The organism is Halobaculum magnesiiphilum, from assembly GCF_019823105.1.
Taxonomy (GTDB): Archaea; Halobacteriota; Halobacteria; order Halobacteriales; family Haloferacaceae; genus Halobaculum; species Halobaculum magnesiiphilum.
Map to the genome: position 1 here is coordinate 1563360 of NZ_CP081958.1, position 112191 is coordinate 1675550.

108 protein-coding genes, 1 other RNA gene and 3 pseudogenes (2 of these 112 running past the window's edge) are annotated in these 112191 nt (G+C 70.0%); 43 read left to right on the forward strand and 69 right to left on the reverse strand.

Translation table 11 applies throughout. The features are described 5' to 3' along the window. Window positions 1–1710: the 3' portion of a DNA mismatch repair protein MutS gene (gene mutS, locus K6T50_RS07920; RefSeq protein WP_321170100.1), read on the forward strand. The gene continues 1083 nt to the left of window position 1, outside the view; 1710 of the gene's 2793 nt are visible here — the last part of the coding sequence; its start codon lies off the left edge, out of view; it ends in the stop codon at window positions 1708–1710. Further along, window positions 1707–3395, forward strand: coding sequence for a DNA mismatch repair endonuclease MutL (gene mutL / locus K6T50_RS07925; RefSeq protein WP_222606096.1), 1689 nt, complete (start codon window positions 1707–1709; stop codon window positions 3393–3395). Before mutS ends, mutL begins: the two co-directional genes overlap by 4 nt. Window positions 3396–3416: 21 nt before the next feature. On the opposite strand, the gene K6T50_RS07930 is transcribed toward mutL, so the two are convergent. Continuing rightward, window positions 3417–3665, reverse strand: a complete 249-nt coding sequence (locus K6T50_RS07930) for a DUF7573 domain-containing protein (protein ID WP_222606097.1) — start codon at window positions 3663–3665, stop codon at window positions 3417–3419. A gap of 121 nt (window positions 3666–3786) precedes the next feature. Between K6T50_RS07930 and K6T50_RS07935 the strand changes: the two genes are divergently transcribed. Continuing rightward, on the forward strand, window positions 3787–4032 hold the full coding sequence (locus K6T50_RS07935) for a DUF8024 family protein (RefSeq protein ID WP_222606098.1): 246 nt from the start codon (window positions 3787–3789) through the stop codon (window positions 4030–4032). Window positions 4033–4074: 42 nt separating this feature from the next. On the opposite strand, the gene K6T50_RS07940 is transcribed toward K6T50_RS07935, so the two are convergent. After that, complete coding sequence (locus K6T50_RS07940; protein ID WP_222608857.1) at window positions 4075–5061, reverse strand: 5,10-methylenetetrahydromethanopterin reductase; 987 nt, start codon at window positions 5059–5061, stop codon at window positions 4075–4077. 4 nt (window positions 5062–5065) lie between these two features. Next, a complete protein-coding gene (locus K6T50_RS07945) occupies window positions 5066–5821 on the reverse strand; it encodes a coenzyme F420-0:L-glutamate ligase (RefSeq protein WP_222606099.1) in 756 nt (251 codons plus the stop codon). Between the two features lie 171 nt (window positions 5822–5992). Between K6T50_RS07945 and K6T50_RS07950 the strand changes: the two genes are divergently transcribed. Then, a complete protein-coding gene (locus K6T50_RS07950) occupies window positions 5993–7312 on the forward strand; it encodes an NUDIX domain-containing protein (RefSeq protein WP_222606100.1) in 1320 nt (439 codons plus the stop codon). Between the two features lie 212 nt (window positions 7313–7524). On the opposite strand, the gene K6T50_RS07955 is transcribed toward K6T50_RS07950, so the two are convergent. Beyond that, the gene (locus tag K6T50_RS07955) at window positions 7525–8757 is read right to left on the reverse strand and encodes a threonine synthase (protein ID WP_222606101.1); all 1233 of its coding nucleotides are present in this window, start codon (window positions 8755–8757) and stop codon (window positions 7525–7527) included. Window positions 8758–8863: 106 nt separating this feature from the next. Next, window positions 8864–9631, reverse strand: coding sequence for a DUF6517 family protein (locus tag K6T50_RS07960; RefSeq protein ID WP_222606102.1), 768 nt, complete (start codon window positions 9629–9631; stop codon window positions 8864–8866). Window positions 9632–9756: 125 nt separating this feature from the next. Here K6T50_RS07960 and K6T50_RS07965 point away from each other — a divergent pair, with 125 nt between their 5' ends. Then, entirely contained in the window at window positions 9757–10722 is a 966-nt protein-coding gene (locus tag K6T50_RS07965; protein WP_222606103.1) for a DUF5787 family protein, read from the forward strand. A 59-nt stretch (window positions 10723–10781) separates the two neighbouring features. Here the strand turns inward: K6T50_RS07965 and K6T50_RS07970 are convergent, their stop codons facing one another. The 5 genes from K6T50_RS07970 to K6T50_RS07990 all read right to left on the reverse strand — a co-directional run bounded on the left by K6T50_RS07970 (window position 10782) and on the right by K6T50_RS07990 (window position 16944). Beyond that, on the reverse strand, window positions 10782–11621 hold the full coding sequence (locus tag K6T50_RS07970; RefSeq protein ID WP_222606104.1) for an ABC transporter permease subunit: 840 nt from the start codon (window positions 11619–11621) through the stop codon (window positions 10782–10784). Between the two features lie 80 nt (window positions 11622–11701). Next, complete coding sequence (locus tag K6T50_RS07975) at window positions 11702–13189, reverse strand: aryl-sulfate sulfotransferase (protein ID WP_222606105.1); 1488 nt, start codon at window positions 13187–13189, stop codon at window positions 11702–11704. Next, a complete protein-coding gene (locus K6T50_RS07980) occupies window positions 13186–14553 on the reverse strand; it encodes a PQQ-dependent sugar dehydrogenase (protein ID WP_222606106.1) in 1368 nt (455 codons plus the stop codon). Before K6T50_RS07980 ends, K6T50_RS07975 begins: the two co-directional genes overlap by 4 nt. A gap of 78 nt (window positions 14554–14631) precedes the next feature. Continuing rightward, window positions 14632–15456: an MBL fold metallo-hydrolase gene (locus K6T50_RS07985; protein WP_222606107.1), complete on the reverse strand. Its 825-nt coding sequence runs from the start codon at window positions 15454–15456 to the stop codon at window positions 14632–14634. A 120-nt stretch (window positions 15457–15576) separates the two neighbouring features. Then, the gene (locus tag K6T50_RS07990) at window positions 15577–16944 is read right to left on the reverse strand and encodes an ATP-binding protein (protein WP_222606108.1); all 1368 of its coding nucleotides are present in this window, start codon (window positions 16942–16944) and stop codon (window positions 15577–15579) included. A gap of 147 nt (window positions 16945–17091) precedes the next feature. Here K6T50_RS07990 and K6T50_RS07995 point away from each other — a divergent pair, with 147 nt between their 5' ends. Continuing rightward, window positions 17092–18225: a thiolase family protein gene (locus K6T50_RS07995; protein WP_222606109.1), complete on the forward strand. Its 1134-nt coding sequence runs from the start codon at window positions 17092–17094 to the stop codon at window positions 18223–18225. Window positions 18226–18953: 728 nt separating this feature from the next. Next, window positions 18954–20333, forward strand: coding sequence for a serine--tRNA ligase (gene serS, locus K6T50_RS08000; RefSeq protein WP_222606110.1), 1380 nt, complete (start codon window positions 18954–18956; stop codon window positions 20331–20333). A gap of 46 nt (window positions 20334–20379) precedes the next feature. On the opposite strand, the gene K6T50_RS08005 is transcribed toward serS, so the two are convergent. Then, the gene (locus K6T50_RS08005; RefSeq protein WP_222606111.1) at window positions 20380–20760 is read right to left on the reverse strand and encodes a nuclear transport factor 2 family protein; all 381 of its coding nucleotides are present in this window, start codon (window positions 20758–20760) and stop codon (window positions 20380–20382) included. Window positions 20761–20883: 123 nt separating this feature from the next. On the opposite strand from K6T50_RS08005, the gene K6T50_RS08010 reads away from it, so the two are divergent. Next, a complete protein-coding gene (locus tag K6T50_RS08010) occupies window positions 20884–21384 on the forward strand; it encodes a DUF367 family protein (protein WP_222606112.1) in 501 nt (166 codons plus the stop codon). Window positions 21385–21393: 9 nt separating this feature from the next. Here the strand turns inward: K6T50_RS08010 and K6T50_RS08015 are convergent, their stop codons facing one another. The 3 genes from K6T50_RS08015 to hemB form a co-directional block, all read right to left on the reverse strand. Next, complete coding sequence (locus K6T50_RS08015) at window positions 21394–21759, reverse strand: DUF5518 domain-containing protein (RefSeq protein ID WP_222606113.1); 366 nt, start codon at window positions 21757–21759, stop codon at window positions 21394–21396. A 27-nt stretch (window positions 21760–21786) separates the two neighbouring features. Next, window positions 21787–22875, reverse strand: coding sequence for a hypothetical protein (locus K6T50_RS08020; protein ID WP_222606114.1), 1089 nt, complete (start codon window positions 22873–22875; stop codon window positions 21787–21789). Window positions 22876–23237: 362 nt separating this feature from the next. Next, entirely contained in the window at window positions 23238–24218 is a 981-nt protein-coding gene (hemB, locus tag K6T50_RS08025; RefSeq protein WP_222606115.1) for a porphobilinogen synthase, read from the reverse strand. 188 nt (window positions 24219–24406) lie between these two features. Between hemB and K6T50_RS08030 the strand changes: the two genes are divergently transcribed. Further along, complete coding sequence (locus tag K6T50_RS08030; RefSeq protein ID WP_222608858.1) at window positions 24407–24904, forward strand: DedA family protein; 498 nt, start codon at window positions 24407–24409, stop codon at window positions 24902–24904. A gap of 37 nt (window positions 24905–24941) precedes the next feature. Here K6T50_RS08030 and K6T50_RS08035 read toward each other — a convergent pair whose 3' ends face one another. Both K6T50_RS08035 and K6T50_RS08040 read right to left on the reverse strand, forming a co-directional pair. Then, complete coding sequence (locus tag K6T50_RS08035) at window positions 24942–25115, reverse strand: DUF6757 family protein (protein ID WP_222606116.1); 174 nt, start codon at window positions 25113–25115, stop codon at window positions 24942–24944. Between the two features lie 108 nt (window positions 25116–25223). Continuing rightward, window positions 25224–26021: a PHP domain-containing protein gene (locus K6T50_RS08040; protein ID WP_222606117.1), complete on the reverse strand. Its 798-nt coding sequence runs from the start codon at window positions 26019–26021 to the stop codon at window positions 25224–25226. A gap of 170 nt (window positions 26022–26191) precedes the next feature. On the opposite strand from K6T50_RS08040, the gene K6T50_RS08045 reads away from it, so the two are divergent. After that, the gene (locus K6T50_RS08045; RefSeq protein ID WP_222606118.1) at window positions 26192–26476 is read left to right on the forward strand and encodes a DUF5789 family protein; all 285 of its coding nucleotides are present in this window, start codon (window positions 26192–26194) and stop codon (window positions 26474–26476) included. Window positions 26477–26591: 115 nt separating this feature from the next. Here K6T50_RS08045 and K6T50_RS08050 read toward each other — a convergent pair whose 3' ends face one another. Next, window positions 26592–27632, reverse strand: coding sequence for a DUF5784 family protein (locus tag K6T50_RS08050; RefSeq protein WP_222606119.1), 1041 nt, complete (start codon window positions 27630–27632; stop codon window positions 26592–26594). A gap of 126 nt (window positions 27633–27758) precedes the next feature. Here K6T50_RS08050 and K6T50_RS08055 point away from each other — a divergent pair, with 126 nt between their 5' ends. Further along, window positions 27759–27929 carry a DUF5786 family protein gene (locus K6T50_RS08055; protein ID WP_345778293.1) on the forward strand — a complete coding sequence of 57 codons (171 nt, stop codon included), beginning with the start codon at window positions 27759–27761 and terminating at the stop codon, window positions 27927–27929. A gap of 101 nt (window positions 27930–28030) precedes the next feature. On the opposite strand, the gene K6T50_RS08060 is transcribed toward K6T50_RS08055, so the two are convergent. The 3 genes from K6T50_RS08060 to K6T50_RS08070 all read right to left on the reverse strand — a co-directional run bounded on the left by K6T50_RS08060 (window position 28031) and on the right by K6T50_RS08070 (window position 30954). Further along, a complete protein-coding gene (locus K6T50_RS08060; protein ID WP_222608860.1) occupies window positions 28031–28777 on the reverse strand; it encodes a DUF7530 family protein in 747 nt (248 codons plus the stop codon). Between the two features lie 71 nt (window positions 28778–28848). Next, window positions 28849–29997 (reverse strand): NAD-dependent epimerase/dehydratase family protein, encoded by a 1149-nt coding sequence (locus tag K6T50_RS08065; RefSeq protein WP_222606120.1) that lies wholly within the window; start codon window positions 29995–29997, stop codon window positions 28849–28851. A gap of 78 nt (window positions 29998–30075) precedes the next feature. After that, window positions 30076–30954: a YkgJ family cysteine cluster protein gene (locus tag K6T50_RS08070; protein WP_222606121.1), complete on the reverse strand. Its 879-nt coding sequence runs from the start codon at window positions 30952–30954 to the stop codon at window positions 30076–30078. An 89-nt stretch (window positions 30955–31043) separates the two neighbouring features. Here K6T50_RS08070 and K6T50_RS08075 point away from each other — a divergent pair, with 89 nt between their 5' ends. Further along, the gene (locus tag K6T50_RS08075) at window positions 31044–31265 is read left to right on the forward strand and encodes a DUF7561 family protein (RefSeq protein WP_222606122.1); all 222 of its coding nucleotides are present in this window, start codon (window positions 31044–31046) and stop codon (window positions 31263–31265) included. A 208-nt stretch (window positions 31266–31473) separates the two neighbouring features. Here the strand turns inward: K6T50_RS08075 and K6T50_RS08080 are convergent, their stop codons facing one another. Beyond that, window positions 31474–32127 (reverse strand): hypothetical protein, encoded by a 654-nt coding sequence (locus K6T50_RS08080; protein ID WP_222606123.1) that lies wholly within the window; start codon window positions 32125–32127, stop codon window positions 31474–31476. A gap of 103 nt (window positions 32128–32230) precedes the next feature. Here K6T50_RS08080 and K6T50_RS08085 point away from each other — a divergent pair, with 103 nt between their 5' ends. Then, window positions 32231–34159, forward strand: coding sequence for a helicase C-terminal domain-containing protein (locus K6T50_RS08085; RefSeq protein ID WP_222606124.1), 1929 nt, complete (start codon window positions 32231–32233; stop codon window positions 34157–34159). Between the two features lie 128 nt (window positions 34160–34287). After that, window positions 34288–34473, forward strand: coding sequence for a UPF0175 family protein (locus K6T50_RS08090; RefSeq protein ID WP_222606125.1), 186 nt, complete (start codon window positions 34288–34290; stop codon window positions 34471–34473). 56 nt (window positions 34474–34529) lie between these two features. Here the strand turns inward: K6T50_RS08090 and K6T50_RS08095 are convergent, their stop codons facing one another. The 5 genes and pseudogenes from K6T50_RS08095 to K6T50_RS08115 form a co-directional block, all read right to left on the reverse strand. Continuing rightward, the gene (locus tag K6T50_RS08095) at window positions 34530–34979 is read right to left on the reverse strand and encodes a hypothetical protein (protein WP_222606126.1); all 450 of its coding nucleotides are present in this window, start codon (window positions 34977–34979) and stop codon (window positions 34530–34532) included. Between the two features lie 474 nt (window positions 34980–35453). Then, window positions 35454–36212 (reverse strand): annotated as a pseudogene (locus K6T50_RS19270) (60S ribosomal export protein NMD3); the annotation flags it as partial. A gap of 115 nt (window positions 36213–36327) precedes the next feature. After that, the gene (locus K6T50_RS08105; RefSeq protein ID WP_225935409.1) at window positions 36328–37332 is read right to left on the reverse strand and encodes an SPFH domain-containing protein; all 1005 of its coding nucleotides are present in this window, start codon (window positions 37330–37332) and stop codon (window positions 36328–36330) included. A gap of 249 nt (window positions 37333–37581) precedes the next feature. Beyond that, window positions 37582–38757: a hypothetical protein gene (locus K6T50_RS08110; protein ID WP_222606128.1), complete on the reverse strand. Its 1176-nt coding sequence runs from the start codon at window positions 38755–38757 to the stop codon at window positions 37582–37584. A gap of 118 nt (window positions 38758–38875) precedes the next feature. Next, window positions 38876–40114 (reverse strand): helix-turn-helix transcriptional regulator, encoded by a 1239-nt coding sequence (locus K6T50_RS08115; RefSeq protein WP_222606129.1) that lies wholly within the window; start codon window positions 40112–40114, stop codon window positions 38876–38878. Between the two features lie 61 nt (window positions 40115–40175). Here K6T50_RS08115 and K6T50_RS08120 point away from each other — a divergent pair, with 61 nt between their 5' ends. Next, a complete protein-coding gene (locus tag K6T50_RS08120; protein WP_222606130.1) occupies window positions 40176–40358 on the forward strand; it encodes a DUF7554 family protein in 183 nt (60 codons plus the stop codon). 6 nt (window positions 40359–40364) lie between these two features. After that, window positions 40365–40931 (forward strand): 2'-5' RNA ligase family protein, encoded by a 567-nt coding sequence (locus K6T50_RS08125; RefSeq protein WP_222606131.1) that lies wholly within the window; start codon window positions 40365–40367, stop codon window positions 40929–40931. Between the two features lie 56 nt (window positions 40932–40987). Here the strand turns inward: K6T50_RS08125 and K6T50_RS08130 are convergent, their stop codons facing one another. The 10 genes from K6T50_RS08130 to rnpB form a co-directional block, all read right to left on the reverse strand. Next, complete coding sequence (locus K6T50_RS08130; protein WP_222606132.1) at window positions 40988–42340, reverse strand: cytochrome P450; 1353 nt, start codon at window positions 42338–42340, stop codon at window positions 40988–40990. Between the two features lie 94 nt (window positions 42341–42434). After that, window positions 42435–43289 (reverse strand): formate/nitrite transporter family protein, encoded by an 855-nt coding sequence (locus K6T50_RS08135; protein ID WP_225935287.1) that lies wholly within the window; start codon window positions 43287–43289, stop codon window positions 42435–42437. Window positions 43290–43648: 359 nt separating this feature from the next. After that, a complete protein-coding gene (locus K6T50_RS08140) occupies window positions 43649–45637 on the reverse strand; it encodes an ABC transporter ATP-binding protein (RefSeq protein ID WP_222606133.1) in 1989 nt (662 codons plus the stop codon). A gap of 65 nt (window positions 45638–45702) precedes the next feature. Further along, window positions 45703–46038, reverse strand: coding sequence for a hypothetical protein (locus K6T50_RS08145; protein WP_222606134.1), 336 nt, complete (start codon window positions 46036–46038; stop codon window positions 45703–45705). 83 nt (window positions 46039–46121) lie between these two features. Then, entirely contained in the window at window positions 46122–47549 is a 1428-nt protein-coding gene (gene lpdA / locus K6T50_RS08150; protein ID WP_222606135.1) for a dihydrolipoyl dehydrogenase, read from the reverse strand. A 120-nt stretch (window positions 47550–47669) separates the two neighbouring features. After that, on the reverse strand, window positions 47670–49535 hold the full coding sequence (locus K6T50_RS08155; protein ID WP_222606136.1) for a cation:proton antiporter domain-containing protein: 1866 nt from the start codon (window positions 49533–49535) through the stop codon (window positions 47670–47672). Between the two features lie 140 nt (window positions 49536–49675). Continuing rightward, window positions 49676–51631, reverse strand: coding sequence for an AMP-dependent synthetase/ligase (locus tag K6T50_RS08160; protein WP_222606137.1), 1956 nt, complete (start codon window positions 51629–51631; stop codon window positions 49676–49678). A gap of 108 nt (window positions 51632–51739) precedes the next feature. Continuing rightward, window positions 51740–52660: an MBL fold metallo-hydrolase gene (locus K6T50_RS08165; protein ID WP_222608863.1), complete on the reverse strand. Its 921-nt coding sequence runs from the start codon at window positions 52658–52660 to the stop codon at window positions 51740–51742. A gap of 238 nt (window positions 52661–52898) precedes the next feature. Then, window positions 52899–53240, reverse strand: coding sequence for a WNWW family protein (locus K6T50_RS08170; RefSeq protein WP_486606384.1), 342 nt, complete (start codon window positions 53238–53240; stop codon window positions 52899–52901). A gap of 89 nt (window positions 53241–53329) precedes the next feature. Then, window positions 53330–53791, reverse strand: an RNA gene (gene rnpB / locus K6T50_RS08175) — RNase P RNA component. Between the two features lie 183 nt (window positions 53792–53974). On the opposite strand from rnpB, the gene K6T50_RS08180 reads away from it, so the two are divergent. Then, window positions 53975–54577: a TIGR00296 family protein gene (locus K6T50_RS08180; protein WP_222606139.1), complete on the forward strand. Its 603-nt coding sequence runs from the start codon at window positions 53975–53977 to the stop codon at window positions 54575–54577. Window positions 54578–54687: 110 nt separating this feature from the next. On the opposite strand, the gene K6T50_RS08185 is transcribed toward K6T50_RS08180, so the two are convergent. The 3 genes from K6T50_RS08185 to K6T50_RS08195 form a co-directional block, all read right to left on the reverse strand. Next, window positions 54688–55851 carry a nicotinate phosphoribosyltransferase gene (locus K6T50_RS08185; protein ID WP_222606140.1) on the reverse strand — a complete coding sequence of 388 codons (1164 nt, stop codon included), beginning with the start codon at window positions 55849–55851 and terminating at the stop codon, window positions 54688–54690. Window positions 55852–55923: 72 nt separating this feature from the next. After that, window positions 55924–57336 carry an Hvo_1808 family surface protein gene (locus tag K6T50_RS08190; RefSeq protein WP_425601377.1) on the reverse strand — a complete coding sequence of 471 codons (1413 nt, stop codon included), beginning with the start codon at window positions 57334–57336 and terminating at the stop codon, window positions 55924–55926. A 120-nt stretch (window positions 57337–57456) separates the two neighbouring features. Continuing rightward, window positions 57457–59178: an Hvo_1808 family surface protein gene (locus K6T50_RS08195; RefSeq protein ID WP_222606141.1), complete on the reverse strand. Its 1722-nt coding sequence runs from the start codon at window positions 59176–59178 to the stop codon at window positions 57457–57459. 110 nt (window positions 59179–59288) lie between these two features. Here K6T50_RS08195 and K6T50_RS08200 point away from each other — a divergent pair, with 110 nt between their 5' ends. Then, on the forward strand, window positions 59289–59876 hold the full coding sequence (locus K6T50_RS08200; RefSeq protein ID WP_222606142.1) for a cysteine hydrolase family protein: 588 nt from the start codon (window positions 59289–59291) through the stop codon (window positions 59874–59876). 61 nt (window positions 59877–59937) lie between these two features. Here K6T50_RS08200 and K6T50_RS08205 read toward each other — a convergent pair whose 3' ends face one another. The 3 genes from K6T50_RS08205 to K6T50_RS08215 all read right to left on the reverse strand — a co-directional run bounded on the left by K6T50_RS08205 (window position 59938) and on the right by K6T50_RS08215 (window position 62597). Further along, on the reverse strand, window positions 59938–60477 hold the full coding sequence (locus K6T50_RS08205) for a DUF7529 family protein (RefSeq protein ID WP_222606143.1): 540 nt from the start codon (window positions 60475–60477) through the stop codon (window positions 59938–59940). Between the two features lie 113 nt (window positions 60478–60590). Next, window positions 60591–61913: a dihydroorotase gene (locus K6T50_RS08210; protein WP_222606144.1), complete on the reverse strand. Its 1323-nt coding sequence runs from the start codon at window positions 61911–61913 to the stop codon at window positions 60591–60593. Window positions 61914–61952: 39 nt separating this feature from the next. Then, window positions 61953–62597 (reverse strand): lipoate--protein ligase family protein, encoded by a 645-nt coding sequence (locus tag K6T50_RS08215; RefSeq protein ID WP_222608865.1) that lies wholly within the window; start codon window positions 62595–62597, stop codon window positions 61953–61955. 139 nt (window positions 62598–62736) lie between these two features. Here K6T50_RS08215 and K6T50_RS08220 point away from each other — a divergent pair, with 139 nt between their 5' ends. From K6T50_RS08220 to K6T50_RS08240, 5 genes are all read left to right on the forward strand, one after another. Next, window positions 62737–63672, forward strand: a complete 936-nt coding sequence (locus tag K6T50_RS08220) for a DUF8155 domain-containing protein (RefSeq protein WP_222606145.1) — start codon at window positions 62737–62739, stop codon at window positions 63670–63672. A gap of 113 nt (window positions 63673–63785) precedes the next feature. Then, the gene (locus K6T50_RS08225; RefSeq protein ID WP_222606146.1) at window positions 63786–64640 is read left to right on the forward strand and encodes a hypothetical protein; all 855 of its coding nucleotides are present in this window, start codon (window positions 63786–63788) and stop codon (window positions 64638–64640) included. Window positions 64641–65129: 489 nt separating this feature from the next. Further along, window positions 65130–65600: a 30S ribosomal protein S6e gene (locus K6T50_RS08230; RefSeq protein WP_222606147.1), complete on the forward strand. Its 471-nt coding sequence runs from the start codon at window positions 65130–65132 to the stop codon at window positions 65598–65600. 24 nt (window positions 65601–65624) lie between these two features. After that, window positions 65625–66071 (forward strand): DUF7112 family protein, encoded by a 447-nt coding sequence (locus tag K6T50_RS08235; protein ID WP_222606148.1) that lies wholly within the window; start codon window positions 65625–65627, stop codon window positions 66069–66071. A 69-nt stretch (window positions 66072–66140) separates the two neighbouring features. Then, window positions 66141–66647, forward strand: a complete 507-nt coding sequence (locus K6T50_RS08240; protein WP_222606149.1) for a DUF5807 family protein — start codon at window positions 66141–66143, stop codon at window positions 66645–66647. A gap of 235 nt (window positions 66648–66882) precedes the next feature. On the opposite strand, the gene K6T50_RS08245 is transcribed toward K6T50_RS08240, so the two are convergent. After that, window positions 66883–68094, reverse strand: a complete 1212-nt coding sequence (locus K6T50_RS08245) for a DHH family phosphoesterase (RefSeq protein WP_222606150.1) — start codon at window positions 68092–68094, stop codon at window positions 66883–66885. 295 nt (window positions 68095–68389) lie between these two features. Then, window positions 68390–68854 carry a universal stress protein gene (locus K6T50_RS08250; RefSeq protein ID WP_222606151.1) on the reverse strand — a complete coding sequence of 155 codons (465 nt, stop codon included), beginning with the start codon at window positions 68852–68854 and terminating at the stop codon, window positions 68390–68392. A 150-nt stretch (window positions 68855–69004) separates the two neighbouring features. On the opposite strand from K6T50_RS08250, the gene K6T50_RS08255 reads away from it, so the two are divergent. Together K6T50_RS08255 and K6T50_RS08260 are read left to right on the forward strand one after the other, a co-directional pair. Beyond that, on the forward strand, window positions 69005–71788 hold the full coding sequence (locus K6T50_RS08255) for a hybrid sensor histidine kinase/response regulator (RefSeq protein ID WP_222606152.1): 2784 nt from the start codon (window positions 69005–69007) through the stop codon (window positions 71786–71788). 88 nt (window positions 71789–71876) lie between these two features. Continuing rightward, on the forward strand, window positions 71877–72464 hold the full coding sequence (locus tag K6T50_RS08260) for a DUF7474 family protein (protein ID WP_222606153.1): 588 nt from the start codon (window positions 71877–71879) through the stop codon (window positions 72462–72464). Between the two features lie 42 nt (window positions 72465–72506). Here K6T50_RS08260 and K6T50_RS08265 read toward each other — a convergent pair whose 3' ends face one another. Next, window positions 72507–73259 carry a DUF7979 domain-containing protein gene (locus K6T50_RS08265; RefSeq protein ID WP_222606154.1) on the reverse strand — a complete coding sequence of 251 codons (753 nt, stop codon included), beginning with the start codon at window positions 73257–73259 and terminating at the stop codon, window positions 72507–72509. Window positions 73260–73542: 283 nt separating this feature from the next. On the opposite strand from K6T50_RS08265, the gene K6T50_RS08270 reads away from it, so the two are divergent. Beyond that, a complete protein-coding gene (locus tag K6T50_RS08270) occupies window positions 73543–74838 on the forward strand; it encodes an MFS transporter (protein ID WP_225935410.1) in 1296 nt (431 codons plus the stop codon). Between the two features lie 109 nt (window positions 74839–74947). After that, window positions 74948–75346 (forward strand): hypothetical protein, encoded by a 399-nt coding sequence (locus tag K6T50_RS08275; protein WP_222606156.1) that lies wholly within the window; start codon window positions 74948–74950, stop codon window positions 75344–75346. 23 nt (window positions 75347–75369) lie between these two features. Here K6T50_RS08275 and K6T50_RS08280 read toward each other — a convergent pair whose 3' ends face one another. The 6 genes from K6T50_RS08280 to K6T50_RS08305 form a co-directional block, all read right to left on the reverse strand. Further along, a complete protein-coding gene (locus K6T50_RS08280; RefSeq protein ID WP_222606157.1) occupies window positions 75370–75990 on the reverse strand; it encodes an HAD family hydrolase in 621 nt (206 codons plus the stop codon). A gap of 37 nt (window positions 75991–76027) precedes the next feature. Then, entirely contained in the window at window positions 76028–76771 is a 744-nt protein-coding gene (locus tag K6T50_RS08285) for a DNA polymerase sliding clamp (RefSeq protein WP_222606158.1), read from the reverse strand. Between the two features lie 90 nt (window positions 76772–76861). Next, entirely contained in the window at window positions 76862–77731 is an 870-nt protein-coding gene (locus K6T50_RS08290) for a DNA adenine methylase (RefSeq protein WP_222606159.1), read from the reverse strand. 100 nt (window positions 77732–77831) lie between these two features. Next, window positions 77832–78443: a hypothetical protein gene (locus tag K6T50_RS08295; protein WP_222606160.1), complete on the reverse strand. Its 612-nt coding sequence runs from the start codon at window positions 78441–78443 to the stop codon at window positions 77832–77834. Between the two features lie 356 nt (window positions 78444–78799). Further along, a complete protein-coding gene (locus K6T50_RS08300; RefSeq protein WP_222606161.1) occupies window positions 78800–79147 on the reverse strand; it encodes a hypothetical protein in 348 nt (115 codons plus the stop codon). A gap of 5 nt (window positions 79148–79152) precedes the next feature. Next, on the reverse strand, window positions 79153–79692 hold the full coding sequence (locus K6T50_RS08305) for a hypothetical protein (protein ID WP_222606162.1): 540 nt from the start codon (window positions 79690–79692) through the stop codon (window positions 79153–79155). 217 nt (window positions 79693–79909) lie between these two features. On the opposite strand from K6T50_RS08305, the gene K6T50_RS08310 reads away from it, so the two are divergent. Then, window positions 79910–80503, forward strand: coding sequence for a winged helix-turn-helix domain-containing protein (locus tag K6T50_RS08310; RefSeq protein ID WP_222606163.1), 594 nt, complete (start codon window positions 79910–79912; stop codon window positions 80501–80503). Window positions 80504–81165: 662 nt separating this feature from the next. Continuing rightward, window positions 81166–81459, forward strand: a pseudogene (locus tag K6T50_RS19070) (nucleotidyltransferase); the annotation flags it as partial. 147 nt (window positions 81460–81606) lie between these two features. Here K6T50_RS19070 and K6T50_RS19185 read toward each other — a convergent pair. The 8 genes and pseudogenes from K6T50_RS19185 to K6T50_RS08350 all read right to left on the reverse strand — a co-directional run. Beyond that, window positions 81607–82293, reverse strand: a pseudogene (locus K6T50_RS19185) (tyrosine-type recombinase/integrase); the annotation flags it as partial. Further along, window positions 82290–82874: a hypothetical protein gene (locus K6T50_RS08320; protein WP_222606165.1), complete on the reverse strand. Its 585-nt coding sequence runs from the start codon at window positions 82872–82874 to the stop codon at window positions 82290–82292. The pseudogene K6T50_RS19185 and the gene K6T50_RS08320, both read right to left, overlap by 4 nt. Before the next feature lie 354 nt (window positions 82875–83228). After that, the gene (locus K6T50_RS08325; RefSeq protein WP_225935288.1) at window positions 83229–83921 is read right to left on the reverse strand and encodes a M48 family metallopeptidase; all 693 of its coding nucleotides are present in this window, start codon (window positions 83919–83921) and stop codon (window positions 83229–83231) included. A gap of 19 nt (window positions 83922–83940) precedes the next feature. Continuing rightward, the gene (locus tag K6T50_RS08330; protein WP_222606167.1) at window positions 83941–86985 is read right to left on the reverse strand and encodes a type I restriction endonuclease subunit R; all 3045 of its coding nucleotides are present in this window, start codon (window positions 86983–86985) and stop codon (window positions 83941–83943) included. Continuing rightward, entirely contained in the window at window positions 86978–88363 is a 1386-nt protein-coding gene (locus tag K6T50_RS08335) for a restriction endonuclease subunit S (RefSeq protein ID WP_222606168.1), read from the reverse strand. Before K6T50_RS08335 ends, K6T50_RS08330 begins: the two co-directional genes overlap by 8 nt. Beyond that, complete coding sequence (locus K6T50_RS08340) at window positions 88356–89972, reverse strand: class I SAM-dependent DNA methyltransferase (RefSeq protein ID WP_222606169.1); 1617 nt, start codon at window positions 89970–89972, stop codon at window positions 88356–88358. The genes K6T50_RS08335 and K6T50_RS08340 overlap by 8 nt, the downstream gene beginning before the upstream one ends. Then, a complete protein-coding gene (locus tag K6T50_RS08345; RefSeq protein WP_222606170.1) occupies window positions 89969–90658 on the reverse strand; it encodes a hypothetical protein in 690 nt (229 codons plus the stop codon). The genes K6T50_RS08340 and K6T50_RS08345 overlap by 4 nt, the downstream gene beginning before the upstream one ends. 2 nt (window positions 90659–90660) lie before the next feature. After that, window positions 90661–91275 (reverse strand): hypothetical protein, encoded by a 615-nt coding sequence (locus tag K6T50_RS08350; protein WP_222606171.1) that lies wholly within the window; start codon window positions 91273–91275, stop codon window positions 90661–90663. A 282-nt stretch (window positions 91276–91557) separates the two neighbouring features. Here K6T50_RS08350 and K6T50_RS08355 point away from each other — a divergent pair, with 282 nt between their 5' ends. Further along, entirely contained in the window at window positions 91558–92361 is an 804-nt protein-coding gene (locus K6T50_RS08355) for a 23S rRNA (uridine(2552)-2'-O)-methyltransferase (RefSeq protein ID WP_222606172.1), read from the forward strand. Between the two features lie 22 nt (window positions 92362–92383). Here K6T50_RS08355 and K6T50_RS08360 read toward each other — a convergent pair whose 3' ends face one another. From K6T50_RS08360 to tatC (K6T50_RS19375), 3 genes are all read right to left on the reverse strand, one after another. Beyond that, a complete protein-coding gene (locus tag K6T50_RS08360) occupies window positions 92384–93109 on the reverse strand; it encodes a queuosine precursor transporter (protein WP_222606173.1) in 726 nt (241 codons plus the stop codon). After that, entirely contained in the window at window positions 93106–93318 is a 213-nt protein-coding gene (locus K6T50_RS08365) for a ribbon-helix-helix domain-containing protein (protein WP_222606174.1), read from the reverse strand. Before K6T50_RS08365 ends, K6T50_RS08360 begins: the two co-directional genes overlap by 4 nt. Before the next feature lie 188 nt (window positions 93319–93506). Continuing rightward, window positions 93507–96293, reverse strand: a complete 2787-nt coding sequence (gene tatC / locus K6T50_RS19375) for a twin-arginine translocase subunit TatC (protein ID WP_222606175.1) — start codon at window positions 96291–96293, stop codon at window positions 93507–93509. 113 nt (window positions 96294–96406) lie between these two features. On the opposite strand from tatC (K6T50_RS19375), the gene tatC (K6T50_RS08375) reads away from it, so the two are divergent. The 6 genes from tatC (K6T50_RS08375) (at window position 96407) to K6T50_RS08400 (ending at window position 100828) form a co-directional block, all read left to right on the forward strand. Next, window positions 96407–97732, forward strand: a complete 1326-nt coding sequence (gene tatC, locus K6T50_RS08375) for a twin-arginine translocase subunit TatC (RefSeq protein ID WP_222606176.1) — start codon at window positions 96407–96409, stop codon at window positions 97730–97732. Window positions 97733–97912: 180 nt separating this feature from the next. Next, on the forward strand, window positions 97913–98287 hold the full coding sequence (locus K6T50_RS08380) for an ArsR/SmtB family transcription factor (protein WP_222606177.1): 375 nt from the start codon (window positions 97913–97915) through the stop codon (window positions 98285–98287). Next, window positions 98280–99149: an arsenite methyltransferase gene (arsM, locus tag K6T50_RS08385; RefSeq protein WP_222606178.1), complete on the forward strand. Its 870-nt coding sequence runs from the start codon at window positions 98280–98282 to the stop codon at window positions 99147–99149. The genes K6T50_RS08380 and arsM overlap by 8 nt, the downstream gene beginning before the upstream one ends. 46 nt (window positions 99150–99195) lie before the next feature. Continuing rightward, complete coding sequence (locus K6T50_RS08390) at window positions 99196–99483, forward strand: hypothetical protein (protein WP_222606179.1); 288 nt, start codon at window positions 99196–99198, stop codon at window positions 99481–99483. After that, window positions 99473–99997: an arsenic resistance N-acetyltransferase ArsN2 gene (arsN2, locus tag K6T50_RS08395; RefSeq protein ID WP_222606180.1), complete on the forward strand. Its 525-nt coding sequence runs from the start codon at window positions 99473–99475 to the stop codon at window positions 99995–99997. The genes K6T50_RS08390 and arsN2 overlap by 11 nt, the downstream gene beginning before the upstream one ends. Before the next feature lie 147 nt (window positions 99998–100144). Beyond that, a complete protein-coding gene (locus K6T50_RS08400) occupies window positions 100145–100828 on the forward strand; it encodes a histidine phosphatase family protein (RefSeq protein ID WP_222606181.1) in 684 nt (227 codons plus the stop codon). Window positions 100829–100869: 41 nt separating this feature from the next. Here the strand turns inward: K6T50_RS08400 and larE are convergent, their stop codons facing one another. Next, entirely contained in the window at window positions 100870–101778 is a 909-nt protein-coding gene (gene larE / locus K6T50_RS08405) for an ATP-dependent sacrificial sulfur transferase LarE (protein WP_222606182.1), read from the reverse strand. Between the two features lie 142 nt (window positions 101779–101920). Here larE and K6T50_RS08410 point away from each other — a divergent pair, with 142 nt between their 5' ends. Together K6T50_RS08410 and K6T50_RS08415 are read left to right on the forward strand one after the other, a co-directional pair. Next, on the forward strand, window positions 101921–102199 hold the full coding sequence (locus tag K6T50_RS08410; RefSeq protein ID WP_222606183.1) for a hypothetical protein: 279 nt from the start codon (window positions 101921–101923) through the stop codon (window positions 102197–102199). 179 nt (window positions 102200–102378) lie between these two features. Beyond that, the gene (locus tag K6T50_RS08415) at window positions 102379–104397 is read left to right on the forward strand and encodes a MutS-related protein (protein WP_225935289.1); all 2019 of its coding nucleotides are present in this window, start codon (window positions 102379–102381) and stop codon (window positions 104395–104397) included. Between the two features lie 117 nt (window positions 104398–104514). On the opposite strand, the gene K6T50_RS08420 is transcribed toward K6T50_RS08415, so the two are convergent. After that, a complete protein-coding gene (locus K6T50_RS08420; RefSeq protein WP_222606184.1) occupies window positions 104515–105147 on the reverse strand; it encodes a response regulator transcription factor in 633 nt (210 codons plus the stop codon). A gap of 325 nt (window positions 105148–105472) precedes the next feature. Between K6T50_RS08420 and K6T50_RS08425 the strand changes: the two genes are divergently transcribed. Together K6T50_RS08425 and K6T50_RS08430 are read left to right on the forward strand one after the other, a co-directional pair. Further along, window positions 105473–106603, forward strand: coding sequence for an ORC1-type DNA replication protein (locus K6T50_RS08425; protein ID WP_222606185.1), 1131 nt, complete (start codon window positions 105473–105475; stop codon window positions 106601–106603). 63 nt (window positions 106604–106666) lie between these two features. Next, window positions 106667–107680 (forward strand): tyrosine--tRNA ligase, encoded by a 1014-nt coding sequence (locus tag K6T50_RS08430; protein WP_222606186.1) that lies wholly within the window; start codon window positions 106667–106669, stop codon window positions 107678–107680. A 118-nt stretch (window positions 107681–107798) separates the two neighbouring features. Here K6T50_RS08430 and K6T50_RS08435 read toward each other — a convergent pair whose 3' ends face one another. Together K6T50_RS08435 and K6T50_RS08440 are read right to left on the reverse strand one after the other, a co-directional pair. After that, window positions 107799–108179 (reverse strand): Hsp20/alpha crystallin family protein, encoded by a 381-nt coding sequence (locus K6T50_RS08435; protein ID WP_222606187.1) that lies wholly within the window; start codon window positions 108177–108179, stop codon window positions 107799–107801. 106 nt (window positions 108180–108285) lie between these two features. Beyond that, a complete protein-coding gene (locus K6T50_RS08440) occupies window positions 108286–108465 on the reverse strand; it encodes a DUF7470 family protein (protein WP_222606188.1) in 180 nt (59 codons plus the stop codon). Window positions 108466–108727: 262 nt separating this feature from the next. Here K6T50_RS08440 and eif1A point away from each other — a divergent pair, with 262 nt between their 5' ends. Then, on the forward strand, window positions 108728–109018 hold the full coding sequence (eif1A, locus tag K6T50_RS08445) for a translation initiation factor eIF-1A (RefSeq protein WP_222606189.1): 291 nt from the start codon (window positions 108728–108730) through the stop codon (window positions 109016–109018). 38 nt (window positions 109019–109056) lie between these two features. Here the strand turns inward: eif1A and K6T50_RS08450 are convergent, their stop codons facing one another. Together K6T50_RS08450 and K6T50_RS08455 are read right to left on the reverse strand one after the other, a co-directional pair. Then, window positions 109057–109407 (reverse strand): hypothetical protein, encoded by a 351-nt coding sequence (locus K6T50_RS08450; RefSeq protein WP_222606190.1) that lies wholly within the window; start codon window positions 109405–109407, stop codon window positions 109057–109059. A gap of 98 nt (window positions 109408–109505) precedes the next feature. Next, window positions 109506–110150 carry a SatD family protein gene (locus K6T50_RS08455; RefSeq protein WP_222606191.1) on the reverse strand — a complete coding sequence of 215 codons (645 nt, stop codon included), beginning with the start codon at window positions 110148–110150 and terminating at the stop codon, window positions 109506–109508. Between the two features lie 192 nt (window positions 110151–110342). Between K6T50_RS08455 and rio1 the strand changes: the two genes are divergently transcribed. Beyond that, a complete protein-coding gene (gene rio1, locus K6T50_RS08460; RefSeq protein WP_222606192.1) occupies window positions 110343–111344 on the forward strand; it encodes a serine/threonine-protein kinase Rio1 in 1002 nt (333 codons plus the stop codon). Window positions 111345–111449: 105 nt separating this feature from the next. After that, the gene (locus K6T50_RS08465) at window positions 111450–112013 is read left to right on the forward strand and encodes a KH domain-containing protein (RefSeq protein WP_222606193.1); all 564 of its coding nucleotides are present in this window, start codon (window positions 111450–111452) and stop codon (window positions 112011–112013) included. A 73-nt stretch (window positions 112014–112086) separates the two neighbouring features. On the opposite strand, the gene K6T50_RS08470 is transcribed toward K6T50_RS08465, so the two are convergent. Continuing rightward, window positions 112087–112191 carry the 3' end of a beta clamp domain-containing protein gene (locus K6T50_RS08470; RefSeq protein WP_222606194.1) on the reverse strand. Its footprint extends 729 nt past the window's final position, so 105 of the gene's 834 nt are visible here — the last part of the coding sequence; the start codon falls outside the window, past its right edge; the stop codon is at window positions 112087–112089.

Sequence of the window (112191 nt, forward strand, 5' to 3'; positions counted from 1 at the left end):
GATCTGGAACGGCTCGCGGGGCGGATCTCCCGGGGGCGCGCGAACGCCCGCGACCTCCGGTCGCTCTACGACACGCTCGCGGCGGTGCCCGACATCCGCGAGGCGATCGGCGGCGTCGACGCGCTGGCCGAGGTTCGCGGTGACCTCGACCCGCTCGACGACCTCCGTGAGCTGATCGACGAGGCCGTCGTCGAGGAGCCCCCCCAGGAGATCACCGAGGGCGGCGTGATCCGCGCGGGCTACGACGGGGAACTCGACGAGATCCGGACGACCGCCCGCGAGGGACGCGAGTGGATCGCGAACCTGGAGGAGCGCGAGCGCGAGCGCACCGGCATCGACAACCTGGAGGTGGGGTACACACAGGTCCACGGCTACTACATCGAGGTGACGAACGGGCAGCTCGAGAAGGTGCCCGACGACTACACCCGCCGCCAGACGCTGAAGAACTCCGAGCGCTTCTACACGCCCGAGCTGAAGCGCCGCGAGGACGAGATCCTCGGCGCCGAGGAGCGCGCCGACGCCCTGGAGTACGAGCTGTTCGCCGACCTGCGCGACCGGGTCGCCGACGAGTCCGACCGGATCGGCGCGCTCGCGGACGCCGTCGCCCGCGTCGACGCGCTCGCGGCGCTCGCGACCGCAGCCGTCCAGCGCGACTACGTCCGCCCGGAGATGGGCGCCGACGGGATCGCGCTCGATCGCTCGCGACACCCGGTCGTCGAGGAGACGGAGCCGGAGTTCGTCCCGAACGACGCCGCCCTCCCGCGGGGGACCGTCGCGCTGATCACCGGCCCGAACATGAGCGGGAAGTCGACGTACATGCGCCAGGTGGCGCTCGCGGTCGTGCTCGCGCAGGCCGGCTCGTTTGTCCCCGCCGACGCCGCGCGCCTCCCGGTGGTCGACCGGGTGTTCACCCGCGTCGGCGCCAGCGACGACATCGCCGGCGGCGAGTCGACGTTCATGCGCGAGATGCGCGAGCTGACCGACGTGCTCCACGACGCGACCGGCGACTCGCTGGTCCTGCTCGACGAGGTGGGCCGCGGCACCTCGACGGCCGACGGCCGGGCCATCGCCCGCGCGGCCGTCGAGTTCCTCCACGACGAGACCGGCGCGACGACCCTCTTCGCGACCCACTACCACGAACTCACGGATCTGGCGGACGAGTACGAGCGCGTCGTCAACCGCCACTTCGCGGCGACCGAGCGCGACGGCGTTCGCGGGAGCGAAGCTCCCGCGAGCCAACCAGAAACGCCCCGCGTTTCTGGTGACGAGGTGACGTTCCTCCACCGGATCCGCGAGGGGGCCGCCTCCTCGTCGTACGGCGTCGAGGTCGCCGAGCTGGCGGGCGTTCCCGAGTCCGTCGTCGCCCGCGCGCACGACCTCGTCGCCGCCGACCGCGACCGCGACGAGGGAGAACCGACAGTCGACGCCGGGTCCGGGTCCGGGTCCGGGTCCGCCGGGGCGACACCCCAGCGCACGCTCGACGAGATTTCGACGAACGGGCACGGCCACGGCGACGACGGCGGCGACGCGCCGTCCGCCGACCCCGAACCGCCCGCCGTCCGCGACGACGCCGTCGCCGACCTGCTCGCGGACCTCCTCGACCACCCGCTCGCGGAGACGACGCCCTTGGAGGCGCTGAACGCGCTGCACGAGTACCAGCGCCGCGCCGAGGAGGCCGCGAACGCCGACGACGCGGGTGAGAGGGCGTGAGCGAGGAGTCGTCCGGTACAGCGGTCCGCGAACTGTCCGAGGACACCGTCGAGCGCATCGCCGCGGGCGAGGTGATCACCCGGCCCGCCCGCGTCGTCGCCGAGCTGGTGGAGAACGCGCTCGACGCCGGCGCCGACCGGATCGAGGTGGCCGTCGACGGCGACGGCACCGACCGGATCCGGGTCGCCGACGACGGCCGCGGGATGGGCCGCGAGGACGCCGCCCGCGCGGTCGAGCCGCACACGACGAGCAAGATCCGTGCGGCCGACGACCTCCGAACGTCGACCACGATGGGCTTTCGCGGCGAGGCGCTGGCCGCGATCGCCGACGCCGGCGACCTCGACCTCGTGACGAGCGACGGCGCCGCGGTCGGAACGCGCGTGACCGTGTCGGACGGCGAGAAGACGGTCGAGGACGCCGGGCGCGGGCGCGGCACCACGGCCGTCGTGACGGACCTGTTCGGCGACCGCCCCGCGCGCCGGGAGTCGCTGGCGTCGCCCGCCAGGGAGTTCGGCCGAATATCGGAGCTGCTCACGTCGTACGCGCTCGCCCGACCCGAGGTGGCGTTCTCGCTGGACCACGACGGCCGCGAGACGGCGTCGACGCCGGGAACCGGGCTCCGGGACGCGCTGGTGGCGCTGTACGGCCGGGAGACCGGCGGCGAGTCGACGGCGGTCACCCACCGCGCCGGCGTCGATCTGGCCGACCGGTCGGCCGACCTCACCGTCGAGGGGCGGCTCTGTTACCCCTCCACGACCAGGTCGACCCGCGAACACGTCCACGTCGCCGTGAACGGCCGACCCGTCCGCGACGACGACCTCCGCAAGGCGGTCGCGCGGGGGTACGGCAGTCTCCTCCCGAACGGTCGCGAGCCGGTCGCCGTCGTCCGCCTCGACCTGCCGGCGTGGGCGGTCGACCCGAACGTCCACCCCGCGAAGGAGCGCGTCGCGATCCGCGGGGGCGACGCCGTCGCCGACGCGGTCGAGGCGGGGGTCCGGGAGGCGCTGACGACGGCCGACCTCCGCAGGTCCGGCGAGGTGGCGATGGATCTCGACTCCTCGCTTTCGCCCGCAGAGGCGACGGAGTCGGACTTCGCCGACGCGACGGTGCTGGGCGTGTTCCGCGACCTGTACGTCGTCTGCGAGGCCGGCGAGGACCTGCTCGTCGTCGACCAGCACGCCGCCCACGAGCGCGTCAACTTCGAGCGCCTGCGGGAGGCCCTCGCGGACGAGGCGGTGCCGTCGTCCGAGCTGGACCCCGCGGAGACGGTGACGCTGGATCCGCCGACCGCAGCGGCCGTAGAGGAGCACCGCGAAGAGTTGGCGACGCTCGGCTTCTCAGTCGACCCGTTCGGCGGGACGACCTACCGAGTCACGGCGGTGCCGGCGCCGCTGGGACGCGTCGCCGACGCGGACTCGCTGCGAGGGGTCGCGACTGACCTCCGGGAGTCGGGCGGCCGCGGCGGCGACGCCGCGGCGGCCCTCCGGGAGGATCTGCTCGCGGATCTGGCCTGCCATCCGTCGCTGAAGGCGGGCGACGCGCTCGACCGCGAGACGGCGGGGCGGCTGGTCGAGCGCCTCGGCGAATGCGAGCAGCCGTACGCCTGTCCGCACGGCCGCCCGACGGTGCTGTCGGTCGGGGCGTCGACGCTGGCGGACGGGTTCGAGCGCCACGGCTCGCGGTGATCCGCCGGGGCGACGTCCCGCTCACCACTCCTTGCAGTCGCCGCAGACGTAGTCGCCGTCGTCGCGCCAGCGACGGGTCACCGACTCGCCGCAGGCCGCGCAGGCGGCGCCGTCGGGCGAGTAGTCGTACGTCGGCTCCGCGAGGTCGACGGTGTCTACTGCTTCCGCGTCCGCGCCGGCGTCGGTGTCGGCCTCCGCGTCCGCGTTCGTGTCGGCGTCCGCGTCCAGCTCGGCGCCGGCGAACTCCTCCAGCGATCGGTCTTCGGGCACGGTCGAACCGAACGCCGCACGGGGCATAACTCCGGCGCGAGCCGACCGCGACTCCCCCGCCCATGCTCGCGCCGTCGCCGACACATCAACGCTCAAGTCCCCGCGGGACCGAGCGCCGAGCATGGTAACCGTCATCGACTTCCTCACGCGGCTGGTCACCAGCGTCGTCGACCTGATCGTCATCTTCGTGACGGACGTGGCGCTTCGGGACCCGCTGTCGTTCGTCTCGTTCCTGTTCGGCGCCGCGTTCGTCGGCGGCGCGTCGCTGGTGATGGGCTATCTCGCGCTCGGCGCGCTGGGGTACGAGTTCGGCATCGGCAACCTCGCGGCGAAGAGCCAGCGCGAACGCGCCCGCGGCCAGCGCTGAACCGACCGGCCCGAACGAACTTCTCCGCCGTCCCGTTCCGTCCTACTCCGTCGCGCGAGCGGCCGCCTCGGCCGCCAGCTCGATCGCCGCGTCGAGATCCGGCCCCAGCGGCGAGCCGACGACCAGCGAGTCGGCGTGCTCCAGCACCGCGGCCATGCGCTCGGCGACCGCGTCCGCGTCGCCGGCCATGCAGAACGCGTCGACCATCGCGGGCGTGACCAGATCGAACGCCTCGGAGAAGTCGCCGGCGGCGATCCGGTCGCCGATATCACCCGCCAGACCCGCGTCGATCCCGTGGCGGTCCAGCACCGGCGGCGCGGCGCCGGCGGCGATGAACGCCACGGGCGGCCGGGCGGCATCCCGTGCCGCGTCGGCGTCCTCGGCGACGCTGACGGCGGCGTAGGCCGCGAGGTCGAAGTCGCCGCGGGAGTCCGGACGGTCGGTCTTGCCTTGCTCCGCCTGCTCGCGCGCCCACGCGAGGTCGTCGAGGTGTGAGCCGTTGAACAGCAGGCCGTCGGCGTGCTTGCCCGCCATCCGGCACATGTGTGGCCCTTCGCCGCCGACGTACACCGGGATGTCGGCGCCCTGCGGGGGTTCGTAGTTCAGCCCCGCGTCGGCGGCGGCGAAGGTCGAGGCGCCGTCGACGCGCTCGCCGGCCCACAGCTTCTGCGCGGTTTTGAACGCCTCCAGCACCGGCCGGAGGCCCCGCTCATCGCCGAGGCCGAGGTTGCGGAGGGTGGAGGGGTCGCCGGGGCCGACGCCGAAGACGGCGCGGCCGCCGCTGGCCTCGTCCAGCGTCGCCACCTTCGAGGCGAGCGTGGCGGGGTGGAACTCCAGCGGGTTGACGACACCCGGGCCGAGGCGGGCGGTGTCGGTCGCGGCGGCCAGTTGCGAGAGCACGGAGAACGCGTCGCGGTTGTTGTAGTGGTGGGAGACGAACAGCGAGTCGAAGCCGGCGTCCTCGGCGAGCGTCCCGAGTTCGACCATCCGGTCGACCGGGTGTTCCGGCGCGAGTTCGATGCCGAGCATCGGGCTATCCATCGAACTCCCACCCCCGAACCGCCTGGCGGATCAGGTCGCCGTCCACGTCCCGGAAGTGCGCGTCCGACTCCGCGTGGTCGCCCCACTCGAAGCCGCGGACGACGACGACCGGAGTTCCCCCGGCGCCCTCGCCGGCGACGAGGTTGGCGGCCGCCGCGAGTTCGTCGGCGACGTTCTCGACGGTCACCCCGAGTTCCCGGCCGTCGCGGTCCGACTCGCCGCGCCAGTCGCGGGCGGGCGCCATCCCGGCCCAGCCGACGGCGACGCCGCGCTGGCCGTGGCGGAACGGCCGCCCGCAGGTGTCGGTGACGAGCACGCGGTCGGCGGGCAGCCCATCGCGGATGCGCTCGGCGGACTCGGAGGGGCGCTTCGGCAGCAGGAGGAGGTCGCCCTCGGGGACGTTCGATCGGTCGATGCCCGCGTTGACGCCGACGTGGCCGAATCGGGACTCGGTGAGCAGGAACGGCGCCTCCATGATCACCTCGGTCGACTCCTCCAGGACGGCCTGCGCGAATCGGGGGTCCTTCTCGTCGCCGGAGATCTCCGAGAGCCGGGCGGCGATCTCCCGCGCTCGCGGGCCCGCCGGGAAGTCGTCCAGATCGAACGCGCGGCCCTCGGCCTTCGAGACGACCGTCGAGGCGACACAGACCACGTCGTCGGGTCGGAGGTCGACCCGGTCGCGGACGAGCGCCGCGAGGTCGTCCCCCTCCCGGATCTCGGGGAGGTCGGGGACGGCGAATAGCTCCATGGCGGACCTGCGTCCGTCGCCCGCAAAAGCGCGCCGGTGGTGGTACACGTATCCGGTGTTCGCGTCCGCGGCGCGGCTGCAACGACGGCGACCGGGGCGATCGCGACGACGGCCGGCGGGACCGTGACGACCCGCCGGTATCCCGAAGTCGCCCGCGGCCGACACGCCGGTATGGCACACGTCGTCACCGCCTTCCTCCGCGACCGCGGCGAGGTGCTGCTCGTCCGCCGCAGCGACGCCGTCGGCACCTACTCGGGGCGCTGGGGCGGCGTCTCGGGGTACGTCGAGGGCGACGCCGACGACCCGGTCGACGACGCGCTCCGGGAGATCCGAGAGGAAACCGGCATCGGCAAGACGGACCTGACGCTCGTCCGCCGCGGCGACACGGTCGCCGTCCACGACGCCGAGGGGGCGTTCACCGTCCACCCGTTCCTGTTCGACTGCGACACGCGGGCCGTGGAGCCGAACGAGGAGCTGGCCGCGACCGAGTGGGTCCAGCCGCCGGCGATGCTGGAGCGGGAGACGGTGCCGCGGCTGTGGGACGCCTACCGCGCCGTCGGCCCGACCGCCGAGACCGTGGCCGCCGACCGAACGCACGGCTCCGCGTCCGTCTCGGTCCGCGCGCTGGAGGCGCTTCGCGACGAGGCCGCCGACGCGACGCTCGCGGGCCACCCGTGGGAGTCGGTCGCCGACGCCGCCCGCGACCTGCGGGACGCCCGGCCGGGAATGACCGCGCTCGCGACGCGAGTGAACCGCGTGATGCACGAGGCCGATCGGACGCCGGCGGCGGTTCGGGATCGGGCGGTCACGGCCGTCGCCGACGCGGTCGACGCCGACGACCGGGCGGCGCGTGAGGCGGCCAGGGCGCTGGCCGACCACGGGGACGGCGACGACGGCGAGCCGCCGGCGGTGCTCACGCTGTCGCGCTCGGGCACCGTCGCCGCGGCGCTGGAACGCCTCGACGGCCCGGTGTTCGTCGCCGAGTCCGAGCCGGGCGGCGAGGGACGCGAGGTGGCCGCGTCGCTGGCGGCCGACGACGACGATCCGGGGGCGACTGACGACCGCGCGGTGACGCTGCTCCCCGACTCGGCGATCGCGTCGCTGCTCGCCGACGGCCGCGTCGACGTCGCGCTCGTCGGCGCCGACGCGGTGTTCCCCGACGGCGGCGTCGCCAACAAGGTCGGCACCCGCGGGCTGGCGCTGGCGGCCACCCGCGAGGGCGTGCCGGTGTACGCGGCGACCGCGCGCGACAAGGTGGTCCCCGCGGGGGCGGCGTTCCACCCGGAGACGGCTCCCTTCGAGGCGGCCGAGCCCGTGGCGACGTACGCGCCGCTGTTCGAATGCGCGCCGGCCGACTGCGTGACCGTCGTGACCGAGGACGGCCCGCTCGATCCCGAGACGGTGCGTGCGGTGGCCGAGGAACACCGCGCGCTCGCGGCGTGGGACCGCGACGGCGACGCGGACGCCCGCGGCGACGATGGGAAGGAGTGATACGCGCCGGTCGGCTACGTCGGCCCGGGCGGCCGTGACGAGGGTTACCCCCACCGAGCCCCGTGTGACGAGGGATTCACCCGAGCCGCCCGCTACCGACTCGCGAGCCGCGGCTGTGTGGCGTGCACGTGAGGGCTCGCGGTGTGTTACATCACGACCGACTGCCCCCGTCTCCGTACAAGAACATCCGCCGGGAGCGCTGCGTCCGTCGGCTACTCGGCCGCCTCGCCCGCGGCGCCGTCCTCCCGCGCGCCGAGGTGGCTCCGCAGCGTGTCCACGTCCTTGTTGCCGGCGCCGGTGTTGAGCAGGACGACCGTGTCGTCGGCCCCCAGTTCGCCGCGCTCGGCGAGTTCGAACGCGCCCGACACCGCCGACGCGCACGTCGCGCCGACCTCGATCCCCTCCGCCTGCGCGACCTCGACGGCGGCGTCGAGGATGGCCCGGTCGCTCGTGGCGACGGCGCCGCCGCCGGACTCCTCGATCGCGTCGAGGATCCACGGCGACGCGCCGGGGTCCGGCACGGCGATGCCGTTACAGACGGTGGTGATGTCCGCCCACGCCTCGTGGACCTCATCGCCCTCCTCGAAGGCGCGCACGACCGGCGCACAGCCCTCCGCCTGCGCGGCGTACATCCCGGGCAGGTCGTCGGTGAGGCCGAGTTCGCGGAACTCGGTCGCGGCCTTGTGCATCCCGATCAGGCCGACGCCGCCGCCGGTGGGGTAGACGACCGCGTCGGGTACGTCCCAGTCCAGCTGCTCGATCGTCTCGTAAGCCATCGTCTTCTTCACGTCGTGGCGGTACGGCGTTACGAACGTCTTCGTCGAGTACCAGCCGGCCGCGTCGCCCTCGGCGCCGGGCTCCATCGCGGCGGCGTACTCCGCGCCGGCGTCGGTGATCTCCCCCTCGGCGACCCGGAGGTCCCCGCCGTGGACCTCCGTCATCGCCTTCTGGGTGAAGCCGGCGCGGCCGGGGAGGAACACGTGCGAGTCCAGCCCCGCGCGGGCGGCGTAGGCGCTCGCGGCCTGTCCCGCGTTGCCGGCGCTGTTGAGCGCGATCGACTCGGCGCCGTGTTCGACCGCGGCGGTGACGGCGCCCGTCTGCCCGCGGTCCTTGAACGTTCCCGTCGGGTTGCGCCCCTCGTCCTTGATGTAGACGGCGCCGACGCCCATGCGCTCGGCGAGCGTCGGACACTCGACCAGCGGCGTCGCGCCCTCGCCCAGCGAGACGGCAGCCTCTGGGGGGAACGGGAGCAGTTCCTCGTAGCGCCACAGCGAGTCGAACGGGCGCGACTCGAGGTCCTCCCGGGAGAGGTCGACCGCGTCGAGGTCGTACTCGGGGTCGGTGATGCCGCCGCAGTCGGGACAGCGGTGGGTCACCTCGCTCGGGTCGTGGCGCGCGTCGCAGTCGAGACAGCGCAACGCGACGAAGGCGTCGGTGGTTCGCATGGGTGCCGGCTCGGTTCGGCGGGACTAACCGCTTGTGCATCCGGCGGTCCGCACGGTGAAGCGAGGCCGCGGTCGGGTCCCGCCGGCGCGACGGCGGTGACTCGCCTCACTCCACGCGCGTCACGATCCCGCGGACCTCCTCGCGGTACGCGTCGGGCGTGAGGCCCAGATCCACGTCGACGGAGACGGTGATCGCCTCCGAGAGCTCCTGATCGACGGCCCGTGTGACGTTCTCCGCGGGGTAGGCGCCGCCGGCGATCAGGAGGCCGCCGTCGTGGACCCACGATGCGAGCAGCCCCTCGACGGCGACGCTGCCGCCCTCGACGGTGACCGTCTCCCCGCGCACGTCGAACGAGAGCGAGTCGAACGCGAATGCGGCATCGTACTCGGTGAGCGAGGCGTCCTCGCCCGTCTCGACCGTGAGCGTGCCCGCGTCGCTGGCGGAGATGTCGGCGAGCCCGGCCGACGAGAGCTGCGACTCGAACTGGCCCCGTGCGACCTCGCCCGCGCGGTCGGCGAGTTCCTCCCGCGCCGACTCCAGCGGGATCTCGGCGAGGTTCGGCGAGAAGGCGATCCGGCTGGCGAAGACGTTCGACAGCGGCGCGTCGAGCGCCCCCAGGGTCTTCTCGGAGACCTCGGCGCGCAGCGCCGCGTCGTCGTACACGCGGGTGACCGCCGTCGCGGTCACGTCGACGCCGGCGACCGTCCGCGAGAGCACCTCCTCGGTGTCGGCGCGCGTGCGCTCCCATCCCCCTTCCTCCAGTCGGTCCGCCGGCAGCGACGGGGCCCGGACGGTCCCCGACGCGGTCCCGCAGCCGGCCAGCCCCGCGACGCCGGCGGCGGCCGCCCCCGCGAGGAATCGTCGTCTGTCCATGCAGGCGGGGAGCCGACGGGACACAAAAGCCCGTCGTCGCGGGTATCACCCCCGATAGCGACCGATCCGTTCCGGGTTCCGTCCCGGGTGCGAGCGCTTTTGCCCGTCCGGTCCCGCGCCCCGGTATGGAGTTCGGCTTCGAGTTGGCGCTGTGTGCCCACCTCGAGCGCGCGACCGACTGGGTGATCGCGCGCCAGCTCGGCGGCGCCGTCGCCGCCCCCGGGAGCCGCGTCGTCGACGTTGTCGGGCTCGTCCCCGGCCCGTCGTTCGAGGAGCGCGCCCGCATCACCGACCGGACGGTCCCGCCGAAGGCGGTCGAATCGGCGGCGGGCGTCGCCGAGGCGGTGCCGGTCGCCGAGGCCGTCGACGCCCACCCCGACCGCGCGCGCGGCATCGCCGACGCCGCCGTCGACTGTGGCTTCTTCACCGAGGAGCGTCGCGGCGGGCGGCGCTACGTCCGCAAGGCGACGCGCTACCCCGACGACTGGGTCGACGAGCTGGTCGCCATCGAGAACAAGCCCGATCTCGGGCGTCCGGGCGACCTCCGGCGACAGCTCCGGGTCGACATCAGTCTCGCGCTGTTCGACCGCGTCGTCCTCGCGACCGAGAGCCACGTCACCGGCGCGCACCTGAACCGGATCCCCGAGGCCGTCGGCGTCTGGCGCTTCCGCCCGGAGACGGGCGAGCGACGGGTGATCCGCGAGGCGACCCCGCTCGACGCCGACGGCCCGGGCGTGGAACTGCTCGCCGAGCACCCCGGCCGCGCGGACGTGGCGCTCGTGAGCGCCGTCGAGAAGGCCGAGAAGCGCCGCCGGATCGCCGAGCGCGCCTACGGCAAGGGCTGGCGGACCTACGAGTTCCCGGCCTGCGGCAACTGCGAGGCGACCGCCGACGGGCGCCCCCGGTGTGCGCACTTCGACCGCGTCGTCGACCCCGCGAGCGACTGCGGGGAGTCGTGTCCGGGGTGGGAGCCGGACGAACCGGCCGCCGACGGCGACGACGCCGCGGCGCTGCGCGACGCGCGGACCCCCTGGACGCGCGACCCGCCCGGCGTCGCGCGCCGGCAGGCCGGACTGGACCGGTTCGGCTGACAGTCGGGCGGCAGTCAGGGGCGAGCGAACCGGCGCGATCGAACCGCCACCGGATCCGCTCAGTGGATGTCCGCGCGCTCGAAGCGCCACAGGCCGATCGCGAGCGGCACGACCGCCCACGCCGCCAACACGACGAACCCCATCCAGTCGCCGAGGTACCACGCGCTCCCCTCCGGGTAGAAGGTGAGCGCCTCGTACTCGGGGATCACCGTCCGAACCGCGTGCATGAACGCCGTCGAGGGGTTCACCAGCCCGATGAACTTGAACCAGTCGGGGAGCCCGGCCTCCGGGATCTCGTTGCCGTAGATCGCCAGCTGCAGTGCCAGTAACAGCACGTCCCACCCGAGGATGAACAGGGCGTACAGCCCGCCCGCGCCCGAGAGCGCCCGGAGCCGGGAGTCCATCGCCGCGGAGAACCCCGTCGCGAGCGCGACGTACACCGCGCCGTAGCCGACCGTGAGGACGGTGTACAGCGCGAACACCCGCACGTCGAACGACTCGTACGTCGCCAGCGCGATGACGCCCGCGACCGCGTAGGCGACGCCGATCGCGACGGCGATCACGCCGGTCCGGCCGATGAACTTCCCGAGCACGGCGTGGTGTCTGGCGTTCGGCAGACCGAGGAGGAGCCGGAGGCTGCCGTCCTCTCGCTCGCCAGCGAGTGTGTCGTACGCGATCAGCAGCCCGATCAGCGGGATCATGAACACCGTCGGCTGGCGCATGCTGTTCAACAGCGCCAGCGTGCTCTTGGTCGCCGTGCTCGCCCCGTACAGGTCAGGGACCCACTGGATCGCGGCGAGGAACGCCGCGAAGAGAACGAACAGCAGCGTGGTCGACGCCAGCGTGAACGACCGGATCGAGTCCGTGAAGTCCTTGCGGACGACCGCCTGGAGGGGCATGCGCACACGATCCGCGCCCAGGAATATTGAACTACTGATACGAAGGCCGTCCGAGCGGTCGCGGCGCGGCGACGACCGATCTACTCGCGGCTCCGGCGCCGAACCGCGACGAGGCCCGCGAGCGCGACGGCCGCGACGAACGCGGTCAGCGCCGCCGGGACGCCGAACCCGGGCGTCTGGACGAACGACTCGTCCGGGACGGTCGTCCACTCGCGGTCGGTCGAGTCCGCGTCGCCGCCGGCGTCGTTTGCGCCCGAGCCGTCGGCGTCGCCGGGCGTCGCCGCGTCGCCCAGCTCGCCGCCGTCGCCCCACAGCTCGTCGTCGGGGACCAGCCGGTCGCGCTCGACGCCGGTGAGGTACGCGTAACACGACTCGATCTCGGCGGTGTCGAAGACCGTCCCGCCGGTCAGCTCCCGGTCGCCCTCGGCGCCGACCTGGCGCATCGTCGGCCCCTCCGATCCGGGGTCGGTGCCGACGCGCTCGGCGTCGTACGGCTGCCACGGGGTGTACACCTCCCAGACGACCTCGCCGCGCGGGGTGACCTCCAGCACCCGGTGCCCGCGGCGGTCGGTGACGAGCGTGTTGCCGTTCGGCAGGCGGTCGGCGTCACGGGGCTCGTGGAGGCCGCCGCCCGAGAGCGACCACGTGCGCTCCCACTCGCCGTCGTCGGTCCTGCTGTACTCCACGACGCGGTCGTTCTCGGAGTCGGCGACGATGACGGTCGTGCGGCCGTCCTCGCCCTCGATGAAGTCTGGGTTGTGCTGCTCGTTGAGGATGTCGTAGTCGTCGTCCTCGCCGAGCGTCCACTTCACCTCCTTCGTATCGCGATCGATGGCGATCACCTGGTCGAAGTTGCGGACGGAGACGAGCAGCGTGTCGTTGCCGATGGGGTCCACGTCGTTGACGTGGGTCCAGTCCTCGCCGTAGGGACCGCCGCCCTCGCGCGGGAAGCGGTCGGTGTGTTCGTCGAAGCGCCAATGCCAGACGATCTCGCCGGAGTCGTCGAAGATCACCACGCGGTTGCGCTCGTCGCCCTTGTCGACGGTGACGAACTCCCCGTCGCCGAGGTAGTCCACGTCGTGGGCGTCCTCGACGTTCTCCAAGTCGGTCGTCGAGGTGGTCTCGCCGGTCGCGGGGTCGATCCGCTCGATCACCGTGTGGCGGTCCTGCGTCGTCGCCATCAGCAGCTCGCCGTTCGGGAGCGGGTCCACGTCGTAGGACCACCAGCGGCCGTCGGCGGTGTCGTTGTGGACGCCGACGACCGAGCCGTTCGGCGCGAAGCCGACCAGCAGCGCGGCGGTCTTGTCGCCGGCGCGCGCGCCCTGGATCGACACGAGCGTCGTCGTGTCCGGACGGCGGTCCTCGTCGATGGTGCCCACACAGGGGTTGAGGCCGTCGGACCCCGACTGGGCGAACCCGGTGCCCGACGCGCCGGCGGCGCCGTGCGCGCCCGGTTCGCCCGCAGTTCCCGCGCCCATGGCCGCCGCCCCGACCGCGGGAGCGACGCTCGCGACCACGAGCGCGAGCGCCGCCAGAAGCGCGAGCCCGCCGGTTCTGCGCCGGCTCATTCGCTCGCCTCCAGCTTCACGAGCACGTCGTGGTTCTCCTTGGGGAACGCCTCGGTGGAGCGCCCGTCCCGGTTCGACGTGATCGCATACAGCTCGCCGTCGACGCCCTGCTCGACGTGACGGATCCGGCCGAGCACGTCGGTCAACATCGGGTGGGCGGTGGCGGTGTAGGCGTCGTCGAGCCAGTCGGCGTCGAACCGGCGCCCGTCGTCGCCCGGCGGCGGCAGCTCGGCCTCCGGGGGTGACAGCGTGACGACGATCAGCTGCTGGCTGCCCAACCCGCCGATTATCAGGCGGTTGCGCCACGAGGGGACGGTCTCGCCCGTGTAGAACAGCGCCCCCGTGGGCGCCCAGGTGCTCCCGCCGGTGTTCGCCAGCGGGCGCCGCACGTCGCTGTCCTCCGGCAGCCCGCGGTACTCCTCAGCCGTCCGGGTGTCGGGCCAGCCGTAGAAGCCGCCCGGGACCAGTCGGTTGATCTCGTCGCGGCCGGAGGGGCCGTGCTCGGTCGCGACGGGCGTGCCGTCGGGGAGCCAGACCAGGCCCTGGGGGTTGCGGTGACCGTAGGTGAACACCCGCGGGTCGCCGCCGTCGATGTCGGGGTTGTCCGGCGCGGGCTCGCCGTTGACCGTGACGCGCAGCACCGACCCCGGGAGTTCGCCGGGGTCGGCCGCCATCGCCTCCTCGCCGGCGTCGCCGGTGGTGATCCACAGGTAGCCGCGGGGACCGAACGCGATCCGGCCGCCGTTGTGGAAGTTGTTCGCGGCCATGTCGCCGACGACGACCTCCTCGGTCGCGGCGGGGTCGTCGGCCGAGAGGTCGAACCGCGAGACGCGGTTGATCCGCTCGTCGCCGCCGACGCTGGCGGTGTAGTAGACGTACAGCACCTCGACGTCTGGGTAGTCCGGGTGGACCGCGACGCCGAGAGTGCCGCCCTCGCCGCCCTCGACCCACCACTGCTGTTCCTGCGGCTCTGAGGCGATCGATCCGGCGTCGATCGCGTCCTCGGGGGCGAACACCGTGTCGAGGTCGCCGCCGGCGACGCGGCTGACGCGGCCGACGCGCTCGGTGACGAACAGGTCGCCGTTGTCCGCGACTGAGACGTCCCAGGGGACCTCCAGGTTCTCCACGAGGACGGTGCGCTCGACGTCGCTCGTCGGCGCGTCGGTCGGGGCGCTCCACTCCGCGGGCGTGAACGAGGTGTCGGGCTCGGGGACGGGCGTCGGCTCCGGCGTCGGCGTTCCGTTCGACCCGTCGGCGGGGTCGTCGCCGGCGGGCTCGTCGGAGGGTGCCGAGCCGCTACAGCCGGCCAACAGCGCCGCGCCGGCGGCCGCGAGGGTCCGACGACGGGACCAGGTGGTCGTCATGTGCGTGGGAAGCGAACACGTCCGCAAGTGTCTTCGGGTATTTCCCGTGTCCGCGAGGCCGACCTCGGCGTCGGCGGCTCACAGGTCGTACGTCTCGCCGTCGACCGCCAGCGGCTCTGCGAACGCCTCCTCGGGCGGGTAGTAGTGCGCGAGGTGGACCAGCCGCGTCTCGGGGGCGTCGAGGTCGGCGGCGAACGCCAGCGCGCCCTCCCGGGTCATGTGCTTGGTTCCGAAGGTGTAGGGCGTCCCGTCGGGGCCCTCGTCCTTCCCGCCCATCGGGTGGTACTCACAGAAGCGCGCCGGAACGATGCCGTCGGCCAGCAGGAGGTCCGGGTCCGCGAGCGCCGCCCGCGACTCGTCGGACACGTCGTAGCTCGTGTCGCCCGACAGCGACAGCTTCGCGCCCGTCTCGGGGTCCTCGACGCACAGCCCGTAGCACACCAGCGGCGGGTGATCGACCGGGACGAGCGTCACGTCGAGCCCGCAGATCCGGGTCGGCTCCAGCGGCGCGGTATCGTGGACGGTGACGCGGTCGAGGTAGTCGTACTTCGAGCGGATCGTGTCGGCGACCGACTCACCGGTGACGGGGTCCGTCTCGTCGGCGGCGTACACCGGGAGGTCGTCGAACAGGCGGTAGGCGTTGCCGAGGCCGTCGAGGTGGTCGAAGTGAATGTGCGAGACGATCCCGGCGTCCGGGAGCGGAACGTCGTGAGTGAGGAACTGTTTACGGAAGTCCGGCGAGAAGTCGATCAGGAGGCTCTCGCCGGTGCGGTCGTTCTCGACGTGGACGGAGAAGCGCGAGCGTTCGATCCCGCGCTCGCGGGCCGCCTCGCAGGTGTCGCAGTCGCAGCCGACGGTGGGGGTGCCGGTGGTGTCGCCCGTGCCCAGGAGCGTGACGCGCATCTACCCGATGGTGTGGGAGGGGCGACTAAGCGGTGTCGGGAGCGAGGTCGAGCGCAGCGAGGCCACGCAACGCGAACGGGGAGCGTAGCCACCCGTGAAGGATCGTTCGACAGATCGCCGTCAGTGGTCGTGGTCGTGGTCGTGATCGTGTCCGCCGCCGTCGCCGACGACCTCCGCGCCCTCGCCGTCGATCATGTCCATGTTCTTGAGGTTGTCGCGCTCCTCGAAGTCCTGGACGGCGTCCATGATGTCCTCCTGGGTGATCTCCATGCGGTCGTCGGTGAGCGCCTCCAGCACGGCCTCGCGGAGGACGAGCCGGAGGTCGCTGCCGGTGAGCCCCTCGGTGCGGTCGGCGACCGCCTCGGGGTCGAACTCGGCGATCTCCATCTGCCGGGTGATGACGCGGAGGATGTCCGCGCGCATCTGGCGGTCCGGCTTGGGGAAGTTGACGATCTCGTCGAAGCGCCGCCACGCCGCGGCGTCGAGCTGGTCGGGGTGGTTCGTCGCCGAGATGAGCAGCACCTCGTCGCGCACGAGCGAGATGTCGTCGATCGACTTCAGCAGGGTGTTGACCGCGCGCTTGAGCGCGGCGTGCTCGTCGGACTTGCGCGTCTTGGCGACGGAGTCGAACTCGTCGATGAACAGGATACAGGGGGCCAGCCGCTTGGCGACCTCGAACGTCTTCTCGACGTTCTTGGCGGTCTCGCCGAGGTACTGGCTCGTCACCATCGAGAGCTTCACCTCGACGAACGGGAGGCCGAGTTCGTGTGCGAGCGCGCGGGCGGCGGTCGTCTTCCCCGTGCCGGGCGGGCCGACGAACAGGAGCTTGCCGATCTCCCGGAGGCCGATGGTGGCGAGGTACTCGCGGTGCTCGATCGCCTTCATCAGCTTGCGTATCTCGCCCTCCTGATCCTCGGTGAGCACCAGGTCGTGCAGCGTCATCTCGATCTCCTCGGGCGCCTTCACCGTGACGAGATCGAGCATCTCGGCGTCCTCCTCCTCGTCGAAGTACTCGCCCAGCAGGGCGTCGATCCACACGCGGTCGGCGCGCACGGGGCGGTTCTCCCCGCGCGCCTCCTCGTGAGAGACAGTGAAGTCGGCGTCGTGTTCGACCTCGGGGTCCTCGGCGATCGCCGCGAGCACGGGGTTCTCGCGGAGGTTCTCGTCGTCGATGCGCTCCAGCAGCCAGTCGACGGCCATCTCCGGCTGCGACAGCGACACCTCCCCGGAGAACTCCTTGCGCTGGGAGAACAGCAGATCCGAGATCGCATCCCATGGGCGCTCGACGCCCGTGGCGGTTTTCGCGGTCGATTCTGTCACGTGAAGCGGGCGCTCCACGCCGCCCGGTCCGTCCTCCTCTTCCGGCGATTCGCTCCAGAAGACCTGGCGGTACCGCGGCGGTAGGTCGTCGGCGTCGAGGTCGCGGTCCTCGTTGTACCGGTGGACGGTTACGAGAAGCTCGACCACGTCCTCTGCCGGGTCACTCATCCCCCAGGGATTGCCGCCGGAGGCTGTTAAGCGCGTCGAAGCGGCGGAAACGACGCGTGCGAAACGCACGCACACGCCGGGATAAACCCGCGGCCACGTACGGCCGGTTCTCCCGGATTTATCAGGCAGGACCGCCGAGTGCGATCCATGGCAACGCCCGTCATCGCGGCCGCGTACCGGACCCCGTTCGGCAGGCAGGACGGCGTCTTCGCGGACACACGCAGCGAGGATCTCTCGGTCACGCTCATCGATCACATCCTGGAGGAACACGATCTGGACGCCGACGACGTGGACGACCTCATGTGGGGGGTCGCCCAGCAGCGCGGCGAGCAGGACAACAACGTCGCTCGGGTCATCGCCCTCCTGTCGGAACTGGGGGAGGGGACGCCCGCGACGAGCATCAACCGCTGGTGTGCCTCCTCGATGCAGGCGATCATCTCGGCGTCGGACGCCGTCGCCGCCGGCAACCGCGAGTGCATCGTCGCCGGCGGCGTCGAGAGCATGAGCCGCGTCCCGATGGACGGCGACTCCTACCAGCACCTCCACCCCGAGCTCTCCGAGCAGTACAACGTCTTCCAACTGCAGATGGGGATGACCGCCGAGAAGGTCGCCGACGAGTACGGCGTGAGCCGCGAGGCCCAAGACGAGTTCGCCGCACGCTCGCACCACCGCGCAGCCGAGGCGACCGAGACCGGCCGCTTCGACGACGAGATCGTCCCGGTCGAAACCGACGACGGCGTCGTCACCGAGGACGAGGGTATCCGCCACGACACCGACGTGGAGACGCTCGCGGGGCTGTCGCCGGCGTTCACCGGCGACGGGACCGTGACGGCGGGCAACTCCTCGCAGATCACCGACGGCGCGGCCGCGACGCTGGTGTGTTCGAAGGAGTTCGCCGACGAGCACGGGCTCGACGTGCTCGCGGAGGTCGGCACGAACAACGTCGCCGGCGTCGACCCGACCGTCATGGGGATCGGCCCGGTCCCGGCGACCCGGGGGCTGCTGGAGCGCGCCGGCAGCGACATCGACGACTACGGGCTGGTCGAGGTGAACGAGGCGTTCGCCTCCCAGTGTGAGTACTCCCGGCGCGAGTTGGGCGTCGACGAGGACAAGTTCAACGTCAACGGCGGCGCGATCGCGCTCGGGCACCCGCTGGGGGCCTCGGGCGCTCGGCTGCCGGTGACGCTGATCCACGAGATGATCAAGCGGGACGTGGACCGCGGGCTGGCGTCGCTGTGCGTCGGGTTCGGCCAGGGCGCCGCGATCGAGTTCAGTCGGTAGATCCGCAGTTCAGTCTGCGGTTTTCAGTGGGTGTCTTCACGTCCGAGCGACAGGTGTCGACCGGACGAACACGTCCGCCGCACGTGGCCCGCGAGGTGAGCCTCGGATGACCCTCGACAGTGTCGACCGGACGAACACGTCCGCCGCACAGTTCCCGAATGCCCCCGTGGCGCTCGGGTCGGGGGCCTCGCTGCGCTCCTCGTCACTCACTCCGTTCGCTCCTGCGGTGCTTGCATCGGCCGCCTTCCCCGAGCGCCACGGCCCCTTTCAGCCCCACCCACGCCTCTCCCTCCCCAACCGCCTGCGGTGCTCGCTCGGCCTCCGGCCTCGCTGTGCTCCTCGTCCCTCGCGCGGTCGGCGGGCACGCAGGCCCGCCGACGCGCGCCGCAGCAGGCGATCGCGGTTCGCACACACCGGGCAGACAGGTTCGACGCTCGGCCCGTCCGACCTCAGGGTGGGACTGAAAGGGGCCGCATCGCTGGGCGAAGCCCGACGACGTAAGCACCACAGCGAGCGGAGCGAGGTCGAAAAGTGAGACCTCGTTGCGAGCGAGAAGCGCAGCGAGTCGCGCGAGTCCAGCGATGCGGGGGCTTTCGGGAACTGTGTCCACGCGGTAGCCGTCCCGGTGGCATAGGACGCGAACACGCAAACCACAGCACCGAACCACCTACCGAATCGCTCACACAGACCCGACACGGTTTAGGCGGGACCGCCGGAACTCCCACCAAATGATTTCGAGGCAGTACCTCCGCGAGCACCCGGAGGAGGTCCGCGAGGGGATCGAGAACAAGGGGGTCGACGTGGACCTCGACCGGATCCTCGAACTCGACGAGGAGTGGCGCGACCTGAAGGGGCGCGGCGACACCCTGCGCCACGAGCGCAACGAGGTCTCGTCGGAGATCGGCCAGTTGAAACAGGAGGGCAAGGAGGAGGAGGCCCGGGAGGCGATCGAGAAGAGCCAGGACCTCAAGGAGGAACTCCAGGAGATCGAGGAGCGCGCCGACGAACTGGAGGCGGAACTCCACGACGCGATGCTACACCTCCCGCAGATCCCCGACGACGACGTGCCCGTCGGCGCCGACGAGTCGGAGAACGTCGAGCGCTGCCGCGAGGGGTTCGACGACCTCCGCGAGTTGCCCGACGAGGTGATCCCGCACTACGACCTGGGCGAGGACCTGGACATCCTCGACTTCGACCGCGGGGCGAAGGTGTCGGGCGGCGGCTTCTACTTCGCCAAGGGCGAGGGCGCGATGCTGGAGCACGCGCTCATCCAGTTCTTCCTCGAGGTCCACCGCGAGCAGGGGTACACCGACGTGTTCCCCCCGATCCCGGTGAACTCGAAGTCGATGGAGGGCACCGGCCAGTTCCCGAAGTTCGTCGAGGACGCCTACCGCGTCGGCGACGAGAACGCCGACGAGATCGACGACGACGACCTCTGGCTGCTCCCGACCGCGGAGGTGCCCGTCACGAACATGTACCGCGACGAGATCCTGCTCGACGACGACCTCCCCGTGAAGCATCAGGCGTACTCGCCGAACTTCCGCCGGGAGGCCGGCGAGCACGGCACCGAGACGCGCGGCATCGTTCGCGTCCACCAGTTCAACAAGGTGGAGATGGTGAACTTCGTGCGCCCGGAGAACAGCGAGGAGCGCTTCGAGCACCTCGTCGAGGAGGCCGAGGAGGTACTGAAGCGCCTCGGGCTCCCGTACCGTATCCTGGAGATGTGTACCGGCGACCTGGGGTTCACGCAGGCGAAGAAATACGACATCGAGGTATGGGCTCCCGGCGACGACATGGCCGACGGCCCCGAGCAGGGCGGCCGCTGGCTCGAGGTGTCGTCGGTGTCGAACTTCCGCGACTTCCAGGCGCGGCGCGCCGGCCTGCGGTTCCGCCCCGAGCGCCACGAGTCGGCCGAGTACCTCCACACGCTCAACGGCTCGGGCGTGGCGGTCCCCCGCGTCGTCGTCGCGATCTTAGAGTACTACCAGAACGACGACGGCACCGTCGACGTGCCCGAGCCCCTGCAGCCGTACATGGGCGGCAGGGAGGTCATCGAGGGGGGTGAGAAGATCGGCGAGAGCGCGGTCGGCGCCGGCGAGAAGGAGTAAGCGCGGGCCGACCGCCGGCCCCCACCGGGCCCCGCTTCTCGGCTTCTCAGTCGGTGTACGTCGTGAGGTGCGCGATGACCGCGTCGGCGTCGGCCGATTCGAACTCGAACACGTCGACGAAGCCGAACAGCTCCCCGCCGTCGTCGAGGAGTCGCCCGCGGACCGCGATCCCGTCGGGAGCGTCGCCGTCGCTCTCGGGGTCGCCATCGTCGGTCGCGTCGGACTCGACGTACACCGCGTCGATCCGGTGTTCGGTGTCCGTCCGCGGCCGTTCCTCGCGCATGAACCGAACGAACTCCTCGCGTCCCGAGAGCGTTCGATCCGGACGTTCGTGGACGAACGCGGGCGCGAGCAGCGCCGCGAGGTCGTCGTACGCCGCCGCGTCGATGGCGCGGTAGTAGGCTCGGGCGGTTGCCTCGTGTGACACGTCCGGATCGGCGGGCGCGGGCGGCTTGAATCGGTCGGCGCCGGTGGTTCCCCCCGCCGCGACGGCGCACCGTCGGTCCGCCACTCCGGGGCGCTTATTCGCCCGCGTCGCCTCGCCCGGATCGTGGACCTGCACGTCCGGTACGAGGGCGACGACGACCCCGACAAGTGCACGGCCCGGAAGCTCGCGCGCTTCGATCTGGCGGAACTGCACCGCTCGGACGCGGCGACGCCGTACGGGGTCGTGCTCAACCCCCACGCCGAGCGGGCGTTGTCGCCGGCCGACCGCGACGCGGCCGACGGCGAGACGCTCGTCGCGCTCGACTGCTCGTGGGAGTCCGCGGGAGAGGCGATGTTCTCGCTGCCGGGGGAACACCGCGCGCTCCCGTATCTCGTCGCCGCCAACCCCGTGAACTTCGGCCGGCCGATGCAACTCACCACGGTCGAGGCGTTCGCGGCCGCGCTCCACATGCTCGGCGAACCCGCGCAGGCGGAGGCGGTGCTCGCGAAGTTCACCTGGGGGGAGACGTTCCTCGAACTCAACGAGGAGCCGCTGCGGCGGTACGGCGAGTGCGACGACTCCTCGGAGGTCGTCGCGATCCAGCAGGAGTACCTCGATCGCTGAATCCGAACCCTACTCCGCGAGCACGGCGCCGATGGCGCCGGCGATGGCCGAGTCGATCGCGAACACGAGCGTGATCACGATCCCGAGCACCAGGATGCCCGCGCCGCCGAGGAGCCCGCCGAGCGGACCGCCGCCCGCGAGTCCGAGAACACCCCCAAGCAGCGCGAACAGGAGCGTGTAGGCGACGCCGGTCACCGAGCCCGCGAGCAGGCCGTGCCACGCGCCGTTGCCGAGGCCGCCGCCGGCGAGGTAGCCCGCGACGGCGCCCCCGACGAGCCCGGCGCCGAGCTGCCCGACGACCGGAATGGCGGTGCCGAACGCCGCGATGACGAAGAAGACGACCGCACCCCACGCGACCGCACGCCAGTCTGTCATACCCCGAGATAGGCGCGAGAGCGGTATCTACCTGTCGTCGCCGTCGGTCCGATCGCGGTCGCCTTGACCGTCGCTGGTGACGTTGTCGTCGCTGCCGTCGTCGCCGTCGCGGTTGCCGTCTTCGCGGTCGAACGCGGCCGCGCCGTCGATGACCCGACCGCCGTCGTCCGCGTCCGAATCCGCGTCGTCGCCGTCGCTTCCCTGGACCGCGTACTCCGGGAGGTCCGCGGCCTCGACCTCGCCCGCGAGCAGGTCGTCCGGATCGATGTCGGCGAGGCCGTCGGGGTCGGGGTCCGAGTCGGGATCCGGGGTCGGGCCCGAATCGTCGCCGGCGTCGATGTGGTCGGTGCCGACGGAGTCCTCCGTGTCGGCCTCGTTGCTGCCCTCACCCTCGTCCTCCTCGCTGGCCTCCCGCGCGGCCGCCAGTTGGTCGGTCGTCGGGACGAACAGCCGATCCGTCTCGGGGTCGTACGGCCCGTCCGGGACGCCCTCGCGCGCCTCCGCCCGGAGTCCGTCCGCGGCCTCCGGCGCCGGGTCGGGCGCCTTCTCGGCGTTCGCGCGGACGCGCTCGGCGCTGACGCCCCGGAGGTCGGCCCACTCGTCGGGGTCGGCGCCCGCGGCGTCGACGGCCCACGCGTCCAGCGCGGCCGCCGGCGACGATCCCGACTCCAGCAGCCCGACCAGCGATCGCAGGGCGCGCGTCTCGGCCTCGCGCCACCAGTCGGGCTTGGCGACGTAGACGGGATAGAAGAACGGCGTGTCGCTGGCGTCGGCCAGGTTGCGGGGGAACGAGACGGTTCGGTCGTGGACCTCCTGGAAGACGGTCATGTTGACGGCGGCGACGGCCGCGAGCAGGTCGGCGTCCATCTCGTAGCCGGCGGCCTCCAGCTCCGCCCGGAGGTCGGCGAAGGCGAACGCGAACCACGCCGACTCGGCGTCGTCGGTCAGCAGGTGGTTCGGCGTCGAGTCGTCGCGGGCGCGGCGGTACTGCTCGACGATTCGGTCCTGGACCGCGTCGTGGAGGACGCGCAGGCCGATGCGCACGTCCTCGACGGCGAAGTCGGTGCGCTCGGCGACCTCCTCGATGTAGGCGTCGGGAACCGCCGGGCGATGCATTGTGGGGGGATGCGTCGGTTTCCGGGTTAAGGGTTCGCCTTCTCGCGATCGGTTCGCTCTGGTGTGCGATTCCCCGGTGTCGTTGTGAACAGCACCGCCGAGGCGACGGAGTTGACTGCCGCGAAAGCCCCCGGCGCGTTCGGATCGGTGCGGCCGGCGCGCTCCTCGTCGCTCGGCGACGCCTCGCTCCTGCGGTGCTCACCGGTCCGCGCCGTCCCCGAACGCGCCGGCCCCTTTCAGTCCCACCCGACGGTCGGACGGGCGTCGTCGCGACGGCGGTTCTTCTGGGTCGGGTCGTCACGGACACCCGCTCGTGTCGCTGTGGGGGTGTCGGGGATCGTCGAAGCGGTTCAGTCCCCGCCTCAGAGCCGGTCGGCGATGTCCTCCGCGAAGTACGTGAGGATCAGGTCCGCGCCGGCGCGCTTCATCGAGAGGAGGGACTCGTGAGCGGTCTCCTCCAGGTCGAGCCACCCGCGGTCGGCGGCGGCGTGCAACATCGCGTACTCGCCGGAGACGTTGTAGGCGGCGACCGGCAGGTCGGAGTGCTCGCGCACGTCGCGAACGATGTCGAGGTACGGCAGGCCGGGTTTGACCATCAGCACGTCCGCGCCCTCATCGGCGTCGAGGCGGGCCTCCCGGAGCGCCTCGCGGCGGTTCGCGGGGTCCATCTGGTAGTGCCGGCGGTCGCCGAAGGCGGGCGCGCCGTCGGCGGCGTCGCGGAACGGCCCGTAGAAGGCCGACTCGTACTTCACCGCGTAGCTCATAATCGGCACCTCCGCGAAGCGCGCCTCGTCCAGCCCCTCGCGGATGGCGCCGACCATCCCGTCGGTCATCGAGGAGGGCGCGACCATGTCCGCGCCGGCATCGGCGTGCGAGACGGCCGTGTTCGAGAGGAGGTCGAGCGTCTCGTCGTTGCGGACGGTGAGCGTCGGGTCGTCGGCCGCGTCGTCCTCCAGGACGCCGCAGTGGCCGTGGTCGGTGTACTCACAGAGGCACACGTCCGTGATGACGTACGCGTCCGTCTCGGCGGCGATATCGCGGACCGCGCGCTGGACGACGCCGTCCTCGGCGTACGCCCGCGAGCCGACCTCGTCCTTGGACTCCGGGATGCCGAACACCATCACCGCCTCGACACCCGTCGCCAGCACCTCCTCGACGCGGTCGACCGCCTCGCCCACGGGCACGCGCTCGTGGCCGGGCATCGACTCGATGGCGACGCGCTCGTCGGTCGTCGCGTCGACGAACACCGGCGCGATCAGGTCCGACGCCGAGAGGTCCGTCTCGGAGACGAGCGGCCGGACGCCGTCCGTGCGCAGGCGGCGCGGCCGGTCGGTCGGGAACATGCCTGAGCGTCGGCCCGCGTGGGAGGTAAACCCGACGCTCGCGGCTGTCGACGCGGCGACGCTGTCAGCGACGGCGCCGCCGGGGTGACGCCGGCGACCGCCGTCGCCGCACGGCGAATCACACAAACCCTATATCCGGAGACGGGCAAGCGGGATCCGTGACGCTCTCGCCCCTCCAGGTCGGCGCGATGCCCCCGTGGCTGGAGTCGATGCTGGCCTCGGAGTACGCCTACCTCGCGCTGTTCGCCGTCTTCGTGCTGGAGGGCGCGATGCTGATGTACTTCATGCCGAGCGAGCTGATCGTCCCCGGGTCGCTCATCCTCTTCGGCCATTCCCCGGGGACCGTCGTCGCGGTGATCGGGATCGCGGTGCTCGGCGCGACCGTGGGACAGGTGGTGCTGTTCACCGTCGCCCAGCGGGGTGGCCGCGAGTGGCTCCTGCAGAAGCGGTGGTTCCGCGTGAGCGAGGAGAGCCTGGACCGGTTCGACGGCTGGTTCGATCGCTGGGGTCCGGTCGTCGTGCCCGTCTCGAACGCGCTGTTGTTCACCCGCGGGATGCTCACCGTCCCCGCGGGGCTGGCGGAGATGGACCGCCGCCGGTTCGTCGTGCTCTCGGCGCTCGGCACGCTCGCGTTCGAGTCGGCGCTCGCGGGGCTGTACGTGTTCGGCGTCGATCTGCTGTGGTGAGGAGGGGACGAACCGCGGGGACCGACCGCCGTCCGTCTCAGGACTCCCGGTCGGCCTGCGTCACGTCGACCTGTTCCCGGAGCGCCTCGAGGCCCTCGCTCTCGGCGAGTTCCTCGACGCGGTCGCGGAAGTGCGACTCGCACAGGCCGACCGTGACCCCGCCGCGCTCGGCGGCGTACGCCGCCTCCCGGTCGCAGTAGTGACACTGCATACTCGGATCGAGGGGCTCGATCGTACTTAACCCCGCGCCTCCCGTGGCCGGTCAGGGTTCCGGCAACCGATCACGGCCCAGGTAGCCGATCACGGCTCCGGCAACCGATCACGGCCCAGGTAGCCGCTCGCGCACCGCGGCCCACCGCCGGGCGTCGAGCCCGTCGACCGCGAGTTCCTTCCCGTGGGCGTCGCTGCCCCCTGTCAACAGGAGGTCGTGCTCGCGCGCCAGCGACTCCACCACGTCCGGGTCGTCGTCGACCGCGGCGGCGTACGGGTAGAACCGCTCCACGGCGTCCAGGTCGTACTCGACGAGGAGGTCGAGGGCGGCCGGCGGGTCGTCGTACCGGAACGGGTGTGCGAGGCCGACGACGGCGCAGGCGTCCCCGAGGAGGTCGACGCCGCGCTCGCCGGGCGTGACCGCGCGGGGGACGAAGCAGGGACCGTCGTCGCCGATCAGGTGCGCGAAGGCGTCCTCGTAGTCGTATGCTGCGTCGCTCTCGTCGATCGCGCGGGCGATGTGCGGTCGACCGAGCCCGGCGCGCGGCTCGACGTCGAGGTCGACGCCGAGGTGCTCCTCGACGCGCTCGATGATCCGCCGACCGCGCTCGCGACGGTCACGCTGGAGGCGGTCGCACTCGGCGCGCAGGTCGGGGTCGTCGTCGACGCCGTAGCCGAGGAGGTCGACGCGCTCGCCGTCCGGCAGCTCCACGCGCAGCTCGATGCCCCGCACGACCGTCACGCCGTCGCGGTCGACGACGGGCGCGTCGAGGTCGGGGTGGATCCGGTCGTGGTCGGTGACGGCGACGGCGTCGAGGTCGGCCTCCCGGGCCGTCGAGACCAGCGTGTCGAGCGTGAACGTCCCGTCGGAGACGGTCGTATGCGCGTGGAGGTCCGCGACTACCATTGCCGGATCGGGGGCGCGCGGCGCGGAAGGGCGTTCCGGTCGGCCGCGCGCCGGACGGCAGGGACGACGATCACGCGCTGAAAGGCCATAATAATACGTTATATTCTACCGTTCCCACGAAGGTCGTACATGGACAATCATTACATACTCGGCTCGCGTCGGACCAGTTGATGCGCCTGAACGGCACCGAAGACGAGCTATCCGCCCACGAGTACCCCGCGACGAGCGGCGAACTCATCGACGCGTACGGCGATACCCGTATCGAACTGCAGGACGGGAGCGAGACGATCGGCGCGGTACTCGGTCGCCTGGGTTCGGAGACCTTCCACTCCGCCGACGACGTGTGGATGACCCTCCGCGGCGGCGTCGGCCACGAGGCCGTCGGTCGCCGCTTCTACAGCGATCGCGACGCGCCGGCGGTCGGCGAGGACGGACCGGATCCCGTCTCGTTCTGATCGCCACCCCGCGGCGGCCCGCCACCGCCGCGGCCACACACCACCGCCATGCATCCGGCTCCGGTCCGGCTCAGTCACCAGCGTTCCGGGGCCACACCTTCTGCCGACTGCCGTCTCAGACCCACTCCAGCGCCGCGTCCAGCTCCAGCGGGACGCTCCCCGTGCTGTACGCCTCGGTCCGGCCGTCGGGACGCGAGCGGAACACCACCGCCGGCCGGTGGCCCACCTCGGGGCGCTCCCCGCGGACGGCGAACCAGTCGTCGTCGGGGAACGACGAGCAGTCGACGAACAGCGTGATGCCGCCGCCGTGGGCCTCCAGCTGCCCGCTCGTCTTCGTCTCGACGGTGTCGCGCACGGCCGCCGACGGGGTGCCGGCCGAGCGCCGGTTGGGTGCGACGGGGCGGGTCACCTCGACGAGCGTCGAGGTGCCGTCCGCGCGGGTCGCGCGGTAGTCGATGACGTGGTCGGTCGACACCTCGATCTCCGGCTCGATGTCGTAGCCGGCGTTCACCAGGAGGCGCGCCACGTCGAACTCGCCCATCGTCGCGGTCATGCGGGTGAGGTCCATGTACTCGCTTGTGCCGAGCTTGCTCGCCATCTCCTCGCGCTCGTCGTCCATGACGCCGGTCGCGAGGAACTGCTCGTAGAAGCCCAGCGCCTCGAACCGGTCGGCGTCGGGGAACCCCGCCGCGTGCTCGCGGAAGAACTCGCGGGTGGTCTCGGCCCCGTCCTTCGAGCACAGCACGGGGAGGAAGTACCACGCGAGGTGCGGGAAGTCCTCGAGCCACGGCTCCTCTTCGTAGAGGACGGCCGTCAACTCGCGCTCGGCCCACCGCGTCACCGGGAACGGCACGTCGGCGAACGCGTACTTCTCGGTGCGCCACAGCGCCGACGGCGTCTCCGTGTTGCCGAGCCAGTAGGCGCCGGGGCCGCCGCCGACGCCCGCCGGGCCCTCGCCGTCGTCCGTCCAGCAGAACAGCGCGAGGCTGCCGTCGTCCATGTCGAACCGTCGGGCCTCGTAGCCCGCCGGCGGCGCGAACCACGGGTCGCGCTCGGTCGCCCCGAGGTTGGCGTCGAGCGGCCCGTAGAGGTCGTCGCGGATCCGGGACGCCGACCAGGTGCCGGGAGCGTATCTGAACCGTAGGGGACGTGCCACACCGGAACTGGTCGGGCCGGCGGTTTGAAGCCTCCGCTCGTGGCGCCGATCCTCTCGGCGGGGCGCCGGTATCCCACGAACGACCGATACATATATTACACACAATTTGTTACGTCATGTCGTACCATGTCAATGGGTGCCTACGACGAGGACGAGCACGAACGTCGCGAATCGAAGACCCGCCTCGACGGCGACTTCGCGGAGGCTCGAAGCGAGTACCGCGGGAGGGTCACCTACGACTCCGGCGAATCCGCGGAGGCACTCCTCGACCAGTTCGAGTCGATCAAGGACGACTGAACCCGGCAGCGATTACTGCACGGTCGTCGACCGTCGACCGTCGGTCGTCGTTCTCCGCACTACTCCGTCGCCAGCGGTAGTTACTCCGCCGCCAGCGACACCTACTCCGCCGCCAACGACAGCGCGATCGCCGCCCCCGAGACGACGGTGACGGCGACGACGTGGCCCACCAGCGCGGCCAGCAACACCGGTCGGTCGGCGACGAACGGGACCAGCGCGAGTTGGACGAACGCGAACCCGACGTTGAGCGCGTCCAGCCGCCGGAACCGTGGACGGGTTCCGGCGCCACACTCCAGGCGGAGTTCGCGGTACAGCGAGACGATCGCGGTCCACCAGGAGGTGCCGATCCGGTAACACAGGTCCCACACGACGACGAGCGCGAGGAAGACGGCCGGCGCCGGCGGCCGCTCGCCGAACAGCTCCGCGACGATCGGCTCCCCCGCCGGCGCCACTGCGACCGGGAGCAGGCGGAGGAGGACCGCCGGCGGGCCGGCCGCCGCCGGGTCGACGACGAACAGGTGGGTGACCACCCCCGAGAACGCCAGCACCGCGAGCACCACCTCGATGCTCGACCCGAACAGCAGCCGGTAGTACCTCGGCGACACGTCGAGCGTCCGGTTCTCGTCGCCGAGGGTGAGCATGAGGAGGCTCCCGACGGCTGCGACGCCGACCGCGACGGTCCCGACCGGGACGGCGTCCCACAGGTCGTACGCCGCCGCGAGCGCGAGGATCCCCGCCTCGAAGACGACGATCTGGAGGCCGACGGCGACGGGCGCCGAGAGCGCCGCCCCCGGCACCGCGCCGACGATGCTCTCGTACACCCACGCGTCGCCGAAGTCGGCACGCAGCGGGGGCTCCTCCACCGCCGCCCCGCCGGCGGATCGGTCCGGTGTGTCCTCCTCGCCAGCGGTCGGTTCGCTCACGCGGACCCCTCGGAGTCAGTCGAGTCCTCGACCGCGGTCCGTGACCGCTCGGCGGCGTCGCCGCGCGCCCCGCCGGTGGCGCCCCCGGCGGGTTCGGTCGCCCGCCCGTCGGAGGGGTCAGCCCGGTCGTCTCGATCCTCTCGGTCGCCCGGATCGATCCGGTCGTCCCGCCGCGCGAGCGCGGTTCGGACCGCCTCGTCGAACGGCGTCAGCTCGACCGGGACCAGCTCGCGGATGGCGGCGTCGTCGGCGACGACCGGCGTCCGGAGGCCGTCGACGAGGGGGTCGACCACGCCCCTCGGCACGTCGGTGACGAGCCTGACCCACCGGGACGACAGGCGTGGCGTGAGCACCGGGGCCGGGACCACGAACAGCCGCCCGCCCAGCGCCTCCCGGGTCCGGCGGAGCACCTCCTCGTAGGTGAGCACGTCCGGCCCGCCGATGTCGTAGACGCCGCCCGCCGCCGCCGGGGCATCGAGCACGCCGACGAGGTACGCGATCACGTCGTCGACGAAGATCGGCTGACACTCGGTCCGGACCCAGCGGGGGGTGACCATCACGGGGAGTCGGGCGGCGAGCTGACGGACGATCTCGAAGCTCGCGGAGCCGTCGCCGACGATCACCGCCGCCCGCAGCGTCACCAGGTCGTACTCCCCCTCACCGAGGATCCGGCCGACCTCGCGGCGCGACCGGAGGTGCTCGGAGAGCTCCTCCTCGCGCTCGTCGCCGAGGCCCCCGAGGTAGACCACCCGATCGAGTCCGCCCTCGTCGGCGGCGGCGCGGAACGCCTCGGCCGCGCGGCGGTCGGTCTCCGCGAAGTCGTCGCTTTCGCCCATGGAGTGGACGAGGTAGTACGCGGCGTCACAGTCGAGGGCGGCGAGCCACCGCCCCAGCGGCTGGGGTGCCGTCTCCCCGGGGCCGGTGACGAGGCGGACCTCGTCGGGGGCGAGGAGGTCGCCCTCGAGGACCCGGACCGCGGGGTCGGCGTCGTCCGTCCCGGACCGTTCGTCGCCGTCGGGGCCCTCGGTCCCGCCGTCCCGTTCGGCGTCGCGGACGAGAACGACCACCTCGTGTCCCGCAGCCCGAAGGGCGGGGACGAGACGGCTCCCGACGAACCCGGTCGCGCCGGTCACGAGCACGCGCATACGCTCCCCTGGCGGCCGGCGCCGATAACAGTTGGTCCCGGGCCCGGCGAGTCGACGCTGCCGGCGTTCCCGACCCGGTCAGCTCTCCCAGTCGGTCGTCGCGGGCGCCCCGCGGTCGACCTCCACGCGCTCGGCGTCGGGCGCGTCGCCGACGCGGTCCCCGGGGTCGCCGGCGGCGGCGTCCCACTCGGCCGCGGCGTTGCCCACCCACGAGTCGGCCGCGAGCACGCGCTCGCGGGCCAGTTCGTAGCGGTCGTCGTTCACCGCGGCCGTGCCGGGCGCCGACGCGGCGGCCGCGGCGACGAACGCGGCCCGGTCGGCCGGCGTCGCCTCCCCGTCGATCAGCCGCCCGACGGCGCCCGAGTCGGAGAGCGCCTCGGGATCGTGGTGAAGGAACACTGTCGAGCCCAGCGCCCCCCGGCCCAGCGGGGGCGGCGGGAGGTCCTCGGGGACCGTGTCTTCGACGAGGCGCTCGCCCGTGTCGCCGTGGACCCGCTCGACGCGCTCGCACTCCGTGTCGGCGTCGAGTTCGAGGTTGTGTCCGGGGTAGGTTCGACAGCGGTCGGGGTAGCGGTCGGTGTCGTGGAGCCGGCACTTCAGCGTGTCCGGGTCGAGGAAGGCGCACGCATCGAGCCAGACACGCTCGCCCTCGAACGGCGCGACGGGCTTCGGGGGCTTGCGAATGCCGACGAGGAAGGCGGGGCGGCCGTCGACCCCCGCGACCTCGTGTCCGTCGACCGTCGTGGCGCGGTCGCCGTCGGCCGCGAACAGCCGCGGGACGAGCGCGTCGCCGAGGCCCGAGTCGACGAACCCGCGGATCTCGTCGCGCGAGAGCGGGACGAGGTGGTACGCGTCGTCGAGCGCTCGGTAGCGTCCCTCGCGCTCGCGGTCGTCGGGCGCGCCCAGCGGCCGCCAGTCGAGACAGCAGCCGGCACAGCCCTCGCAGTTCACGTCCATGCCACCCCTAGCCGACGCCGGCTCCGCGCAAGAAGCTGTCCCCGGTCCGCGAGCCGCGGGCTTATGACCGCGCCGTCCCGAGCGGTGTCATGAGCAAGCAGCGCTGCAACGGCTGCGACCGGCGCGTCCGTCTCGGCGGCGGGATCGGCGACCTCTGGTCGTTCGAGACCGGGAGCACCGACGGCCTAACGCTGGAGCTGGCGGACGGCTCCGAGCACTTCCTGTGTTACGACTGCATCGAGGGGCTGCCCGACGACGAGGAGGTCACGCGCGGGCACGTCGAGGCGCTTCCGGGGGACGTGGAGGACTGAATTCGAGAAGTAGCGGAACGGTCGGTGGAGCGGGAGCTACTCGTGGGAGTGATCCGCTCGCGACGTGAACAGCTTCGCGATGAACGCGGGACCCTTGTACCCTCGCTGGCCCTCCAGCGGCGGCTCGGTCTCGCGGGGGTCTTCCATACGACATGTTCCATCGTTCGTAGCTATAAAGCTTGGCGTACGTCTGGTCACCGGAGAGACGTCATCGGCGGCCCTCTCTATTGAACGCCCCTTTCCAGAGCGCGGTCAGAACTAACCAGATCGCCAGAAAAGCCGAGATCGATACGACTCCGATCACGGGGTATGCTGCCTCAGGTGGCGGATAGGAGACGTAGCGCGAGATGTCGGTGAGTGTTTGTGCGACGCCAATCACGAACAACCCAAGTCCGACGGCGAGCGCCGCCTGCGTTAGAGCCAATAACCAACCGTTGACCCTATTCACCCTTCCGGTCCGGTCGATCCAGTCCTCGTAGTTGTCCAGGACGATCACCAACCACTCTAATTCGATGAACCTTCGGTCGAGCACTCGTTCGATGTCCGACGGCCCGGGGCCGAGCTCGGGAGAGGACGAGCTGTACGTTATCACGCCGAGGACAACCGAGAGGACGAGCGATAGTCCGCCCCAAACCGTGTACTGATTTACGTACTGATCGGGGTTGTCGATGACCGATGGGGCCGAGATAACCGCCGCGAGAACCAGCACGGTCAACCGAACCGTCCGCGCTGCCTTGTCGTCGATGTCTCCGAGGATCGCGAGCTGGTGGTCGAGCACCGAACGGGCGTCCGTGTGAAGGAGACGCAGGGTTTCGACGTTTCGAGGGTGAGAGAACTCCGCCTCCCCGGGGTCGTCGTCCATCGAGGTGAGTTCCCGCAATCTACTATATTAATTTCAGGATCCGGTGTTCGAAGGTACCCATCCGACACGCTTACCCGCCGGCCGCCGATTCGGTCTGACGACCGTGGACCCCGACCGGATCGGCTCCGAGTTCCCCGCGCCCTCCTTCCGTGGCGCCCAGGAGCGGGCGCTGTCGGACATCGCGGACGCGTTCGCCGCCGGCAACCGCGTCGTCCTCGTGCGCGCACCCACCGGCAGCGGGAAGTCGTTGCTGGCGCGCGCCATCGCTGGCGCCGCACGGAGCGTCGAGGAGGCGAGCCCTTCGGAGGCGACGGGCGCGTACTACACTACGCCGCAGGTGTCCCAGCTCGACGACGTGGCCGAGGACGACCTGCTCGACGACCTGAACGTCATCCGCGGGAAGTCCAACTACACCTGCATCCTCCCGGGCGAGGAGGACACGCCCGTGAACCGGGCGCCCTGCGCCCGCCAGCGCGGCTACGACTGCTCGGTCCAGCACCGCTGTCCGTACTACTCCGACCGCGCCATCGCCTCGAACCGCCCCATCGCCGCGATGACGCTGGCGTACTTCATGCAGACCGCCGGCTCGGACGTGTTCCGGAAGCGCGACGTGGTCGTCGTCGACGAGGCCCACGGCCTCGCGGAGTGGGCGGAGATGTACGCGACCATCGAGCTGTCGCCGGGGACCGTCCCCGTCTGGGACGACGTGGGGGTCCCCGACGTGCACAACGACGAGGTCGGGCCGGTCGAGCGCACCTCGCGGTTCGCGAAGGCGCTGCTGGGCGTCTGTTCGGACGAGAAGGACGAGCTGCTCCGGCAGAGCGATCTGAGTCCCGAGGAGGCCGCGCGGCGCGACCGCCTCCAGGAGTTGATCTCGGATCTGAAGTGGTTCCTGGAGGACTACCGCGACACGGAGTCGGCGACGACGTGGGTCGTCGACCAGCCCGACGGCGAGGGGGGCGCGCTCACGATCAAGCCGCTGGACCCCGAGAAGTACCTGAAACACACCGTCTGGGACCGCGGCAACCGCTTCGCCCTGCTCTCGGCGACGATCCTCAGCAAGGAGTCGTTCTGTCGCGGCGTCGGGCTCGACCCCGAGGACGTCGCGCTCGTCGACGTGGAGCACACCTTCCCCGTCGAGAATCGACCGCTGTTCGACACGACGCGGGGGAAGATGACGTACGAACACCGCGACGAGACGCTCCCGAAGGTCGCGCGCCTGTGCCTGCGGCTGATGGCGCGCCACCCCGACGAGAAGGGGCTGATCCACGCCCACAGCTACGCCATCGCGCGACAGTTGGCCGAGCGGTTCGACCAGTTCGGCGTCGCCGCCCGCGTGCGGAGCCACGACAGCGACGACCGCGACGCCCAACTGGAGGCGTGGAAGGCCAGCGACGATCCCGAGGTCTTCGTCTCCGTGAAGATGGAGGAGGCGCTGGACCTGAAGGGCGACCTCTGCCGCTGGCAGGTGCTGTGTAAGGCGCCGTACCTCAACACCGGCGACTCCCGCGTCGCCGCCAGGCTGGAGGACGGTCGGTGGCCGTGGTATCACCGCGCTGCCCTCCGCACCGTCATCCAGGCGTGCGGCCGGGTCGTGCGCGCGCCCGACGACCACGGCGCGACGTACCTCGCGGATTCGAGCCTCCTTGACCTCTTCGAGCGCGCCGAGGCCGACACGCCGCCGTGGTTCCGCGACCAGATCGACCGCATGTCGACCCCCGATGTCCCCGAGTTCGACCCCGAGGCGGCGATGGCGGGGATGGACGCCGACCCAGGCCCGAGTTCGGGCGCCGGCCACGGGATCGGTCGCGGACGGTCGGGCGGCGGCGGTGGCACCAAGGGATTCAGCGGCGGATCGGGGGGGTCCGGCGGATCCGGCGGATCCGGCGGGGCTGGCCGGTCGTCCTCGTCGTCTTCCTCCTCGTCGCGAGCGGCGGGAGCCTCGGACGGCGGTACCCGCGGCGGCGACGGCAACGACGGCGACGAGGACCCGATGGCCGACCACCCGTTGTCGGACGTGTGGGGGGAGTAGGCCCTTCGATATCCACGACGATCCGAGTACGTCCTTATATCACGATCCCGGAGCGGCGCGGATCGCCACGCGTATCATGACATATTATCTCACGAAGGATTATGTATTCCCTTGGAGAAGGGAGAATCATGACGATCCACGGTGTCGACACCGCCCTGACGCTGTTCAAGGCCGGAACGCTCACACGGACGCAGGCCGCCCGGAAGGCCGGCGTCGACCTCGACCGCTTCGACGAGCTGTGCCGCCGCCGCGGCATCGGATCCGCGGGGCCGTCGCTCGACCCGAGCGGCCCCTCGCACGTCAACGCCGACTGATCGGGCGTTCTTCGTTCACTTCCTCCCCCACCGCCGAGCGACGCCCACGCCGTCGCCTACGGCTCGGGATCCCACGCGGCGTCCTCGACGACGCACACGGACGCCGGGAGCGACGAGCGAAACCGGACCCGAACGCGGTAGCGGTCGACGCTCATGTCCGCCGTACAGCCGGGGCTGGGGACGGCGCCGAACCCGAACATCCCCTGCCTGCCGACGCCGACGTGGACAACGAGCGCGTCGTCGACGACGCGGGCCGACTCAAGGACCGCGCGGTCGCACGAGCCGGAGCCGACGTACATCGCCCCGTAGATCGTGATCTCGCGCGACTCGGGGCGGCGCTCGATCACCGGGTCGCCGCCGGGGTCGGGCGCCCGGCGGCCGCAGTCGCTGTCGAAGTCACAGATCCGGAACGAGCGGTCGGATATCTGACCGCCGCGCGCGCCGCAGCCGGCGACCGTCGCGGCCGGGAGCGTCGCGAGCGCGGCGAGGAGGGCGCGGCGCTGCACGGCGGAGGCGACACCGCGAGCCGATAAACGGTTTGTGGCGCGGCGTGGGCGCTCGCGACGTTACTCGTCGACCATCGGGTCCGCGTCGGCCGTGTCGTCCCCCTCGTCTCCGTCGTCGCCGTCCTCGGGGAGGACGTACAGTCCCGCGTCGGTCTTCACCGCCTCGACGCGCTCGGCGTCCTCGTCGACGCTCGGGGGACGCGCGACGGTGGTCGCCTCGTACGTCTCGGGGTCGAGCACCTGGACCGCGTTGTCGTCCTCGACGGCGACGACGGTCGTCTCGACGGCGTCGTCGACGTGTCCGACCGTCTCGGCGTCGGGCGTCTCCCCCTCCTCGAATCGCGCCTCGTACGGCTCGCCGGTCGCCATGCGGACGCCCTTGAGGTTCCCCCGCACCGAGCGCACGAGCACCGGGCCGTCGCCGTCGTCGGGGTCGATCACGTCGCCGGGGCGGAACTTCGGCAGGCGGACCGCGAAGGTGACGCGGTACACCTCGTTGCCGTCGCCGTCCTCGGTGACGAGCGTCGGCGCCTCCGAGTAGCTCCCTCCTAACTCCTCGGTGATCTGGGTCGCGACGGCCTTCCCGAGCTTGTTGGTGGAGAGCTTCACGTCCGTCCCCTCGGGCTGGTCGATCACCTCGGTGACGAACGACTCGCGGTCGCCGTCGGCCTCGCGCTCGGCGACGAGCGACTCGGCGATCTCGACCGCGCGCGACTGCTCCTCGGGGTCGGGGACGCGGTCGCGACCGCGGATCTGCACCTCCGCGGCGTAGCTCCCGCCGGAGATGCGGCCGCATCGGTCGCAGGTGCCGCGGCTGATCTTCACGGGGACGACGACCTCCTCCTCGACGTGGACCCCGCGGACGACGCCCGCGAACGTGCAATGCATCCGGATCGTGTTCCGGTCGACCTGCTCGGGGTCGACGCCCCATTGGACCTGCTCCGCCTTCAGGTGGACCGCCAGCGCCTCCGACACCTCGTCGACGGCCACGTCGGTGTAGTCGCGCGCGCCCACGTCGACCCAGCGGTTGCCGCGGTGGACCGCGCCGCAGTGCGAACAGACCGTCACCTCGACGCGGTCGGGCGCGTCGACCAGCTCGAAGTCCTCGAGGTAACAGGCGTCACAGAGCACGCGGTCGCGTTCGCGCGGCTCGCCCGGGAGCGGCTCCTCGCGCTCGGGCACCGGGTCGCCGCAGCGCGGGCAGAAGTCCCGCGTGTCGCGTGTCTCGCTCATTGGCGCCTCGGTACACGACAGAGCCGGTTAAGCGGCGCGACTGGCGGACCGGGTCGCCGCCGCGGGCGCGAACGGGCGCGAGCGCGAGCCAACAGCCGGTGACCTCCGGCCCGCGTCACTCCGCCTCGTAGGTCGACTCCCACTCCGGGTCCGCCTCGGCGCCGTTTTGCGCCTCCGGTTCGAGCATCTCGGCGACGGAGTCCAGCCCGAGCAGCTCGCGCTCGTCGTCGTCGAACTCCAGGGAGTCCAGCGCCGCGGAGTCCTGCACGTCCGACCCCGAGAGCTGTTCGCCATAGCGACCGAGCAGGCTCGTCAGCTCCTGCGGGATCACGAAGGTGGTGGACTCGCCCTGGCCGATGGCCGCCAGCGTCTCCATTCCCTTGTCGACGATGGCGCGCTCGCCCATCGACTCCGCCGCGCGGGCGCGCAGGACGGTGGAGATGGCGTCGCCCTGCGCCTCCAGCACCGACGCGACCTTCTCCCCTTGCGCGGAGAGGACGTTCGCCGTGCGCTCGCCCTCGGCGGTCTCGACGGCGGCGCGGCGCTCGCCCTGCGCCTCCAGGATCATGGCGCGGCGGCGGCGCTCGGCGGAGGTCTGCTCCTCCATCGCGTCGAGGACGCCCTGCGTGGGCAACACCTCCTTCACCTCGACCATCTCGACGTCGACGCCCCACTCGTCGGTGGGGCCCTGCAGGTTCGTCCGGATGCGGCGGTTGATCTCGTCGCGCCGCGAGAGCGTCTCGTCGAGTTCCATGTCGCCGATGACCGCCCGAAGGGAGGTCTGCGCGAGCAGCGCGGTCGCCCGGCGGTAGTCCTCCACGTTGAGGAACGACCGCTCGGCGTCGACGACGCGGATGTACACGACCGCGTCGGCGGTGACCGGCGAGTTGTCGCGGGTGATCGCCTCCTGGATCGGCACGTCGATCGTCTGGACCCGCCTGTCGAACCGGTAGGTCCGGGAGACGAACGGGGGGATCAGGTGGATCCCGGGATCGAGGAGTCCGCGGTAGGAGCCGAGCACGGTGAGCGCGCGCTGCTCGTAGGCCTGCACGATCTCGACGGTCGACAGCAGCGTGACCAGCGCGAGGACGAGCACCATCCCCCCGATCGCGTACATCATCGGGAGCACGGCCCACGCGAGGAGGGCGAGCGCGACGCCGAGACCGATCTGAACCCGGCCGTCGTCGGGGAGCAGGTCCGGGATGCCGACCTCGCCGGCGCTCATGCGACCCAGCGTCCGAAAGAATCGACCGCCGGCGTCGTTCATGGCTTCGAGTTGGACGACACGCTACTTACAGGTTTCGCGGGATCGAACGGTTTCGGGGCGACGGCGGCCGTCGGAGAAGGACCGACGCGAGGGCTCGCGACCTCAGCGGGCTGTGAGGTACCGCCCGCCGTCGACGCGGCGGTCGTCGCCGTCGGGAGACTCGGTCGGGGTCGCGGTGCCGTCGTCGGAGGGGGCGTTTCCGTTCCCCGGTCTCTCGTCGCCGCCGTCTGCGTCGTCGCTGCCGGCGCCGCCGGCGTTCGCCCCGTTGGACCCGTCGCCGGACCCGTTCCCGTCGCCTGCGTCCGCCGAACCGTCGGCGCCGTCGGCGCCGTGGTTCGCGTTCCCGCGGTCGTCGTGGGAGTCGTCCGTGTCACCCGAGGAATCCGGCGGCCCCGCGTCGTCGGTCCCGTTCTCGTCGTCCTCGCCGGCGTCCGTCGTTCGGTTCCCGTTGCCGCGGTCCTCGGCCCCGTCGGCGTCGTCGGTCCCGTTGGCGCCGGCCTCGCCGTTCTCGCCCGCGGTCTCGCTCCCGTTCAGGTTCCCGCGGTCGTCCGGCGGGCCGGCGGCGCCCTCGTCAGCGTCGCCTTCATCGTTCTCGTCGTCTTCCTCGTCGGCGTCGGCGCCATCGTTCCCGGGCGGTCCGGCGTCCTCGGGCGGTCCGGCGTCGTCACTTTCGGGCGGACCGGCGTCCTCGGGCGGACCCGCATCCTCGGGCGGACCGGGGTCGCCGGCGAGTCCCTTCCCGGTGTCGGCGCCGCCGATCCCCCGGGCGGCCTCCGCGACCTCGCCGTCGGCCATCTCCGAGGCGTTTCGGCGCAGCTCGTCGATCGCTGAGGCGTTCACGCCGCGCTCACGTAGCGTCTCCTCGGGGAGTTCCTCGGCTGCCGCCGCGGTGGCGTTCAGACGGCGTTCGAGCGTCCGGATCTGGGCGCCGATGCGAGCGAGCTTCGACCGGTACTCCCCGCGGGTGATCTCGCCGGACTCGTACCGCCGGTCCATCGTCTCGCGCCGCTCGCGGAGCTCCGAGAGCAACTGGCGGGCGTCCTCGGTCTCCCCGGCGACGACGGCCGCCTTCGAGGCGTTCGACTCCGCGGCGGCGAGGCGACGGTCGAGCGTTCGCTGGGCGACCTCGCCCTCGACTTCCGCCCCCTGGACCCCAACGACGCCGGCGAACGTCGCCCCCGGCTGCTCCTCAGACGACTCCTGGGCGAACGCCGCCGTCGCCGGAACCCCGGCAACGACGAGCATCGCGACCGCCAGGAGCACGGTCGTCCGACTCATACCTCCGGCAACGGGGCCCACCCACTAATACCGTCGACTCGCTCGTCCCGGATTCACCCCGCTTAAGCGACGTTAAGTCGTCGCAGTGTGTCGGTTCCGAGCGTGAGCGATCGACCCGTCACTCGTCCGACCCGTCGCCGCCGCGTTCGGTGTCGCCGGGGTGGGGCTCGTCGTCGGCCTCCGGGATGCGGAGGACGTTCTCGCGGCCGAGCCGGAAGCTCTCGATGTCGCCGTCGTCGCGCAGGTCCCCGACGACCTGGCTGGTCCGGGCGGCGCTCCAGCCCAGCGCCTCGGTCACGTCCGCCTGCTTCATCCGCCCGCCGTTGTCCGTCACGAGCCGGAGCACGCGCTCGTGCGGGCTGAGGAGTTCCTCAGGCGGGGCCGTGGCGTCCCCGTCGGACGCGGCGGCGTCAGATTCGGCGGGGTCGGACCCGTCGCCGTCGGCGTCCGGGTCGCCGGCGGCCGCGGCGGAGTCGGCGTCGTTCGCACCCGAGCCGGGGGCGGAAGCTGCGCCCGAGTCGCCCGCGAGCCCGCCGTGGTCGTCGCCGGCGTCGATCGGGAGGTCGCCGCGACGGCGGAGGAGGACGGCGCCGGCGATGCCGACCAACACGACCGCGGCGGCCGCGAGGTAGACGGGACGAACCGGCAGCGCGGAGCCGGAGATGAGCACCACGCTGGGCTGGTCCGGGCCGAAGTTTCGCTCGCCGCGCCAGGTCACCGCCGTCTCCGAGCGTTCGTCCGCCTCGGGCGACACCGAGCGGGCGTCGTACTCCTCGGGCCACGCGACCGTGAGGACGGTCCCCGAGTCGAGGTACAGCCCGGCCAACGCGTCGCCGGCGACGACGCGCTGGCCCTGCGTCTCCGCGAAGCCCTCCCACGTGAACGTGTAGGCGACGACGCCGTAGTCGGTGCTGGTCGGGAACGGGTTGCGCTGGGCGGTCACCGAGAAGTTCGTGGCGGCCATCTCCCGCCCGGTCGCGTTCTCGGCGGCCGAGACGGTCGTCGCCATCCGCCCCTCGAAGCGGGCGGCGTACGCGGACGTGTTCTCGCGGATGTCCGCCTGGAGGCTCTCGAACGCCTCGGTCGTGTTCTCGTCGCTCAACTCGATCCGGTAGGCGATGCGCCACTGAGCGTCCCCGTCCTCGGCGATCTCCGCCCGGAGGACGACGGTGTCGGCGGCGATGTCGCCGGTCTGTGCGAACCCGGAGCCGAGATCGGCCGGGGGCGAAGTGGACGGATCGAGCGCGGCAGCGGCGGCGGTGGAACCTCCGGACGCCGTAGCGGCCGCGAGCGCCGGGGCGACCCCGGCGAACGCGATGAGGAACGCGAGTACGATGGCCGCCGCGGGGCGTCGCATACCCACTCTCATCGCCGGGGTACCCAAAACGGTTTTCGTCGGCGGCGGGCCAAGCGGGAGTATGGCACTGGACGTGGAGGATCTGTTGAAGATCGTGTTGCTGCTCGTGATCGTCTGGCTCGTCGTCGAGATCGTCACCGGTGTGCTCGACTTCACTATCTGGCTGATCGCCGGGCCGCTGAAGGGCCTCATCGGGGTCGTCATCGTCGTGCTCATCGTGCTGTGGCTGACGGACAACCTCTGAGCCGGCGTGTACAGCGTCAACGTCCCCGTCCCCTGGCCCGTCCGACGCCTCGCGGCGTCGCTGGAACCCGATCTGACGGAGTTCGCGTCGATCCGCGACCGCCACACGCTCGTAGTCAAGCGCCTCGACGGCCGCGGCCTGAACGACCTCCACCGGATCCGCGAGCGGCTGCGGCCGGCGCTGCGTGGCGTCGCGCCCTTCGAGGTGCGCGTGACCGGCGTCGACGCGTTCGAGGACCCGCCGCTGGGGGAGGCGCCGGTCGTTTACCTCGCGGTCGAGGCCGTGGGATCGGGGGACAGCGACGGCGACGGAGGGTCGCCGGCGACGGATCCGCTCCGGACGCTCCACGAGCGGCTCGTCCGAGAGTTCGGTGCCGTCGAGGGGCTGGAGGAGGCCGACTACGTCCCCCACGTCACGCTCGCGCGGGGGTACGAGGGACCGGGCGATCCGGGGGAGGCGGTCGCGCGCCTTCGCGATCGCGACCTCGACGACGTGCGGTGGACGGTCGACGAGCTGGGGGTCTGGACGCGCGAGTACAAGGAGATCGCAGCCCGGGTCCCGCTTCGGGGGTGAGGGGTCCGAGTTGGGGGTACCGGGACCCGAGCGTCAAATCGACGCTCGGTCCCCCCTCAGCGTTCCGAGAGCCGCAGCGGCATCGGGTGGTCGGGGTGCATCGTCAGCGACCCCCGCAGGTCCAACTCGGGGCCCTCGTATTCGAAGTCGAACGCGCGCCCGACGGTCGCGAGGATGAGCTTCGCCTCCAGCAGCGAGAACTGCTTGCCGATGCAGTGGCGCGGCCCGGCGCCGAACGGGAAGGAGGCGAACCGGGGACGGTCGCGGGCGCTCTCGGGCGCCCAGCGGTCCGGGTCGAACGCGAGCGGGTCGTCGTACCACCGTCCCGAGCGGTGGACGACCCACTGCGGGAGCATGAGCAGCGACCCCTCGGGGATCCGGTAGCCGGCGACGCGGGTGTCGACCTTCGACTCGCGAAACAGCGTGTAGACGGGGGGGTACAGCCGCATCGCCTCCGAGAGCACGCGGTCGGTGAACTCCAGGCCCCGAACGTCGCTCGCGGTCGGCGTCCCGTCGAGGGCGTCCACCTCCCGCTGGAACCGCGCCTTCGCCTCGGGGTGTTGGGAGAGCAGGTAGAACGTGTAGGTGAGCGCGAGAGCGGTCGTGTCGTGGCCCGCGAGCAACATCGTCATCAGTTCGTCCCGGAGGTCCTGTTCGGTCTGCTCGCCCCGTTCGTGGGCGCGCAGGAGGATCGACAGCAGGTCCATCGGCATCGGGGAGTCGACGGCGTCGCCGGCGGGGTCGGATGCCGTCTCCTCGGTGCCGCGGCGGCGCGCCACGAGGTCGTCGATGACGCCCTCCAGCGTCGCGACGGCGTCGTGGAACTCCCGGTTCTCCCGGGTCGGCGCCCAGTTGGGTATCACCGCGCGCATCGCGTTCGGCTCGAACCGCCGCCCGAGCGGTTCGAGGTTCCGCTGGACGGTCTTGACGGTCTCCTCGTCGACGTCCGTCCCGAACATCGCCGTGACGATGATCCGGACCGTCAGGCGCGCGAGTTCGAGTTGCACGTCGATCCGGTCGCCGTCCTCCCAGCCGGCGAGCGCGTCGGTCGTGTGCGAGACGATCGCGTCGTCGAGACCGGCGATGCGGCGGGCGTGGAACGCGGGGTTCGCGAGATCGCGCTGCCGTCGCCAGCGGTCGCCCTCGCTCATCAGCAGGCCGTCGCCGAGGAGGTCGTCGACGGCGTCGTCGAGGCTCGGCTTGCCGAAGGCCGCCCAGTCCGAGACGAGGACGCGCTCGATGTCGCGGGGGTTCGTGAGCATGTACGTCTCCCGCGGCCCGAGATCGAGGCGGATCACGTCGCCGTAGGCGTCCGCCACGTCGGTCATGAACGAGAAGGGGTCCCGGGAGTAGCGCCGCCCGTTCCCGAGCAGGGGCTCGCCGCGGGGGCCCGGGGGTCTCGAACTCATGGACAGGAACAGGGGAGCGAGCCGGAAATACCCTCTGTCGAGCGCGAGCGCGCACGCGGGAGGGCAACGCCCCGGGTATCAGTCCGCCCGGGAATCAGTCCCCGCCGTCGGCGTCGAACTCGACGTCCTGCGGGTCGCCCGCGAGCGCGACGTGGCCGTAGTTGAGCAGTCCGACGAAGACGCCGCCGCCGAGGACGTTCCCGACGGTGGTCGTCACGAGGAAGCCGGCGAAGTCGGCGACCGTGACGCCGTCGGTCAACGCCAGCGCCGCCAGCACCTCGGTCGTCCCGAGGATCGCGTGGTGGAACGGCCCGAACCCGATGGTCGCGGTGACGAGCAACACGAGCAGCACGCGGCCGACGGTGTCGCGGCTGGCGGCCGACAGCCACGTCGCCAGCCCCATCAGCCAGCCCGCGACGACGCCCGACAGGAGCGTCACCCACCACGGGAGTCCCAACAGCGCGTCCGCGAGCGTCCCGAACGCCGCCGCCTCCGCGATCCCCATCGGCTCCCCGACGCCGGCGATCACCCCGACGAAGGCCGCACAGCCGACCAGGTTCGAGACGTACACCACGACCCACAGCCGGAGCACCTCCGACAGCGTGGCGTCGCCGTTCGCCAGCGGCAGGACCGCCATCGTCGTGTGGGCGGTGAACAGCTCCGTCTGCCCGACGACGACGAAGAGGAACGCGATCGCGGAGATGCCCGCGAGCGCCGCCTGCCGGGTGAGCGCGGAGTCGAAGCCGCCGGAGAACGTGAGCACCATCGCCATGAACAGCGCGCCGAAGCTGAGGTTGAGCCCGGCCGAGAGCCCCGAGAGGAACACTCCCGTCGACGGGCGCTCGATCTCCTTGAGGGCGCTTTCCATCTCCCGCTCCAGGATGTTCCGATACGACAGCGTCGCGCCGGCGGGCCCCTCGCTCCGGTCGGCGCTCTCGTCGTCGGTCACTGTGGTCCACCCGTCACGGCCGTAGCGGCGTCGCCCCCGGTGAACAGTGTTACGTCCGTTCCAGCGCCGCGAGCGCGCGGGCCGCCCCTCTTGAATCGGCGACTCGACACTGGGATCTCGCCGCTGTCCTCCGAGGCGCTGGCTTCGCTCACGGCTCGTTTCACTCGCCGTTCGCGTATCCGAGGCCTCCCTTCGGTCGGCCTCGCTTCGCTCTACCGCATTCATGGGCGGCTCGGCACGGAGACCTCGCCGCCGTGGTCCGAGGTCTCCCTTCGGTCGACCTCGCTCCGCTAGCGTCTCGCGGGTCGCGTTGCTCCCCGCTCGACTTCCCGAGGCGCTCGCTCCGCTCGCGCCTCGCTTTAATCGTCGGCCGCCGCCAGCGACTCCGCCTCCTCGCCGTCGCCCGCCTGCCGGGCCCACAGGTCCGCGTAGTCGCCGTCGGCGGCGACCAACTCGTCGTGTGACCCCTGCTCGATGACCCGGCCGTCCTCCATGACGACGACGCGGTCGGCGTCGCGGATGGTCGACAGCCGGTGGGCGATGACGAACGCCGTCCGGTCGGCGATGAGCCGGCGGAGGCTGCGCTGGATCAGCTCCTCGGTCTCGGTGTCCACGTCGGAGGTCGCCTCGTCGAGGACGATGATCTCCGGGTCGTTCAGGAGGGCGCGCGCGATGGCGATCCGCTGGCGCTGGCCGCCCGAGAGCTTGACGCCGCGCTCCCCGATCTGCGTGTCGTAGCCGTCCGGGAGGTCCGTGATGAACTCGTGGGCCTCCGCGGCCTTCGCGGCCTCGACGATGCGCTCGCCGGGGCCGTCGTCCGTGCCGCTCCGACCGGTGCGCTCGTCGGCGTCGGCGCCGTCGCCGGCAACGGCTTCCGGCGCGCCGTCGTCGAGCGCCGAGAGGTCGCCGTACCCGATGTTCTCGGCGGCGGTGCCCGAGAACATGTAGGGGTTCTGCTCGACGATGCCGATGTGTTCGCGCAACGCGTGCAGGTCGTACTCGCGCACGTCGACGCCGTCGACCTCGACGGCGCCGGAGTCCACGTCGTAGAAGCGAGGGATGAGCTTGAGGAGCGTCGACTTCCCGGCGCCCGTGGTGCCCGCGAGCCCGACCGTCTCGCCGGGCGCCACGTCGAGATCGATCCCGGAGATGACCGCCTCGTCGTCGGTGTAGCCGAAGCGCACGCCGGCGAACGTCACCCGGCCGTCGACAGATTTCGGGACGTACGGGTCGTCGGGCGAGGTGACCGCGGGGTCGTAGCCGAGCACGCCGAACACGCGCTCGGCGCTGGATTTGGCGAGCTGGTACTTGTTGGCGGTCTTGCCGACGCGGCGCATCGGCGAGTAGAGCCGGCGCAGGAGGAGGAAGAACAGCGCGACCGAGCCGGCGGTGAGCGTCGCGGGGTCGGTGTTGCCGAGGCCGTAGCGGATGATGTCGCTGCCGGCGATCCAGAGGATGGCGACGAAGACGACGCCGGTGAGCAGCCGCAGCCCCGAGAAGAACGCCCGCCGCGCGCGGATCGCCTCGACCTTCTCGTCGTGGTAGCGCTCGCTCTGGGCGGCGACGCGGTCGAGCTCGAAGTCGTGGCGGTTGAACGCCTTGATGACGCGGGCGCCGCCGATATTGTTCTCCAGCCGTGAGTTGAGCCGCGAGACCGTCTCGCGGATGCCGCGGTACTTCGGCTCGATCCACGTGAGGAACCGTCCCGACGCCAGCCCGATGATCGGCACCGGCGCGAGCGCCACGAGCGCGAGCTTCGGCGAGTAGGTGTACATGATCGCCGCGATGCCGCCGACGGTGGCGACGACCCGGATCCCCTGTCGGATCTCGGTGTTGAGGAACTGCTCCAGGCGGTTCACGTCCTGGTTCAGCACGGACATCATCGCGCCGGTCTGATGGTCCGCGAAGAACCCCAGCGAGAGACGCTGCATGTGGTCGTAGGTGTCGTTGCGGAGGTCGCGTTGCACCTTCTGGGCGGTCGACTGGAACAGGTACCGCGAGGCGAAGCGCGTCACCGACCGGATCAGGTACGCCAGCGCCGCGATGACGACGAGCCGCTGGAGGAACGCCATCCGGGCCGCTTCCCCCGCGATCGTCCCCGTCGGCAGCAACCCCGCCTGCGCGAGCAGGCCGGGCTGGCCGCTGCCCAGGATGACGCGGTCGATGGCCGCCGCGACGAGCAGCGAGGGGAGCAGCCGGGCGAGTCGCGTGGTGATCGCCGCCGCCAGCCCCACCGACAGCCGCGGCCAGTACGGCACGCAGTAGCGGAGCAACCCGGTCATCGGGTTGCCGTCGACGGACTCACGGATCGACGAGAAGTCGCCGTGGTCGTCCTCGGCGTCGCTCATTACGGGTCGAAACACGCCGGCGACGGAAAGGCCCACGGGACCCGGAACGTCGCGTCCGGCGGGCGCTACTCGTCCAGCAGCCTCGTCTGGTCGATCGGGACCGCCGCCAGCCCGCCCGTGTTCGTGGTGTTGTTGGAGTAGGCGTACAGCACGACGCCGGCCTCCACGTCGACCGCACGCTTGAGCGTCCCGTTGAAGTCGTCGTCGCGGAAGTTCGCGCCGACGAGCTTCGAGAGTACGTCCCCTTCGTCCGCGTCGCCCTCGCCGTCGGCCCCGTCGCCGTCAGCGTCCGCGGTGCCGGCGATCGGCTCGAACGTCGGCCCGTCGGCACCGTCGGCGGCGTCGGCGCCCTCGTCGTCGTCGGACTCGCTCATGTCCGTGTCGCGGTCGAACAGACCCATGGCGGACCGACTCCGCGTCGTGTGAAAAGCGTGACGCGAGCGGCGTCATCGCACGTCGGAGACCGACCGGCGGGCCGACCGGGCTACCGGTTCAGCGTGTGGATCGCCTGCCCCATCGCGTTCTCGGCGGCCTCCATCGTCGCCTCCGCGAGCGTCGGGTGGGTGTGGATCGTCGCCGCCACGTCCTCCAGGGTCGCGCCCATCTCGACGGCGAGCGCGAGCTCGGCGATCAGCTCGGAGGCGTCGGGGCCGACGATCTGCCCGCCGAGCACGAAGCCGGTCCCCTCGTCGGCGACGATCCGGACGAAGCCCTCGGTGTGGGTGGTCGTCAGCGCGCGACCGGAGGCGTTGAACGGCATCTCGCCGACGACAGGCTCGAACCCCTCCTCGGCGGCCTCCGCCTCGGTGAGCCCGACGGTCGCGATCTCCGGTTCCGTGAAGACGGCCGCGGGCACGGCCTGATAGTCGAGGGCGGCGGGCTCGCCGGCGGCGACCTCCGCGGCGACGATCCCCTCCGCGCTGGCCTTGTGCGCGAGCATCGGCTCGCCGGCCACGTCGCCGACGGCGAAGATCGAGTCCACGTCGGTGCGGGCCTGGTGGTCCGTTTCGAGGAACCCGTTCTCGTTCGGTTCGAGGCCGGCGTTCTCCAGCTCCAGCGTGTCGGTGACGGGCGAGCGACCGACGGCGACGAGCACCTGATCCGCGAGGTACTCCGCCTCCTCCCCGGCTTCGGTCTCGGTCGTAACGGCGACGCCGCCCTCGGCGGTCTCCTCCCAGCCGGCGGCACCCTCGCCGAAGTGGAACTCGACGCCGAGCTCCTCCGCACGCTTGCGGACGATCCGTTGCACGTCCTCCTGGTAGCCGGGGAGCACGTCGTCGAGCATCTCCACGACGGTCACGTCGGTGCCCAGTTTCGCGAGCATCGTCGACAGCTCCATGCCGATGTAGCCGGCGCCGACGACGACGAGGCTGTCCGGCAGCGACTCCATCCCCAGCAGGTCGCGCGAGGAGAGCACCTGCTCGCCGTCGAACTCGAACCCGGGGATCTGGATCGGTCGGGACCCCGTGGCGACGATGGCGTGCTCGAACTCGATGGACTCGCTGCCCTGTCCGGCGCCCTCGTGGGCGACGCGCAGTTTGTGCTCGTCGGCGAACGTCGCCGTTCCCTCGACGAGGTTGACGCCGTTGGCCTTGCACAGCTTCTCGACGCCGCCGGTGAGGCGGTCGACGACGCCGCTCTTCCAGCGCTGCATGCGCTCCACGTCGACCGCGGGGTCGGCGTAGATCCCCAGTTCCTCGGCGTTGCCCGCCTCGTGGGCGACGTTCGCGCCGTGGATGAACGCCTTCGAGGGGATGCACCCGTGATTGAGACAGGTTCCCCCGTATGCGTCCTTCTCGATGAGGGTCGTGTCGAGCCCCAGCTGTGCCGCGCGGATGGCGGCGACGTAGCCACCGGGGCCGGCCCCGATGACGGCCACGTCCGTTCCCGTCGAGATGTCTCCGACGACCATTACGCGAGGTATTCCGGATCCGGGATGATAAACAGGCAGGAATTGCGGCCGCGGCGCCGGGGGGTCCGGCGGGGCGGTCCGGCGGCGGATCGATCGGGCCGACAGCCCGCTCGGGAGTCGCTACTCGGGGTGGAGCCGCCGCATCGCGGTCCGTACGTCCTCGCGGTCGCCGATGACGGTGACGCGGTCCCCCCTCCGCAGGGCGAACTCCGGGTCCGGGACGTGCGTCTCGCCGTCGCGGGCGACGAGCGCGATCAGGCTGTTGCCGGGGAGCTCGGATCCGAGCTCGGCGACCGTCTTGCCGTTCGTGTCCTCCGAGGTGATCTCGATCTCCTGCACGTCGCCCGAGCGGCCGATCTCGCCCATCCAGTTGGCGAGCGCGGGGCGTTCGATGTAGTTGTCGAGCGCCTGTGCGGTCGCGAACACCGAGGAGACGGTGCGAACGCCCAGCTCCTCGAACGCGTCGACGTTGTTCGGGTTGTTCGCCCGGGCGAGGATCGTCTCGGGGGCGAACTTCGACTCGGCCAACTGGGCCACGAGCAGGTTCGCGTCGTCGTCCCCCGTGGCGGCGACGACGACCCGGGCGTTCTCGGCGCCGGCCGACCGGAGCACGTCCGTGTCGGTGCCGTCGCCGATATGGACCGTGTGCCCCTCGTTTCTGGCGGTCTGTACGACCTCCTCGTCGTTCTCGATGATGACCACGTTCTCGCCGCGGTCGTCGAGGCGGTCGGCGAGCGTCCGGCCCACCTTCCCGCCCCCGATGATGAGTACACGCATGGGTATGACGTCGAGCTTCTCCGCGATCTGTCTGGCGAACCCGCCCTCCAGCACCACCGTCGCCATGATGACGAGGAAGACGGTGCCCACGAGCGCGTTCGCCGCCGGCTCCATGCCCGCGTTCGCAAGCTCGACGGCGAACAGGGTGGCGACCGACGCCGGAATGATGCCGCGGGGACCGACCAGCGACATGAACACGCGCTCGTTGTACTGGAAGCTGTCCCCGATCGTCGACAGCATGACCAGTGCCGGCCGGATGAGGAACATCACCGCGGCGACGACGACGAGCCCGCCGAGGCCGAGCCGGATCAGGTTGTCGAACTCCAACAGCGCCGCCAGCGAGATGAACACGAACGAGAGGACCAGCAGCGTGATGTCGCCCTTGAAGTCCGTGATCTGTTCCTCGTAGGGGATGTCGGCGTTCCCGAGCAGGATGCCGGCGACCGCAACCGCCGCGATCCCCGCCTCCGTTCGCACGAAGTTCGCCTCGCCGTACGCGACCAGCGCGCCGGCGAGCACGAGCAGGCGCGCGTTCTGCGGGGCGTTGCCCGGCGAGAGGTCGATGTACCGGAGCGCGTAGTAGACGATCCCGGCCACGGCGACGCCGACGACGACCCCGACGCCGAGGCGTTCGGCGAACAGCGCGATCAGCTCGACGGGGTCGGTCGTGTCGGAGACGATCGCCTCGAAGATGACGACCGCGAGGATCGCCGCCGTCACGTCGTTGACGATCCCCTCGGTGTCGAGCGCGGTGGCGACCTTGTCGCGAACGGGAACCACCCCCAGAATGGGCGCGATCACCGTCGGCCCCGTCGCCACGAGCAGCGCCCCGATGAGCGCGGCGACGAGCCACTCGACGCCGATCGCGACCCGCACGACCGCGGTCGTCGCGACGAACGCGATGGCGGCGCCGACCGTGACGAGCCGCAGCGACGCCGCGGGCGCCTGCCGGAGCTCGTCGATCTTGAGGTGGAACGCCCCCTCGAACACGATGATCGCGACCGAGAGCCCGACGATGGTCGACAGCCCCGTCAGCCCGAACGTCTCCTGGGTGACGATCCCCAACCCCTCGGGTCCGAGGGCGATCCCAGAGGCGATGAGGAAGATAATGCTCGGGAGCTGAAACCGGTCGGAGAGGACCTGTGCGGCGACGCCGACGGCGATGATGACTGCGACGATCGCGATCAGTTGTCCGGCGCCGGCCGACATGTCCTCACCTCCATATCGTGTACTCGGTCGGGGTCGGTAAAAAGACGGCTACCGCGGCGAGTGGAATCGGGACGCTTCGGTCGAATCGGCGGCGTGCGACCGGCCGAATCTCGTCGGCGGGTGCGTGGGTCGAGGAGTCGCTACGACTCCGCGTACATGCTCCCGATATCGTCCGCGTACCGGTCGAGGATGTTGCGCCGCTTCTTCTTCATCGTGGGGGTGAGCAGGTCGTTCTCCTCGGAGAACTCCTCGGCGACGACCCGGAACTGCTTGATCGTCTCGTGGGACTCGAAGTCCTCGTTGACCCGGTCGACCTCCTCCTGGATCAGCCCACGAACGCGGTCGTCGCGACACAGCGCGTCGTCGTCCTCCGGGAGGTCGTACCCCTGCGCGTCGCCCCACTCTCGCACCGCCGGGAGGTTCGGGACGACGAGCGCGGAGACGAACTTCCGCGCGTCGCCGATCACCATGGCCTGCTCGACGTACTCGCTCGCGGCGAAGGCGTCCTCGATGGCGCCCGGCGGGACGTACTTGCCCGTCGACAGCTTCATCAGCTGCTTGGCGCGCTCGCGGAACGCGACGTAGTCGTCCGCGCGGATCTCGACCACGTCGCCGGTGCGGAACCAGCGCTCGCCGTCGATCTCGACGAACGCCTCCTCGGTCCGATCGGGGAGGCGGTGGTACCCACGGAACACGTTAGGCCCGCGGACGAGCAGCTCGCCCACCTCGCCGCCGTCGGCGTCACCGTCGACCGCGCCGTCGCCGCCGGCGCCCTCGACGGCGTCGTCGACGCGGACCTCGACGCCGTGGACGGGCGGCCCGATCGTGCCGACCTTCGGCTCCTCGGGCGGGTTCACGGCGACGACCGGCGCCGTCTCCGTGAGCCCGTACCCCTCCAGGATTGGGACGCCCATCCCGTGATACAGCTCACAGAGGTCCGCCGACAGCGACCCGCCGCCCGAGATGAAGAACTCGACGTTGCTGCCCAACGCCTCCTTCACGTTCGAGAAGACGAGCCGGTCCGCGAGCGCGTAGCGCGCCCGGAGGAGAGGGCCGGGGTCGGCGGCGCGGTGGTACTCGCGCCCGATGCCGGTCGCCCAGTTGAAGATCCGCTCCTTCACCCTCGATTCCGACGCCTGCTCGCGGATCGCCGCGTACAGCTTCTCGTAGACGCGGGGGACGCTCGTCGCCGTCGAGGGACGGACGAGCCCGAAGTCCTCCCGGAGCGTGTCCGGCGACTCGGCGTACGCGACGGTGGCGCCCGCGGCGAACATCATGAAGTTGCCCGCGAGGCGCTCGAACACGTGCGCGAGCGGGAGGAACGACAGCGTGACGCTCTCCTCGTCGACGACCGGGAGGTCCGCCGGCTTGTCCGGCCGGGGGCCGAACCGGCGCATGCACTGGTCGACGTTGGCGAGGAAGTTGCGGTGGGTGAGTTCGACCCCCTTCGGGGTGCCGGTGGTGCCGGAGGTGTAGATGAGGCTCGCGAGGTCGTCGAGGTCGCGGTCGATCACCCAGCCGTCGCCGGGGTCGACCGCGGCGCCGAGGTCGTGGACCTCCCCGAGCGTGTACACGTCATCGCGCTCGTGGGTCTCGCCGTCGATCAGGACGACGAACTCGAGGTCGAGGTCGTCCTCGACGGCGACCACGCGGTCGAGCAGGTCGCGGTTCTCGACGACGACGCCGGAGGCGCCGGGATCGTCGAGGAGGTGACGGACCTGCTCGGGCGACGACGACTTGTACACCGTCGTGACGACCGCGCCCGCCCCGAGCAGGGCGAAGTCGCTGTGGGCCCACTCCATGCGCGTGTTCGAGAAGATCCCGACGCGGTCGCCGGGGGCGACACCGAGTTCGCGGAAGCCGGCCGAGAGCCGACGCACGAGGTCGCGCATCTCGGCGTACGTGAGGTCCGCGAACTCGCCGTCCGGCGCCGCGTCGACGACGCCCGACCGGACGAGCGACCTGTCGTACACCCCGCCCTTGTACCGCTGTGCCACCCGATCGGCGTGCTCGCGGGCGCTCGCATCGAACGTCGCCGCCAGCGAGTCCCGGGTGACCCCCGGGTCGTACTCGCGTTCCGCCTGGCGCCAATCCATGCCACTGCCTGTCGCGGCGCCCGTAATAAGTCGGTCCCCTCGCGTCGCCCGTTGTTCGGCGTTGTTTTCGCCGGCGGCGGCGAGCCCGAACCCGAGCCGCCCCTCTCCTCAGATCGTCTCGCCCTGCTTCTCCATGTAGTCGAGGTAGCCGAGCACGCCGCGGGTGTTCATGCGCTGTTCCTCCCGCGCTTTCCGTTCGCCCCACACGTCGATGAGCTCCTGGGGCGCGTGCTCGGCGAAGTGGTCGAGCACGGCCTCGTCGTCGCCCAACTCCTCGCGCCGCTGGCGCACCGCCTCGACCCACTCGGCGAGCGTGCGCTTGTAGCCGGCGAGCATCCCGTCGTCGAACTCGCGGGGACCGAAGTGGCCGAAGCAGAGGTACCGGGGGTCGAGGTCGCGGATCATGTCGGCGTCGTCCTGACAGCCGTGGAGGTCGAACTGCGAGGGGGGCGAGGTCTGCTCGATGGTGTCCAGTTGCGGGACGTAGATGCCGGCGGCGTCGGCGGTGAACACCACGTCGTCGCCGCGGTCGTGGAAGATCACCTGATGGGGGGCGTGCCCCGGCGCGTGGTGCACGTCGAGGTCGCGATCGCCCAGGTCGAGCGTCTCTCCGCCCGAGAGCGGCTCCACCCGCTCCTCGGGGATCGGCTCGGGTTCGACGTAGAACTGCCACTGGTCGCCAACGGCGGCCTTCGTCCCCGCGACGAGTCGGCTCGGGTCGACGAGGTGCTCGACCCCCGACTCGTGGATCAGCACCGTCGCGTCCGGGTAGCGCTCTGCGAGGAAGCCGGCGCCGCCGGCGTGATCGAGGTGGACGTGCGTGGGGAGAATGAACTCGGGCGTGATCCCGAGGTCGTCGAGCGCGTCGAAGAGGTACTCGCGGTTGGAGCCGAGTCCGGTGTCGATCACCGCGGGGCGCTCGGCGTCGAGGAGGTACACCGAGCCGTAGTTGGCGGTGGCGTACATGTCCGTGTCGAGGTAGTACAGGTCCGTACAGCCGGGAACGGGGGCGTACTCGCCGGGCTCGATGTCCGTGTCCATACCCGAACCCGCGTCAGTCGGTACCAAAAGGATTCGGGAGCCGTCGGACGAGGATGCCGTCCGAACGCGTCGCCCGCGACGAGCCCGGGGCTCGGGGACCGGGCCACGCGGAGGGCGGGGCGGAGGGGTCGGGGATCGGGCGGGGTCGCGTGCGGCGGCGGCGACGCGGAGGGAAGGCTGCGACGGAGGGTGCGACGGCGCCGACGCGTGCCGGCGCGGGCGCTCCTCAGGCGTTCACGTCCGGGCCGTCGTCGACGAACCGGACCGTGAACCGCTCGTAGCCGCCGTAGGCGGTCTCCAGCGAGCCGAGCCACCAGTTCCATCGTTCGACCAGGTCGTGGTCGTCGGGGGCGTCCGCCATGTTCTCGATGACGTCCGCCACGGTGAACTCGTGGCCGCGGTCCGCCTCGATCACGCCGGAGTCGGCCAGGTCCCGCGCCTGGCGGGCGACGGTCCGACGGGCCGCCTCGGTCCCCCCGAACTCGCGCTCGAGGGCCGCCGTGAGTTCTCTGCTGTCCACACCGGGAGTTGGTGGTCCATCGGTTTTAGTTAGTCGGGTGCGTGTCAGACACTCGCACGACCGTCGTCGGACGGTAGTCGCCCGCCTACCGTCCGGGTTCGCGGGATCGCGGCGCGGTCGCTGACGAGCGCGAGAGCGGCTGAGGGGAGTAAGCCCCCTTCTGTTCGGCCCGACATTCGGCTGAGCGTCCGCGTCGGTCGCGGGGCGCGTGCCCCGGTCGCTCGCGCGGGGCGCGAGCACCCGGACTACCATCGGGGCGGCCGCCGCGGCCGCCCGTCGACGCGGACTTGCACCGGCGAGGATTCGCCGTTCCATCCGTTCCCGCCCGTCTCGCGGCGTGAACCGCGGCCCTCGGTGGGTTAGCTCCCTTCCCTCTCGGGTCGGTTCGCCCGCCCGCGGCGACGCCGCGGGCGGTCGCGGCGACCGTTCGGTCGCCGCGCGCACCTCATCGGTCGGGGCGGGGGGTCTCGTTGCTGTTCCAGAGCCAGCCGTCTCCGACTCCGGGCTTGCGCCCGGTCGCCCGTCCGGGGGTGGGGGGACTTTCCTCATGCGCCGTCGCCCGAGAGGGTCGAGCGCACGGGGGTCGGGCTCCCTCTGCCGATCCGAGGTACGCCGGTCCCTCGGATAAAGCGTTCGGGGCCGCGACGGGCGTGCGTGAGCCGGCCGCACGGGCACGCGTGAGACGGCCGCGATCGGTCGCGTCGCCGCCCCTTCGAAGATAGCGTGTGAGTAACTCGCATGAAGAGGGAAGACTTCAAGTTAGCACGGGCCCCAGCAGAGGTATGTCCGAAGCGAAGACCGCGCAGCTCACCTACGAGGACGGTGCACGCGCGGTCGAGCTCGCCCGGGAGTCGGTCGAGGCGTACGTACTTCAGGGCCAGCGCGAACAGCCGGGTAGCATGCGCGACGCCTTCTACGCGCGAACCGGGGCGTTCGTCCGACTCCAGTCGACGCGGGGCAGAGGGCGGATGCGCGGCTGTGCGGGGTCGTATCGGGGGAAAGACCAGCTCGGCCACGCCATCGTCGAGGCGGCGATCAAGGCGGCCTCCGACGACACCGGCGGCTCCGAACTCGAACCGAAGGAACTGGACTCCGTTCTCGTCTCGACGTACGTCGTCTCCGAGGTCACGCTCACCAACGACCCGGTGGCCGACCTCGAACTCGGCCGCCACGGCGTCGCCATCGACCACAACGGCCACCACGGCTGGCTCTACCCGACGATCCCGGTCGAGAACGACTGGAGCAAGGAGCGGTACCTCTCGCGCGTCTGCCGCAAGGCGGGCCTCTCGCCGATGGCCTGGCAGGACGACGACACCATGGTGACGCTCATCGACGGCCAGGTGTTCCGCGAGCGCCGCGACGGCGGCAGCGTCGAGCAACTGTAGCGAGGATCGACCGCGACGACGCTCACTAACTGATTCGAGAAGCCGAAGGCTCACGCCCCGTTGTGTCTCCGCATCTCGACCGATTCACGTACTCCCCGCCGAATCCGACGTTATTCCCCGCCGAACCCGACCTGTGTCGCGTCCGCCAGCGCCCGCCCGGCCGCGTCGTCGATGTCGAACTCCCGGACGACCTCGCCGTCGCGGACCAGCGGCTCCATGAGCGACTCGCCGTCCGCGGGCCCGTCGCGCCCGCGCAGGCCGACGTGGTGGCCGCCTTCGGGGGTGCGGTACACCTCCTTGGTTCCGGAGAGTTTCCCGCGTTTGGCCGCGGGCTCGCCGTCGACCTCGACGATGTCGAGCGCGAAGTCGACGGGGTCGGCGTTGGAGACGTGGCCGCCGACGCCGAAGCCGTCGGCGACGTCCCGGAGCCGGGTGAGCTCCACGGGGCCGAGCCCGCCCGAGAGGAACACGTCCACGTCTCCGTAGCCGCGGGCCTCGAGTTCCCATCGCACCTCGCGGACGATGTGGCGGAAGTCGCCCCGCCGCGAGCCGGTGGTGTCGAGGCGGACGCCGTCGAGGCGGTCGCCGAGCGTCTCGACGGCCCGGATCACCTCCTCCTTCTCGTCTGAGTAGGTGTCACACAGGGCGATCCGCGGAACCGACTCGGGGACGGCCTCGTCGAAGGCGCGCCAGGCGTCCGCCTGGTTGCCGCGGCCGAAGCAGATGAGCAGCGCGTGGGGCATCGTCCCCGACGGCTCCCGGCCGAGCACCTCGCCGGCGGCCACGTGCGAGAAGCCGTCGAGCCCGCCCACGAGCGCGCTGCGCTCGACCATCGCGGCGATCGAGGGGTGGACGTGGCGCGCGCCGAAGGAGAGCACGTTCGAGTCGGGCGCGGCGCGGCGGCACTCCAGCGCGGCGGTGGCGACCCCGGAGGCGTGCGAGAGGAAGCCCAGCAGCGAGGTCTCCAGCGCCGCGAACTCCAGATACGTCCCCTCGATCCGCAGGACCGGGCCGCCGTCGAACAGGGTTCCCTCCGGCAGGGCGTCCGCGTCGACGTCGTGGCCCGAAAGCAGCGCGGCGGCGTCCTTCACGCCCGCCAGCAGCTCGAAGTCGCCGTCGGGGAACTGGTCGGCGGTCACCTCGGCGACGACGTGCGGGTTCCGGTCGGCGTGGCGCAGCGTCTCGACGGTCCGGTCGAAGTACGCGTCCGTCGCCGACCCGTCGCGGACGGCGTCGGCCCCGACGATGTCGAACGCGGGGGGCGAGGAGGTCATGGTCCCGGATTCGCCGCGGCGACGCAAAAAGTCACGCCATCCGCCCGACAGGGTGCGGCCGTCGTAGGTCTGTCAGCCGGGCGGCTCGCGCACCCCGTCGAGGGCGCTCGCGGTCGGGGCGTTCGTGATCACGACCGTTCGGCCGTCGCGCTCGATGCGGAAGGCGTCCGCGAACGGGCCGTCCGGGACCCGATACACGCCGGCCTCGCGGTCGACGACGCGGGCGCCCAGCCGGAGCTGGAGCATCGCGCGGTAGGACCGCCGGAACTCGACGGCCTCCGCGACGCTGTCGAACCGGATCGCCCAGACGTAGCCGTAGGCGGCGTGCTCCCCGTCGCCGCGGCGGTACGGGACGAGGCGGTCGCCCGCCCAGCCGTCGGAGGGGCCGGCGGTGTAGTTCCGTGTCGAGTACGGCAGGTCGCCGGCGCGGTAATCCTCGCCGGCGTAGTCGTTGTACCAGAACGTCGCGAACAGCCCCGCCTCCCCGAGTCGCTCGGTCGATCGGTCGAGATCGAACCGCGACCAGCGCTCGCCCGACCGGTCCGAAACCGTGACCTCCTCGGGGCGGTCGTCGGGGTAGCGCTCGGGGTGGATCGTCTGCTCGGTCGAGACGGGACGGTCGTCGTAGGCGTCGTTCACCGCGTCCCACCCGCCGCGCTCGCGGAGGCGGTGGACGAACGCCGGGCCGTCGGCGTACGGCTGGTAGACGTACGTGAACAGGCCCTGATTCACCGGCTCGCCCCCGCCCCCGCCGCCGGTGCGCTCGGGGCGCGGGACGCACGCCCAGCCGACGGCGCCGGTCTCGGTCTCGTTGCCGGGGCCGGCGGCGCATCGATCGAGGTAGCGCGTCTCGACGTAGCGGGCGTCGCCCTCGGTGAGGCCGTTGTGCGCGAGGCCGGCGTCGCGCGTGCGGGTGCCGACGAAGCCGAAGTGCTGGTCCTGGAGCGCGTGGACCAGTTCGTGTGCCAGCGTCGCGCGATCGATTCGGGGCTCGTCGGCGTCCGAGACGACGACGATCCGATCCTCCGATGGCGTGTAGTACCCCTGGACAGATCCGCCGTACAGCGCGTCGAACTCCCGGGCGACATCGCGGTCCTCGCCGACGATCAGCGCCGCCTCCCACACCTGGTTGTGCCAGGCGCCGTACCCGTCGGGACGGTCGCCGCCGAACACGGAGCGCTCGCGGTACTCGGCTCGGGAGATCACCTCCACCGGCACGCGCTCGCTGAACTCCAGCCCGCGGATCCGCTCGATCCGCGCCATCGTCCGGGCGACGAGCGCCTCGCGTTCGGCGGCGTCGAGGCCGTCGCTCTGGTTCACGTCGATCGACTCGTTCCACCAGACGCCCGCCTCCCAGCCGAGGCGATCGCTCGGCGGGTCCTCGGGGTACGACCAGTCGTCGCCCGGAGACGGGGTGGCGGTGGGGGCGCTACAGCCGGCGAGCGCGAGCATCGCGGCCATCAGGACGGGGAACGCGGCGCGCACGGTCGTCGGCGGAGCCAGGAGAGCCGGCGCGAAAAGCGTTCGGCCGGCGCCGACGGGAGCGACGACTCGGGAACCTTCGCGAGGACGGAACCACGGAGACCCCGCCGCGGGGTGGCCGCGTCAGCGTCGTCGTCGGGCCAGCAGCCCCGCGAACGCGACCGCGACGGCGGCGACGCCGAAGCCGAACCCGGCGCCGCCGACCTCGGTCGTGCGGGAGGTGTCGTCGCCGGCGGCCGCGTTGTCGCCGCTGTCGTCGCCGGCGTTGTCGCCGCCGTCACCCGCGTCGGTGTCGGAGGGCGTTGCCGTCGCGTCGGCCCCGTTGCCGTTCTCCGCGGTGTCCGTGTCGGCGGGTTCCAGCGAGGGACGGATGTCCCGCACGTCGTCGACGGTGGGCCCGTTCACGATCGTGACCCGCTCGCCGTCGAGGCGGACGAGGAACGCGTCCTCGAAGGGCCCGTCGGGGACGACGTAGTAGCCCTCGTCGGTCTCGCGCACGTCGTGGGCGTCGAGCATCCGGAGGTACGTGTCGTGGAACTCCCGGGCGTCCGCCTCGGTGTCCCACTCGGTGAGCCACACGTAGCCGTACTCGGCGTCGTCGCCCTCGCCGTTCCGGTACGGGAACAGCCGGTCGTTGGCCCAGCCGCTCGACGGCTCGGCGTCGTAGTTGTACGTGTCGTACGGGCCGCTCGTCTGGAACAGCCCGTTGGGGTTGATCGTGTCGGCGCGGTACTCGCGCGCCTGGTACCAGAACATCGCGTAGATCGACGCCTCGCCGACGGTGTCGGAGCCGTTCTGTCCGAGCTGCGGGTTCTCGCGCGGGAACGTGCTCCAGCCGTTGGTCCCCTCGTCGTCGAACTCGATGGGCCGCGGCGTCTCGTCGGTCCGGTGGATCACCTGCTCGGAGGAGACCGGCGGGTCCCGGAACCGCTCCTCGAAGGCGTCCCAGCCGCCCTCCTCGACGATCTCGTTCACGTACACCGGGCCGTCGGAGTAGGGGTTGAGCAGCGTGAGCAGGATGCCGAGGTTCGGGCCGTTCCCGCCCCCGCCGCCGCCCCCGCTCGCCTGCGGCGTGTCGACGCACTCCCACTCGTCGCCGCAGCGCTGTGCGTAGTTCGTCTCGATGTAGTTCGCCTCCCCCTCGACGACGCCGTCGACCGCGAGGTCACCGTCCTGGGTGGAGGCGCGGTACGTCTCGTTCGTCAGGTCGTAGCGCTGGTCCTGCAGCGCGTGGACCAGCTCGTGGATCAGCGTCGCGTTGTTGATCGTCGGCGAGTCGGGGGAGTCGGTGACGATCGTGATCTGGTCTTGCGCCGGCGAATAGAAGCCGAGGACCGAGGAGCCGGCGGTCTCGCCGATCGCGTCGCCGGAGCCGGTCGACTCGCCGACGATGAACAGGCCCTCCCACACCTGGTCGTTCCAGCGGTTGTACTCGGTGCGGTTCGCGTTGGGACCGCCGGCGCTCCGGTTCCGGTACTCCTCGCGGGAGATGACCGACACCGGGACGTCGCCGTCGAACTCGGCGTCGCGGAGGTACTCGACGCGGGCCATCGCGCGCGAGACGTACGCGTCGAGCTCCTCGTCGCTCAGCCCGTCGGACTGGTCGACGTCGATGCTCTCGTTGTGCCAGTAGCCGCCTTCCCACCCGATCACGTCGGAGTCGGGATCGGGCGGGGCCTCCTGTTGTGCAGCGGTCGCGCTCCCGTTCGCGAGCCGGTCGGTCCCCGCGTCCGCCGCGGGGGGCGCCGCCGCGGCGAGCGGTGCCGCCGCGGCGGTACACACGAGCGCGAGCGCGAACACGAGGGCGGCGAGGCGCGAGAGCGGGTGCGGGGCCGATCGTCGCATACCACCGCATGGGTCTGGGGGTAGAAGTACCTTGTCCGCGTACCGGAGTGAGCGAAACCGACGGGGCCGCCCGCCGATCGGTTTTGTGATCCCGGCCCGAAGCGTCGGACATGGCCTCTGATCAGGACGCGTTCGATCCGGATCGAACCGCCGTCGTCGTCGTCGACATGCAGAACGGCTTCTGTCACCCCGACGGGAGCCTCTATGCCGAACCCAGCGAGACGGCCATCGACCCCGTCGGGACGCTCGTCGAGCGCGCGAGCGACGCCGGCGCACCGGTGGTCTACACCCGCGACGTGCACCCGCCCGAGCAGTTCGAGGACGCCCACTACTACGACGAGTTCGACCGCTGGGGCGAGCACGTCGTCGAGGGAAGCTGGGACGCGGAACTGATCGAGGACCTCCCGACCGAGGACGCCGATCACGTCGTCGAGAAGCACACCTACGACGCCTTCTACCGCACCGACCTGGAGGGGTGGCTCGACGCCCACGGGGTCGACGACCTGCTGATCTGCGGGACCCTCGCGAACGTCTGCGTCCTCCACACCGCGGGCTCGGCAGGACTGCGTGATTATCGGCCGGTCGTGATCGAGGACGCGCTCGGGTACATCACCGAGGACCACCGCGAGTACGCCGTCGAGCACGCCGACTGGCTGTTCGGCGAGACGGCGACGTTGGAAGACGTGGCGTTCGTGTAGCGCCCGTCCGCCGGTCGGCGACCGCGACGGCGACCGCGGCTGCGACCCGATCTGCGGCGGGTTACTCCTCGTCCGTCGGTTCGCCCCAATCCTCGGGATACAGCGTCCCGGGATCCGCGAGCGAGAACACGACGCGTTCGGAGTCGTCCAGCGGGCGGAGGTACGTTCGGAGTTCGCCCGCGGCGTCGGCGCGCTCAAGCATCGGCTCTGCCTGCCGCTCGGCGTAGTACAGCGGGAACGCGACCGCGTGCCCCGCGGCCTCGGCCTTCATCACGACGACGAGGAACACGACCTCCGACTGCTGGGCGCGGTAGGCGTCGTACTCGTCGAACGCGGCCTCCTCCTCGGTCGTCTCCGACTCCTCGACGAGTTCCTGTACGGCGGCGAACTCGTCGCCCGGGAGGAGCACGTCGAACCCGGTGCGATCCACCTCGATCCCGGTGCCGACGGTGGAGACGTTGGGCAGGGGCGTCACGTCGCCCGGGTGGAGTTCGAGCACGTCCCAGCCCGCCTCGCGGTACTCCTCGGCGGTGGCCTCCATGTCGGCCATCACGTCGTCCCAGAACTCGGTGTATCCAGCGAGCGGGTGGCTTCCGGCCATGAGTCAGCGACGGCGGCGAGAGGGGAAAACCGTTGCCGTGTCGACTCGTCGCGGCGGCGCGCCGGGCGCCGGTCGCCGGCGGCGTAAGCGCGGGCGCGGCAGTCGACCCGCGCTTACGCCCGGACGTTCTCGCCGACGGCGTCGCCGAAGCGTTCGCCGTCGCCGCGGGCGTCGTAGGCGACGTGGCCGCGCACGAGCGTCAGTTCCGGGAAGACGGCCTCGCGGCCCTCGAACGGCGTCCACCCGCACTTCGAGTGGAGGTCGTCGCCGCGGATCTCGCGGGCGTCGTCGAGGTCGACGAGCACGAGGTCGGCGTCGTTCCCCTCGTCGACGCGGCCCTTGCCCGCCACGTCGAATATCTCGGCGGGGGTCGCGGCGACGAGGTCCCGCACGCGCTCCAGCGTGAGAGTCCCCGTCCGAACCTCCTGCAGGAGCAGCGGGAGCATCGTCTCGACGCCGGGCACGCCCGACGGGGCGTCCCGGACGGTCGCGTCCTTCTCCGCGCGGGTGTGCGGGGCGTGGTCGGTGGCGACGATGTCGACGGTGCCGTCGGCGACGCGCTCGAAGACGGCTTCCCGGCGCTGCTCGCTGCGCAGCGGCGGGTTCATCCGGCCGAAGGTGCCGAGGTCGTCGAGGTTTTCGCGCGAGAGGAACAGGTGGTGGGGCGTCACCTCGCAGGTCGCGCCCGCGGCGCCTGCGGCGTCGATTCCCTCCGGCGTCGAGGTGTGGGCGATGTGAATGGCAGCCTCGGAATCGGCACCGACTTCCAGGGCGCGATCGACGGCCGCGGCCTCCGCCTCGGCGGTGCGGAAGGCGCTCCAGGCGTCCACGTCGGCGTCGCGGCCGGTTCCGTCGCCCGCGCCCTCCAGGGCCGCCCGGTCGAACAGGCCGGCGTCCTCGGCGTGGACCGTGACGACGGTGTCCTCGGCGGCCGCGCGGGCGACCGCGTCGGCGAACAGGTCCGCCTCGATACCCATGTCGCCGGTGGAGTCGGCGAGGAACACCTCGCCGAGCGCGAAGATCGGCCGCTCGAACAGCGAGTCGGGGGCCCACTCTTCCGTCACACCGCCGTTGATCCCGAAGTCGACGAGCGACTTCCCGGCCAGCGTGGCCTTCTCGTCGACGGCCTCGCCCGTGACGGTCGGCGGATCGGTGTTCGGCTGGTCGACGACCGTCGTGACGCCCCCGGCGGCCGCAGACCGCGACCCGGTGTGCCAGTCCTCCTTGTGTGCGAAGCCGGGCTCGCGGAAGTGGACGTGCGCGTCGATGGCGCCCGGAAGCAAGTGGTACCCGTCGCAGTCGACGGTCTCGTCGGCGTCGGCGTCCGCGGTGTCGAGCGTGCCGGCGTCGGCGACGCGGGCGATCGTCTCGCCTTCGACGAGCACGTCGCGGACGCGGCCGTCCGCGAGCGTGGCGTTCGTGAACAGCGTGGTCATTGGCGGCGATGCGCGGGCGGCGGGCGTAAGTTCGGCGGATCAGTCGTCGCTCGCCGGGAGGCTCGCCACGTCGCGCACGTCGGCCGCTCTGTCGCCGACGAACCCGGATTCGAGCGCCTCCCGGACCGTCTCGGGGTCGGCGGGGCCGCCGGCTCGCGCGACGGAGCCGACCGAATGGGGGTCGAAGGGAACGTCGAGCGCCTCGTAGACGGGGCGAAGGACCGCCCGGATCGGCCCGCGCTCGGCGACCGTGACGCAGCCGGAGACGAGCGCGGCGTCCTGCCGGACGCGCTGGGCGACGCCGGCGACCTTGCCGCCGCCGGCGACGCGGACGGAGTAGTCGCCCGGGCAGTAGGAGGCGGGCGGCTCCCCGCGATCCACGTCGGCGCCGGCGTCGCGGAGGGCCGCGAGGACGGTCGCGACCGCCGACTCGTAGCGGTCGTTCAGACCCGTGCGGGCGTCGTCGAGGGGGATCGCGTGCGCGAACGCCAGCGTCGACTCGGCGTACGCGACCGCGCGGCCGCCGACCGAGCGCTCGACCGGCGGGAACCCGTGTTCGCGGGCGACGGACTTCGCCCGGTCGTAGCCGTCCGCGTGGGCGTCGCGGCGCCCGAACGCGAGCGAGCGCCCCGGCGCCCACACGCGAACCGCGGGGACGCCGGACTTCCCGGCCGCGGCGAGCATCGTGGCGGTGGCGTCGCGGTCGGCCTCGCGAGACTCGCGGCGGCCGCGGTACACACGAACGCACCCCGAACCGTCGCTGGTCGTCACGCCCGTCGCTCGGAGTCGGGTCGCCTAAGCGTTTGCGTCGCCTGCGACGGGTATGAACGAGCCGGTGGCGGACGACGGGCGGGCGGAACCGGAGCCCGTGGTTCTCCCCGGGTCGCTGCTCGCGCGCTACCGGAAGTTCTCCCTGTACAACTCGCCGTATCCGGCTCACGACCGCGCGTGCGCCGTCGACCTGTACCCGGCCTCGAACGTCGGCGCCTCGCCCGTCGCCGGCGAGGTGCTCGACACCCGAACGGTCGGCTGTCCGGACCGCGAGTACGCCGTCGACCGCGACCACCTCATCGTGATCGACGCGGGCGACCGAATCGCGCGCGTACTCCACGTCGATCCCGCGGTGGAGGCGGGCGACGAGGTGACCGTCGGCGACCCCCTCGGCGAGATGGTCCGCTCGGGCTTCTTCGGCCGGTGGGTCGACAACCACGTTCACCTGGAGTTCCGCGATCAGGGGAAGAACCCCTACCGCGCGTCGGGGTCGCTCCCGCTGGTCGCCGACTGCGAGGTGACGCCGCTGCCGTGGGACGGCACGGGCACCGTCGTCGAGACGGGCGACTCCTACGCGGTGCTGGACGCGCCGACCCGCCCCGGCGACCTCGCGACAGACGACTTCACCGCGGTCGCCGACGACGACGGCCGACCGCTCGACGGCGGCCTCGCGCACTACTCCGGCGGCGGCGTTCCGGGCGCGGGTGCCGACGACGCGGGCGACACGGGCGACGCCGTCGACGGCCCGGTCTCGCTGCTCGACGCTGAGGTCGGCGAGCGCGACGGCCGGCACATCGACTGGGCCGACGTGGCCGTGCTGGCGAACGGCGAGCGGATCACGGGCCTGTCGCTGTTCGCCTCGCGTGGCTCGGACGCCGGCGGCGCGAAGCTCGTCACGCGGCCCGACGCCGGCGATCCGCAGTTCGCCGTCGGCGACGCGGTCCGCGTGGAGATCGTCCCCGACGACGATCCGGTCCGTCTCGGGTGAGTCGCGAGCGTGGTCGCGGTCGCCCCCGCTCGCGTCGACCGTCGCGCGGATGAGGACGGCCTCGCCGCCCGCAGCGGTGACGTTTTAATGACACGAGGCGACCGGTCGTCCTGATGAACCGTCGCCTCCGGATCGCCGTCGCCGCGGGGCTGGTCGTGCTCCTCGTCGCGGCGGCGGTCCTCGCGTTCGGGTTCTGGCAGTTCACGCGCCCGGTCCCCGAGTCGTACAGCCACACGGCCGAGTACCGGGCGTACCTCCAGCCGGACGCGACGCTGACGGACGTCACGCTGTACCTCCCGCTGCCGGTCGAGAACGGGAGCAGCCCCGCCGGCGACGCGCTCGTCTCCGGGTCGCCGGGCGTCGTCGACGCGCCGCCCGGGTGGTCGTTCGCGGTCGAGGACACCGCGTACGGCCCGATGCTGGCGCTGTCGTTCCCGGAGCTGGCGCCGAACTACGTCGAGCGCCCGCCGCCGCGCACCGTCGACCCCGACGGCACGACCGCCGCTCCGGGGACGGCGACGCCGACGGTCGCGCCGGGACGGACGCCGATCCGGACGCTCGACTCCTACCTCGTGAGCGTCGAGTTGGCGTTCGAGGAGCCGATCGACACGCGCTCGCCGGCCGACTCGGGGCCGGTGTTGCGGCCGCGACTGAACGCGACCGAAGTTCCCTGCGACGAGCTGACCGGCGAGGAGGCCGGCTGCCGGCGGTTCGGTACCCGAATGTACCTCTCGTATGACGCCCCCGAGAACGCGACCGTCGACGTGCTCGTCACCTACGAGGGCCGAAACGACTGGTTCGCCGGCGGCTGGACGGGCAACTCCTACCGGCAGTCGACCCGGGTCGTCGCGACCGGCGACGGGCCCGGCTGGGTCGCCGTGGACGGCGAGGAGACGACCGGCGTCGGGACGTATCGTGGAGCGCCGAGCGCCGTCGTCGACGCCGGCGCAGTCGAGCGAACGGAGTGAACGAGACCGCGGGGGACGGCGGAGCGGTTCTGGTGCCGCTCCGGCCACGAACGGGCGCGGTGGCGGTCGCTCGGTAGCGACTCGGACGGTGGGAGTCCTGGCTCGCGGACCGGGACGAACGTTTTATGAGCGGCCCGCCCACGAGTGCGCCGCCGTTAGCCGTGGTCCTTCCTCTGCGGCTCGGCACGAGGACCCCGCTGTTCACGAGACCTGCGGTCTCGTGAGCTCACAAATCGCAGAGCGATTTGTGAACGCCGCTAGCCGTGGCCTCGTTCGCTACGCTCGCTCGACCACGCTTTCTCTGTAGGCGGCGCGCCCACGAGCGCGCCGCCGTTTCCCGTGGTCCTCGGCCTCACGGCCTCGGACCACGCTTTCGTTCCTCTGCGGCTCGGCCCCAAGACCTCGCCGCACACGGCCGTGGCCTCGAACCTTCGGTTCTCGGCCACGCTTTCGACGGTCTTTTCTCTCACCGCCGAGCATGACCCCGTAATGGCTGAATTCAAGATCGTCGTGGGCGACGACGCCGGCGACACGCGGCAGTTCGACGTGGACGGACAGGACGCGAACCGATTCCTCGGCCGGGAACTCGGCGACGAGGTCGACGGCGCGGCCGTCGGCATCGACGGCGTCGACCTGACGCTGACCGGCGGCTCCGACAAGGCCGGCCGCCCGATGCGTGAGGACGTCCCCGGCGGCGAGCTGAAGGAACTCCTCCTTGAGGGCGGCGTCGGCTACAAGCCCTCGCGCGACGGCGAGCGCAAGCGCGTCACCGTCCGCGGCCGCCAGGTCTCCGAGGAGACCGTCCAGATCAACGCCCGCGTCGAGGGCTCCATCGCCCAGGCGCTCGGCGAGGAGGAGGCCGACGACGAGGAGGCCGAAACCGAGGAAGCTGAGACTGAGGACGCCGACGCCGAAGCGGACGACGAAGCCGAGGAAGCCGACGAAGACGACGAGGAGTAACGCGGACATTCCCTTCTACCGCCCATGAGCGACAGACTCGCCAGCGACGCCGCCGAGGTCACCAGTCACCGCGCCCGCCTCGCGCGCTCGGGCGGCACACGCCTCCCCTGCCTGCGGATCCCCGAGGAGGCCGCCCTCTCGGCCGGCGAGGAGATCCGGCTCGTCCTCGACGGCGACCAGCGCCACGCGACGGTAACGAGCGACGCCAAGGGCCTGCTCGTGCGCGGCGCCTACGACGATCGCAAGCGCATGCGAGAGGCCGGCACCGCCGGCGGCGACGCCGAGAACCGTCTCGTGGAGTGGGCCCGCGAGCACGACCGCGATCCCGGCGACGCGGTCGAGTTGGACGAGGTCGACCCCGGCTACCTCTACGGCCTGCGCGTCCCCGGCGAGCGCGCCGTCTACACCGTGACGAAGCGCCCCGACAAGGGGTTGCAGGACTTCGCCGACTCGCTGTACGACGACAACTGAGCCGGGCGGGAGGACGGTCGCCGACCCGCGACGGACGACCTTATACGACTCGCGCGCCGATTCCGGGGTATGACCGACGACGCCGACGACGACGCCGAGGCGGGCATCGACGCCGACGACGGGAAGCTCGCGGAGTTCCTCGCGGGCGAACGCCTCGACGACGTCGCCATCTACCTCACGCACGACCACCTCGACGAGCAGGGGAAGATCGCCAACATGGGTCAGGCCGTCGACGAGGGGGTCGTCCTCGTCGTCCCCGGCGACGACGGCCGCAAGGCGTTCGCCGCCGGCACCGGCATGGACCCGATGCAGTTCTCGAAGGGCGCGATGGCCCGCGACGGCGTCATCTACCCCGACCTCGGCGGCGGCGAGTGCCCCGACGCGGCCGAGGAGCCCGAGGCGGACCACCGCGCGGAGTTCGTCTTCGCGTTCGCCGAGGAACGAAACGAGGAGGTCGGCGGCCTGTACGCCGAGGGCGACGTGATGCACGCGTACGCCCACTGCGCCTGTGGCACCGACTACTCCCACAAGTGGCTCATGGGCGAGTACAGCGAGGAGCCGGCCGTCGAGGAATAGAGCAGGTCGCCGGAGGAACCGGCTTCGAGGAGCGGAGCGTTGCAGCGCGCCGTCGATACCCGTCGCTCACGAGTGTAGAGCGACGGGGTAGGTCAGTCGACGATACCCGCGGCGGGGTGACCCACCTGGGTGAAAGGTGCCGCCTGACCGTGCCGTCCTCCTATCGGAGCGGCCGCGCGTACAAAGGGGCTCCGGTCGAGCGGCCGGGAACGAACGCTACGGTCTGCTCCTCCGGTTACTCCGCGTCCGTATCCGCCGCCTCCGTCTCCTCCTCGGCGAGCGACTCGAACGCCCGAAGGATGACGCGCTTGGCGGTCGCGCCCTCGGTGGTCCAGTGGTGGCCGTAATCGAGCATGTCGTCGTAGATGTCGGGCATGCAGCCGGCGGCCTTCGGGTGGCCGCCGCCGTTCACCTGCCCGGCCACCTCGTGACAACGTTCGAAGTCCTCGGAGCCGCGGATCGACGCCGAGCCGGAGGGCTTGACGATCACCGCGGCGTCCATCCCCTGCTCGCGCAGGGCGTCGGCGACCTCGTTCTGCGAGCACCGGCCGTAGGTGACGCCGACCGACCACTCGCCGACCTCGTGTTCGACGGCGCGGTCGACCGCCTTCTCGATGAGCAGCCCCTTCTCGACGCGGCGCTGTTCGACGTACTCCACGACGACCGGCGGCAGGTCGACGCCGTAGGCGCCGACGACCGCGGCGTACTCCTCGCCGCCGGTCCAGTAGGCGAAGTCGGCCAGGTCGTCGGACCTGTCGTCCTCCTTCAGCCAGAGGTCGTGGTCGCGGGTGACCGCCGCCAACTCCGTGAACCGCTCGTCGAAGTCGTACTCGAGCGAGCGGAGCGTCACGTCCGTCGAGCACTCCTCGTCGCTCTCGCCGACGACCAGATCGATCCCCAGCTCGCGGACCGACGCCGCCAGCTCCTCGTCCCACTGGTGGTGGTCGAACCAGCGGACGGAGTCGGCGCGGCGGACGATCGCCCGGAGGTCCTCGGCGATGTACTCGAAGGCGTCGGGGCAGATGTCGCAGACGAACACGTCGGTTCCCTCCTCCAGATACTCGGCGGCGTATTCGAGGTCCTCCTCGAAGGAGTGTGGGCCGGAGGGCAGCAGCGCGACCGACGATTCGGCGCGGTCATCCACCTCGTCGTCGGCCTCCTCGCCGTATTCCTCCTCGTAGGTGCCGTCGAGCTTCGCGCGGCGGCGCTCCTCGAACGGCGCCGGGTCGAGGGCGGCGTCGTACACCTCACGGATCAGCGCGACGCAGCCGAGCCCGTCGGCGTCGGAGTCGGTGATCACGACCGCCTCGGCGCCCTCGACGGCCTCCTTCGCGCGTTCCTCGGCCCGATCCTCGTCCAGCGAATCCGGGTAGAAGAAGCCCGTCCCGGGGAGTCGCGACTTGCGGTCCAGCGGGAGGGTGTCGCTTTCGATGAGTTCGTCGTCCATATCCGGGGGTCGCGACGCGGGGGCAAAACAGCGGTGGTGTGCGCGGGCGAGCGACGCGAGCCCGCGATGGCGAGCGGGGAGGGACGACCCGCGAGCAGTGCGTGGCCGAACGCAGTGAGGCCACGAGAACGCGAACGGCGAGCGTACGCGGTCGAACGAATGTGAGACCGCGGCAGCGAACGGTGAACGAAGTGAGCCGTGAGCGACGCGAGCCCGCGGGGAGTCAGCGGCGCGGTCCCGTGCCACGTACCCGCCGAACCGGTGCCGGGTCGCGGGGAGCGGGGGCCGCCGCGCGTCAGACCGGCGCGCCGCCGTAGCCGTCGCCGTTCTCGCCGGCCAGCTGTCGGACCGTGAGCACCGGGACGGGGCAGGTGCGGACGACGCGCTCGGCGACCGAGCCGATGAGGAACCGGTTCTCGCCGTGGCGCCCGCGGGTGCCGGTGGCGACCAGGTCGGCGTCGATCTCGCGGGCGTAGTCGGCGATCTCGTTGGCGGGGCGGCCCTCGCGGACGACGGCGGTCACGTCGCGGTCGGCGCGCTTTTGCACGTCGACGATGGCCTCGCCGCCGCGCTCCTGGAGGGCGTTGCGCATCTGCTCGCGCACCGCCTCCGGCGAGGAGTCGACCTCGCCGCTGTCGACGACGTACAGCGCGTGGACCGCGGCGTCGAACCGCTCGGCCAGATCGAGCGCGACCGCGACGGCACGCGAGACGCTGTCGGAGCCGTCGGTGGCGACGACGATGGTGTCGAACCCGGGCATTACCCGGACGTTCCTCGGGCGCGTGCTTAAAACTCCGCGCTCCCCGGCGTCCGCGAGCGCCGGCCGACGACGGGGTTCTCAACATCGGTACGCCGACGGCCACCGCTTAAGTTCCCCCGGTGCCTCCGACGACAGAAGCAGATCCCCATCATGGCCGACACTCTCGACGCGATACGGGTGCTCCACGTCGACGACGAGCCGGAGTTCGCCGAGTTGGTCGCGACGTTCCTCGAACGCGAACACGATCGGATCGAGGTCCGCGGCGCGAGCGACGCCGAGGCGGGGCTGGAGGTGCTTGCCGACCACGACATGGACTGCATCGTGTCCGACCACGACATGCCGGGCAAGGACGGGATCGAGTTCCTCCGGTCGGTCCGCGAGGAGTATCCGGACCTCCCGTTCCTGTTGTTCACCGGGAAGGGGAGCGAGGAGGTCGCGAGCGACGCGATCTCCGCGGGGGTGACCGACTACATCCAGAAGGGCGGCGGCACCGACCAGTACGCGCTGCTCGCCAACCGGATCGTGAACGCCGTCGAGGCGGTCCAGTCGCGCCGGATGTTGACCGAGCGGACGCGGCGTCTGGAGACGCTCATCGGCAACCTCCCGGGGGTCGTCTACCGCTGCCGCAACGAGCCGAGTTGGCCGATGGAGACCGTCGACGGGGAAGCCGAGGCGCTGACGGGGTACACCGCCGCGGAGCTGGAGTCGAATCGCGTCGACTGGGGGAACGAGGTCATCCATCCCGACGACCGCGATGCCATGTGGGACGCCGTCCAGGAGGGGCTCGCGGACGACGGCGCGTTCGAGGTCACCTACCGGATCCTGACGCGCGACGGGGACACGAAGTGGATGTGGGAGCGGGGCCGCGGCGTGTACGCTGACGACGGGACCCTCGAGGCGCTGGAAGGGTTCATCACCGACGTCACCGAGCGAAAAGAGCGCGAGGACCGGCTGGAACAGACGACCGCCCGCCTGGAGGCGCTGTTCGAGGAGTCGCCGGACATGATCGACATCCACGACGCCGAGGGGAACGTCCTCGACGCGAACCCCCAGTTCTTCGCGGAGACGGGCTACACCGAGGAGGAGGTCACCTCGATGAAGGTGTGGGAGATCGACCGGACGCTCGATCCCGCCACCGCACGCGAGATCTGGGAGGACATGGCGGTCGGCGACCGGCGGGAAATGGAGGGGGAGTACACCCGGCGCGACGGCTCGACGTTCCCCGTCACCATCCACATCAGGCGGCTCGATCTCGACGGGTCCGATCGGTACCTCGTGAGCAGTCGCGACGTGTCCGAACGCAAGCGTCGTGACCGCAAGCTCGAACGCCTCCGCGAGCGTTCGCGCGCGCTCAACTACACCCGGACGGTCGAGGAGACGGCGCAGCTGTCGACGGACGCCGCCGCGGAGATCATCGGGGCCGAGTTGAGCTCCGTCCACCTCCTGAACGACGCGGGCGACCGACTGGAGCCGGTCTCGATCGCCGACTCCGTCGAGGAAGTGTTCGGCGATCCCCCGTCGTACGATCGATCCGCACCTCAGGGGACCCGGTCACACTTCGCGTGGGAGGCGTTTCGGGCCGGCGAGCCGACGCACGTCCGTTCGGTGTCAGACCACGACCGGGTGACCGAGGAGACGCCGGCCGAGAGCGTCCTGTTCCACCCGGTCGAGGATCACGGCCTGTTCATCATCTCGTCGACGAACGCCGGCGCGTTCACCGAGACCGACGTCCTCCTCGTCGAGATCCTCGCGAACTACCTCGAGGCCGCCCTCGACCGCGTGACCCGCGAGGAGACGCTCAGGGAGCGCCAGAACCGGCTCGAACTGCTGCACGACGCGACGCAGGAACTCATCCGGGCGGACTCCGAGGGGGCGATCGCCGACCGGATCGTCGGGGCGGCCGAGGAGATCCTCGGCTTCAGCGTCGTCGTGGTGCGGTTTTTCGACCCCGACAGGGGCGAGTTGGTTCCGGTCGCGGAGTCCGACTCGGTCGCGGACGTGATCCCCGAGCGCCGCCCGTTCACCGCCGACTCCGGCAGTCTCAACTGGGACAGCTTCGAGGCCGGCGAGGTCAGGGTGTACGACGACATCGAGGCCAACACCGGCGCGGTCGACTCGGGGACCGGGCTCCGGAGCCTCATGTTGCTCCCCCTGGGCTCGCACGGAACCGTCTCCGTCGGCGAGACCACGCCCGGCGCGTTCGACGCGACCGACGAGTTCCTCGCGCGGATCTTGACGACGGCCGCGGAGACGGCGCTCGACGAGCACGATCGCGAACGTCGGCTCCGCGAGAGCCGCGACGAGCTCCGGCGGCAAAACGAGCGGCTTGAGGAGTTCGTCTCCGTCGTCAGCCACGACCTCCGGAACCCGCTGAACGTCGCCACCGGCCGGCTGGACCTCGCCCGCGACGACTGCGACAGCGAGAACCTCGACGCCGTCGAGCACGCGCACGACCGGATGGAGGCGCTGATCGAGGACCTCCTCGCGCTGGCGCGGGAGGACGACACGGCGACCGATCTCGCGGCCGTCGACCCCGCGGCGACGGTCCGGGAGTGCTGGGCGAACGTCGAGACGGGCGAGGCGTCGCTCGCCGTCGAGGTCGACGGGGCGATCCTGGCCGACGAACGACGACTCAGGCAACTGTTCGAGAACCTCGTCCGCAACGCGGTCGAACACGGCGGCGACGGGGTCACCGTCACCGTCGGCGAGTTGGACGACGGGTTCTTCGTCGAGGACGACGGCGTCGGGATCCCCGCCGGCCGGCGCGAGTCGGTGTTCGAGGCGGGCTACTCGACGAGCAACGAGGGGACCGGCTTCGGACTGCGGATCGTCAAACAGGTGGCCGACGCCCACGGCTGGGAGATCCGCGCGACCGAGGGGCGCGACGGCGGCGCCCGGTTCGAGGTCACCGGCGTGGCGTCGGCCGACGAGTAGCGGTGTGTCCGCGGCGGCCTCCCGGCGGCCGGCCGCCGAGCCACAACCACGACACCTAAGCCGTCGACCCACACAACACACGATACTCGTGCCCCGGTTCGCGTACCCCTGTCCCGGCTGTCGCACCACGAACAGCCTGCACGACGCCGGCTGCGACTTCGAGGGGACCGAGTGGCACCACGTCGAGCAGGCGTACACGGACATCCTGACTGTGCTCGTCGACGGCCCGGTCACCGAGTCCGCCCTCCAGCACGCCGTCCACGACGAGTGGTCGGGGCTCCACCGGGCCGCCCTCGACGTACTCCGGCGCGAGGGCCGCGTCGAGGAGACCGACGCCGGCCTCGAACTGCTCACCGCCGAGCGCTACCGCGAGGAGGTGTCCGAGCCGACGCGCGAGCCGATGGCGACCATCTACCGCGAGGGGAGCTACCCCGGCTGCCACGACAACGCGATATTCGCGCTCATCGCTTGGTACGAGATGGTCGGCCTCTCGTGGGCGGAGACGCGCCAGAACGTCATCGAGTGGCTCCACCGCTCGGGGACGTGGGACCGCGGCGGCTTCGAGGAGTCGAGCCCCGAACAGCTCGTCGACAGCAAGCGCCACGTGTACGAGGCCGGCTACGGTTGGAAGGAGAAGGCGCAGGCGGCAAAGCGCGTGATCGAACGACACGGCTGAGTTCGAGGGGGTTCTCCGGGTCGAGCGAGCGTCGAGGAGGCGCTACGACCGCCACCGATTGTACACGAGCGTCCCCGCCCCGCCCAGCACTGCGACGACGCCGACTCCCGCGGCGACGAGGCCGAGCAACAGCCCGTCGGGGAAGTTGAAGTCGTCCGTATGCGACGTGACCTCGACGGCGTAGTACGTCCCGTCGCGCTCGACGATCGGGGCGTCCGGCACGGGCTCGTCGCTCCACGGCCGGTAGTCGTACGCCTCCTCGGAGACGGTCGCGTTCCGGATCTTCCGGAAGGTGCGCCGCTCGGCGGGCGGGAGCGCGCTGTAGTTCGCGACCAGCCGCTCGCGGACGGCGGCCGCGATCTCGGAGTCGTTCGCGGCGGTCGTCGTCAGTTCGCCGTCCGCGAGGCCAAACGCGTAGTACGTGTCGTACTCGGCCGTCAGGAACGTGTAGTTCCGTTCGAGCCGCCGAACGTCGGCGGCGACGGCGTCCGACTCGACGGACGCTTCGCCGTCGCTCATCGCGGTTTCGAGCGCCTCGCGGGTCTCGTTGGGCGCGCGGTACTCCTCGCGAACGTGGCGGTACTCGAAGCTCGACGGCCGGAACGTGAGGTCCGCCGCGTACCGGTCCGCCAGCACCGTGTCGTTCGAGGCGTCGATCTCGGCGGCGGAGTAGCCCGCGGAGCTTCGGTACCGTTCTTCGCCGCCGAGGTCGTCGAGCGCGAACGCGTACGCCGGCCCGGGAACCAACAGGAGGCCGACGAGGACGACCGCGACGGCGACGCGATCGGAGGGCATCGTCGGCGGTGGGCCCGAGCGCGGTAAATGTCTTGTCGTGGGAACCCACCACGACCGCTAAGTCCCCGCCGGCCGTCGATCCCCCGTGCGCGCGTCCCGCGACCGATCCGGGAGTGACGGCGGTCACGCCGCCGCCGGCGATGACGGGGGCGACGGCGGCGACGGCGGCGACGGTACCGGCGCCGGTGTCGATGCCGACGCCGGCGCTGACGGTGGCGATGGCGATGGCGATGGCGACGGTGCCGACGGTGGCAATGGCGGGTCCCGCCGCGCCGTCGCGGTCGTGATCGCCGTCGTCTTCCTCGACCTGCTCGGCTTCGGCGTCGTCATCCCGATCCTCCCCTTCTACGTCCGGTCGTTCGGCGTCAGCGACGTGTTCATCGGGCTCATCGCCGCCACCTACTCGCTGGCGCAGTTCCTCGCGGCGCCGACGCTCGGGCGGATCTCCGACGAGCGGGGTCGCCGCCCGGTGATCGCCTTCTCGGTCGCGATGGCGGGCGTCGCCTGGCTCGTCTTCGGCTTCGCCACCGAGGTCGGCGCCGTCGCCGGCACCGCGGCCGCCGTCGCGACCCTCCTCCTGTCGCGGACGCTCGCCGGCGCCGCCGGCGGCAACATCTCCGCCGCGCAGGCGTACATCGCCGACGTGACTCCCCGCGACCGGCGGGCCGGCGCGCTCGGGCTCGTCGGCGCCGCCTTCTCGCTGGGGTTCGTGTTCGGCCCCGCGCTCGGCGGGCTCGCCGCCAGCGAGGAGGTCGTCGCGGGCGCGGACGCGCTCCTCCCGGCGTTCGTCCCGACGACGCGGTTCACGCTCCCGAGCTTCCTCGCCGCGGGGCTGTCCTTCCTCGCCGCGGGCGCGGCCGTGCTCGTGTTGCGCGAGCCCGAGCGAACGCGGACGCCGGAGGCGCCACGTCGGTCGCTGGTCGCGCAGTTCCGTGATGCGCTGTCCGACGACGCGTTGCGGCCGCTGGTGGCATCCTACTTCGTGGCGAGCGTCGCCTTCGCGGGCATCCAGGTGATGTTCATCCCGTTCGCCGCGGACTTCTACGGCTACGACGCGACCGCGGCGGCCGTCTTCCTCACCTACATCGGCGTCCTCGGGACGATCAATCAGGGCGCGCTCGTGGGCCCGCTGGAGCGCCGACTCGGCGCGGTCCGGCTGGCGGGAATCGGCGGAAGCGCGCTCGCGGCGTCGCTCGGGCTCCTCCCGTTCACCCCACAGATCGGCGCCGCGCTCCCGCTCGCGGGAGACCCCGGGAGCGGACTGCTGTCGGGGGCGCTGGTGACCGGACCGACTGTCGCGCTGTTCGCCGTGGGCGCGCTGCTGTCGTTCGGCAACGGCGCCTTGAACGTCTCGCTGTCGACGCTCGTCTCCGAGCGCGCCAGCGACGAGACCCAGGGGGCGGCCTTCGGCGTCACGCAGGGCGCCGGGAGCCTCGGCCGGACCGTCGGCCCGCCGGCCGCCGCCGCGGCGTACGTGCTGGCGTACTGGTCGCCGTTCGTCGCCGGCGCGGTGCTGCTGGTTCCGGTAGTGTGGGTGCTGGCCCGCGGCGCGGCGACCGAACCGGCGGGAGCGTGGTGAGCGGCCGCGCGGACCCGGGCACGGATCCGGGCACGAACGCCATGACGCGCTCCACAGCCGGCCGGGAACGTCCCCGGGGGTATTAGCCGGCGGGGCGCCAGTGGCCGGTATGCACACGGGGCGTCCCTCCACCCCGAAGCGGACGGTGAGTCGATCCTTGAGCGCGCTCGCGGCGGCCGTCGCGGTCGGCGCCGCCCTCGCGTTCCCGTCGGCGCGGGCGATCGGCGACCCCTTCGCGGCGCTGCTCGCCGTCGGCGCCGTCGCCGCCGCGGTCGTCGGAGCCGGCGCCGCGTGGACGGACCGCGGCGGGCTGCTGTGGCGCGCGGCGGCGGCGGCGAGCGCGGTCGCGGCCGTCGCCGCGGCGACCGTCGGCTTCGCGTTCGCGCCCGCGGCCGCCTGTCTCGCGAGCGCCGCGCTCGTCGGCGGGTGTGGCGACCGGACGGGCGACGCGGGTCGGGCCGGGCCGTCCGGATCGAACCCGGTCGCTCGGGAACGCGACCGAGGATGAGTTTCTGGTGACTCCCGCGTCGGCTATCGAACAGAGTCGACGGCCTCCGGCACGTCCGCGGGACCCTCGACGTGAACCGCCTCCCAGCCGCGCTCGCGGGCGCCCGCCACGTCCGCGTCCTCGCCGTCGCCGATCATCACCCGGCGGGTCGCGTCGATCGCCGCCTCGGCGCGCTCGAACGGCGCGGGGTCGGGCTTGTGCGCGCCCGCCTCGTCGCTGACGACGGTCGCGTCGACGTACTCCGCGAGGCCGGCCGCGCGGAGCTTCCCCCGTTGCCAGTCGCTCACGCCGTTCGTGCAGACGCCGACGGCGACGTCCTCCTCGCCCGCGAGCCCCGCGAGCGTCTCCCGGACGGCGGGGGGCGCCGGCATCGCGTCGTACTCGGCGTCCCGCAGCGCGGCGACGAACTCGGGGGCGGCGGCGTCGCTGCCGACCGCCGCGAGCCCGGCGGCGGCCGCGCGGCGGTACGGCTCGGGATCGAGCGCGTCGAGGTGATCGAAGAACGCGTCGTCGTAGGCCTCCCGGAAGTCGTCGACGGCGTCGACGCCGACGGCGCCGCAGGCGCGCGCCACGACCGCGCCGTACTCGGGAAACCGCAGGAGCGTGCCGTCGAGGTCGAACCAGATGGCGGTGTCGACGGTCACGGGAGCGTTCGGTGAGCGGAGTTGGTCCGTCTGGGCGTCAGTCGCTCTGGATGCGCGGCGCGAGCATGTAGGTTACCTGTCCCATGCCCTCGCCGAACTCGTAGTGCAGCTTCACCGGGAACTCCTCGCCGAGTTCGACCCGGACCTCCGCGTCCTTCGGGATGGCCTTGTTCATGTCCTTGAGGTAATCGAGGCTGAACAGCGAGTCGGCCGGGCCGGCCTGCAGGTCGATGAGGTCCTCGCGGTCGAGCCGGAGGTCCACGTCGTCGGTGTCGCCCTCCGCCTCGATGAAGAACGCCTCCTCGGCCTCGTCGACGCGCAGGCGGATGTGGTCGCTCACCATGTCGGCGGCGGTGATCCCGCGGGCGATCTGGGCGCCCTCGACGACGATCTCCGCCGGAAGGTCCAGGTCCGGGATGTCCGGCTCCTGGCGGATGGAGTCGGGGTCGATGAGCGCGAGCGTGTAGCTCAGGCCGTCGATCTGGATGTGGAGCTTGCGGGTCTCCTCGTCGAGCTCTAGCTGGACGAGGTCGCCCGAGTTCGCCATCCCGGCGATGTCCTCCAGGCGGTTGAGGTTGACCCCGATGACCCCTCCGTCGGCCTCGTAGGATTCGAACGCGGCGGCCTCGAGCGTGAGATCGACCATGCCGACGTTGGCCGGGTCGACGGCGCGGATCGCGAGTTCGTCCTCGTTGAGCCGGATCTTGCACTCGTCGACCAGCACGCTCACCGAGTCGAGCGCGTCGCGGAGGGTAGACGCACTCACGATGGCCTTGAACATATATCGCGGGGTACGGGTGTGCCCATAAAAATACCCGCGGTTCGGGTCGCCCGCGTTCGGCCCGCGGACGCCGCGGCGTCCCCCAGCACCTCACTCGAACGTCGACAGCGTCGTCCGTCGCTGGCGGGCCTCGGGGACGTTCGTGATCAGCACCTCCGCGACCTCGCCGCGGTTGTCGGCGTCGCTGTTGATCGCCCGCGTCGCCTCCACGACGTGGACGGTGAACCCCTCGGCGTCCTCGTACAGCTCCGCGACCGGCGGCGAGTTCGAGAGGACGACCGAGACGCCCATCGCGTCGAGGTCGACCGCGAGGTCGCGCAGGCGTCGCTGGTCGTCTCTGTCGAACCCCTCGGCGTGGTAGTCGGTGAAGTCCGCGGTCGTCGACACCGGCTCGTACGGCGGGTCGAAGTAGACGAGGTCGCCCTCCGACGCCTCCTCGCGGACGTACTCGAAGTCCCCGTTGTGGATCGCCGTGTCCCGCAACACGTCGTGGAGCGCGCGGATCCGGTCGGCCTGCACCCAGTCGGGGTTGGCGTAGCGGCCGACGGGGACGTTGAACTCGCCGCTGTTGTTCTCGCGGTAGAGGCCGTTGAAGCAGGTGCGGTTCAGGTAGACGAACAGCGACGCCTCCCGGAGCCGTTCGTCCGCGGTCTTGTCGTCGAGCTCGTGGAGCTCGTTGAACTCGTCGCGGGCGTCGTAGTAGTACTCCTCGTCGTGCTCGTGGGACCTGTTCTCCGCGATCAGGGCTTCGGGATCGCGGTCGCGGATGACCTCGTACAGCGTCACCAGCCGGTCGTTGAGGTCGTTGATCGAGCCGCCCTCCGGTTCGAGGTGGAAGTAGACGGCGCCGCCGCCGACGAACGGCTCGTGGTACCGCTCGAACTCGACGGGGAACCGGCCCGTGATCTCCGGGAGGAGTTGGCGTTTGCCGCCGGCCCACTTGAGGATCGGCTCGACCATCCTGTTGGCGACACTCGCGCGGCGGCGTTCTTAAACGCTGGCAAGCGTCGCGTCGGCGACCCGGACGCGTGGTGCATCCGGCGCAGGGATGTCTCCGAGGCTACGCGGCCCGTCCCGGGGCGTCGACGCCCGCGACCGACGCGTACGCCGCCAGCGCCGCGACGCCGAGGACCAACCCGCCGATCGACTCGGCCCAGGTGTGGGCGCCCGCGATTGGACGGGCGACGACCATCCCGAGCGCGACGAGCGCGAGCGGCGCCGCCCGGCGGTCGACGAGCGTCAGGAACCCGGCGGGAACCACCGCGTACAGCACGTGGCTCGACAGGTCCCACACCGGCGTGATCACGAGATGCGGCACGGTGACGGCGACGAGCAACAGCGCGTATTCGGGGACGACCGGTCCCCAGTCGGCGCGTCGCCACCAGCCCCGGATGACCAGCAGCCCGACGGCGAGCCCCACGCTTCCGGTGGCGTTCGTCGTCCACGCAGGCGCGGTCGCGAGGAGCACTGGGATCCCTTGATAGACCGCGAACGCGACGGCCCAGCCGAACCCGAGTACGCCCAGCCGGGCGGCGACCGCCGCCCACGACCGCCGACTCGACCGCCCGTCCGACCGTCGTAACTCGTAGCCGACGGCCGCCAGCCCGCACAGGAGGACGAACAGCTCCGGCGCGAACGCCGCGGAGTACGTCGACGCGATCGAGGCGGACATACCGTGACGCAGTCCCCGGGATCTCCCTGGGCGTTTCGGTTCGGGTCGACGCGAGCCGCTCGATCTCGTTCGGTTTCTCCCGGTTCCTCCCGATCCCGTCGCCTCCGACCGGCTCCGCTCGGTTCGCGTGCCCGCCGAGCGAACGAGTTACCCGCGTCCACACGAAACGGACGGGTAACTGACCATGGCTCGCAAGGACGACTACTACAACTATTCGTCTCGGCCTGTTGTGCCTACTGATTAGATCAGAGTACTCTTGTTTTCATATGTGACTAATTCGTCGCGTAGATAATCACCGAGCGACCATTTTCGCGACCATGTCGCTACGGAGGGGGTGACAGGCTGTCCTCGCCGATCTATCGAGCTCGATCCCAGCGCCATGCGATAGAGAGGGCGCCGACAGCTGTCACGAGACTCACGAGCGTAGAGAGGCTGAGGAAGCCAAGTAGGTCAGGGGCAACGAACCGGAGCCCCATCGCGAGGTCGCTGACGAGCGCGTAATCGGCCACGACGATGATGGCCGCATATCCAGCCCCGAGGAGCAGCTGGAACGGCCGGATGACCCCGAGGTACGCGAGGACGGCCAGCCCGGTGACCGCTCCGGTGATGAAGGTCGTCAGCACCCGTACGCCGTGCGCGAACGCGGCGGCCTTGTTGTGGCGGTAGTCCCCGACCGCTTTCCGGAGGAGATTCGAGAGACCCATCGTGTTCAGATGAGGTGGTAGCGGTAGGCCTTGTGCCGGAACACAACCTTGCCGTACGTGTCGCGCTTTTCCACCTCGTCGGCGTCGAGGATCGCGTCGATGGCGTCGTTGAGGCGCTCACGCTGGGTATCCCGGCTGCCGCTGTGTAGGAACTCCTCGACCCGCTCGGGGTCTATGTCGGCGTCGGCGGCAATCACCTCTCGAACGGTGACACCCCGGCCGTCCGCAGTCAGCAGGAGTTCGTCCTCGTCGTCGGGGTCGTCGTCGTGGATGTGTTCGATTAGCGCGGCGCGGTCATGACGAACGGTCTCCTCAACCTCATCGAAGATGACCTCGTCCCGACGCTCGCTGATGGGGACGTACTTCGATCCGGGCGGGAAGCGTCCCACGATCACCGGAATGTCGCGGAGGTTATCGAGGCACGTCCGGAGCTTGTACTCCAGCTCGATGCCTCGCTTCTCAAGCAGCTCCTCGATCTCGTTCTCCTTCAGGGCCTCGTCCTTGGAGGTGATGCCCTCGGCGTAGAGGAACTGGGCGACGGTCACTTGATCGTCGACGCTGGGCTGGTGGCCGTTCTCCTCGCGGATGATGCTAAACTCGTGACTCATTCACGGGAGGGGAGGTGACGAACACGTCGAGCCCGGAGGGAATGTCCGCGTCATGCCTGTCGAGGTAGCGCAGTACCTCTTGGAGGCTCGATAAGCAGACTCGTGGGCCGTCCTGTACTGGTCGGAGCGGAGCATCTGGGTCGGAGGCCATCCGTTGGATCTCACGCTCGACCCGTTCCCTCTCACCTGCTGGAAACCAGTCAGTGACAGCGGTAGGCGAAACGGGGTTCGCCGCAAAGCGGCGTTGGTAGAGGAGCTTCTGGATGACCTTGGTGTGTATCTGCCGGCCGGTCACGAGAGGATACAGAACGCCCCTCTACTTAATACTTGTTGTGAAATCCAACAGAGGCGTGAGTTTACCCAACTACTATATATCGCGCCATTACAACATCGTAGTGTGATGTCGACCGAATTTAAGAGCGATGGGCGGGAGAATGACGAATCATACCCGGAAAACGCACCACTCGTCCACGTGTTTGGTTCGTCTGGCAAGGTGAAGATTATCTCGGCACTTCTGAGCGAGCATGACCGCGATCTGAACGTGAGCGACATCGCTGATATTGGCGATGTTGCCCGGAGTACCGTTTACGAGAACATTGACGACCTGTGTGAGATGGACGTCGTCGTCAAGACGCGCGAGGTCGGGGGCGGCCCAATGTACCAGATCAACACCGAGAACGAGATGGTTGCCCACATCCGCGAGGTTCGGGACTTGGGGCTCGAGCGGTTACTTGAACTCGAGAAATGAGTACAGCAACTGGACTACATAACTAGAAGAACACCGCGGGGCGTGCGGTCGAGAAGTCGTCGCCCTACGTGAAGCGGGGCGGGAAGTGGTTCATCGTCCACGTTCAGACGCCGCTCCTCTTTTACCTCAAGGAGATCGCAGTCGCTGCCGCCGCCACGTTGCTCGCGGGTACCTGAACTTCTGGAACCACAGTCATGAGTGAAGACCCTGTGAACGAGATCGACGGCGAGATCGTCCAACAAGACGGCACGTTCGCGTCGAAGAGGAGTTCGAATCGACTGAGTGATGGGCGCGTTTCGTACCCCACGCTCTCGAGCTGTCGTACCTACGGACTTGCAGCCGCACACTCCCACTCGTTGAACGCGTTCCTTCGCTCGTTGAATTATCGGCTTAACTCCGTTGCCATGACGTACTGCCGACTCCGAACCCAGCGGTGCCGCTGTAGCTAAGTTAGTATATGAATTGATACCCCCAATCATTGATAACGTTTAAGTGTAGACGCTAAGCTAGTCTTTACGATAACAATGAGCTCGAACGGTAATTCGGGTGAGAATACACGGGTGACGGTCGATATACCCCTCCGAGACGGTCGCTTATTCAAGAGCGAAGCCACAGACGACATCCTTCTCTTTTTAATCCGGCATCACGGCGAGTCGTTCTCCATGACGGAGATCGCCGAGGCTGTCGACTACACGCGTCCGACGATTACCAAGGCGGTGGATGTCCTCTCGAATAACGACCTCGTCGTCGAAGAGCGCGACGGCTCGCGTCGGCTCGTGCAGATCAACCGCGACCGGGTGACCCGACCAGACGACCCCTATCTCGAAATTCCACAGTCGGAGTTCCACGCTCCGGTGGCGGCCGCGACGGAGGCGATACTGGACGAACTCGACGACGTCCTCGCCGTCGTCCTCTATGGGAGCGTCGCTCGTGGCGAGGCCGACCGCCGCAGCGACATCGACCTCTGGGTGTTGGTACGTGAGGACAGGATGGGCAACCAGCGACGGGCGAACCAAGTCAGGCAATCCCTCGAAGCGGACACGTTCACCGATAACACGCTGAATGTCCGCCGCATCGGCCGCATCATGAACGATCTGCCAGACGTCCTGATTGTCGATGCTACCGGATTTTTCTCCGACGAAGAGGTAGTCACTGTCCGATCCGATGTACGAGGGACGCTCTTCGTTCAGCCAGATCTTGAGCATGAACCCGAGATCGCGATGTAGCGACAGAGTGCGACTCTTGTTGTTCTTACTGCGTTTGATCTCGACCCGTCCGTCTTCACGTCGGAGGTGCTGGAGCTTGATCCCCGCCGTCTCAGAGGCCCGAAGTCCCTCGAAGTAGGTGATCGCAATGATCAAGGACTCCCGCAGCGTGTCAGCCGCATCGATGAGCCGTCTCACTTCCTCGGGGTCAATTGGTTTGCGTTCGATGCTCGGAGCGAGATTACTGTAGCGGTTGGGAAGTTTGCTGACGTCCGGCATGTTCTCCCCTTTGAAGTGGTTGAGGAACTCGTGGAGCATGCTGATCGAACTGATGTAGACCTTGAGCGTCTCCTCGGTCACCCCGTTACTGACCAGTACGTCTGCATACTCGGCGACATCAGAGTACTCGGCATCCTCGACCGCCATCTCGCCGAGCGAGTCGGTATATTGACGGAGAGAAGTGATGTTCCCCCCCACCGTTCTCTTGCTGACCTCCTTACACCGCTTGTCGAGGAATTCGCGGACGTAGGGGTCGTCAAATTCCGAGAAGTCGAACCCATAGGCTGGGTCTGGCTGGGAACTCATGCCGTAGCCACCCACCCAGTTCCGCCGGACTGGGTTTCTACCTCCCGGGCGACGTGGCTGTCACGGAGTCTGTTCAAGCCGCGATGCACCTGTCGACGGTCAAGTTCCGTGTCTTCCATAATTTCGAGGGTCGTGAGCGTCTCGTCTTTGTCCAGAATTTTCCACAGTTCGTCGGCCAGCTCCTCGTCGGAGAGATCCGACCTGTCCGAGTCGCCCTCGAAAGATTCACTCAGGTCGTCAAGTCGACTACCAAGTGCCTCAATGAGGGTGGCCTGTGATTCGAGTTGGTCGCTGTGCTTCCGGATCTCGTGCAGCAACGGTTGGAGTTCCCGCGCAGTCTGGTCGTTCTCGTGTTGGTTACGGAAGTGTGCGCAGCTGCGCCTCACCAGTTCGCTGAAAGTCATTCCGTTCTCTTTCGCGAAGTCAACGAGGGTCTCGTGCTGTCCCTCGCTGATCGTTATGTTCACCCGCTTTGCCGTTCGCGTTGCGGTGTCGTTTTCGTCCGGATCGCCCTTCGACTGTGCATCTTCCGAGCCACACCCTCGTTCTCGGGACGGGTGGGTGTCGTCATTCTCGCTCATTTCGTGTCACCCATAGCTTTGGGCCGGTGCGACGGCCACGCGTGGCAACCCTTGTTCGACCGCGAGTACCGACCGGGCATCAGTGCGACCGTCACGGCGAGCCCGGAATGTCGGAGGGTAATGAATTGGGCAGTTCATTTCTGAACTCCCCATTAATTACTTATGCTTATGGCGAGGTCGCGGGGAAAAACACATCCGTTACAAAATGTCTCGTTAAGCATATCATTCAAGATACCAGATCTGAACGTTGTACTCTTGTTTTGAATTATTCTCCGGGATACAGGTAGTAAGTCACACGCGAACTCCTATCGTCGATGAGTGATCATCCAGTTCGTCCACCAAATTATATACTGATTAGAGGTCATCCTCTGTGAAGATCAGACGGGAGCTATTCTCGGTGAGCCAGTCGACGTGTGACTCATAGTCCGGGACGTGATTTCCAACAATGCTCCAGAAATTCCGTGTGTGATTCTTTTCCCGAAGGTGAGCGAGCTCGTGGACAACGACATAGTCGATCACATCGTCAGGAGCCATCACGAGCCGCCAATTGAAACTGAGTGTCTTCTGTGGAGAACAGCTCGCCCACCTAGTTCGCTGATTTCGGAGTTCCAACTTGCCGGGTTCGACCGCCATTTCAGCGGCGAAGTAGTCGATCCGAGACTGAAACAAAGATCTCGCCTCCCGCCGATAGAGTGCCTCTAGCTCACTTCGAACACTCGTCCCATCGACAGCGTTGGAAGCGAGGACGAACGCTCCCGGCTCAACGTGTGACTGCTCGACATCGTCGATTGCCAACTGCAAGTCCTCTCCCCGGTAGGGAAAGACCTCGCCCTCCTCGAACGATCGGGAAGGTGCCCGGTTGCGATGGCCTTGAAACACACGCCACTTCTTCAACAGCCATCGCGAGTTTTCCTCGACGAGACCGTGAGGATCGACGTCGCTGCCTGTCGGAAGCACCACGACCACACCGTGAATGTCGACATCGATTCGAGGTTGGGTGGCGTCATCGCTTCGTCGTACCTCGTACTCGATCGTCTCGTCGAACACCTGAATCGATCCCGTAGCCTCAATCCGCATTCTCGATGAGGTACTCGATGGTCTGCTCGAGGAACCTGTCGTCCTTGGCGAGCGCAACCTTCCCGTGTTCCTTCGCCAGTCGGCGGATGAGGAGGCGACGGATCTTCTTGCGAGTCTCGGAGCTGGTCTCCCAGCCTTCAAACCGCTCAATCTCGGCATCGAACTGCTCCGAGATGTCAGTCGCGATGCGCTCTGCCTCGTCCTCACCAGCTACCTCGTCCCCGTAGTTATCCGTCAGCTCGGAGTAGATGGCGTGAGCCCCTTCACTGAGGCCGTGTTCATCGAGTTCCACCTCGAAGTCGATGACGTCGCGTTCGACCCGCTCAAGCTTCTCGACGGCATCGGGATCGGTGAGGTCGCCGCGCTGCCAGCGGTCGACGATGTCCTCCAACTTCTCACTGAGCGACTTGTATTTCGGGTTCCGGTCGACCCGCGGCTGGAGGTGTTCCCGGGTGGCGTGCTCAATGGCGTTCGCCTTCGCGGCCGGCTCGGTCATTTGGTCGACCTGCTGGAGGTGCTTCTCCCCTAGCTTGTACACCGGGTAAGTGTCCTTGATCTCGCCGATCTCGACGTTGTCGGCGATGATCTTCTTCGTCTTTTCCCGGAGGTTCTCTTCGGGGTTCTCCTCGCGGTTGTTGTTCAGACGGTAGGCGACGAACACGTTCGTCAGCCATTTGTAGTCGTCCTGAATCCCGCGCCCGACGAGTTCCTTGTCGGGCGACAGGGTCTCGTAGAGATCCTGTAGCTCACGGTAGCCCTGCTTGAAGTCGCGCTTCGGCTGGGGCTTGCTGAGTCGAGCGAGACACTTGTTGAGCGTCTCCTGCCGATTGTCGCGAGGGATGTCGTCGAACAGACCTAACAGGTCGTCGACGAGCGCCTCGATGTCTTCGAGCAACTGCTTGCGCGACCGATCGATCTCGGAACGGACATCGGCTCCGTAGTCAAGGGCGTCGTCGAGGTTCGCGAACACTCCCTGATAGTCGACGATCTCGCCGTTGTGCTTCCCGTCTGCCGGGCGGTTCGTCCGCGCGATTGCCTGCAGGAGGTTGTGGTTCTTCAGGTTCCGGTCGAGGTACATCGTCTTCAGCACCGGCGCGTCGAACCCGGTGAGGAGCATATCCACGACGACGAGTAGCTTCGGATCCCCGTCGGGGTCTTTGAAGTTCTCGACGATGGCGTCGCGCTCCTCGGGCGTCGTGTGGAACTGACGGACGGTCTCGGAGTCGTTTCCGGTGCTGGTGTACAACACCTCGACCTCCTCGGGATCGTAGTACTTCCGCAGCTCCTCGCCGTAGATGGCAGCGGCCTTGCGGCTTGGCGTGACCACCATGCCCTTCCAGTGGTTGGGCCGCACCGTCTTCTCGAAGTGGTCAATGATGCCCCGTTGATCGCCTGCCCAGACGACCTCCTCGACTCGAGGCCGGAGTTCCGAGATCTCCGTTGTGGTCAGGTACTTCTCGATCACATCCTGCCTCTCGTCGACACTGAGTGTCGAGAACTCCCGGTCGAAGTCGAGGTCGATCGCGTCGGCGTCGATCTCCCACTCCATGTCGTGGCGGAGGGTGAAGTGAACCGGCAGGATCAGGCCGTCGTCGATCCCGTCACCGATGGAGTAGTAGTGCAGGTACAACTCCTCGGGCTTCCCCTCCGGACGGTAGTTGGAGAACGTGTCCCGCTCGGACTCGCGCACAGGCGTGCCAGTGAACCCGAAGTGGAACGCGTCCGGGAGCGCGGCGGCCAGCTTGTTGCCGAGATCCTTCTCCATGAACCGGTGGGCCTCGTCGGACATGACGACAGTCGGCTGATCGCGCTGGAGGTTGGACTCGACGTCCTCGAACTTCTGGATGGTCGTGACGATGAGTTCGCTCTGGTCGGTCTGGAGCCTACGCTCGAGGTGGTCGATGTTCTTGGCCCGGGTGAACATCTCGAAGTTCCCGAGATTGTTGAGCGTCTGGGCCATCTGATCCTCGAGATCCTTCGTGTCGACCACGAGGACGACCTTCGGGTGGTCGAGGACGCCGCGCTCCAGCAGCATTCGGGCGGCGTACAGCATGGTGAACGACTTCCCGCTGCCCTGCGTGTGCCAAATCAGTCCTCGACGCATGGCCTCGTCGGTGCGCCCCTCGCGCACCCGATCGAGAATCCGGTTGGCCGCGTAGTACTGCATGTACCGCGGGATTATCTTCGTCGTCCCGCCGGTGCGGTGCTCGTAGAAGACGAAGTTTCGGAGGACGTCCAGCAGGGTCTCGTGGTTGCACATCGCCAGCACCGGCTCTTTGAGCGGGTTGGCGTCCTCCTCCTCCTCCACGCGGTATTCAGGCGGCGTCGCCTCCTCGTCGGCCTCCCACGGCATGTAGAACGACGAGGTCGCGCCGACGGCGCCGTAGCGGTACGCCATCGAGTCGACGGCGACGTTCCAGAGGTTCGGGACGAACAGCCGCGAGACGTCCTCCTCGTAGTCGCGGAGGTCGCTGATGGCGTCGTAGTAGTCGTTTTCCTGCGCGAGCGACTTCAGCTCCATCGTTACCAGCGGGATGCCGTTGACGAACAGGTTCACGTCGGGCCGAATGGAGTTACCCCCGCGCTTCACGCGGAACTCGTCAGCGGCGACGAAGCGGTTGTTCTCGATGTCGCGGAGGTCGACGAGGCGCACGAAGATGCGCTTCGTCTCCTTGCCCTCCTCGCTCGTGACGGCGAACCGCTTCCCGCGGACGAGCAGTCGGTGGAACTCCTCGTTGGCCTCCACGAGGTTGGCGCTGTCGTGGGCGAGATCGCGCCGGAGCGAGGTCAGGAAGTCGTCGACGTTGTCCTCGGTGATCTGGTCGTTGTTGCCGACCTCAGATTCCACGAGCCACTCACGGAGCATCCCGTAGTAGATGACTTCTGTCGGGTCACGACCGTACTTTTCGTCGAGGGTAGTCGCACCCTCGCCTTCATCCTCCCCGAGGCCGTAGGTGTCGTAATTCAGGCACTCTAACCATCTGAGGACATCCTCTTTGACTCCAGATTCGTCAGGAGTGGCGGATTTAGCCATGTTTACTCACCCGTGGGTTGATCTCGATGTCCGCTTGGTTTGTTCGAACATCTCCGGAAATAAGGTCACTCAGTAGACCTCGCTTGATCCTCGCTAACTGAGACTTATACTGCTCGTTCGATTCGATCTGCCTGTCGAATTCTCTGATCACTTCGGCGATCTCCTGCTGTTCTTCGACGGGGGGCCGAGGCATCAGAATGCGCTGGACGTTTTGGGCGTTGATGTTCGCTTGGCTGACCCCCTTGGTGGCGAAGGCCATCAATCGGTCTTGTCCCTTCTTCGAGTTGAGATAGTAGTTCAGATAATAGGGGTCGGCATGGCTGTTAGCACGCAGTCGAACTAGATACGAGGCGAACACGTAGTCTCCTTCAAGATTGAAGAGCCCCGTCTTGCCTACTAGCTCGTAACTGTTCGTTCTATTGAACAGGATGTCCCCCTTCTCGACTTTGTACTTCTCGAACTCGTCGTCCTCCAAGTCGATGTACTTCATCGGGGAGTCCACCATGTACCCGTTCTCGATGTTGTTCATCCGGAAAACGGGGTATTCTCCCTCTGTCGACAGACTTTCTGATAGGCCGTATTGGGCCAGCTCAACGACGTCACCGATTGAGCAAACCTCCCACTCCGAAGGTATGCGACCGACCGCGGTATCTTTAAAGTCATCGTGCGACCGAGTACCCTCTCGAAGGAGTTCCTGCGTCACTCCCTTCTTTACCCGGTGCGTCTGTTGAAGGATCTCGTTCGTTTTTTCGATGGCCTGATCAATGTCCATCAAGATGCTAGCGGTCTTCTGCTGCTCTTCCATCGGAGGGAGCGAGATCTCCAACTCCTTTCGGAACACGTCGAAGGGCACCCGCTGACGCCCCGTCGACCCGCGCATCCGTGAGATGGCGTAGTTCCGAACGGGATAGGATTTGGCCACGTAGTAGAGGTACAGGGGGTGGATGCGCTCGCGGTCGGGCGACAGGACGGCATACTCGGTTGAGCCGATGCCCACGTTGGTCTCCATCGCGTCGACGAAGGCCGCCTTGCCGTTCTCTGTACAGGGCGTAATGCGGGCGAACAGGGTGTCGCCCTCTCGGAAGAGCTTCCCACTGTAGTCCGCCGCCTTGCGCTTCGTAGCGTACTTCGGGAACGGCAGTTCCGTGTCGAGGGCATCCATCTCGATGTACGTGATTTCCTCCTCCTCGGGCGTGTATGAGGGGTTCACGTCGTAGACCTCGGTGCCATCGACTAGTTCCCACTCTGTAGGCACCACGCCCCAAAAACGGCTCTGCAGCGCCTCGGTCGCCACGGCGCCACCGTCGGCGGCCGTCTCGGTGGCGTCCGTCGTGGGCGAGTCGTCGGGCTGGTCGGTGGGGATGTCGTCGTCACTCATAGTTGAGAGCCTCCATGTGCTGGTCGAGTCGGGCCTCGATGTCGGCACGCTCCTGCCGGAGTTCGCGCAGCTCGTCGAATTCCTCGGCGACGTCGATGTCCTCTTCTGGTTCGGTCGTGTCGACGTACAGCGCGATGTTGAGGTTGTAATCGTTCTTGCGGATCTCTTCACGGGTGGCCGTTCGACTGACCTTCTCCTCGGTCGTCCAGTCGTGGTAGTTGTCGACGATGTGGTCGACACCCGTCTCCGTCAGCTCATTCTGGCTGTTGTTGGAGACGTCCCGGTAGAACGGCTCGTCGACCGCGTGGTTGTCCGCGGCGTGGAGGAACAGGACTTCGTCCTCGCGCTCCTCCGGCTTGTCCTCGTTTAGCACGAGGACAGACGTCGGGATGGCGTTGTTCTGGAAGAGGTCAGCGGGCAATCCAATGATCGCTTCCACGAGATCACGCTCTACCATCGGCTCCCGGTACCTCCCCTCGTGCTTGCGGAACAGCACGCCGTTCGGAACGACGATGGCGGCCCGACCAGTCTCGTTGAGCTGCTCGGCGATATGCATGATGAACGCGTAGTCGCCGCGGTCGGCCCGGGGAAGCTTCTCCGTCCAGTCGAACCGGCTGTACGGGTCGTCCTGCAGCCCGTCCTTGTCCCAGTTGGCCGAGAACGGGAAATTGGCGAGGACGTAGTCGAACTTGGTCAGAGTGGTGTCGTCCTCGGTGAACAGCGGTTCACTGAGCGAGTCCTGTCGCTTGACCTCCCCCTTCAGCCCGTTGAGGAACAGGTTCATCTTCGCGATGGACGCGATGTCGGGGTTGACCTCCTGTCCTGTCATCGTGAGTTGGGAGGGGTCGCCGCCCTGCTCCTCCCGGAAGTGGTGGGCCGCTTCGATGAGGAAGCCAGCGGAACCACAGGTAGGGTCGTGGAAGGTGTCGCCCGACTCGTAGGGTGCGAGCAGCCGCACCATCATCCGGACGATCTGTGGCGGGGTGAAGAACTCGCCCCCATCGCGACCCTCCTCGGATGCGAAGTGCCGCACTAAATCCATGTATGCCTCCCCGAGCATATCGTCGGGAAGCCGCTGCTGACTCAGGTTGTGGGTGCTGAGGTGTTCGACGAGGCGGATGAGCTTGCCGTCGGACTCAGCGAGGGCATCCGCGGCCATGAAGTCCGAGCGGAACACCCCATTGAGCTGGTCGGGGTTGGCGTTCTCGATCTCGGTGAACGCCTCGTCGATGAACGACGCGACGTTCTCCTTCTGACTCCGGAGATCCTGCTCGGCGTCCTTCCCCTCCCACTCGTACCCGTCCGGGAGCGCGTCGTCGTCGGCCTCCCAGAGGTACCCCTCCGGGATCTGGAAGTCGTGGAACGCCTCGTCGCGAGCGAGTTCGGCGTCCTCGAACTCATCAAGGTTTGCCGCGTACTCGTCGACGAAGGTGTCGCTGATGCTCTTGTAGAACACCAGCGGGAGGATATAGTCCTTGTAGTCGGTCTTGTCGACCGTGTTGCGGATGATGTCCGCGCACTTGAACAAGTGCTTCTCGAGCTGGTCGGTCGTGAGGTTGGTCGTCGGCTGGCTGTCGGCGAGCGTCTGCTGATTGGGATCGTCAGTCATGCGTTGTTGGTGAAGTAGGTAGTCATCGTTGCCGCCGGCGCGTCGCCGGGGAGGTACTCTGCTACGTCTGCGTGCGCGTCCGCGAGGGCGTCGAGGCCAGCGTGGACGCGGTCGAGGGCGACCGCGAGTTGGAGCAAGGGACGCACCGTCTCCCACGCCGGGTCGTCTCGGCCCTCGAAGTCCGAGTGCGTCACAACGTGGGTAGCTGCGCTCCGCACCAGCTGGTCGGCGTGCAGCATCACCTCGCGAATCGTCTGGATGCGACTATCGTCGAGCGCGTCGACGAGCGCCGCGACGAGGACGTCGACGAAAAGGTCATTGTCCTCGAACGTGTTCCGGAGGCCGCGCTTGGTGGCCGTACGCGTCTCGTTGTACGCGGCCACTTCGTCGGCGAACCGGTCAGACTCGGCCTCGCGTGCGAGGTAACGGTCGACGTGCTCGCGGTACAGCGCCAGCAGCTCCGACTCGACGACCTCATACCGGCGTCCATCTGTCTCGCGCACGAGGTCAGTCTCGACGAGCTTCCGGCAGTTGTTGGAGATGGCGCCCTTCGAGACCGGGAGCAACTCGTCGAGGTCGCTCTGCCTTGGGGCCGTTCCATCGCGGAACTGCAGCTTCGCGATGGCCGCCACGATGTCCGTCTGCGTACGGCCCTCTCGGGCATCCAGTAGGGAGGTCGCCGGCATCCTCACTCCCCGAGGGTCTCGGTCAGTGCGGCGTGAGCCGCTGTTCCGTTGAGATCAGTGATGGTTACGTCTACGAGGTCACCCTCTTTGTACTCCGAGGGGTCATCCACGTCGACGAAGGTCTGTACCTTCTCGATCTTCCCGCGGAGGGTGGCGTCCGGCCGTCCTTCTACCTCCTCGACGACGAGTTCGCGCTCGTCGCCGCGATTGAAGGGGATCGAGGAGTTCTGTGCGTCGACGTGCGCCGTCTGCTTCTCCAATAGGTCAGGATTCAAGCACCCCTCGACGGCGTCGAGGCGTGCCGCGAGGTCGTCTTGCCGACTTCGGAGGTCGTCGACTTCCTCCTCAAGCATCTCCTCGAGGTCGGCCACGTTCGCGGTCAAGTGACGAAGCGCCTCGGAGAGGTCGCCGATCTCAGCCTGCAGTTCACCCTTGTCGCCGTTCAGTTCGTCAATGCTCTCGTCGAGGGCGTCCACGTGGGCGGCGAGGGCGCGCAGATCCTCGTCAATCTCCGGAACGGCCGAGCACAACACCGCGATTGTCTCCAGATCGGTGGACAGACGGTTGAATGCGCCGATACCGGCTCCGACCGGACTCCCCTGAGTTTGAGCAGACATCTCGACTCATTCAATGTGCGGGGGTAACTTAGTACTTGGGTTTTGGATAAGCCGCTCATTCTTTATAAAATCGTTTAGCATTCCTGACTTCTGTATTGATGGCCAGTAAGAGCGCTGTGGGCGTGAAAATACATTTGTAAATGGTGTAGGTAGGTGTGGCAGGTTTCCCTTCACATACATAAGCGATGTGCCTTTCCGGTTCGACCACGTCGCACCGAACATGAACGCGTATTCGCTCGAATCGGCAGTCAAGAACATGTCAGCGATTTCAGTAAGGTAGTCATGGCAGGTAAAGACGAATACTACAACCGGGCGAAACAGGAGGGCTACCGCGCGCGCTCGGCCTACAAGCTCCGGCAGATCGACGAGGAGGTCGACCTCTTCGACCACGGCGACACCGTCGTCGACCTCGGCGCAGCCCCCGGCGGCTGGCTCCAGGTCGCCGCCGAGGAGGTGACCGAGGCCGGCCGCGTCGTCGGCGTCGACCTCCAGCGCATCGACGACCTCGACCACCCGCACGTCGAGACGGTCCGCGGCGACATGACCGAGGAGCGCACGCGCTACTACCTCCGGAAGGCGCTCGGCGTCGACCCAGATCCCGACGATGACACCGAGCCCGAGCGACCCGTCGACCTCGTCGTCTCCGACATGGCGCCGAACATGACCGGCGAGTACCAGCTCGACCACGCCCGGTCGATCCACCTCTGCCGGCAGGCGTTCGACACCGCGCTCGAACTCCTGACGCCCGGCGGCGACTTCGTCGTGAAGGTGTTCGACGGCCCCGACCTCGCCGACTTCCGCGAGGACGTGGAGGCGCAGTTCCAGTACGTCCGGGCGTACACCCCGGAGGCGAGCCGGAAGCGTTCCTCCGAGCGCTACCTGATCGCCCGCGGCCGCACCGACTCGCCCGTCGCGGCGGGCGACCGGCTCACCGTCGAGGTGACCGACGTCGGCGAGGAGGGCGACGGGATCGCCCGCGTCGACGGGTACACGCTGTTCGTTCCCGGCACCGAGGCCGGCGAGACCGTCGAGGTCGTCGTCGACGACGTGAAGCCGCGGTTCGGGTTCGCCGAGCGCGTCGACTGATCCCCGTTTTTGCGTTGCCGCCTCAGGCGCTCACGCCGGCGGCGTCGGCCTCATCGCGGCGGACGAGCGCGACCGCGGCGTACACCAGCGGCGTGTCGACCAGCGCGATGAGGAGCTTGAGGACGTACTGCCCGACGATGAGCGAGACGAGCACCGGGGTGGGCAGCGCCGCGCCGACGCCGAACAGCGCGGGCGCGACCGCGAACGCGACGAGCGTGAACACGACGGTGTCGATGAGCTGGCTCGACGCGGTCGAGCCGACGTTGCGCAGCCACAGCGCGTCGCCGTCGGTGAACTCGCGGATGCGGTGGAAGGCGATCACGTCCCAGTTCTGGCTGATCACGTAGGCGGCCAGCGAACCGAGCACGACGTTCCCGGAGAGGCCGAGCACCGTCTCGAAGGCGGCGGGGTCAACCGACCCCTGCGCCGCCGGCGTCGCGATGGTCGCGAACACCAGCGCCAGCAGGACGAAGTTCATCGCGAACGCGACGTTGACCACCTTCCGGGCGTACGACTTGCCGTACAGCTCCGAGAGGCAGTCGGAGGCGAAGAAGGTGACCGCGTACGCGAGCGTCCCGCCGGGCGCAGTGACGGCGCCGAGCACCGGCAGCGAGACCGCGAGCAGCTTCGCCGAGATGACCTGCGCGGTGACCAGCGCGGCGACGAACAGCGCGGTGAGCACGACCGCCGCCAGCGGCACGTTCAGCCGGCGGGGTTCCGCGACGGCGACGCCGTCGGCGCCGCTCATTCGGCGTCTCCCCCGCTCGCCGTCTCCCCCTCAGCGCCCTCCTCGGCCAGCCGACCGTGGCGCGCGTCGATCTCGTCGAGCACGTCCAGCGTCTTGCGAACCGACGCGCGGATCGCGTCGCTGCGGTTGACGAACTTCCCGTCGTCGCCGACGTGCTCGTCCAGATCCGCGAGGAGTTCCCCGGGCATCTCGACGCTTATCTTGGGCATACCACGAGGTTCGTATGCGAATAATTGAAGCTTCGCACTCGGCGCCGGCTCGTCGAGCGCGACCGCTCGCGAGAGCCGAGATCGGGCGGGGCGGTCTGGGCCACCGACACGGCGAGCGCGAACGACGCGGTCGTCCCGTCTCCGGGGGCGAAGACCTCCGGGCGAAGGCGGCGGGCGCGAGCGCGCCGTCAGCGGGTCAGGTCGACGGTCGGCTCGGCGAGGTTGCGCCGACCCCCGAGGGTCATCACCCACAGGATCAGCAGGCCGACGCCGTAGGCGGCCATCAGCGGGATCGTCACGAGGAACATCGTGAACACGTCCGCCGGGGTGAACAGCGCCGCCACGAGCATGATGCCGACCGTCACTTCCCGCCAGCGCGAGCGCATCGCCTGATACGACACGCCCGTCGTGTTGAGCAGGACCATCAGGACGGGCACGTCCGCGAGGAACCCGATCCCCACGGTGGTGAAGAAGACGAGCCACGCGAAGTCGCTGATGCGGTAGCTGATCACCATGCCGGCCGCGAGCGCGTCGCTGACGAGCCACGAGATGACCGCCGGCGCGATGACGGTGTAGCCGAGCGCGAGCCCGCCGAGGAGCCCCGCCAACAGCGCGGCGACCCAGCCGAACACGACCTGCCTCCGTCCGCGGACGAACCCCCGGTCGCGCAGCGCGGGCCACGCGTAGTACGCCATGAAGGGGAGGACCGCGACGGCGCCCGCGATGGTCGAGATCTTCACCTCGAAGATGAGCGCCTCGACCGGGTGGAGCACGATGACGCCGAAGTTCTCGGCGCCGACGCCGACGATCTCCTCGGGGATGCGGTTCACGAAGTTGTTCTTCACGTCGCCGATCCCGCCGAGGTAGAGGAACGCGAACACGCTCGCGAGCGTGACGCCGAACACCGACACCAGGACGAACAGCCGCGAGCGCAACGAGGCGGCGATGAAGGCGAGGTCGTCGTAGTAGCCCCCGATGTCGTCCTCGTCGCGCTCGCCGTCGGTGACCCCCTCGAGGAGCGTCCCGGTGGCGCGCGAGGCCCGGTCGCCGGCGTCGTCCGACAGGCCGGGGATCGACGGGCCGCCGCCCCCGCTCCCGCCCGCGGCGTCGGCGCCCGACGACGACTCGGCGGCCTCGCGAGCCGCCTGCAGTTCGTCGAACCGGTCCAACACCGCGCGCGCCTTCGCCGAGTCGCCGGCGGCGGCCGCGCGGTCCGCGAGGTAGTTCACCCGTCGCTCGGAGAGCCCCGCGAACACCGCGTCGGGGGCGCGGCGGACCTCGTCGACCGTGAGCACCTCGATGTCGACGGCATCGGGGTCGGTACCCGCGGCGTAGGCGAAGTACAGCCCCAGGAGCCCGGCGAGCAACAGCGCCAGCGCGATCCCGGCGGCGACGAACGCGACGAGCGCCGCGGTGCCGCTCACGCCGAGTGCGGCGAGGATCGCTCCCGCGCTCGTCCCGTACTCGACGAGGACCGAGTCCGCGAGCGTCGGGCGCTCGACGAGCACGTAGCCGACGGCGGCGACGACGCCGGCGATGCCGAGGAGGACGTTCCACAGCGAGCCGAACCGGCCGCGCCAGTCGACGAGGCCCGAACCGCGCCGGATCGACCCGACGACGCCCACGTCGCCGGCGAACAGGTCGCGGGGCGGGCCGGACCGCGCTGGCGCGTCGCCGTCGCCGGCGTCCTCCTCGGCCGCCCCGGCCGCGCCGGCGGCGACGGCCTCGTCGAAGCGGTCGAGGATCGCCTGCGCCTTCCCGGGCTCGTCGGCCTCCATGGCGGTGGAGGCGGCCTCGAGCGCCTCCGGCTCGGTCATCCCCTCGAACGCCTCCGGCGGGGCGGCGCGCACGCCCGCCTCGTCGAGCGTCAGCAGGTCGATCGCGTCGGGGTCGCCGGCGTCGCCGACGACGGCGGTCGTCTCGTCGAGTTCGGCGTACACGTAGTACGCGAGCGCCACGACGGCCGCGGCGATCCCGAGGCCGCCCGCCAGCGCCGCCAGCGCCGGGACCGGGAGGTCGGTCGCGAACCGATAGTTCGTCAGCCCGGTTCCGGCGACGACGTCGTTGACCGCGGCGGCGCCGCCGCGAGCGAAGAACAGGTACATCGCGGCGGCGACGGCGACACCGATGCCGGCGAGCACGTTCCAGTGGAGCCGCGCGGTCGCGGTCGCGTCGATGCGCTCGCTGCCGCGTCTGGCGGTGACGACGATCTTCGCGAGGTACAGCGACGCGCCGTACAACAGCAGCAGGGGCGCCGCCCACATCACCTGCGTGAACGGGTCCGGCGGCGAGAACACCGCGCCGAACACGAAGATACCGACGGTCGCGTGGCGCCACTTCTCGCGGAACGTCTCGTAGGGGACGATCTCGGCGTACGACAGCCCGGTGATCGCCAGCGGCATCTGGGCGGCGAAGCCGAACGAGAACGTGAGCAGCGCGATGAACTGCGCCCACTTCACGATGGAGTAGGTGGGGAGGATGCCCGCCGAGAGCGCGTTGTTCGCGAGGAACGCGAACATGAACGGGAAGAACACCAGGTAGCCGTAGGCGACCCCGCCGGCGAACAGGGCGACGGCGAGCACGAAGATGACCACGAGCTTCCAGCGGGCGACCGGCGCCTGCGGCCACGCCCCGCGCTCCCGGAGGGCGTCCCGGGAGAAGTACAGTAACGGCGGGATCCCGACGATGATCCCCACGATGAGGCCGATCTTCGCCTGGAGGAGGATCACGTCGAACGGCGTCTGCGCGATGATCTCGACCTCCTGGCCGGCGGTCTCGCTGAGTTGCGCGCGCGTGACGGACTTCAGGAAGTCCCAGACGTACAGCCGGAGGGCGTAGAACGTCCCCATGAACCCGGCGAGGAAGACGAGGAACACCTTCTGGAGGTCCTTCTGGGCGGACCGAAGCATCGCGCCGGCGGTGGCCCTGCCGTCCGCCAACGACCGTCGGGTGTCCTCGTCGAGCGCGCTCGACATACCGGATGAGAGCGACTTGCCGGTTATCAACCTTTTCAACAACCGCGTCGCGTCGCCGTCTCCGGTGACGCCATCAGAAAAGGCCTATAACGGACCGGTGGCGAACCCCTTCCATGACCGGGGACTCGGATCCGCCCGAGGAGCCGTCGGCCGCGCCCGACGGCGACGGCGACGCCGAGACGGCCGAGTCCACCGACCCCGCGGAGTCCGTCGAGCCGTCGGAGTCCGCGGCCGACGAACACGAGGACGGTGTCGACGACGATGTCGACGCCGGCGACGATGTCAGATCCGACGACGATGGCGAACGCGACGACGGTACCGAAGCCAGCGACGACGGCGAGACCGACGACTCGACCGGGTCCGAGGATCGACCCACCGACGAGGAGTCGGAAATCGACCGTCGCAGCCCGTTCGAGGACGACGATGATGCCGACGACGACGGCGATGGTGACGCCGACGCCGATGGTGACGACCCGATCGACCGCGGATCGAGCGAGCCGGCACCGGCCGCCGGCGAGGCCCCGAGGATCGACGAGTCACAGCCCGTACCCGACGCGGTCGCCGGCGAGCGCTCCGGCGGCGGACAGTCCGCCGCGAACGACGGGAACGGAGGCGGGGGCACCATGACCGCCGCGGAGAAGGGGATGCAGGCGGTGAACAAGGGCGTCGGCGCGCTCGGCGGCGGCGAGGGCGGCGGCCCCGACTCCGACCAGGAGATGCCGCTGGCCGCGCACATCGAGGAGATGATGCGCCGGCTCGGCATCGTGTTCGGCATCGCCGGCGTCGTCGTCGTCGCGGTGCTGTTGATCGGCACCGTCTCGCCGACCGTGCCCAGCGCCGAGCAGATCATCGAGTTCCTGTGGGACACCCACGTCGGCTTCGAGCAGAACCGCCCCCGCGTGTACGGCCCGCTGGAGTTCCTGCTCACCAAGCTGAAGGTGGCGTCGCTCGCGGGCCTGCTCGTCGGGCTGCCGGTGTTCGTCTACGAGACGTACCGGTTCATGCGCCCCGGGCTGTACCCACACGAACGCCGCTACTACCTCGCGGCGGTGCCGACGAGCCTGATCCTCGGGATCATCGGCGTCGCGTTCACACACTTCATCGTCCTCCCGGTCATCTTCGACTACTTCATCAGCTACACCGAGGAGAGCGCGGTCCTCGCGTTCAGCCTCCGGGAGACGTTCAACCTCATCCTCCTGATGATGGGCTACATGGCCGTCGTCTTCCAGATCCCGCTGTTCATCCAGCTCGCCATCATGATGGGGCTGGTGACGCGCGAGTGGATGGAGGACCGCCGGCTGCTGTTCTGGTCGGCGTTCGTCGGCCTCGCGTTCATCGTCTCGCCGGACCCCACCGGGATGGCGCCCATCATCGTCGGCGCGACGATGATCGCGCTGTTCGAGGGGACGCTCGCGCTGTTGCGCTGGACCGGGAACTAGCCGACCGCACGGATCGCGGCTCCCGCGTTCGTTCGAGGACCGACAGCGACAGATCCGTCACGCTGGCGCCTCACGACGGTGTGTTCCGAGGGCCGTTCCGAGGGTCGTCCGTCACGACTCCGACGAGCGCTGCCGGGAGAACACTTATATTAGCAGAATCTAATATTAGCATGTACTGAAATGGCTGGGCAGAAACCGGAACTCGGGACGGAGGACGGACGGAGCGACCGGCCGTCGGGGTGTTGTTCGGCCGAACACGACCTGCGGGACGACGACGTCGCCGCCGATGTCGAGACGCTCTCGGCGCTGGGCAACGACACGCGCTACGAGGCGCTCCGGCTCATCGCGGGCGCCGAGGACGACATCTGCGTCTGCGAGCTGGAGCCGTCGCTCGGCGTGAGCCAGAGCGCGGTGAGTCAGGCGCTCTCGCGGCTGTTCGGCGCCGGACTGGTCGAGCGGCGCAAGGAGGGCCGGTGGCGCTACTACAGCGCGACGCCGCGCGCGGAGCGACTCCTCGACGTGCTCGACGAGACGAGGGGGGTCGGCGATGACTGACGACGACGCTCCGACGGCGGACCGCACAGGCCTCGATCCCGCACGACAGCGAGCCGCGGTGCGGGAGCGCTACGGGGAGATCGGGGAAATCGGCACGGGGTCGTCGTGCTGCGGCGACGACGCTGACGACTGCGGAACGTCGGAGAACCGCCCGGGCGAGGGAGGAACGGAACTCGGGTACACCGAGGACGACCTCGACGCCGTCGCCGCGGGCGCGAACCTCGGCCTCGGCTGCGGCAACCCGACCGCCATCGCGAGCCTCGATCCGGGCGAGACGGTCCTCGATCTTGGGTCCGGCGGCGGCTTCGACTGTTTCCTCGCGGCGCGGGAGGTCGGCGAGGAGGGGCGTGTCGTCGGCGTCGACATGACCCCCGAGATGGTCGAGCGTGCCCGCGGGAACGTCGGGGCGAACGACGCCACGAACGTCGAGTTCCGCCTCGGCGAGATCGAACACCTCCCCGTCGCCGACGGGACCGTCGACGTGATCCTCTCGAACTGCGTGATCAACCTCTCGGCGGACAAGCGACGGGTGTTCGCGGAGGCGTACCGCGTGCTCCGGCCCGGCGGTCGCCTCGCCGTCTCCGACGTGGTGGCGACGGCCGACCTCCCGAGCGACATCCGCGGGGACGCCGCGTCCGTGAGCGCCTGCCTCGGCGGCGCGGCCGCGATCCCGACGCTCGAATCGATGCTCGCCGACGCCGGGTTCGTCGACGTCGCGATCGAGCCGAAGGACGACAGCGAGTCGTTCATCCGCGAGTGGGACCCCGACCGCGACCTCGCCGACTACCTGACCGCGGCGACGATCGAAGCGCGCAAGCCGACGAACGACCCCGAATCCGCAACCGAAGAGACGGCGGCGTGACCGCCGTCGCGACACCACACTACGGACACCACTTCCGACACCAACCATGCACAGAGCACCCGACCCGAGCGATCGTACAGGAATCGAACAGCCGAGCTGGCGGAGCATCCTGGCGGGCTACGTCCTGATCGCGGGGCTCCTCGCGTCCCTGTGGGCAGTCAGCAACCCGGCGGCCGCCCTGACGCTCCTCCTCGCCGGCGTCGCCGTGCGCCGCGGAACCCCCCGGGCGGCCGCCGCGGTCCGTTGTGTCCGCGTCTGTCGCGAGTTCACCGTCGATCTGGGCGGCCGGCTCAGGATCACCGTCGCGAAGCCGCCGGTCGACGATGCCGCCTGATCGACCCGGCGAGGGGGCGGACGAGGGCGCGGACGAACGGCGAGACCCCGGTGGGTCAACCGTCCTGCTGACGGAAGCCGACGCCGCGGACCTCGACCGCGTCGAGGCGCTGCTCGCCGCGAACGACCTCCCGACGAGCGACGTGCGAACGGGACCCGGACGGTTCTATCTCGCCCGTGACGGCGACGGCGACGCCGTCGTCGGCGCCGGCGGCGTCGAGCGGTACGGCTCCGACGGCCTCCTGCGGTCGGTCGTCGTCGAGAGATCGAGCCGCGGCGACGGGTACGGGACGGCGCTGTGTGCCGCTCTGGAGGATCGCGCCCGGAGGGAGAGCATCGAGACGCTCTATCTCCTGACGACGACCGCGGCCGGGTTCTTCGAGCGGCTCGGATACGAGCCGCTCTCCCGCGAGCACGTCCCGGCGAGCGTCCGGTCGACGACGGAGTTCGCCGACCTGTGTCCGTCGTCGGCGACCTGCATGCGCAAACGAGTCTGGGAACGAGCGACCGAGTAGCGGGCGACCCGGGCCGCTGCCGGCGCCGCCGGTGTCGCGTTCGGCGTCGGCGTCGCGTTCGACGTCGATATCGCGTCCGGCGTCGGCGTCGCGTCCGGGGTCGACGCTCGGGCATACTTTTCTCGTCTCCCCGTCCACCCATGCTCGATGGGAACGATCCTCCTGTGTCGCCACGGCGAGACGCCGTGGAACCGCGACCGCCGCGTGCAGGGCTGGGCGCCGACGGAGCTGACCGAACGCGGCCGCGAGCAGGCCGACGCCCTCGCCGGTTTTCTCACCGACGAGTACGCCGTCGACCGGATCGTCGCCTCCGATCTGGAGCGCGCGGCCGAGACCGCCCGGGCCATCTCGCGTGCGACGGGCGCGGCGGCGACGTTCGACGCCCGGTGGCGCGAGCGCGACTTCGGCCGGTTCCAGGGGCTCACCTACGACGGCCTGTTCGGCACGTACCCCGAGTACACCCTCTCGGAGATCGGCTACGCGGCCGCCGAGACCGTCCCCGAGAGCGGCGAGTCGCTGCTGGAGATGAGAGCGCGCGTCCGCGAGGGCTTCGCCGACCTCCGCGGGGAGGTCGAGCCGGACGAGACGGTCGCCGTCGTCGCCCACGGCGGCCCGCTGTACGTCGTCACGGGCGAGTTGAAGGGACTCGACGTGGTCGCCGCGGTGCTCGACCAGGACCAGGGGAACTGTGCCGTCAACGAGGTGCACGTCGCCGACGATTCCGCCCGCGACGGCGACGGCGTCGCGACCGGCGGGTCGGCGACGGCCGAGTTGGTCCGCGAGAACGTCACGTCGTTCCTGCCGGAGGCGACGACGCAGGAGAACTACTGAGCGGGAGCTGGAGCGGCAGCGGCGGTGCTTCTGGTTCGACCCTACGAGGTCGGGTAGTCGCGCGCGAACACGTCCTCGACGACGGGGTCGCCGTCGCGGTTCACGGCTTTCTCCCCCTCGCCATCGGCCTCCTCGGCGTCGTTCGCGGGGCTGACACTCCCGGTCTCGTACCCCTGGAGGTCGAGCGTGACGTGGTCGAAGCCGAGATCGAGCATGTGGTCGCGGGCGGCCGCGACGAAGTCGGCGTTCAGCGCCGACTCCAGCTCGTCGGCGCCGACCTCGATGCGCGCGAGACCGTCGTGGTCGCGGACGCGGAACTGCGAGAACCCCCACGTGCGCAGCAGGCGCTCGGCCTTCTCGATGCGGGTGAGACGCTCCTCGGTCACCTCCAGCCCGGTCGGGATGCGCGAGGAGAGGCACGCCATCGAGGGCTTGTCGGCCACGTCGAGGCCGTAGTGGTCGGCGATCTGGCGGACCTCCGCCTTCGTGATGCCGGCCCGCAGCAGGGGGGACACCACGTCGAGTTCCTCGACGGCCTGGAGCCCCGGCCGGTGCCCCTCGCCGGGATCGGAGGCGTTCGTTCCGTCGCAGACGGTGCCGATGCCGCGCTCCGTGGCCGCCTCGTACATCCGCGAGAGGCGCATCGTCCGGCAGTGGTAACACCGGTCGTCGTCGTTGGCGACGAAGTTCGGGTCGTCCAGCTCGGAGAACTCCACGATCGCGTGGTCGATACCGATGTCGTCGGCGACGCGCGTCGCGTCGTCCAACTCCTCGGCCGGCAGCGTCTCGCTTTTCGCGGTGCAGGCGACCGCGTCGTCGCCGAGCGCGTCGCGCGCGAGCGCCGCGACGACCGACGAGTCCACGCCCCCCGAGAAGGCGACGAGGGCGCCGTCGCGCTCGGCGAGTAGCTCGCGCGCGGCCGCCGCCTTCGCCGCCACGTCGTCGTCCATGCGCCGAACGAGGAGGTGACGACGCAAAAGTCGTCCGAACGTGGCGACGCGCGGAGCCGACCCGACACACGGTCGTCTGCGGACGCGAACTGGACCCGTCCCGCCACAACGTTCACCATGTTGGCAGTTGACATGGGTGAACGTGTCCACGTCCGGTCCCGACGCGGTCGACCCGGAGGACATGAACGGGAGCGACCACTCCGACGTGCCGGCCGACATCGACGGCGCGTACCTGTTCGGGATCAGCCGCGACGGAACCCCGTTCTACTACGACGACGACCGCGGCCGGGTCGTCGAGGGGGACCGACACGGCGGCGTCGCGGACGACCACGGCCCCGTCGACAGCGCGGAGTCGTTCATCGCCGAGGTCGACCGGGGCGTCGGCTGGGACCTCCTCGGCAGCGCGGACAACGGGGGCTGACGGGGCGGTCTCGCCGCGCTCACGGTTCACTCCGTTCGCCGTTCGCATCGAGGTCTCCCGCTGGTCGGCCTCGCCCTGCTCGCGAGTCACTCCGTTCCTCGCTCGCGTTTTCGCGGTCTCCCTTCGGTCGACCGCGCCCCCGGCACGGTTTTGACCCCCGCCGCGCTACCGGGTGCCGAATGGAGTTCACGTCGGTCCCCGGCGTCGGCGAGAAGACCGCCGACGCCCTCGCGGATCTGGACGGCGCGGAGGCCGCGCTGCGCCGCGGCGACGTGGCGACGCTCGCCCGGGCCCGCGGGCTCACCGAGGGCCGGGCGGCCGCCATCGCCCGCGGCGCCATCCAGGAACGCCACGACGACCCCGGCGGCTGGCTGGCGACCGACCGCGCACGCGAGGTGTACGAGGACGCCCTCGGCCTCCTGCAGGAGCGCGCCGTCACCGACTACGCCGAGAAGCGCCTTCGGACGATATACCCCTCCGCGACCCCCTCGCGCATCCAGGAGGTGCGCGAGTGGGCCGCCGACGCGGTCGAGCGCGACCCCGACGGGGCGGTTCTCGACGCGCTGGAGGACGTAGAACAGCCGAGTGAACCCCGTGGCCTTCGGGTGCGCGAGCGGGCGCTCGCGACCGCCGACGCCGAGCGCTACGCGGCCGTGAAGGACGCGTTCCCAGAGCTCTCGGTCGAGGTCGTCGAGGACGCCCGCGATCTGGCCGAGCTCGCGCGGTCGTACGCCACCGTCGTCGCGCTCGACGAGGAGTTCGCCGGCGTCGACGTCGACGGCGACGTGCGCGTCATCACCGACCCGGAGAACCACCCGGAGGAGGTCGTTCCCGAGCGCCTGCTGGCGTTCTTCGCGGAGAACCGCGCCGAGTTGCTGGCGGCGCTCGACGTGCACGAGGCCGCCGGCATCGAGCCCGCCCTCGACCCCGAGGCGCTCCGGGACGCGCTCTCGCGGCTCGACGACGACGGCACCGTCCGCGGCGACGAGGAGCTGACTCGGCTCGCGAACGCCGTCGACGACCTCGACGCCGCCGTCTCGACGGCCGAGTCGGTCGCCAACGACCACCTCCGCGAGGCCATCCGCGAGCAGGACGTGACCATCGAGGGAACCGACTTCCTCTCCTTAGTCGAGCAGGGCGCCCGCGTCGACAGCCTCCTCTCGCGGGAGCTGGCCGACGAGTACGACGCCGCGATCCGGAAGGCCCGCGAGCACCTCGCCGACGCGCTCCGACTGGACGAGAGCGAGGCGGAGTTCACCGAGCGGATCTTCGCGGGCGACCCGACCTTCCCGACCGAGCACAACGAGGAGCCGCTGAACCGCCTGCGCACCGAGCTGAAGACCGCCCGCGACCGGCGGGCGGCCAGGCTCAAGTCCGACCTCGCGACGGATCTGGCCGCGCTGCGCGAGCCCGCCGACGACCTCGTCGCCGACGCGCTCGAACTCGACGTGGAGCTCGCGGTCGCCCGGTTCGCCCGCGACTTCGACTGCGTCGTCGCCGAGATCGACGACGAGGGGACCGGCTTCGACATCGAGGGCGGGCGTTCCCCGCTGCTGGACGTGCCGTTCGCGGAGGCCGAGCCCGTCGACTACGCCGTTTCGGGCGTAACGCTGCTGTCGGGGGTGAACTCCGGCGGGAAGACCTCGACGCTGGATCTCGTCGCGTTGATCGTCACCCTCGCGCACATGGGGCTGCCCGTCCCCGCGGATTCGGCGCGCGTCGGGCGCGTCTCGGAGCTGCACTACTACGCGAAGTCGCAGGGAACGCTCGACGCCGGCGCGTTCGAGTCGACGCTGCGCGACTTCGGCGACCTCGTCGCCGGCGCGGAGGGGCGGCTCGTCCTCGTCGACGAGCTGGAGTCGATCACCGAGCCCGGCGCCTCCGCGAAGATCATCGCCGGCATCCTCGAGGCCCTCGACGAGCAGGGCGCCACCGGCGTGTTCGTCTCCCACCTCGCGCGCCAGATCCGCGAGGCCGCCGCCGTCGACGTGGCCGTCGACGGGATCGAGGCCGTGGGGCTGGAGGACGGCGAGCTGGTGGTGAACCGCTCGCCCCGGAAGGACCACCTCGCGCGGTCGACGCCCGAGCTGATCGTCGAGAAGCTGGCGCGGGAAGCCGGCGACGACACGGCCGGCGGATCCGGGTCCGGTTCGGGCGGCGACCCCGCGTTCTACGAGGGGCTGCTGGAGAAGTTCTGAGTCGGGATCGAACGGCGGGCGAATCCGAACTCGGGAGCGGAATCGAGATCGGGAGCGGAATCGAGATCGGGAGCGGAATCGAGATCGGGAGCGGAATCGAGATCGGGAGCGGTCGCGTCAGGCGTACAGATCGGCGGGGGAGTCGTGTCCGCCGTCCCCGAGGTCGCGAAACAGGAGTTCGTAGTCCTCGTGGTCGAGGCGCGCGTGGAGGTCGTCGAACCCCGCCTCCAGCGCCTCGCGACGGCGGGCGAGTTCGCCGTACTCGCCGTCGGTCGGCGCGACGCCCGACCCCTCCAGGGCGGCCCGCTTGTGCATCACCGCGAAGTACTGGCGGACGCGGTCGCCGTACCGGGCGACCCGAACCAGGCGGTCGACCGCGTCCCGGAGGTCCGCGGGGTCGACCGGCTTCTCGAGGTACGCGTCGACCGGGAGGCCGACCACGTCGACGCCGACGGCGACGCCGGAGACGGCCGCGACGCGCACGTCGGCCCCGGACGCGCGGATCCGTTCGAGCGTATCGTCGCCGTGGAGCCCCGGCATCCGCCGGTCCAACAGGACCACGTCGACCGAGTCGTCGAGCACGTCGAGCGCCTCCGATCCCGATGCAGCCGTCGACACCGTGTACTCGGCGGCGAGCTGATCCGCGTACAACTCGCGCACGTCGGCCTCGTCGTCGACGACGAGCACGTGGGGACGGCCCGTCCGGGTCGAACCGTCCTCACCCTCGGTGTCGTCGATGTCTTCCGTCATCGATCCGGGCCACGACCGGGATCCCCCTCAACCCCCTCGACGCGTTCGCCGGATTAAGTCGGATTCAGCCGGCGAAAGCGCCGGTTGGGAGGGGACGGCGTTCCGATCGGCGCGGCCGGTCGCGGGTGGGCCGCCCGTCGCGAGGACGGCGGCGAACCCCACCCGTCGGCCGGACCACTCCCGCCGGAGACACGGCCGACGACCGGGGCGATACTGAAACCGTATCGTGGCTGAACCGCCGGTATTCGGCGTATCGATCTCTATTTCACTTTCACTCCGCCACCGGGGAACGATTAAGTGGTCGGGCGAGCGAGGGTTCGGTATCATGGCCGGGGACCCCGAAGACGGGATGCTGTCGTGGGACGAGTCCGTCTTCCGGGACGAACACGTCTTCGAGATCGACTACGTCCCCGAGACGTTCCGCCACCGCGAGAGCCAACTGGAGTCGCTGAAGTACGCGCTCCGGCCGGCCGCGCGCGGCTCGCGCCCGCTCAACACCGTCGTCCGCGGGCCGCCGGGAACCGGGAAGACCACCTCGGTCCAGAAGCTGTTCTCGGAGCTTCGCGCGCAGACGGACGTGCGCACGGTCAGGGTGAACTGTCAGGTCGATTCGACCCGCTATGCGGTGTTCTCGCGCATCTTCGAGGGGATCTTCGACTACGAGCCGCCCTCCTCGGGCATCTCGTTCAAGAAGCTGTTCGGCCAGATCGCCGACCGACTCGTCGAGGACGACGAGGTGCTCGCGGTGGCGCTCGACGACGTGAACTACCTGTTCTACGAGAACGAGGCCTCCGACGCGCTGTACTCGCTGCTGCGGGCCCACGAGGCCCACGCCGGCGCGAAGGTCGGCGTGATCTGCGTCTCCTCGGACCTCTCGCTGTCGGTGATCGAGGAGCTGGACTCGCGCGTGCAGTCGGTGTTCCGCCCCGAGGAGGTGTTCTTCCCGAAGTACGACGTGGACGAGGTGGTCGACATCCTCCGCGAGCGCGCGAAGCGCGGCTTCCACGACGGCGTCCTCGGCGCCACGGAACTCGACCGTGTGGCGGAGCTGACCGCCGAGTCGGGCGACCTCCGGGTCGGCATCGACCTGCTCCGCCGGGCGGGGCTCAACGCCGAGATGCGCGCCTCCAGAACGATCAGCGTCGAGGACGTGGAGGAGGCGTACGAGAAGTCGAAGTACGTCCACCTCTCGCGTAGCCTTCGGGGCCTCTCGGAGTCGGAGACGGCGCTCGTCGAGGTGCTCGCGGAGCACGACGGCGAGCAGGCCGGCTCCGTGTACGAGGCGTTCCACGAACGGACCGACCTCGGCTACACCCGGTACTCGGAGATCGTCAACAAGCTCGACCAGCTCGGACTCGTGGAGACGGAGTACGCCGAGGTCGAGGGGCGCGGGCGGTCGCGGTCGATCTCGCTGGCGTACGACCCCGAGCCGGTGCTGGAGCGGATCGAAGGGTAGCGTCGCCGACACGGCGTCGCACACATCCGAAAGACATACTCGGCGCACGCGACACCCTCGGGTATGGACGCCTACGAGCTGATCACCCGGAACGCGACCGAGGTGGTCACCGACGAGGAGGTACGCGCGCTAGCCGACGACCCGGATGGCAAGCGAGTGTACGTCGGGTACGAGCCGTCGGGCGTCCTCCACATCGGCCACATGCTGACGGCGAACAAGCTGATCGACCTGCAGGAGGCGGGCTTCGAGGTCGTCGTCCTGCTGGCGGACGTGCACGCCTACCTCAACGACAAGGGGACGTTCGCCGAGATCCGCGAGACGGCCGAGCGCATGCGCGACCAGTTCCTCGCGTACGGACTCGACGCCGAGTCGACGGAGTTCGTCTACGGCTCGGAGTTCCAGCTCGACGAGGAGTACGTCCTCGACACCCACGAGCTGGAGGTGTCGACGACGCTCAATCGCGCCCGGCGCGCGATGGCCGAGATCCAGGGCGGCGACACCGCGAAGGTGAGCCACCTGGTGTACCCGCTGATGCAGGCGCTGGACATCGTCTACCTCGATCTCGACCTGGCCGTCGGCGGCCTCGACCAGCGGAAGGTCCACATGCTCCACCGCGAACAGATCCCGACGATGGACGGCGAGAGCGACCACGCCTACGAGGCGCGGCCGTGTCTCCACACGCCGATCCTCGCCGACCTCGACACCGGCGTCGGCAAGATGTCCTCCTCGTCGGGCACCACCATCTCGATGGAGGACTCCGAGGCGGACATCGCCGAGAAGATCAACGGCGCGTTCTGCCCGCCGACGCGCGACCCCGAGCCGGACGACGAGGGCAACGAGCGCGAGAACCCGGTGCTCGAGATCTTCGAGTACTCCGTGTTCCCGCGGTTCGACACGGTCGTCGTCGAGCGACCCGAGGAGTACGGCGGCGACCTGGAGTACGACGACTACGAGTCGCTGGCGGCGGACCTGGAGTCGGGCGAGCTTCACCCCGCGGACGCGAAGGGCGCGCTCGCGGACTACCTGAACGAGCTGATCGCGCCCGGCCGCGAGGTACTACGGGAGCTGGACGCCTAACGCTGGACCGGAGCTGAACGCGTAACGCGACGAAAAACCGATTCGAGTTCGTGACCACGGCCGCCGCGGTCGCGACGGCGGCCGCGGGCAGTCGACTACGCCGGCGGCGCCGGCGACGCTATCCTTCGATGGGGATCGGCGTGCCGGTCGGCTTCGCGCCGACGACGGCCGGGAGGGTTACCTCGAGGACGCCGTTCTCGTAGCGGGCGCCGATCTCGTCCTCGTCGACCTCGCGCGGGAAGCGGAAGCGTCGGTGGTACGTCTTCTTGCGGCCGCGCTCCTCGTCGGTGTGCTCGGCCGCGACGTTGAGGACGCCCTCCTCCCACGTGAGATCGATCTCCTCCCGGTCGAAGCCGGGCATGTCGATCGTGAGGACGAACTCGTCGTCCTCCTCGTACAGTTCGTAGTCGGTGCCACCGAAGCCGCCCTCGCCGAGGACGCGGGACGGCAGATCGAGGTTCTGCATCCAGGAACTCGCCGTGCTGCTCGGGAGTGCCATGGCTGGTCACCTCGTGTGCATCGGATCGTTGTACGTGGTTCGTAAAGAATGTTTCGTTGACACGACATCCGGTGTGGCGGCGACCGTCGTGTGCGGCCGCCTCCGACTACGCGAACCCGAACTGTCGCATCAGGCTGGTCGTGAGTCCCTTCACCACGAGGCCGGTGCCGGCCAGCACCATCGCGAGGCCGACCGCGACGATCGGCGCCGTCCACGCGACGAGCGCGAGACCGGCGAGCAGCAGCACCGCGCCGGCGACGCCGGCGGTGCCGAGTTTGTCGATCATACCCGGTCGTGACGGTAGTTCTTGAAAAGGCCGGCGGGTTCCGCGCGGGTCACATTCGTTCCCCGCTCGATTCGAGGTGCTCGCTGCGTTCGGCCTCGCACCCACTCACGGGTCGTTACACTCCCCGTTCGATTCGAGGTGCTCGCTGCGTTCGGCCTCGCACCCACTCACGGGTCGTTACACTCCCCGTTCGAATCGAGGCCTCACTGCGTTCGGCCTCGCACCCACCGAGTTTAACTGTCGGACGCGAGAACACAGGAGTATGAGCGACGGCGACGGGTCCGGACGCAAGAACCTCAGAATGCCGGACGACGACGAGGTGTTCGCCGAGGTGACCGAGATGCTCGGCGCCAACCGCGTGAAGGTCCGGTGCAACGACGGCGTCGAACGCACCGCGCGGATCCCCGGACGGATGCAGAAACGGACCTGGATCCGCGAGGGCGACCTCGTCCTCGTGAGTCCGTGGGACTGGCAGGACGAGAAGGCCGACATCGAACACCGCTACGAGAGCCAGGACGCCGACCAGCTTCGCGAGGAAGGCCACATCGCCTGATCGACGAGAGGCGTTGCCGGAACGAACGCCACCGGCCCTCAGACGATCGCCGGCAGCGCCGCCGCGGCGACGCTCGTGACGACCCCGACGACGATGGAGTACGTGAAGTTCACGAGCGTCCCCGCGAGGTACCAGGTCGTGTCGCCGCTGGTCATGTCCTCGCGTCGGACGACCGATTTGGCCGCGAACACCAGCCCGAGGGCGGTGTACGCGCCGACGAACACCAGCGTGAGCACGAGCACGTTCTCGCACTTGCCGATCACGCGGCCGCTGTCACGCTGGTCCGCATCGACGCCGGCGGACAGATCCGTCCCGGTCCAGCGTTCGAGGAAGTAGCTGACGACCGACGTACTCGTCGCGAGCAGCGCGACGTAACCGGCGAGATACACGCCGCCGCGACGACGACTAGGTCGCCGGCGGCCGCCGGAGCGCCCGGCAGCGCCGACGTTTCGATCTGCATCGTTTTCGCCGGCGTCTCACTACCGAATCAATCCTCCGGTTCGGCACCCAGCGCCCGGTCGATCAGTGCCTCGTTACGCCGGACGCGGTCGTAGCTTGCGGCCGCGAGCGTCTTCGACACCGCCTGGGTACTCACCCCGAACGCCTCCGCAACGGCCGTCTGAGTGCCCCGGCGACGGTAGGCGCGTGCGATCTCGGTCTGGCGTTCGGTCCACTCCTCGCGGATTGCCAGCGCGAGATCGCCCGCCGCCGTCACGGGACCGTTCACGCGATCGTCGGCAGTATCGAGGAAAAAGTGGCCGTCCTCCGCGTTCAGCTCCGACAGCGCCTCGTCCGCCCGATGAAACGCCGGTCCGTCCATCGCGGTCACGTCGGTCGCGCCGGGGTTAACGTCGACCGCCCCCGCGACGACGACGTATCGAGCGACCGTCGGATGGAGCCGTTCCTGGATCGCCCGGACGACCCCGTAGGCTGCCGCTGGATCCTCGAGCGTCCCGCCGAACTCGTCGGCGCCCTTGATCGGCGCGAAACGGGCGCCGATCGCCTCGGCGTGTGCGTCGTTGGCCGCGGCGAGCGCGTCCTCGATCCGTTCGCGCAGTCCCTCCCGGTCCGGCTCGCCTCGCGAGTCGATCACGTCGCCGAGGACGACGTGGGTCCGTTCGGTCCCGGTCACGGCTGTTCTGAGTACCGCATCGTGTTACAACCATAAATAGTTGATTCCTATAAATTCAACTATTTTGGGTTGAACCTGGCGCACGAAGGGTCACCCCCCCACACGAGCAAGCGACCGAGGCGCCGTCCGTAGGCCGGGGGCGGCGACCGCGGTGCCGGTGCTTTTCATGTCGGAGCGCGTACGCGGTGATAGATGAACGGAGAGTTCGGGTTCGTCGAACCCGACGAGGCGGACGCGCCGGGCGACGAGTGGGAGGACCTCGACCTGGCCGACATCGCCCAGACCGAGGCCGACAAGATCGCCCGCAGACAGGACGACGAGTTCGACGAGTTCCGCAAGCGCGTCAAGAACACCGAGCAGTTCAAAGTCGAGGCGTCGGTGTTCGACGACGCCACCCTCGCGGCGCTGTACAAGCTCACCCGCGACGGCCACATCGCCGCGTTCGGCGGACCCCTGTCGACGGGCAAGGAGGCCAACGTGTACGAGGCGCTCGGCGCCGACGAGCGCGAGGTGGCCGCGAAGGTGTACCGGATCAACACCTCGAACTTCCGGCACATGCGCGACTACCTCGAGGGCGACCCCCGCTTCGAGGGGATCGGCTCCGACAAGAAGCAGGTCGTCGTCGCGTGGGTGCGCAAGGAGTTCTCGAACCTCCAGCGCGCCCGGAAGGCCGGCGTGCGCGTCCCCGAGCCGATCGCCGTCCAGCGAAACGTCCTCGTGATGGAGCTGGTCGGCCACGCCGACGACCGCGCGCGCCGCCTCGCGGAGGTCGACGTGGAGAACCCCGAGACCGCCTTCGAGGTCGTCCGCGAGTACATGCGCCGCCTCTACTCGGCGGGGCTGATCCACGGCGACCTCTCGGAGTACAACCTCATCATCCACGACGGGGAGCTGGTCGTCATCGACCTGGGGCAGGCGGTGACGGTCCACCACCCGAACGCCGAGGAGTTCCTCCGGCGCGACTGCCGCAACGTCGCCTCCTTCTTCTCCCGGCAGGGGCTCGACACCGACGCGGACGACCTCCACGACTACGTCACCACGCCCGAGCCGGAACCGTCGGCCGATCCCGACCCCGCGACGGATCCGAACCCGACGGACCGCGCCGGCGACGACGATGACCGCGCCGGCGACGACGGCGGTGGCAGCGACGACAGCGGCGGCGATAGTAGCGGCGATGACGGCGGCGACGAATAGTCGGATACCCTCGCCGCCCTGTGATCGGCGGTTCGCGCGTGTGACCCGCTGACGCGGCGGGTTCCCGAGGGAACCCTTATCCGCGTCCGGCCGAAATTCGGGTGTATGCAGCACGTGAAGGTTCCGCAGGACCGCATCGGCGTGCTCATCGGCGAGGGCGGCGAGACGATGCGGGAGATCGAAGACCGCGCCGAGGTCCGACTCGACATCGACTCCGAGTCGGGCTCGGTCGCCATCGACAGCGTCGGCGACCCGGTCGCCGGGCTGGTCGCTCCCGACATCGTCCGCGCCATCGGCCGCGGGTTCACCCCCGAGTCCGCCCTCTCGCTGCTGGAGCACGACCTGCGACGGTTCGAGTTGGTCGACCTCGCATCGGAGACCCGCAACAAGAACGACCTCCAGCGCCAGAAGGGCCGCCTCATCGGCGAGAACGGCCGAACGCGCGAGCTGATGGAGGACCTCTCGGGCGCCGAAGTCGTCATCAAGGGGACCACCCTCGGCGTCATCGGCCAGCCCGAGGAGGTCGAGGCCGTCCGCCGCGCGGCGGGGATGATCCTCGACGGCGCCCCCCACGGCGCCGTCTACTCGTTCCTCGAACGCAAGCACAACGAGATCCACGGCGCGCCCGACCTCTCGACCCCCTCGGGGAGCGCCGAGGAACCGCGGTAACGCGGTTCCCGATCCCGCCCGTCGCCGTCCGGTCCGTTCTCCTGGTGCCCCGTCGTACCGCCGTCCCGAGCCGTTATACCGCCTTGAGCCGCGGCGCCACGAACGCCTCGACGCGGCCGTCGCCCCCCGAGATGTCGTAGGCGACGCCGAGGGGGGCCTTTCGTCCGAGCGTGAGCCG

Excerpts from the sequence above, each read along its gene's own strand:
- K6T50_RS07935 (WP_222606098.1), top strand. The coding sequence starts at position 3,787 with ATGGTAACCGTCATCGACTTCCTCACGCGGCTGGTCACCAGCGTCGTC.
- K6T50_RS07940 (WP_222608857.1), bottom strand. The coding sequence starts at position 5,061 with ATGCTCGGCATCGAACTCGCGCCGGAACACCCGGTCGACCGGATGGTC.
- K6T50_RS07945 (WP_222606099.1), bottom strand. The coding sequence starts at position 5,821 with ATGGAGCTATTCGCCGTCCCCGACCTCCCCGAGATCCGGGAGGGGGAC.
- K6T50_RS07950 (WP_222606100.1), top strand. The coding sequence starts at position 5,993 with ATGGCACACGTCGTCACCGCCTTCCTCCGCGACCGCGGCGAGGTGCTG.
- K6T50_RS07955 (WP_222606101.1), bottom strand. The coding sequence starts at position 8,757 with ATGCGAACCACCGACGCCTTCGTCGCGTTGCGCTGTCTCGACTGCGAC.
- K6T50_RS07960 (WP_222606102.1), bottom strand. The coding sequence starts at position 9,631 with ATGGACAGACGACGATTCCTCGCGGGGGCGGCCGCCGCCGGCGTCGCG.
- K6T50_RS07965 (WP_222606103.1), top strand. The coding sequence starts at position 9,757 with ATGGAGTTCGGCTTCGAGTTGGCGCTGTGTGCCCACCTCGAGCGCGCG.
- K6T50_RS07970 (WP_222606104.1), bottom strand. The coding sequence starts at position 11,621 with ATGCCCCTCCAGGCGGTCGTCCGCAAGGACTTCACGGACTCGATCCGG.
- K6T50_RS07975 (WP_222606105.1), bottom strand. The coding sequence starts at position 13,189 with ATGAGCCGGCGCAGAACCGGCGGGCTCGCGCTTCTGGCGGCGCTCGCG.
- K6T50_RS07980 (WP_222606106.1), bottom strand. The coding sequence starts at position 14,553 with ATGACGACCACCTGGTCCCGTCGTCGGACCCTCGCGGCCGCCGGCGCG.
- K6T50_RS07985 (WP_222606107.1), bottom strand. The coding sequence starts at position 15,456 with ATGCGCGTCACGCTCCTGGGCACGGGCGACACCACCGGCACCCCCACC.
- K6T50_RS07990 (WP_222606108.1), bottom strand. The coding sequence starts at position 16,944 with ATGAGTGACCCGGCAGAGGACGTGGTCGAGCTTCTCGTAACCGTCCAC.
- K6T50_RS07995 (WP_222606109.1), top strand. The coding sequence starts at position 17,092 with ATGGCAACGCCCGTCATCGCGGCCGCGTACCGGACCCCGTTCGGCAGG.
- serS (WP_222606110.1), top strand. The coding sequence starts at position 18,954 with ATGATTTCGAGGCAGTACCTCCGCGAGCACCCGGAGGAGGTCCGCGAG.
- K6T50_RS08015 (WP_222606113.1), bottom strand. The coding sequence starts at position 21,759 with ATGACAGACTGGCGTGCGGTCGCGTGGGGTGCGGTCGTCTTCTTCGTC.
- K6T50_RS08020 (WP_222606114.1), bottom strand. The coding sequence starts at position 22,875 with ATGCATCGCCCGGCGGTTCCCGACGCCTACATCGAGGAGGTCGCCGAG.
- hemB (WP_222606115.1), bottom strand. The coding sequence starts at position 24,218 with ATGTTCCCGACCGACCGGCCGCGCCGCCTGCGCACGGACGGCGTCCGG.
- K6T50_RS08030 (WP_222608858.1), top strand. The coding sequence starts at position 24,407 with ATGCCCCCGTGGCTGGAGTCGATGCTGGCCTCGGAGTACGCCTACCTC.
- K6T50_RS08035 (WP_222606116.1), bottom strand. The coding sequence starts at position 25,115 with ATGCAGTGTCACTACTGCGACCGGGAGGCGGCGTACGCCGCCGAGCGC.
- K6T50_RS08040 (WP_222606117.1), bottom strand. The coding sequence starts at position 26,021 with ATGGTAGTCGCGGACCTCCACGCGCATACGACCGTCTCCGACGGGACG.
- K6T50_RS08045 (WP_222606118.1), top strand. The coding sequence starts at position 26,192 with ATGCGCCTGAACGGCACCGAAGACGAGCTATCCGCCCACGAGTACCCC.
- K6T50_RS08055 (WP_345778293.1), top strand. The coding sequence starts at position 27,759 with ATGTCAATGGGTGCCTACGACGAGGACGAGCACGAACGTCGCGAATCG.
- K6T50_RS08065 (WP_222606120.1), bottom strand. The coding sequence starts at position 29,997 with ATGCGCGTGCTCGTGACCGGCGCGACCGGGTTCGTCGGGAGCCGTCTC.
- K6T50_RS08070 (WP_222606121.1), bottom strand. The coding sequence starts at position 30,954 with ATGGACGTGAACTGCGAGGGCTGTGCCGGCTGCTGTCTCGACTGGCGG.
- K6T50_RS08075 (WP_222606122.1), top strand. The coding sequence starts at position 31,044 with ATGAGCAAGCAGCGCTGCAACGGCTGCGACCGGCGCGTCCGTCTCGGC.
- K6T50_RS08080 (WP_222606123.1), bottom strand. The coding sequence starts at position 32,127 with ATGGACGACGACCCCGGGGAGGCGGAGTTCTCTCACCCTCGAAACGTC.
- K6T50_RS08090 (WP_222606125.1), top strand. The coding sequence starts at position 34,288 with ATGACGATCCACGGTGTCGACACCGCCCTGACGCTGTTCAAGGCCGGA.
- K6T50_RS08105 (WP_225935409.1), bottom strand. The coding sequence starts at position 37,332 with ATGATGTACGCGATCGGGGGGATGGTGCTCGTCCTCGCGCTGGTCACG.
- K6T50_RS08110 (WP_222606128.1), bottom strand. The coding sequence starts at position 38,757 with ATGAGTCGGACGACCGTGCTCCTGGCGGTCGCGATGCTCGTCGTTGCC.
- K6T50_RS08115 (WP_222606129.1), bottom strand. The coding sequence starts at position 40,114 with ATGCGACGCCCCGCGGCGGCCATCGTACTCGCGTTCCTCATCGCGTTC.
- K6T50_RS08120 (WP_222606130.1), top strand. The coding sequence starts at position 40,176 with ATGGCACTGGACGTGGAGGATCTGTTGAAGATCGTGTTGCTGCTCGTG.
- K6T50_RS08130 (WP_222606132.1), bottom strand. The coding sequence starts at position 42,340 with ATGAGTTCGAGACCCCCGGGCCCCCGCGGCGAGCCCCTGCTCGGGAAC.
- K6T50_RS08140 (WP_222606133.1), bottom strand. The coding sequence starts at position 45,637 with ATGAGCGACGCCGAGGACGACCACGGCGACTTCTCGTCGATCCGTGAG.
- K6T50_RS08145 (WP_222606134.1), bottom strand. The coding sequence starts at position 46,038 with ATGGGTCTGTTCGACCGCGACACGGACATGAGCGAGTCCGACGACGAC.
- lpdA (WP_222606135.1), bottom strand. The coding sequence starts at position 47,549 with ATGGTCGTCGGAGACATCTCGACGGGAACGGACGTGGCCGTCATCGGG.
- K6T50_RS08155 (WP_222606136.1), bottom strand. The coding sequence starts at position 49,535 with ATGTCGGCCGGCGCCGGACAACTGATCGCGATCGTCGCAGTCATCATC.
- K6T50_RS08160 (WP_222606137.1), bottom strand. The coding sequence starts at position 51,631 with ATGGATTGGCGCCAGGCGGAACGCGAGTACGACCCGGGGGTCACCCGG.
- K6T50_RS08180 (WP_222606139.1), top strand. The coding sequence starts at position 53,975 with ATGTCCGAAGCGAAGACCGCGCAGCTCACCTACGAGGACGGTGCACGC.
- K6T50_RS08185 (WP_222606140.1), bottom strand. The coding sequence starts at position 55,851 with ATGACCTCCTCGCCCCCCGCGTTCGACATCGTCGGGGCCGACGCCGTC.
- K6T50_RS08195 (WP_222606141.1), bottom strand. The coding sequence starts at position 59,178 with ATGCGACGATCGGCCCCGCACCCGCTCTCGCGCCTCGCCGCCCTCGTG.
- K6T50_RS08200 (WP_222606142.1), top strand. The coding sequence starts at position 59,289 with ATGGCCTCTGATCAGGACGCGTTCGATCCGGATCGAACCGCCGTCGTC.
- K6T50_RS08205 (WP_222606143.1), bottom strand. The coding sequence starts at position 60,477 with ATGGCCGGAAGCCACCCGCTCGCTGGATACACCGAGTTCTGGGACGAC.
- K6T50_RS08210 (WP_222606144.1), bottom strand. The coding sequence starts at position 61,913 with ATGACCACGCTGTTCACGAACGCCACGCTCGCGGACGGCCGCGTCCGC.
- K6T50_RS08215 (WP_222608865.1), bottom strand. The coding sequence starts at position 62,597 with ATGCTCGCCGCGGCCGGGAAGTCCGGCGTCCCCGCGGTTCGCGTGTGG.
- K6T50_RS08220 (WP_222606145.1), top strand. The coding sequence starts at position 62,737 with ATGAACGAGCCGGTGGCGGACGACGGGCGGGCGGAACCGGAGCCCGTG.
- K6T50_RS08225 (WP_222606146.1), top strand. The coding sequence starts at position 63,786 with ATGAACCGTCGCCTCCGGATCGCCGTCGCCGCGGGGCTGGTCGTGCTC.
- K6T50_RS08230 (WP_222606147.1), top strand. The coding sequence starts at position 65,130 with ATGGCTGAATTCAAGATCGTCGTGGGCGACGACGCCGGCGACACGCGG.
- K6T50_RS08235 (WP_222606148.1), top strand. The coding sequence starts at position 65,625 with ATGAGCGACAGACTCGCCAGCGACGCCGCCGAGGTCACCAGTCACCGC.
- K6T50_RS08240 (WP_222606149.1), top strand. The coding sequence starts at position 66,141 with ATGACCGACGACGCCGACGACGACGCCGAGGCGGGCATCGACGCCGAC.
- K6T50_RS08245 (WP_222606150.1), bottom strand. The coding sequence starts at position 68,094 with ATGGACGACGAACTCATCGAAAGCGACACCCTCCCGCTGGACCGCAAG.
- K6T50_RS08250 (WP_222606151.1), bottom strand. The coding sequence starts at position 68,854 with ATGCCCGGGTTCGACACCATCGTCGTCGCCACCGACGGCTCCGACAGC.
- K6T50_RS08255 (WP_222606152.1), top strand. The coding sequence starts at position 69,005 with ATGGCCGACACTCTCGACGCGATACGGGTGCTCCACGTCGACGACGAG.
- K6T50_RS08265 (WP_222606154.1), bottom strand. The coding sequence starts at position 73,259 with ATGCCCTCCGATCGCGTCGCCGTCGCGGTCGTCCTCGTCGGCCTCCTG.
- K6T50_RS08275 (WP_222606156.1), top strand. The coding sequence starts at position 74,948 with ATGCACACGGGGCGTCCCTCCACCCCGAAGCGGACGGTGAGTCGATCC.
- K6T50_RS08285 (WP_222606158.1), bottom strand. The coding sequence starts at position 76,771 with ATGTTCAAGGCCATCGTGAGTGCGTCTACCCTCCGCGACGCGCTCGAC.
- K6T50_RS08290 (WP_222606159.1), bottom strand. The coding sequence starts at position 77,731 with ATGGTCGAGCCGATCCTCAAGTGGGCCGGCGGCAAACGCCAACTCCTC.
- K6T50_RS08295 (WP_222606160.1), bottom strand. The coding sequence starts at position 78,443 with ATGTCCGCCTCGATCGCGTCGACGTACTCCGCGGCGTTCGCGCCGGAG.
- K6T50_RS08300 (WP_222606161.1), bottom strand. The coding sequence starts at position 79,147 with ATGGGTCTCTCGAATCTCCTCCGGAAAGCGGTCGGGGACTACCGCCAC.
- K6T50_RS08320 (WP_222606165.1), bottom strand. The coding sequence starts at position 82,874 with ATGAGCGAGAATGACGACACCCACCCGTCCCGAGAACGAGGGTGTGGC.
- K6T50_RS08330 (WP_222606167.1), bottom strand. The coding sequence starts at position 86,985 with ATGGCTAAATCCGCCACTCCTGACGAATCTGGAGTCAAAGAGGATGTC.
- K6T50_RS08335 (WP_222606168.1), bottom strand. The coding sequence starts at position 88,363 with ATGAGTGACGACGACATCCCCACCGACCAGCCCGACGACTCGCCCACG.
- K6T50_RS08340 (WP_222606169.1), bottom strand. The coding sequence starts at position 89,972 with ATGACTGACGATCCCAATCAGCAGACGCTCGCCGACAGCCAGCCGACG.
- K6T50_RS08345 (WP_222606170.1), bottom strand. The coding sequence starts at position 90,658 with ATGCCGGCGACCTCCCTACTGGATGCCCGAGAGGGCCGTACGCAGACG.
- K6T50_RS08350 (WP_222606171.1), bottom strand. The coding sequence starts at position 91,275 with ATGTCTGCTCAAACTCAGGGGAGTCCGGTCGGAGCCGGTATCGGCGCA.
- K6T50_RS08355 (WP_222606172.1), top strand. The coding sequence starts at position 91,558 with ATGGCAGGTAAAGACGAATACTACAACCGGGCGAAACAGGAGGGCTAC.
- K6T50_RS08360 (WP_222606173.1), bottom strand. The coding sequence starts at position 93,109 with ATGAGCGGCGCCGACGGCGTCGCCGTCGCGGAACCCCGCCGGCTGAAC.
- K6T50_RS08365 (WP_222606174.1), bottom strand. The coding sequence starts at position 93,318 with ATGCCCAAGATAAGCGTCGAGATGCCCGGGGAACTCCTCGCGGATCTG.
- tatC (WP_222606175.1), bottom strand. The coding sequence starts at position 96,293 with ATGTCGAGCGCGCTCGACGAGGACACCCGACGGTCGTTGGCGGACGGC.
- tatC (WP_222606176.1), top strand. The coding sequence starts at position 96,407 with ATGACCGGGGACTCGGATCCGCCCGAGGAGCCGTCGGCCGCGCCCGAC.
- K6T50_RS08380 (WP_222606177.1), top strand. The coding sequence starts at position 97,913 with ATGGCTGGGCAGAAACCGGAACTCGGGACGGAGGACGGACGGAGCGAC.
- arsM (WP_222606178.1), top strand. The coding sequence starts at position 98,280 with ATGACTGACGACGACGCTCCGACGGCGGACCGCACAGGCCTCGATCCC.
- K6T50_RS08390 (WP_222606179.1), top strand. The coding sequence starts at position 99,196 with ATGCACAGAGCACCCGACCCGAGCGATCGTACAGGAATCGAACAGCCG.
- arsN2 (WP_222606180.1), top strand. The coding sequence starts at position 99,473 with ATGCCGCCTGATCGACCCGGCGAGGGGGCGGACGAGGGCGCGGACGAA.
- K6T50_RS08400 (WP_222606181.1), top strand. The coding sequence starts at position 100,145 with ATGGGAACGATCCTCCTGTGTCGCCACGGCGAGACGCCGTGGAACCGC.
- larE (WP_222606182.1), bottom strand. The coding sequence starts at position 101,778 with ATGGACGACGACGTGGCGGCGAAGGCGGCGGCCGCGCGCGAGCTACTC.
- K6T50_RS08415 (WP_225935289.1), top strand. The coding sequence starts at position 102,379 with ATGGAGTTCACGTCGGTCCCCGGCGTCGGCGAGAAGACCGCCGACGCC.
- K6T50_RS08420 (WP_222606184.1), bottom strand. The coding sequence starts at position 105,147 with ATGACGGAAGACATCGACGACACCGAGGGTGAGGACGGTTCGACCCGG.
- K6T50_RS08425 (WP_222606185.1), top strand. The coding sequence starts at position 105,473 with ATGGCCGGGGACCCCGAAGACGGGATGCTGTCGTGGGACGAGTCCGTC.
- K6T50_RS08430 (WP_222606186.1), top strand. The coding sequence starts at position 106,667 with ATGGACGCCTACGAGCTGATCACCCGGAACGCGACCGAGGTGGTCACC.
- K6T50_RS08435 (WP_222606187.1), bottom strand. The coding sequence starts at position 108,179 with ATGGCACTCCCGAGCAGCACGGCGAGTTCCTGGATGCAGAACCTCGAT.
- K6T50_RS08440 (WP_222606188.1), bottom strand. The coding sequence starts at position 108,465 with ATGATCGACAAACTCGGCACCGCCGGCGTCGCCGGCGCGGTGCTGCTG.
- eif1A (WP_222606189.1), top strand. The coding sequence starts at position 108,728 with ATGAGCGACGGCGACGGGTCCGGACGCAAGAACCTCAGAATGCCGGAC.
- rio1 (WP_222606192.1), top strand. The coding sequence starts at position 110,343 with ATGAACGGAGAGTTCGGGTTCGTCGAACCCGACGAGGCGGACGCGCCG.
- K6T50_RS08465 (WP_222606193.1), top strand. The coding sequence starts at position 111,450 with ATGCAGCACGTGAAGGTTCCGCAGGACCGCATCGGCGTGCTCATCGGC.